Origin of the sequence: Streptomyces sp. CB02261, from assembly GCF_001905665.1 — a bacterium.
GTDB lineage: Bacteria > Actinomycetota > Actinomycetes > Streptomycetales > Streptomycetaceae > Streptomyces.
The window spans coordinates 54650-169045 of record NZ_LIVX01000014.1 but is presented as its reverse complement, the minus strand read 5'-3'; the positions used below and the strand labels follow the sequence as shown (position 1 = coordinate 169045).

The window sequence follows — 114396 nt, the reverse complement described above, 5'->3', positions numbered from 1 at the left end:
GGCAAGGCGGCCGTCGAGATCGGCCGCCGGCTCGCCAAGCTCGCCAGGACGGCTCAGGTCGTGGTCGTCACCCACCTCCCGCAGGTCGCGGCCTTCGCCGACCGGCAGCTGCTCGTCGAGAAGACCAACGACGGCTCCGTGACCCGGTCGGGCGTCACCGTCCTGGAGGGCGAGGAGCGGGTCCGGGAGCTGTCCCGGATGCTCGCCGGCCAGGAGGACTCCGAGACGGCCAGGGCGCACGCCGAGGAGCTGCTGGCGACGGCGCGGGCGGACGCGTGAGGGCGCCCGCCGCCGGGAACGGTCGCTCGGACGCCCCGCGTCCGCGCTGATCGCCGCCGCGACCGCCGGGGGGCGCGCGGCCTGACGCGCGCGCTCACCCGAGTGGGTGAACCCGTGGGACGGGTCGCGGAGTCGCACGCCTCCCGTGGCGGGGAACGACGCCATTTCGGTGCCGGAACGTGCGTACGGTCAGGCGTACGGGCTGGCATCCTTGGGCGCGTGACACAGCTCCGTACGGTCCAGGTGTTGGGCGGCGGCAGCGCGGGCAGCAGCGCTCACGTCCGATCACTCGCCTCGGGGCTGGTGGCGAGGGGCGTGCGGGTGACCGTGTGCGCCCCGGCCGAACTCGACCGCGTCTACGACTACCTGGGCGCAGGCGCGCACTTCGTGCCGCTGCCGCGCCTCGGCGACCCCACGACGGTCACCGCGCTCCGCAACGCCTGCATCGGCGCCGACGTCGTCCACGCGCACGGGCTGCCGGCGTCCGTACGGGCCGCGCTCGCGCTGTCCGGCCCCGGCGGCGGCGGACGTGCGCCGCTCGTGACGACCTGGGACAGTCGGGTCCACGTGGACGGGGCGCGCGGCGGAATGGTGCGCCTTCTGGAACGAAGGACCGTACGGGCCGCGACCGTCGTCCTCGGCACCTCCTCCGAGCTCGTCGACCGGGCCCGCAGGCGCGGGGCCCGCGACGCCCGGCTCGCCCCCGTCACCGTGCCGGCCGCCCGGGGGCCGGTCTGCCTCCACGACGGCAAGGCCCGCGCCGAACTCGGGGCCGTCGACCGGCCGTTGCTCATGGCTGTCGGGGCGCTCGAACGGGGCCGCGGGTACCGCACGCTGCTCGACGCGGCCCGGAAGTGGCGGGAGCTCGACCCGCAGCCGCTCCTCGTCATCGCGGGCGAGGGGCGCGAACGGGCCTACCTCCAGCGGCGGATCGTCGAGGAGGACCTGCCGGTGCGGCTGATCGGGCGGCGCGAGGACGTCGCGGAGCTGCTCGCGGCGGCGGACGTGGCCGTCCTTCCCTCCCGGTGGGAGGCGCGGTCCCTGCTGGCGCAGGAGGCCCTGCGGCTCGGGGTGCCGCTCGTCGCCACGGCGGTCGGCGGCGTGCCGGAACTCGTCGGGGACGCGGCGGAGCTGGTGCCCTACGGGGACGCGGCGGCGCTCGCGGAGGCGGTGCGGGGACTGCTCGAGGACGTGGAGCGGCGGATGGACCTGGCGGCGGCGGGGCGGGTGCAGGCGCGCTCCTGGCCCACGGAGGACGAGACGGTGGCGCATGTGCTGAGCGTCTACGACGAGTTGGTGGGGCGCTGACGCTCGGGTGCGTCCGCCGTTCCCGCCGAGGTGGGATGCGTGGGCTCGGGTACGCCCGCCGTTCCCGCCGAGGCGGGACGCGTGGGCGCACCCGGAGGCCGTTCAGGTCGTGTGGCGGCGGGCTCTCAGGGCGAGGGAGAGGGCCAGGACCGTCTGGGGGTCGTCCAGGTCCGTCCCCAGGAGTTCGGAGATGCGGGCCAGGCGGTTGTAGAGGGTCTGCCGGTTGAGGTGGAGCTCCCGGGCGGTCTCCGCCTTGCGGCCCGCGTGCGCCAGATACGTCTCCAGGGTCGGCAGCAGCGGGGGACGGGACGTCCGGTCGTGGTCCCGCAGGGGCCCGATCGCGCGGTCCACGAACGCCGCCAGGACCGTGTCCCCGTGGAAGTGCAGCCGCCACAGCAGCAGGTCGATGTCGAGGCGCCGGGCGTCGTACCAGGGCAGTTCCGACAGTCCCTGTGCCGCCGTCGCCGTCTCCGCCGCGTGCCGCAGGCCCGCCGACGCGGCCGCCCAGCTGCCCGCGACGCCGACCACGACCACCGGCGGGTGCACCCCGGCGCGCTCCAGTCCGGCCCGCTCCACGCCCGCGCGCAGCGCCGCCGCGACCCGGTCCGCCACCGCCGTGCGCTCCGACTCCGACCGCAGGCCGAGGAGCAGGGGCACTCGGCCCTCCACCGGGCGGACGCCCAGGAGGACCGGGACGCCGACAGAGGCCAGTTCCTCCAGGACCGCGCGGGCCAGGAGCGCCCAGTTCCCCGAGGGGGACAGCTCCGAGGCCAGCCGCATCACCACCGGCAGCAGCGGGCCGTCACCCGGCTTGAAGCCGAGGACCCGGGCCTGCGCCGGGGCGTCCTCGGCCGTGATCCGGCCCTCGGCCAGGTCGGTGAGGAAGTCGCCCCGGCCGCGGGCGGCCAGCTCCTCCTCCTGCCGCGCCTGCATGAGGACGACCGCGAGGAGTCCGGCCGCGCGCTCGGCCGCCATCCGGTGCACGGGGGAGAGCGGGCCGGAGACCGACAGGAGGACGAGGCGGGCCCGTACCGAGCCCGTGCCGGGGCCGCCGCCGGGCACGTCGACCAGGACCGTGCCGGTGGGCGGGCCGGACTCGCGGGCCGCCCGCTGACCGCGCAGACCGTCCCACACCTGGAGCGGGTCGGCCGGCGCCGACTCGGTGCCCGCCGCGTACAGCAGCTGTCCGTCGGCGGTCTCCAGGAAGACCGGGTTGGCGGCGAAGTCGGAGAGGATGCGCAGGACCTGCGGCACCCCGCCGCCGCCGAGCAGGGCCTCCGTGCACTGCCGGTGGACCTCCTCGGCCTGCCGCTGGAGCGCGTAGTGGCCGTTGACGATCTCGGTGTGGATCTCCTCCGTGACGGCCACGAACGGCACCTCGCGGTGCAGCTGCACCAGCGGCAGCCCGGCCGCCCGCGCGGTCTCCACTATCGTCGCCGGGAGCCGCGCGAAGCGCGGGCCCAGCTCCACGACGAGCGCCGCGATGCCCCGGTCCGCGAGCCGGCGGACGAAGGCGCGCTGTTCGGCCGGGCGGGTGCCCAGGCCGAGGCCCGTCGTGAGCAGCAGCTCGCCGCCCTTGAGCAGCGACGCCATGTTCGGCACCTCGCCCGCGTGCACCCAGCGCACCGTGCGGTGCAGCCGGTCGGCGCCGGCGACGACCTCCGGGAGTCCGCCGCGCAGCCCGGGGAGCTCCAGCGCCCGCTGCACGGTGATCCCGCCCTGATTGTCCATGGGCCCGGACGCTACCCGCGTCCGCGTTTCCGCGACATCACCCCACGGTCACGGGACCGGACACGTCGTACAGCGGGGCGACAACTCGTCGTCCTCCGGCCCGAATTGCGCGACCGCATGTCGATTGTGGCCTGCGTCACTCGCGAGGATGCTCTCGCGCCATGGCAGAGAACTCCACCCCAGAGGTCCAGCGGCTGAAGGCCGGCTCGGTCGGGCTCGTCGGCGTCGTGTTCATGGCGGTGGCCACCGCGGCCCCGATCACGGCGATGACCGGCAACCTCCCCATCGCCGTCGGCTTCGGCAACGGCACCGGCGCACCCGCCGGCTATCTCTTCGCGACGCTCGTCCTGACCGTCTTCTCGGTCGGCTACGTCGCCATGGCCAAGCGGATCACGGCCGCCGGCGCCTTCTACGGCTACATCTCGCACGGTCTCGGCCGCATCGCCGGTATGGCGTCCGGCATGCTCGCCGTCCTCGCGTACATCGTCTTCGAGGCCTCCATCGTCGGAGTCTTCGCCTACTTCGCCAAGACGACGGTCGCCGACCAGCTCGGCGTGGACGTCCCGTGGATCCTCTACGCGGCCGTCATGCTCGCCGTCACGGCCGTCCTGTCGTACTTCGACATCAACCTGACCGCGAAGGCGCTCGGCGTGATGCTCGTGGCCGAGATCGCGGTCCTCTTCGCGGTCGCCACCGCCGTCCTGATCGCGGGCGGCGGCCCCGAGGGCATACCGGTCGAGCCGATCAACCCCGTGAACGCCTTCACCGGCACCTCCGCGGGCCTCGGGCTCTTCTTCGCCTTCTGGTCCTGGGTCGGCTTCGAGTCGACCGCCATGTACGGGGAGGAGTCGCGCGACCCCAAGCGGGTCATCCCGCGCGCCACCCTGATCTCCGTCATCGGCGTCGGCCTCTTCTACATCTACGTCTCGTGGATGACCATCGCCGGCAACGGCCTCGCCGCGTCGGTGAAGCTGTCCGCCTCCGCCTCGCCCCTCGACCTGTTCTTCGCCCCCACCCAGAGCTTCATCGGCGCCTGGGCCGTCGACGCCTTCCAGTGGCTGCTGCTCACCGGCTCCTTCGCCTGCGGGATGGCCTTCCACCAGTGCGCCTCGCGCTACCTGTACGCCATCGGCCGCGAGGGCTTCCTCCACCCGGCGCTCGGCCGGACGCACGCCCGGCACGGCTCGCCGTACATCGCCTCGTACGTGCAGAGCGCGATCGCCGTGGGCCTCGTCGCCGCCTTCTGGCTCACCGGCCAGGACCCGTACATCCACCTCTACACCCTGCTCGCCATCCTCGGCACGATGGCGATCCTCATCGTCCAGACCCTCTGCTCCTTCGCCGTCATCGGCTACTTCCGCAGGAACCACCCCGAGGACCGCCACTGGTTCAGGACCCTCACCGCCCCGCTCCTCGGCGGCGTCGGCATGATCGCCGTCGTCGTCCTGCTGATCATGAACATGGAGACCGCGGCCGGTCTCGCCGCCGACTCCCTCTTCTTCGAGGCGATCCCCTGGATCGTCGGTCTGGTCTTCTTCGGCGGCCTCGGCCTCGGCCTCTACCTCAAGGCCAAGCGGCCCGAGCGGTACGCGATCATCGGCCGGATCGTCCTGGAGGACGCCACCGAACGCGACGACGAGACCCGCACGGAGCCCGCCCCCGTACCCCAGGTCTGATCCCTCTCTCCTCCAGGAGCGCCCCATGGCACGCACCAACCCGATGCACCTCCTGAAGCACCTCGCCTCCGAGCACGCCGACGCCCGGCGGCTGAACCTCCCCGTCGACGAACTCAGAGGCATGAGAGCCGACGCCCTCGGGCGCCGGACCCTGATGAAGTACGCCGCCGCGGCCGGAATCGCCGTCGGCGTCGGCGCGGGAGCGACCGTCCCCGCCCGGGCCGCCGTCCCCGACCCGCCCCTCCACAGCACCGCGCGGGTCGCCGTCGTCGGCGCCGGGATCTCCGGACTCACCGCGGCCCTCACCCTCCAGGACGCCGGCCTTCGCCCCGTGCTGTACGAGGCCGACCCGTCCAGGGTCGGCGGCCGCATGTGGACCCAGCGCGCCCACTGGGCGTACGGACAGACCTCCGAGATCGGCGGCGAGCTGATCGACACCAGCCACAAGAAGATGCTGGAACTCTGCCGCCGCTTCGGCCTCGACGTCGAGGACTTCCTCGGCGGCGGGCCCCAGGGCGCCGAGGAGGTCCTGTGGTTCGACGGCGCCTACTACCCGCGCCACCAGGCCGACGAGGACTTCAAGGCGGTCTACCAGGCGCTGCGCCGCGACCTCTCCGAAGCGGGCGAGGTCCGCTGGAACCAGACCACACCCACCGGCACCGCACTCGACACCATGTCGATCCACGCGTGGATCGAGAGCCGCGTCCCCGGCGGCCACGCCTCCCCGCTCGGCAAGTTCATCGACGTCGCCTACAACGTCGAGTACGGCGCCGACACCACCGAACAGTCCTCGCTCGCCCTCGTCCTGCTCATGGGCTACCAGACCAATCCCGGCAACTTCAACATCTGGGGCCTCTCCAACGAGCGCTACCACATCGTCGGCGGCAACGACCGGCTCCCCAACGCCATCGCCGGGGCGCTCGCCCCCGGCACCCTGCGCCCCGGCTGGTCCCTGACCGCCGTACGGGCGAACGCGGACGGCACCCAGACGCTGACCTTCTCCGAGGCCGGCGCCACCAGGACCGTCACCGCCGACCACACCGTCCTCTGCCTCCCGCTGCCGATCCTCAAGCAGCTCGACCTCTCCCTGGCCGGCTTCGACCCGCTCATGAGGAACCTGCTCAGGGACGCGCGGATGGGCCACTGCACCAAGCTGAACATGCAGTTCGGCACCCGCCCCTGGCGGGGCACAGGCCCCTGGCCCGGGGTCTCCGCGGGCGACTGCTTCACCGACACCGAGGTCCAGCAGACCTGGGACACCACCAAGATCCAGGGCGGCACCGGCGGCATCCTCATCCAGTACGGCGGCGGCAGCCGGGCCCGCGCCCTGAACCCGGCCGGACCGTTCTCCACCGAGTCCGACCCGTACGTACGGAGCCTCGTCACCCGCTACCTGGCGGGCATCGACGCCTTCTTCCCCGGCACCTCCAGGGCGTACACGGGCCGCGCGCAACTCTCCGCCTGGCACAGGAACCCGTACGCCCTCGGCGCGTACTCCTGCTGGCCCGTCGGCTACCTCCACCGGTACGCCGGCTACGAGGGCACCGCCCAGGGCAACGTCCACATCGGCGGTGAGCACTGTTCGTACGACTTCCAGGGCTTCATGGAGGGCGGGGCGACGGAGGGCGAGCGGGCCGCGCGGGAGGTGATCGACGCGCTGAGGTGACCTCAGGCGGCCGGTGCGATGTTGTGGTTGAAGCGGAAGACGTTGTCGGGGTCGTAGGCGGCCTTGACGGCGGCGAGCCTGCGGTGGTTCTCGGCGCCGAAGCCGGCGACGACCCGCTCCTCGCCCTCGGAGCCGATGAAGTTGAGATAGACGGCTCCGGTCGACCACGGCCTCGCATCGGCCCGCACGTCCCGCACCCACTGCACGGTCCGCTCGTCGTCGGCCGGGTCCACCCAGGTCGCGAAGGGATGGACGACCCAGGGCGCGGAGCGCCACGGGACCGGGAAGCCGGCCGGGCCCGACGCCACCGCGCCGCCCATCATGAACAGCACCTGCTGGGTGGCGGTCGGCATCGGGATCCGCTCGGCCCGGGCGCAGAAGACGTCCACGGCCTCGTCCGGGAAGTCGGTCAGGTACTCCGCCGACCAGTAGTTCCGCAGCCCCGGCGGGTCGTCGATCATGCACTGCAGATCCGCGTACGCGATGTCCGTGACCATCTCGATCACGGGCTCCAGCGCGAACAGCGGCTCCGCGAGCTCACGGACCTCGGCGACCGGGCCGGCGCAGGTGAACAGGGTGCCGCAGACCAGCTCGCCCACGAGGTGCTCCGGGACGAACGGCTCGGGCGGGGCGGGGAGGTAGATGACTCCGCCGCCCACCTCGTCGGGGGCGGACGCGGCCAGGTCTCGGAAGACGCGGACCGCCTCGGGCGCCCGCTCGGGCGGGAAGAACAGCATCGCCATGCTCATCGCCGGCAGCTCGTGCAGGCGCAGCGTGAGCGAGGTGGCCACCCCGAAGTTCCCGCCGCCGCCGTGCAGCGCCCAGAACAGCTCCGGGTGGGTGTCCGCGTCGGTGTGGACGTGCTTGCCCTCGGCGGTGATCAGCTCCGCCGCCACGAGGTTGTCGCAGGCGAGCCCGAACTTCCGCTCCAGCCAGCCCGAGCCGCCGCCCAGCGTGAAGCCCCCGACGCCCGTGGTGGACACACGGCCGCCCGTCGTCGCCAGGTGGAACGGCTGGCAGGCGCGGTCGAGGTGGCTCATGGTCGCGCCGCCCTCGACCCGTACCGTCATGTGCTCGGGGTCGGCCACGACCGCGTGCATCCGGCGCAGGTCGACGACGAGGCCGCCGTCGACGACCGACGTGCCGGCGACACTGTGTCCGCCGCCGCGCACCGCGACCGGCAGCCCGGTCTCCCGGCCGAAGACGATCGCGTTGGAGACGTCCTCCTGGGTCGCGCACTGCGCGATGACCGCGGGCCGGCGGTCGATCATGCCGTTGTGGACGATCCGGGCCTCGTCGTAACCCGGATCGCCGGGGACGAGGACCGCGCCGGCCAGATCCTCGCGGAGTCCGGCGAGAGCCGCCTGCGGGACGCTGATCTGGGGAGCCATGGGGACGCCCCCCTTTCCGAGGGGGGACAGGACCCTCCCAGCGTATTCCCGTGGGCGGCTCCCGTCGCCTCAGCCGCCGTATGCCCCGCTCGCCGTCAGCCGCAGCGCCGTGTCGATCAGCGGGACATGGCTGAAGGCCTGCGGGAAGTTGCCCACCTGCCGCTGGAGCCTCGGGTCCCACTCCTCGGCGAGCAGCCCCAGGTCGTTGCGGAGCGCGAGCAGCTTCTCGAAGAGGGTGCGGGCCTCGTCGACCCTGCCGATCATCGCCAGGTCGTCCGCCAGCCAGAAGGAACACGCGAGGAACGCGCCCTCGTCGCCCTCCAGGCCGTCGACCCCGGCCTCCTCACCGGCCGTCGGGTAGCGCAGCACGAACCCGTCCTCCGTGGACAGCTCCCGCTGGATCGCCTCGATCGTGCCGATGACCCGCTTGTCGTCCGGCGGCAGGAAGCCCATCTGCGGGATCAACAGCAGCGAGGCGTCCAGCTCCTTGGAGCCGTACGACTGCGTGAACGTGTTCCGCTCCTGGTCGTAGCCCTTCTCGCAGACGTCCCGGTGGATCTCGTCGCGCAGCGCGTGCCAGCGCTCCAGGGGGCCGTCGGCGTCGCCGGACTCGATCAGCTTGATCGTGCGGTCGACGGCCACCCACGCCATCACCTTGGAGTGGACGAAGTGGCGGCGCGGGCCGCGCACCTCCCAGATGCCCTCGTCGGGCTGGTTCCAGTGCTTCTCCAGGTAGTTGATCAGCTTGATCTGGAGGAGCGAGGCGTAGTCGTTGCGGGAGAGCCCCGTCATGTGCGCGAGGTGGAGGGCCTCGGTGACCTCGCCGTAGACGTCCAGCTGGAGCTGGTTGGCGGCGCCGTTGCCGACGCGTACCGGACCGGAGTTCTCGTACCCCGGCAGCCAGTCGAGCTCCGCCTCGCCGAGCTCGCGCTCGCCCGCGATGCCGTACATGATCTGGAGGTTCTCCGGGTCGCCCGCGACCGCCCTGAGCAGCCAGTCCCGCCAGGCGCGGGCCTCCTCGCGGTAGCCGGTGCGGAGCATCGAGGAGAGGGTGATCGCCGCGTCCCGCAGCCAGGTGTAGCGGTAGTCCCAGTTGCGGACGCCGCCGATCTCCTCGGGCAGCGAGGTGGTCGGCGCGGCCACGATGCCGCCGGTCGGCGCGTACGTCAGCGCCTTCAGGGTGATCAGGGAGCGGATCACCGCCTCCCGGTAGGGGCCGTGGTACGTGCAGTGCTCGACCCACTCGCGCCAGAAGTCGGCGGTCGCCTCCAGGGAGCCCTCGGGGTCCGGCAGCGCCGGCGGCTCGCGGTGGGAGGGCTGCCAGGACAGCGTGAAGGTGATCCGGTCACCGGGGTTCACGGTGAACTCGGAGTACGTGGTCAGGTCCTTGCCGTGGGTCTCGGCGTCCGCGTCCAGCCACACCGAGTCGGGTCCGGCGACGGCGACCGTGCGGTCGCCGACCTTGTGCACCCAGGGCACGATCCGGCCGTAGCTGAACCGCATCCGCAGCGCCGACCGCATCCGCACCCGGCCGGAGACGCCCTCCACGATCCGGATGAGCTGCGGCGCGCCGTCCCGCGGGGGCATGAAGTCCGTCACCCGGACCGTGCCGCGCGGGGTGTCCCACTCGGACTCCAGGATCAGCGAGTCGCCGCGGTAGCGGCGCCGGTCGGCCGCGGGCGGTTCGGCGTCGGCGGGACCGGCGGGGCCCACCCGCCAGAATCCGTGTTCCTCGGTGCCGAGCAGCCCGGCGAAGATCGCGTGCGAGTCGAAGCGGGGGAGACACAGCCAGTCGACGCTGCCGTCGCGGCAGACCAGTGCGGCGGTCTGCATGTCTCCGATGAGTGCGTAATCCTCGATGCGCCCGGCCACGTGCTTCACTCCAGTCGAACGGCCACGTCCGCCCCGCGGGGCGCTTGCTCAGATGATCCGGCCGTGTGTGTCAGCCGGGTCTGCTTGTGTCAGCGGTCAAGGGGTCTTCGACGAGCTCTTGGTCCGGATGACGGGCGGGGTGGTGCCGCTGGCCGGCCGGCTCGGCGGGCAATGTCCGAGCAGGATACGTCGCACCCTAGTGACCCGGTGATCACCCCGGGGACGACGCTACTCCGAACGGGTGAATGAGCCCTACTCCCTGTGTCCCGTTGCCAAGTGTGGTCCGTCCTGTCGCTGATCAGAGGGTGCCCCCTTTCCGTCGGGAGGGTTCGCCCCGCCCGCGCGTCGCCGTCCGTGTACACCCGACTGCCGCGTGTGGCCGGAAGCGGTCTCCCGATGTCGCTGATACCCTGGTACCCCGTGGACCGGTGGGAAACGGCGACAGCCGAGGACCCCGAAACCGCAGCGACGGCACCCCCCGATTCTTCCGGAGGGCACGCCGGTACGCACCTCCAGAACGCGACCACGGGAGCCCCCTCTTGGCGATGCCGCCCAAAACCACGACGACCAAGCACATCTTCGTCACCGGGGGTGTCGCCTCCTCCCTCGGCAAGGGCCTGACCGCCTCCAGCCTGGGTGCGCTCCTCAAGGCCCGGGGCCTTCGGGTCACGATGCAGAAGCTCGACCCGTACCTGAACGTCGACCCGGGCACGATGAACCCCTTCCAGCACGGCGAGGTGTTCGTCACCAACGACGGCGCCGAGACCGACCTGGACATCGGCCACTACGAGCGCTTCCTCGACGTCGACCTCGACGGCTCGGCCAACGTCACCACCGGCCAGGTCTACTCGCAGGTCATCGCCAAGGAGCGGCGCGGCGAGTACCTCGGTGACACCGTGCAGGTCATCCCGCACATCACCAACGAGATCAAGTCCCGGATCCGCCGCATGGCGACCGACGACGTGGACGTCGTCATCACCGAGGTCGGCGGCACGGTCGGCGACATCGAGTCGCTGCCGTTCCTGGAGACCGTCCGTCAGGTCCGCCACGAGGTCGGCCGCGACAACGTCTTCGTCGTGCACATCTCGCTGCTGCCCTACATCGGCCCCTCCGGCGAGCTGAAGACCAAGCCGACCCAGCACTCCGTCGCCGCCCTGCGGAACATCGGCATCCAGCCCGACGCCATCGTGCTGCGCGCCGACCGGGACGTCCCGACCGCCATCAAGCGCAAGATCTCGCTGATGTGCGACGTCGACGAGGCCGCGGTGGTCGCCGCCATCGACGCCAAGTCGATCTACGACATCCCGAAGGTGCTGCACACCGAGGGCCTGGACGCCTACGTCGTCCGCAAGCTCGACCTGCCCTTCCGCGACGTGGACTGGACCGTCTGGGAGGACCTCCTGGACCGCGTCCACAACCCGGAGCACGAGGTCACCGTCGCGCTCGTCGGCAAGTACATCGACCTGCCCGACGCCTACCTCTCGGTCACCGAGGCCATGCGGGCCGGCGGCTTCGCCAACAAGGCGCGGGTCAAGGTCAAGTGGGTCACCTCCGACGACTGCAAGACCCCGGCCGGCGCGGAGAAGCAGCTCGGCGACGTCGACGCGGTCCTCATCCCCGGCGGCTTCGGCGACCGCGGTGTGAGCGGCAAGGTCGGCGCGATCCAGTACGCCCGCGAGAACAAGGTGCCGCTGCTCGGCATCTGCCTCGGCCTGCAGTGCATCGTCATCGAGGCGGCCCGGAACCTGGCCGGCATCCCCGAGGCCAACTCCACCGAGTTCGACCCGGCCACCGCGCACCCCGTCGTCTCGACGATGGAGGAGCAGCTCGCGTACGTCGAGGGCGCCGGCGACCTGGGCGGAACGATGCGCCTGGGCCTGTACCCGGCGAAGCTCGCCGAGGGTTCGATCGTCCGCGAGGTCTACGAAGACCAGCCGTACGTGGACGAGCGTCACCGTCACCGCTACGAGGTGAACAACGCCTACCGCGCGGAGCTGGAGAAGAAGGCCGGTCTGGTCTTCTCCGGCACCTCCCCGGACAACAAGCTCGTCGAGTACGTCGAGTACCCGCGCGAGATCCACCCCTACCTGGTCGCCACCCAGGCGCACCCGGAGCTCCGCTCGCGCCCGACCCGCCCGCACCCGCTCTTCGCGGGCCTGGTCAAGGCGGCCGTGGAGCGCAAGACGGCGAAGTAGGACGGCGCGTTAACGTTGCCGGGGTACGGGTCCCTCTCAGGGGCGCGTGCCCCGGCTTTCGTATGTGGGAGGACGCAGATGGAGTTGCAGGACACCCCGGAGGAGTGGCGGGTCGTCGACACGGCGATCCCGTTCCAGGGGAACAAGACGAGCGTCCGCACGGACGACGTGGTCATGCCGGACGGCACGGTCGCGCGCCGCGACTACCAGGTCCACCCCGGCTCGGTGGCCGTCCTGGCCCTCGACGAGGAGGACCGGGTCCTGCTCCTCAAGCAGTACCGGCACCCGGTGCGGCAGAAGCTCTGGGAGATCCCGGCGGGGCTCCTCGACGTACCCGGCGAGAACCCGCTGCACGCCGCCCAGCGCGAGCTGTACGAGGAGGCGCACGTCAAGGCCGGGGACTGGCGGGTCCTGACCGACGTCTACACGACGCCGGGCGGCTGCGACGAGGCGGTACGGATCTTCCTGGCGCGCGATCTGGCGGAGGCGGAGGGGGAGCGCTTCGCGGTCGCGGAGGAGGAGGCCGACATGGAGCTGGCGCGCGTTCCGGTCGCCGACCTCGTGCGCGGGGTCCTCGCGGGTGAACTCCACAACAACTGCCTCGTGGTCGGGGTCCTGTCGCTGGCCGCCGCGCGGGCGGGGGAGGGGCTCGACGCGCTGCGGCCGGCGGAGGCGCCCTGGCCGGCCCGGCCCTTCGAGGCGTAGCCCGGGCGGGCTCGATGCGCCCGGTGGGGTGGGGCGGTATGACCATCTGCTGATCCGATCGGGGGACGTGCCCGCCCTGCTCCGCCGGGTCCGTGTCGTGCCCTGAACTACGCTCGGAATCGCCCGTGCGGAGACCCCCGCGGGATCGGCTCGTGCGCAGGTGGACGGGAGCGTGGCCCGTGACGGATCAGGCGGTGGCGGCGGCCGGCAGTCGACAGTTCTTCGGCCGGCAGCGGGAGTTGAAAGCCCTGCGCGCCGACATCGAGCGGACCGGCCTCGACACCCTCACCGGCCGCAAGGCGCCCCGCGCCCGGGTCCTGCTCATCGCGGGCAAGCCCGGCTCCGGACGGACCGCGCTCGCCGAGGAACTGGCCGCGGGGCTCGCCGACCGCTACCCCGACGGGATCTTCCGGGCCCGGCTCACCGAGCCCTGCGGCGCCCCCGTGCCCACCGCCCGCGTCGCGCAGGAACTCCTCGCCGTCCTCGGTGTCGCCGAACCCCCCGGCGCCGCCGAGGACGAGCTGACCGAACTGGTCCGGGGCGCTCTCGCCGAACGCCGGGCCGTCCTGATCCTCGACGACGCCGTGGACGCCGCACAGGCGGACCCGCTGATCCCCGACAACCCCGACGTCCTGGTGGTGGGCGTCGCCCGGGGCCCGCTCACCGGCATCGCCGACGTACGCCCCTGCACGCTCGGCGGGCTCGACCCCAAGTCCGCCATCGAGCTGCTCACCGCCTTCACCGGCTCCGTCCGCATCACCGTCGACCCCCAGGCGGCCGAGACCCTCGTCGAGGAGTGCGGCGGCCTGCCCGGCGCGGTCGTCCTCGCCGGCGGCTGGCTCTCCCGCAACCCCAAGGCCTCCGTCGCCGACCTCGCCAAGCGGCTGCACGGGCTCGGCGGCGACCCGCTCACCCGGAGCTTCCTGCTCGCCCACGAGGCGCTGCCCGCCACCGCCGCCCGGATACTGCGCTACCTGTCCCTCGCCCCGCTGGGCCGGGCCGACGCCCACACCGCGTCCGCCCTGGCCGGCTGCTCGGTCTCGGCCGCCGAGACCACCCTCGCCGACTTCGCCGCCCTGGGGCTCGTCTCGGGCGGGGAGGACGGACAGTACGAGGTGCCCGGCCATCTCGTCCCCCTCCTGCGCACCCGCCTGGAGGAGAGCGACCGGCCCGCGGAGGTGCAGCTCGCGCGGGCCCGGATGCTGGAGCGGACCGTACGGCTCCTCCAGTCCTGCCGTGCGGTCACCGAGCCCGAGGGCTCGCCCGCGCGCCGGAAGCTGGCCGGCCTGCCGCGCGCCCTGCGCTTCCCGAACGCGGCCGCCGCGGGCCTCTGGCTGCGGTCCCGGCAGCCCGTCCTCCTCGCCTCGGCCCGGCTCGCCGTCGCCGACGGAGAGCTGGACACCCTCGCACGCCGCCTGGTGGCGTCCCTGGTCCGGGCGCTCGCCGCGCACCGGGGCGCCGAGGCGGCCGCGCCCGAGCTGTACGGACTGCACCAGCTGGTCCTGGACGTGGCCGAGCGGCGGGGGCTGCACCGGGAGCGGGCCGCCGCCCTGCTGAACCTGGCCGATCTCGATGCCAGGACCGGCAGGACGAAGGACGCACTTCTGCGATATCGGTCGGCTTTGGATGCCGGACGCGCAGCAAATGATCCGTATGCGACCGGTCGCGCGATGGAATCCGTAGGTGGCTCCTATCAGGAGCTCGGCGACTGGCAGCGGGCCGGTGACTGGTACGGGCGGGCGCTCGCCCAGCGCCTGGCCCGGGACGAGCGGGCGGACCAGGCCCGGCTCTACGCCCGTCTCGGCGCCGTACAGACCTATGCGGGCCGGTACGGCGAGGCCCTGCGGAACTGGCGCGCGGCGGCGGCCGGCTACCGACGGCTCGCCGATCTCCCGGGCTACGCGCGGGCGTTGAGCGAGGCCGCCCGGGTCCAGGAGTACGCGGGACGGCCCGAGGAGTCCCTGCGGACCTGTGAGGAGGCGGTGGAGTGGGCCCGGCGGGCCAAGGACACCCGGCTCCAGGCCGCGCTGCAGCTCCGGCTGGCCGACACCCTCGACCGGCTGGGGGACCCGGCGGCGGCCGGTCTGCACCGGGCCGCAGCCGAGAGACTGCTGGAAACAGCAAGATCCGCCTACGAAATCCGCAGTGGGTTCGTCGAAGATTAGTACTTTGAAAGGCTAGACAGGGGGAACTCCTTCATTAGACTGGGTGCGCCGCGTTCGAACGTGGTCTGCCCTGGTGTGCCGCAGTGTGGCCGGGTATGTATCGCAGTGCCCCAGATATCCCTCCCTGATTCAAGGACCGTGATCGACGATGAAGGTCGGCATCCCCCGCGAGGTCAAGAACAACGAGTTCCGCGTGGCCATCACCCCTGCCGGTGTCCACGAGCTCGTCCGCCACGGCCACCAGGTCTTCATCGAGCAGAACGCCGGTGTCGGCTCCTCGATCACGGACGGGGAGTACGTCGCCGCCGGCGCCGAGATCCTCCCCACCGCCGACGAGGTCTGGGCCATCGCCGACCTGCTGCTCAAGGTCAAGGAGCCGATCGCGGAGGAGTACCACCGCCTCCGCAAGGACCAGACGCTCTTCACCTACCTGCACCTCGCCGCGTCCAAGGAGTGCACGGACGCGCTGCTCGCGTCGGGCACGACCGCCATCGCGTACGAGACCGTCGAGACCGCGGGCCGCGCCCTTCCGCTGCTCGCCCCGATGTCCGAGGTCGCGGGCCGCCTGGCCCCGCAGGTCGGCGCGTACCACCTGATGCGTTCGGTCGGCGGCCGCGGCGTCCTCCCCGGCGGCGTCCCCGGCACCCACGCCGGCGAGTGCGTCGTCATCGGCGGTGGCGTCTCCGGCTGGAACGCCACCCAGATCGCCGTCGGCATGGGCTTCCACGTGACCCTGCTCGACCGTGACATCAACAAGCTCCGCGAGGCCGACAAGATCTTCGGCACCAAGGTGAAGACGATCGTCTCCAACGCCTTCGAGCTGGAGAAGGCCGTCGTCGAGGCCGACCTCGTCATCGGCGCCGTCCTCATCCCGGGCGCCAAGGCCCCGAAGCTGGTCACCAACGAGCTCGTCGCCAAGATGAAGCCCGGAAGTGTCCTTGTCGACATCGCGATCGACCAGGGCGGCTGCTTCGAGGACTCCCACCCGACCACCCACGCCGAGCCGACCTTCCAGGTCCACAACTCGGTCTTCTACTGCGTCGCCAACATGCCGGGCGCGGTCCCGAACACCTCCACCTACGCCCTCACCAACGCCACGCTGCCCTACATCGTGTCGCTGGCGAACAACGGCTGGGTCGAGGCGCTGCGCCGTGACGCCGCGCTCGGTCTGGGCCTCAACACCCATGACGGCAAGGTGGTTTACAAGGAGGTCGCCGAGGCGCACGGCCTCGAGCACGTGGAGCTGAGCAGCCTCCTGGGCTGACCCCCCGAGGCGTCGCCGTCAACGCGTGCCGTCAATCCGCGCACCGGCCGGACCTTGTTCGACAAGGTCCGGCCGGACGTGTGTCCGGACCCGGCGAAACGTTCGGCCAACTCGCCTCGAACGTAACTGTTTAACCGTTTCGCACACCCCTGAAACGTGTGGATGCATGCCTGCGCACCCTTGACAGAGAGGTGTTCGGTTGCCGACACATCGGGCCGGGTCCGGCGGATTGTGTTGCTGCGGACCGGTGACACGCCATAGAGTCGCCAACCGTCGGCATGGTGCCACGCTGACCTATCGATAAATGTTCCTGGTGACATCCAAGGAGGTAAGACGACTTGTGAATGAGTCGACAATTACTCCCGGGAGCGGTGCGCCAGGTGCTCCGATCGGCTCCGTCGCGGTGCGGACCTTCGCGACGCACCAGCCCATGACGACAGCCCACACGATGAAGACGATGGACGGCCTACACGTGAACGCCACGGCCGGCAACGAGATGGGCCGAGAGTCCACCCACTTCGCCGCCTACGACGAGGTGCCCGAGGGGCACTTCTACGACCCCGACGCCGAGTACGAGCCCGACCCGGAGTACGCGGCCACCCTCGCACCCGACGCTGCCCGCCAGCGCCGCGAGCGGATCGGCCCCACCGGACGGCCGCTGCCGTACTTCCCGATCCCGGGTCCACTGACCGACCACGGCCCCGCGAAGATCATCGCGATGTGCAACCAGAAGGGCGGCGTCGGCAAGACCACGTCGACCATCAACCTGGGTGCCGCGCTCGCGGAGTACGGACGACGGGTGCTGCTCGTCGACTTCGACCCGCAGGGAGCCCTGTCGGTCGGCCTCGGCGTGAACCCGATGGAGCTCGACCTCACCGTCTACAACCTGCTCATGGAGCGGGGCATGTCGGCGGACGAGGTGCTCCTCAAGACCGCCGTGCCCAACATGGACCTGCTGCCGAGCAACATCGACCTCTCGGCCGCCGAAGTCCAGCTCGTCAGCGAGGTCGCGCGGGAGTCGACGCTCCAGCGCGCCCTGAAGCCGCTGATGAACGACTACGACTACATCGTGATCGACTGTCAGCCCTCGCTCGGCCTGCTGACCGTGAACGCCCTGACGGCGGCTCACAAGGTGATCGTGCCGCTGGAGTGCGAGTTCTTCGCCCTGCGCGGCGTGGCCCTGCTGACCGAGACCATCGAGAAGGTCCAGGAGCGGCTCAACCCCGAGCTGGAGCTCGACGGCATCCTCGCCACGATGTACGACTCGCGGACCGTGCACAGCCGTGAGGTCCTCGCGCGCGTCGTCGAGGCCTTCGACGACCACGTGTACCACACGGTCATCGGACGGACCGTGCGCTTCCCGGAGACCACCGTCGCCGGCGAGCCCATCACCACGTACGCCTCCAACTCCGTGGGCGCCGCCGCCTACCGCCAGCTCGCCAGGGAGGTGCTCGCCCGGTGTCACGCCGAGTGAGTCTGCCCGGCGCCGACGAACTCTTCCGTACGACCGGGGGGACGGCGCTGCAGGCGTCCGCACCCCGCCGGGCCGTCCCGGCACCGGCGGGCGAGAGCGCCGCGCAGGCGGCCGAGGGCTCCGGCTCCGCGGAGCACGCGGCGGCGGACTCCGAGGCCGCGGAACCGCGCGCCCGGACGGCGGAGGCCGAGAGCGCCGCCTCCAAGGCCGCGCCCTCCGCCGCCGTACCCGCCCCGGCGGCGCGGCGGCGCGGTGGCCGCACCCCGAACCGGCGGCCCAGCGGTCGCGAGCGCCACGACGAGAAGATCACGGTCTACGTCTCCGCCGAGGAGCTGATGGACCTGGAGCACGCCCGGCTCGTGCTGCGCGGTGAGCACGGGCTCGCCGTCGACCGCGGCCGGATCGTCCGGGAGGCCGTCGCGGTCGTCCTGGCGGACCTGGAGTCCCGCGGCGACGCGAGCATCCTCGTCCGCCGCCTGCGCGGCCGCTGACGGTAGCCTGCGGGCTGCCACGCTCCTCGTTCCCCCTGGACCTCCATGCACCACGCCTCCGACGAAACGTCCCGCCCGCCGCGCCGCCGCGTCCTGGGGCGGGGGCCGGGCGAGGAGGCGGGGGACGGCCCCGAGGCGGGTGCCACCGGCCCCGACCCCGGGCCCCCGGTCGATCGCGGCCCCGGCCCGGAGGCCGACGGCCGGCACGAACAGGCAGACGGGCGCGAGGACGGCGCCGGGGACGCCGACGGCCGTGTGGACGTCGGGCCCGGTGAGGACGGCGGCGGCGCGTCACCGGCCGACGACGGCACGGCCGAGACGCTCGGCACGTCCAGGACGGTGGGCACGGTCGGCCCGGGCGAGGCTCCCGGCACGGCCGAGACGGTCGGCACGGCTGAGACGGCGGGCTCGGTCGACACGGCCGAGGGTCCGCGCGCGGCCGGCACCGCCGAGGGCGCCCCGCCTGACGCCGGCGGTGGGCGGTTCACCGTGCGGCTCTCGAACTTCGAGGGGCCCTTCGATCTGCTGCTCCAGCTGATCACCAAGCACAAGCTCGACGTCACCGAGGTCGCCCTCTCCCAGGTCACCGACGAGTTCATGGCGCATCTGCGCGCCCTCGGGCCCGACGGGGACCTCGACCAGACCACGGAGTTCCTGGTCGTCGCCGCCACCCTGCTCGACCTCAAGGCCGCCCGGCTGCTGCCCGCCGCCGAGGTGGAGGACGAGGCGGACCTCGCCCTCCTGGAGGCCCGCGACCTGCTCTTCGCCCGGCTCCTCCAGTACCGGGCGTACAAGCGCATCGCAGCCATCTTCGAGGAGCGCTGGGAGACCGAGGGGCGCCGGCACCCCCGTACCGTCGGACTCGAACCGCACCACGCCGAGCTGCTCCCCGAGGTGGTCATCTCCATCGGCGCAGAGGGCTTCGCCAGGCTGGCCGTCAAGGCCATGCAGCCGAAGCCCGAGCCCCAGGTGTACGTCGACCACATCCACGCCCCGCTCGTCAGCGTGCGCGAGCAGGCCGACGTGGTCGTCGCGCTGCTGAGAGAGCGCGGGACCGCGCTCTTCCGGGAGCTGATCGAGGACGTGGGCGACGACACCCTCACCGTCGTCGCCCGCTTCCTGGCCCTCCTGGAGCTCTACCGGGAGAAGGCGGTCGCCCTCGACCAGGAGACCGCCCTGGGGGACCTCACGGTCTCCTGGACCGGCGGGGACGGTGAGACCCGCGTCACCGACGAGTTCGACCAGGTACCCGAGCGAGAAACGGAGGCTCCGCGGTGAGCGACCTCAGGCCCGCCCTCGAAGCCGTCCTCATGGTCGTCGACGAACCCGCTACCGAGGCCCATCTGGCCAAGGTCCTGGAGCGCACCCCCCGCGAGGTGGCCGACGCCCTGCGCGAGCTCGCCGACGAGTACACCGCCCAGGGCCGCGGCTTCGAGCTGCGACGGGTGGCCGGGGGCTGGCGCTACTACACCCGCGCCGCGTACGCACCGGCCGTCGAGGCCTTCGTCCTGGAGGGGCAGCAGGCCCGGCTCACCCAGGCGGCCCTCGAGACCCTCGCGGTCGTCGCGTACCGCCAGCCGGTCAGCCGTTCCAGGGTCTCCGCGGTCCGCGGGGTGAACTGCGACGGCGTGATGCGGACCCTCCTCCAGCGGGGTCTGGTGGAGGAGACGGGCGCGGAACCCGAAACAGGTGCGATCCTGTACAGGACGACGAACTACTTCCTGGAGCGGATGGGCCTGCGCGGCCTGGACGAGCTCCCCGAGCTCGCGCCCTTCCTCCCCGAGGCGGAGGCGGTCGAGCCGGACTCACTGGAGGGCGTTCCGTCGTTCGATCCGGATGCACCGGATCGTGAGGACGACGACAAGACGGAAGTTTGATGCGAAGCAGCAGCGGCAGGAACAGCAGCGGAAACAACGGCGGGAGCCGTGGTGGCAACAGCGGCGGCCGCGGCGGCAGCAGCGGTGGCGGTCGCGGTGGCAGCGGCGGTGGCGGCGGTGGCGGTGGCTACCGCGGCTCCGGTGGCAGCGGCGGCAGCGGCGGCGGTGGCGGTTACCGGGGCTCCGGTGGCGGCAGCGGCTCCGGTGGCGGTGGCTACCGGGGTGGCAGCGGCTCCGGTGGCGGCAGCGGCTCCGGCGGTGGCGGCGGGTACCGCGGCGGCGGCTCCGGCTCCGGTGGCGGTGGCTACCGGGGTGCCGGTGGCGGCGGCCGCGACGACCAGCGCCCGAGCAACCCGCGCCGGCCTCGCCCCGAGGAGCGCTCCTACGACGTGAGCGGCCCCTCCGAGGCCCCGAAGAAGGGTCGCGGCGCCTCGGCGCGCGGCGGCGCCAAGGGCGGCCCCAAGGCCCCCCAGGGCGGTACGCCGCCCCGTCGCGGCCCGCACGGGCAGCGGCAGGCCCCGGCCCGCTCGCGCGAGCTCGACGCCAAGATCGAGCAGCGCAACCGGGAGCGGTACGAGAACCGGCCCGAGATCAAGACCCCGAAGACCTTCCCCGGCGCCGAGCAGGAGGGCGAGCGGCTGCAGAAGGTCCTCGCCCGTGCCGGCATGGGTTCGCGCCGCGCCTGCGAGGAGCTCGTCGAGCAGGCCCGCGTCGAGGTCAACGGCGAGATCGTCCTGGAGCAGGGCAAGCGCGTCGACCCGGAGAAGGACGAGATCAAGGTGGACGGCCTGACCGTCGCCACCCAGTCGTACCTGTTCTTCGCGCTGAACAAGCCGGCGGGTGTCGTCTCCACCATGGAGGACCCGGACGGCCGCCAGTGCCTCGGCGACTACGTCAACAACCGTGAGACCCGGCTGTTCCACGTCGGCCGGCTCGACACGGAGACCGAGGGCATCATCCTGCTCACCAACCACGGTGAGCTGGCCCACCGCCTCACGCACCCGAAGTACGGCGTGAAGAAGACGTACCTGGCCGCCATCACCGGCCCGCTGCCCCGCGAGGTCGGCAAGCGGCTCAAGGACGGCATCCAGCTGGAGGACGGCTACGCGCGCGCCGACCACTTCCGCGTGGTCGAGCAGACCGGCAAGAACTACCTGGTCGAGGTCACGCTGCACGAGGGCCGCAAGCACATCGTGCGCCGCATGCTGGCCGAGGCGGGCTTCCCCGTCGAGAAGCTGGTCCGGACCGCGTTCGGCCCGATCGCCCTGGGCGACCAGAAGTCGGGCTGGCTGCGCCGCCTGACCAACACGGAGGTCGGCATGCTGATGAAGGAAGTCGGCATGTAGGGCTCTGCCCCACCGACCGAGAGACAGACGGAGAAGCCCGTGACCGCCCGGCGGTCACGGGCTTCTCCGTCTCCCCGGCCCCGCTTTTCGGGCTTGTGGCCGGGGCCCGACCCCCTTTATAGTCAACATGACTCTTAAGGAGGCGGGCGTGAGCCTCGCGAGCATCCTCGAACCCCTGCAGCAGCCGCTCTTCACCGTCCTGGACACCCCGGTCAGCTGGGCCGAGGTCCTGGGCTTCGGCAGCGGAGCGCTCTGCGTCTGGCTGGTCGCCCGCCAGCACCTCGCGAACTGGCCGATCGGCATCGCCAACAACCTGTTCTTCGTCCTGCTCTTCACGCAGGCGGGGCTCTACGCCGACGCCGGCCTCCAGATCGTCTTCATCACCCTCGCCGTGTACGGCTGGTGGACCTGGACCCACGGGGGTGGACCAGGCTCCGACGCCCTCCCGGTGCGCCGCACCACGCGCACCGAGTGGACGTGGCTGATCACGGCGGGGGTGGTGGGGACCCTCGCCCTCACCCTGCTGCTCGACCGCGCCACCGACTCGACCGTCCCCTTCTGGGACGCCCTGACGACCGCGCTCTCCCTCATGGCGACGTACGGCCAGTGCCGCAAGCGTCTGGAGTCCTGGTGGCTGTGGATCGCCGCCGACGTGATCTACGTACCGCTGTACGCCCACAAGGAGCTGTACCTGACCTCCCTGCTGTACGTCGGCTTCATGACGCTCTGCGTCCTCGGCCTGCGCGGCTGGACCAAGGACCTCGACGCCCGGCGGGCCGTCCCGGTGGGGGCGGCGGCATGAAGCGCCACGGACACGGCCTGGTCCTCGGCAAGTTCTATCCGCCGCACGCCGGCCATCACCATCTCGTCGAGACCGCGCTCGCCCGCTGCGAGCGCCTCACCGTCCTCGTCTGCGCCTCCTCCGTCGAGTCCGTCCCGCTCGAGGAGCGCGTCGCCTGGATGCGCGAGATCCACCCCGACGCCCTCGTCGTGGGCGCCGTCGACGACATCCCCGTCGACCTCCACGACCCCGACGTGTGGGACGCCCACATGGCCGTCTTCCGGTCCGCCGTACGCGAACCCGTCGACGCCGTCTTCACCTCGGAGCCGTACGGGGAGGAACTCGCCCGCCGCTTCGGCGCCGAATCCGTCTGCGTCGACCCCGGGCGCACCCGCTTCCCCGTCTCCGGCACCGCCGTCCGCGCCGACCCCGCCGGCTGCTGGGACTTCCTGAAGGCGCCGGTACGGGCGGCCCTGACCCGGCGGGTCGTCGTCCTCGGCGCCGAGTCCACCGGCACCACCACGATGGCCCTCGCCCTGACCGACCACTACCGGCGGCGCGGTGGCGTCTGGGCCCGTACCCGGTACGTACCGGAGTACGGCCGCGAGTACAGCGAACTCAAGCTCGCCGAACTCCGCGCCGAACACCCCGGCGCCACCTGGGCCGACGTCGCCTTCCACTCCTCCGACTTCCCCGTCATCGCCCAGCGCCAGGCCGAACTGGAGGAGGAGGCCGCCCGCGACGGCTCGCCCGTCCTCTTCTGCGACACCGACGCCTTCGCCACCACCATCTGGCACGAGCGGTACATGGGCACCGCGAGCCCCGCCACCGGCGAGGTCGCCGCCCTCGGCCGGCAGCACCTCTGGCTGCTCACCGACCACCGGGGCGTCGACTTCGAGGACGACGGACTGCGCGACGGGGAACACCTGAGGCCCTGGATGACCGCCCGCTTCCTCACCCAGCTCGCCCACACCGGCCGCCGCACCGCCGTCCTCAGCGGACCCCACGAGGAGCGGCTCGCGGCCGCCGTCGCCGCCGTGGACGCGCTGCTCGCCGAGGGCTGGCACCTCACCGACCCCCTGCCGGAGCGCCGATGACCGGCCACCGGCTGCCCGAGGGCTACGACCCGCGCGCCTTCGAACCCTTCGCCGTCACCGCCGACCTCGCCGTCCTCACCGTCCGCGAGGAGCGCCTCCACGTCCTGCTCGTCGAGCGCGGCCAGGAGCCGTACGCCGGATCCTGGGCGCTCCCCGGCGGATTCGTGCTGCCCCGCGAGTCCGCCGAGCGGGCCGCCCGGCGCGAACTCGTCGAGGAGACCGGCCTGTCCGAGGCCACCGTCGCCGGGCTCCACCTCGAACAGCTCCGCACCTACAGCGAGCCGGACCGCGACCCGAGGATGCGCGTCGTCTCCGTCGCCTTCACCGCGCTCGTCCCCGACCCACCCGAGCCGCGCGGTGGCGGCGACGCGGCCCAGGCGCGGTGGCTGCCGTACGACACCGTCCGGGACCTCGCCTTCGACCACGACCGGATCCTCGCCGACGCCCACGAACGGGTCGGCGCCAAACTGGAGTACACCTGCCTCGCGACCGCCTTCTGCCCGCCCGAGTTCACCCTCGGCGAGCTGCGGCAGGTCTACGAGACGGTCTGGGGCGTCGAACTCGACCGCCCCAACTTCCGGCGCAAGGTCCTCACCACGCCCGGCTTCGTCCAGGCCGTGGAAGGACCTCCGCGCCTCACCGGCGGACGGGGGAAACCGGCCGCTCTCTACCGGGCGGGCGAGGCCACGGCCCTCCACCCGCCCCTCCTGCGACCGGAAGGACGATCCTCGTGAACCACACACGCACCGCGACCAAGCAGGCCGCGACCGGCTCCCTGATGGGGCTCGCGCTCGGCGACGCGCTGGGCTTCCCGACCGAGTTCAACGATGTGCCGTCGATCCTCGCGAAGGCCGGGCCCTGGCGGGAGATGGCGCTGCCCGTCACGGGAGGCACGGCGTACGTCACCGACGACACCCAGATGACCCTCGCCTTCGCCCGGGGCATCCGCACCGCCATGGACCGCGGCCTGCTCGACCCCGAGCGCCTCGCCGGCCCCGTACGGGAGGGGTTCATCGACTGGTACCGCTCCCCGGAGAACAACCGCGCCCCCGGCAACACCTGCCTCACCGCCTGCCGGCTCCTGATGCTCGACACGCCCTGGCAGGACGCCTCCCAGATCGGCTCCAAGGGCTGCGGTGCCAACATGCGGGTCGCGCCCATCGGGCTCGTCCCCGGACTGAGCGACGAGCAGCGGGCGGGCGCCGCTCAGCTCCAGTCCGCCCTGACCCACGGTCACCCGACCGCGCTCGCCGCGTCCGACCTCACCGCCCGCGCCGTGTACCTGCTCGCCCAGGGCGTGGACCCGGCCGGACTCGTCGGACAGCTGCGCTCGTACGCGTACGAGAACCGCTCCCGCTACCACGAGCACTGGCTCGGCGACCTCTGGACCCGCTCCCAGGACGCCTCCGCCGTCTCCTTCGTCCAGCGGGGCTGGGACGAGTGCCTGGCGATCCTGGAGCGCCTCGACGCCGTCCAGCGCACCGCCGACCCGGAGCTCGACCCCTGCACGTACACGGGGGACGGCTGGATCGCGGAGGAGGCCCTCGCGACCGGGCTCCTCAGCTTCCTCCTCTTCCCCGGGGAGCCCCTCACCGCCCTCCGCAGGGCCGCCTGCACCCGCGGCGACTCCGACTCGATCGCCGCCCTCGCGGGCGCCTTCGCCGGGGCCCACCTCGGTGCCGACGCCTGGCCCAAGGAATGGGAGGAGCGCATCGAGTACCGGAGCGACCTGCTGACCCTCGGAGCGCTCTGGGACTCTTGAGCCATGACCCTCTCCCTGGAGTCCGCGCTCGACGCCGACCTCGGCGCCGTCGTGGCCGAGCAGCCCGACCCCCTGCTCTTCGCGACCGTCTCCGGCGCGCACCTGTACGGCTTCCCGTCCCGCGACTCGGACGTGGACCTGCGCGGCGCGCACCTGCTGCCGGCGGACGCCCTGGTCGGGCTGCGGGAACCCGAGGAGACCCGCAGCCGGATGTGGGACCGCGACGGGGTCGAGATGGACCTCGTCACCCATGACCTGCGGAAGTTCGCCCGGCTGATGCTGCGCCGCAACGGCTACGTCCTGGAGCAGCTCACCTCTCCGCTCGTCGCCCACACCACGGAGACCCACGCCGAGCTGGTCTCCCTCGTGCCCGAGGTGCTCACCCGGCACCACGCCCACCACTACCGGGGCTTCGCCGGGACGCAGTGGCGGCTCTTCGAGAGCAGCGGAGAGCTGAAGCCGCTCCTGTACACCTACCGGGCACTGCTCACCGGCATCCATCTGATGCGTGCGGGAGAGGTGCAGGCCCATCTGCCGACCCTGGTCGGGGAGGTGGCCGAGGCACCCGCGCGGCTGCCCGACCTCGTGGCGGCGAAGGCGGCGGCCGAGCACGGGCCCGCGGAGGTGCCGGTCGAGGACGTACGGGCCGAGACGGAGGCCCTGCACGCGGTCCTCGACGAGGCCCAGGCCGCGTCCGGGCTCGCGGAGTCGGCGGAGCGCGCCCACGACCTGCTGCACGACCTCGTCGTACGGGTCCGCCTCGACGCCCGCTAGCGGACGCCCGGCCGGACCGTGTCGAAGGCCGGGGCGAGCGCGGAGGCTCGGTCAGACCGTGTCGAAGGCAGAGGCCCGGCGGGCGCGGATCAGGAAGTCCTGTACGCGCGCGTGGTCCGGCGCGGCCGGGAGCGGGGTCGTGTCGTGGGCGCGGTCGGCCTCCTCCTGGAGGCGGTCCATCCAGGACTCGACCTCGGACCAGGACAGCTCACCGCGCTTGACCGCGAGCAGCCGGTCGCGCTCCTCGCCGACGTCGATGCGCAGCTCGCCCGAGCGCAGCAGGTCGCGGCAGCTCGTCAGGAGCCGCAGCAGGTGCATGGCGTGCTTCCAGCGCGGGTGGCCGTACTGGCGGACGTCCGCGTCGAGCTTGCGGCGCTGGCCGCCCGCGTACCGCACGAAGGTCTGGTGCGCCTGGCGGGACAGGAACGCCCCGCGCAGCGAGAGCAGTTCGCGGCCGAGGTCGTCGACGTGCTCGACCAGCGGGGAGTGGAGGCACTCCAGGACGTTCGGGTTGTTGCGCAGGGCCAGCTCGCAGAATCGTTCCAGCTCCCAGCTGAACTGCTCCTCCGAGGGCCCCTCCACATGCGCGGGAGGCTTCTCGAAGTGCCAGAACAGCGGCGTCGGGGCGAGATACACGCCCCGGACGTCCGTGTCGCTGCCCTCGGTCGCGAGGCCGAAGGCGCGCGACCCCATGACGCAGGAGTAGATCGTGTGGTCGCGCACCAGCTCGTCCGGAGTCATGCGCGTCAGGCTACGCGAGGGTGATCGAGTCCCCCGAGACGGTGATCCGCTTCGGCGGGAGCGGGCGGGTGGCGGGCCCCTTCGCCACCGAACCGTCCGCGATACGGAACTTCGAGCCGTGGCAGGGACAGTCGATCGTGCCGTCCGCGACCTTGTTCACCGTGCAGCCCTGATGCGTGCAGATCGCGGAGAACGCCTTGAACTCCCCGGCCACGGGCTGGGTGACGACCACCTTCTCCTTCGCGAAGACCGTGCCGCCGCCGACCGGGATCGCGGAGGACTCGGCCAGCGGGGCGCCGGTCGCCGTGGCCTCGGCGGAGGGGGAGGCGGGGGAGGGCGAGGCCGCGGAAGGGGAGGCGTCCGCCGGGGGAGACGCGGTGTCCGGGGCGCCCGGCGTGGCCGGCGCGCCGGTGCTCGTACCGTCGCCCCCGTCGTCCGAGCCGCAGCCCGTCGTCAGGGCCGCCGCGGCGAGCAGGACGGTACGGCGAGGGGTGGCGCGTGAAGTCATGCCGCCAGCTTGGCCGTGCGCCGCCCCCCGGTCCCGCAACACGCCTGGACACGGCGTCGGGCTCCCCCGCACGGCGGTCCGCCCCCGCCCTTACCCCGAGTGGCGGAGCACCCCGGCCCGGGTGACGTCGAGGGCTCCCTCGCGCGCATCACCCGCCGGCAGCGGCATCCGACCGCCCCCGGGCCCCCGCCGGGGCGGCCCGTCCCCCGTCTCGGAGGGCGGGCCGCCGAGACGCGCCGCCCCCGCCGCTGACTAGGCTGAACGGAGCACTGACGCAGGCGAAGGAGCACGACGTGGCGGTACGAGCGGTCCGAGGAGCCGTCCAGCTGGAGCGGGACGAGGCCGGGCACATGCGCGAGCAGGTCGAGGAACTGCTCACCGCCGTCCTCGCGCGCAACGACCTCACCGCCGACGACCTGATCAGCATCTGGTTCACGGCCACGCCCGACCTCCACAGCGACTTCCCGGCCGCCGCGGCCCGGGGCATCGGGATCGGCATGGCCGACGTACCCCTGCTCTGCGCACAGGAGCTCGCCATCGAGGGCGCGATGCCGAGAGTCGTCCGGCTCCTCGCCCACGTCGAGACCGATCTGCCCAAGTCCCGGATCGCGCACGTCTACCTCGGCGCCGCGGCCGCCCTGCGCAAGGACATCGCCCAGTGAGAACAGCGCTCGTCATCGGAACCGGACTGATCGGCACCTCCGCCGCGCTCGCCCTCGCGGGCCGGGGCGTCACCGTCCACCTGCGCGACCACGACCCGGCGCGGGCCCGGACGGCCGCCGCGCTCGGCGCGGGCACCGACGAGAAGCCCGAGGGCCCCGTCGACCTCGCGATCGTCGCCGTACCCCCGGCGCACGTGGCCGGCACCCTCGCCGAGGCCATGGCGGCCGGTGCCGCCCGCGGCTACCTGGACGTGGCCAGCGTCAAGGGCGGCCCCAAGCGGGAGCTGGAGGCGCTGGGCCTCGACCTCACCGCGTACATCGGTACGCACCCCATGTCCGGCAAGGAACGCTCGGGCCCGCTCGCGGCGACCGCCGACCTCTTCGAGGGCCGGCCCTGGGTCCTCACCCCGACCCGGGACACCGACACCGAGGTCCTGAACCTCGCCCTGGAGCTCGTCGCCCTCTGCCGGGCCGTGCCCGTCGTCATGGACGCCGACGCCCACGACCGGGCCGTCGCCCTGGTCTCCCACACCCCGCAGCTCGTGTCCTCCATGGTCGCCGCGCGCCTGGAGGAGGCCGACGAGTCGGCCGTACGCCTCTGCGGGCAGGGCATCCGGGACGTCACCCGGATCGCGGCCTCAGATCCCCGCATGTGGATCGAGATCCTCTCCGCCAACCCCGGCCCCGTCGCCGACGTCCTCTCCGGCGTCGCCGCCGACCTCGACGAGACCGTGCGCGCCCTGCGCTCCCTGCAGTCCGCCGACGAGGACGAGCGCCGTGACGGCGCCTCGGGCGTCGAGGACGTCCTGCGCCGCGGCAACGCCGGGCGCTCCCGGGTCCCCGGCAAGCACGGTGCCGCGCCCACCGCGTACGAGACCGTCGCCGTCCTCATCAGCGACCAGCCGGGCGAGCTCGCCCGCATCTTCGCGGACGCGGGGCGTGCGGGGGTCAACATCGAGGACGTCCGCATCGAGCACGCGACGGGGCAGCAGGCGGGGCTCGTGCAGCTGATGGTGGAACCGTCGGCCGCGCCGGCGCTGGGCGCGGCCCTCCAGGAGCGCGGCTGGTCCCTCCGCCCGAACTGACGCCCGCGCCCCGCCGGGCCAGGGTCCCCGGGGCGCTGGGCCGAACGGGTGCCGGGGACTCGGTAACCTTGTGGTGGCCCCCCGCATCTCCGCCGGGTCCCGCCACTCACCCAGGAAGGTGTTCCCACCGTGGAATCCGTGATCGTCGCCATTGACGGGCCCTCCGGCACGGGCAAGTCCAGCACCTCCAAGGCGGTCGCCGCCAAGCTGGGGCTGAGCTACCTGGACACCGGCGCCCAGTACCGGGCGATCACCTGGTGGATGATCAGCAACGGGGTCGACGTGCACGACGCCGAGGCCGTGGCCAACGCCGCCGCCAAGCCGGTCATCGTCTCCGGCACCGACCCGGCCCGGCCCACCATCACGGTCGACGGAGCCGACGCCGCCGGCCCCATCCGTACCGAGGAGGTCACCTCCAAGGTCAGCGCCGTCAGCGCCGTCCCCGAGGTGCGGGAGCTCATCACCGAGCTCCAGCGGACCATCGCCAAGGACGCCGAGCTCGGCATCGTCGTCGAGGGCCGGGACATCGGCACCACGGTCCTGCCCGACGCCGACCTGAAGATCTTCCTCACCGCCTCGCCCGAGGCCCGTGCCGCCCGCCGCTCCGGCGAGCTCAAGGGCGTCGACGTGCACGCCACCAGGGAAGCCCTGATCAAGCGGGACGCGGCCGACTCCAGCCGGAAGACCTCCCCGCTCGCCAAGGCCGACGACGCCGTCGAGGTCGACACCACCGACCTCACCCTGGACCAGGTCATCGAGTGCGTCGTCACCCTCGTGGACGAGAAGCGGACGGCCGTCAAGTGACCCTGCCCTCCGAGAGGGGCGCCGCCGTCGGCCGACGCATCGGCATCGGTCTGATGTACGGTTTCTGGAAGCCGCGCGTCCTCGGCGCCTGGCGGGTGCCGGCCTCCGGCCCCGTCATCCTCGCCGTCAACCACGCGCACAACATCGACGGCCCCATGCTCATGGGCACCGCACCGCGGCCCGTGCACTTCCTCATCAAGAAGGAAGCCTTCGTCGGGCCCCTCGGGCCCTTCCTGGAGGGCATCGGCCAGGTCAAGGTCGACCGCGACAGCACCGACCGCCACGCGATAGGCAACGCCCTGGGCGTCCTGGAGCAGGGCGGCGTCCTCGGGATCTTCCCCGAGGGCACCCGCGGCGACGGCGACTTCGCCTCGCTCCGCGCGGGCCTGGCCTACTTCGCCGTCCGCAGCGGCGCGCCGATCGTCCCGGTCGCGGTCCTGGGGACCACCGGGCGGGACGGGCGGGAGGAATCGGCGCGCCGGGGACGGTTGGTCAAGGCACTGCCTCCGCTGCGCAGCCGTGTCGACGTCGTCTTCGGCGACGCCTTCGAGGCGGGTGACGGCTCCGGCCGGCGCACACGCAAGGCGCTCGACGAGGCCACCGTACGGATCCAGGGGAAGCTCACCGACCACCTGGAAAACGCCAGGCGCCTCACCGGGCGCTGAGCGAGACTCTCAGTAGTGGGCCCCGCGGCCCGGGGACCCACCGACCACGAATGATCAAGGAACGGACTTCATGAACGACCAGCACGACCACGGGGCACTTGGCGACGCCGAGTACGCGGAGTTCATGGAGCTCGCCTCGGAAGAGGGCTTCGACGTCGAAGAGGTCGAGGGCGCGATCGAGGAGGCCGGCCACGGCCCGCTTCCCGTTCTCGCCGTCGTCGGCCGCCCGAACGTCGGCAAGTCGACCCTGGTGAACCGCATCATCGGCCGCCGCGAGGCCGTCGTCGAGGACAAGCCGGGCGTCACCCGCGACCGCGTCACCTACGAGGCCGAATGGGCCGGGCGCCGCTTCAAGGTCGTCGACACCGGCGGCTGGGAGCAGGACGTCCTCGGCATCGACGCCTCCGTCGCCGCCCAGGCCGAGTACGCCATCGAGGCCGCCGACGCCTGTCTCTTCGTCGTGGACGCCACCGTCGGCGCCACCGACACCGACGAGGCCGTCGTCAAGCTGCTCCGCCGCGCGGGCAAGCCGGTCGTCCTCGCCGCCAACAAGGTCGACGGCCAGTCCGGCGAGGCGGACGCCGCCATGCTGTGGTCGCTCGGCCTCGGCGAGCCGTTCCCCGTCTCCTCGCTGCACGGCCGCGGCACCGGCGACCTCCTCGACGAGGTCCTGAGGAAGCTGCCCGAGGCCCCCGAGCAGCGCTTCGGCAACGCGGTGGGCGGCCCGCGCCGCATCGCCCTCATCGGCCGTCCGAACGTCGGCAAGTCCTCCCTGCTCAACAAGGTGGCGAACGAGGACCGGGTCGTCGTCAACGAACTGGCCGGCACCACCCGCGACCCGGTCGACGAGCTGATCGAGCTCGGCGGCGTGACGTGGAAGTTCGTCGACACCGCCGGCATCCGCAAGAAGGTCCACCTCCAGGAGGGTGCGGACTACTACGCCTCCCTGCGTACGGCCGCCGCCGTCGAGAAGGCCGAGGTGGCCGTCATCCTCATCGACACCACCGACAACATCTCGGTCCAGGACCAGCGCATCATCACGATGGCGGTCGAGTCGGGCCGCGCCATCGTCATCGCCTACAACAAGTGGGACGAGCTCGACGAGGAGCGCCGCTACTACCTCGAGCGCGAGATCGAGACGGAGATGCAGCAGGTCGCCTGGGCGCCCCGGGTCAACGTGTCCGCCAAGACCGGCCGCCACATGGAGAAGCTGGTCCCGGCCATCGAGACCGCCCTCGCCGGCTGGGAGACCCGCGTCCCCACCGGCCGGCTCAACGCCTTCCTCGGCGAGATCGTCGCCGCCCACCCGCACCCGATCCGCGGCGGCAAGCAGCCCCGCATCCTCTTCGGTACGCAGGCGGGCACCAAGCCGCCCCGGTTCGTGCTCTTCGCCTCGGGCTTCCTGGAGGCCGGCTACCGACGCTTCATCGAGCGCCGCCTCCGCGAGGAGTTCGGCTTCGAGGGCACCCCGATCCACATCTCGGTCCGGGTGCGCGAGAAGCGCGGCCGCAAGAAGTAGCACCCACGAGGTGACACACGGCTGAGGGCCGGGGCGAATCGCCCCGGCCCTCAGCCGTGTCCCACCGGTGTCGCCCCGGCTAGAAGCCCCTGCGGGGCCCCGGCGGCAGCGCCACCTGTGTCGGGGGGTGCTGCTGCGCCGACCATGCCGTCGGATACGCCGACGCGTAGCGGAGCCCGTGTCCGTGGACGCCCGTGCTCACCGTCGTACCGAAGGCCCGGAAGGGCACGTCCTCCTCGCCGCTGCGGTCACCCGGCAGCGTGCGGAACGTCCTGCGGTACTCCGAGTACAGGGCGTCGTAGATCGGCGTGGGCGAGGTGCCCGCCGTGACGTCCTGCGCGGGGCGCATCGAAGGGATCTGACTCGGATACGGCTGGGGGAAGGGGTCGTATGCGTGCACGTAGGTGCCAACGACCCCGCCGCCCGTCGGATGCGGGCGGCTCTCCGAATGGGGCGCCCGCCGGGGACGCGGCACGGTCGGGACCCCCGACGCCGAGGAGCCCGTCGGCACGCCGGGGACCCGCGCCCACCCTATGCCCGGCCGGCGGTCGTCCATCAGGTACCGGCCAGCGGCATCGCGGCGGCGACCAGGCGGCCGTTCGCCGCGGCCTTCTCCAGCGCGTCCCGGAGCAGGTCCTCGCGCGGCTGCTGGCCGATCGAGCCCACGGGGGCGGCGAAGACCAGCACCGTGTGCGACTTGTTGGCCGCCGCGCGCCAGCCCTCGGTGACCTGGAGCGGCTGGTGCGCCTGCCACCAGGCGGCCTGACCGGCGCCGCCGGGGCCCGGCTGGAGGACGGAGTGCAGCTGGCCCATGGCGACCAGGACCGACCAGCCCGGCAGCACCGCGGGCCGCTCGTTCAGGTCCATGATCTGCTGGAAGCCCTGTTCGGCGAGGAGCGGCAGGAACTCGTCGGTGAGACCGTCCGAACCCGGTCGGGCCACCGGGGCGGTCGGCTCCACGACGAGCGCCGGGTGCAGCTCGCCCTGGATGAGGACGAGACCGCTGGTGACGCCGAGCACGGCCTGCTCGGGGTGGGCGGCGGACAGCGCGTCGGCGGTGTCGGCGGCCGTGATGGAGGCGACGGCGCCCTGCAGCTGCTCCTCCGCGACCCGGACGACCTGCGAGGGGATGCAGGTGGCGTGGGCGAACGCGAGCACCGCGGTCTCCTCGCCGACGAACAGCACCGTGCTGGTGCGCTCCTGCTCGGAGTCCCCCGGCGTGCGGCAGGAGGTGCAGTCGTAGCTGCCCGGGGCGTTGTCGCCGGCGAGCAGCCGGTCCGCTTCTTCGTCGCCGATCTCGGCGCGTACGTCCTCGCTGACGTCGAGCATGCGCGGCACGGGGGGCTCCCTGGACTCGGTACGGGGGGACGCCGGGCCGTTCCCGTCGTCTCATGCCGAGTTCAACGGGTCAGGCTCGGCCGGGGTCACGCGCGGAAGCGAGGCAACTTGCCGGGGGCTCGTGCGGCGGGGCGGGTGACTCCGACCGGGTGGGGTGTGAACGGTGTTCCGCGCGGCACGGACCGGGGCGCCGGGCCGCTGCCTAGCCTGCCTCGATGTCGAAGATCCGATTTTGGACGACCGGTTCCCTCGTGGTGGCGTCCGCGGCCGCACTGCTGTCCCTGGCCCCGGCACCCGTCCAGGCCCGGGAGGCACCGCGCGCGCCCCGGGACGTGTCCGCCGCGCCGTCGACCGTGTCCGGCGGGCTCCGCGCGGGCGCGGCCGTGCCGGCGTACCCCTGCGCGAAGGACCAGTGGCCGTGGGGCTGTGTCGCCTTGTGCGAGAGCAGCGGCGACTGGCACATCAACACCGGCAACGGCTTCTACGGCGGGCTCCAGTTCTGGCACCCGACCTGGGTCGAGCACGGCGGGCTCACGTACGCCGCGCGGGCCGACCTGGCCACCCGCGCCGAGCAGATCACCGTCGCGGAGGAGGTCCTCCGCACCCAGGGGTGGGGGGCCTGGCCCGTCTGTTCCAAGCGGTACGGCCTCAGTGGACGCGTCCACACCGTGCAGCGCGGTGACACGCTCAGCTCCGTCGCCCGGCGCTTCGGGATCAAGGGCGGCTGGCAGGCGCTGTACGCGGCGAACCGGAGCCTGATCGGGGCCGACCCGAACCGGGTCCTCGTCGGGACCATGCTGCGGATCGCTCCGCTCTGATCCCGCCCGAACAGGGCTGTCCCGGGTCGCCCCCGTCCCGGGTCAGGAGAGCTCGGCCGGCTCCCCGCTGAAGGCGAGGGAGCCGCGCCGCAGCTCGTGCACGAGCGAGCCGGGCGGCAGCCCCTCCGGTACGCGCTGCTCCGCCAGGACCACGGCCGCCCCGCCCTCCACCGCGAGCGCCGCGAGGCCCCGGTACGTGCGGGCCGCGACCGGCGGGGCCAGACCGAGCGACGGCTCGTCGACCAGCACCACGCGCGCGCGTACCGCGAGCAGGGCCCGCGAGAGGGCCAGCATGCGCCGCTCCCCGCCGGAGAGGGTCCCGGCGGTCCGGGACAGCAGGGGGAGGAGCTCCGGGTACGGGGGCGCCACGGCACCTCGCGCGGTGCCGGACACGGCCCCGGGCGCGGTCAGCGCCAGGTTCTCGGCGACGGTCAGGCCCGCGTAGACCGCTTCCAGGTCGGGGACGAGGCACAGCCCCCGGCGCGCCCGTTCGTGCGCCGACAGGCGGGTCACGTCGGCGCCGCGCCAGACGACCGTGCCCGCCGAGAGCCGTACCGTGCCCGCGAGGGCGCGCAGGGCCGTCGTACGCCCCGAGCCGTTGCGGCCGAGGAGGACGGTGACCGTACCGGCCGGCACGGGCAGGTCCAGGCCGTGCAGTGCCTCCAGGGGGCCGTAGCGGACCCGTGCGGCGCGCAGGGCGATCTCGATGCTCATGACACGATCCGGCCGCCCTCCATGGTGTGCACGGTGTGGGCGATCCCGGCGACGAGGTCCAGGTCGTGCTCGACGACCAGGACGGTCAGGCCGTCCGCGGCGAGCGCGGCGAGGATCCGGGCGAGCGCGGCCGTCTCATCGGCGTCGAGACCGGCGGCGGGCTCGTCGAGCAGCAGGGTGTGCGGCTGCCCGGCGAGCGCCCGGGCCAGCTCGACCCGGCGGAGGGTGCCGGTGGGCAGTCCCGCCGCCGTCTCGTGCCGTACGGGCCCGGCGAGCCCGAGGAGCCGCAGGCTGCGTTCGACGGCGGCGGGGTCCTTCCGGACGTGGCCCCGCTCCTCGCCGAGGCGGACGTTCTCCTCGACGGTGAGGGAGGGGAAGACGGCGAGCCGCTGGAAGGTCCGGGCGATGCCGAGACGCGTCCGGGCGTGGGCGGAGCGGGAGGTGATGTCGGCTCCGTCGAGCGTGATCCGCCCCCGGCGGGGGCGGAGGGTCCCCGCGAGACAGTCGAAGAGGGTGGACTTGCCGGCACCGTTGGGGCCGACGAGGGCGGTGATGCGGGAGGGGGTGAGAGCGAGGCTGACGTGGTCGAGAGCGGTGACCCCTCCGGGGTGGGTGAGGGTGAGTCCGTGGGCGTGGAGGGCGGGTGCGGGTGCGGGCGGGGCGGCGGGTGTGCGGGGCTGCGTCCGGCCCGCGCCCCGGCCGTGGTGGCCGCCCGTCCCTCCTGCGGGAGGAGGCGCGGGTCGTCCCGTGGTGGGCCGGGTGCCGGGTGGGGTCCGGGCGGCCGAGGGGCGGGCTCCCCGGTCGCCGCCGTCACCTCTTGTCGGCGGAGGCGCGGGTCGTCCCGGCAGGGGGTCGGTGGCCCGTGAGGGGTGGGCGGCCGGCCGGCGGGCTCCCCGGGCGGCGTCCTCGCCGCCCGTACCCCTCGTCGGCGGAGGCGCGGGTCGTCCCTCACGGGGACCCGTGGGCCGCGAGGGGTGCGTGGCCGGTCTGCGCGCGCCCCGGTCGCCGGGCCCGCCACCCGTGGCCGACGCGCGGGCTCCCCGCTCTTCCGCGCGTGGCCGTCTTCCCTGGGGCAGCAGGTTCGTCAGGGGTGGGAGGCGGCCCGTGAGGGCCGCCAGGAGGCCCAGGAGGGCTGCCGCCGTGCCCGCCTGCGGGCCCGCGTCGAGGGTGACCAGGAGGGCCGCGGCGGCCAGGGGGGTGAGGAGACTGTCGGCGCCCAGGACCAGGACCGCGGCGAACCAGAGCAGGCCGCGCACCGGGTCGTACGCCTCCGGGTCGAAGGCGCGCAGGCCCATGCCGAGGAGGCCGCCGCCCAGGGCCGCGAGGGCCGCGCCCAGGACGAACGCGAGGAGCTTGAGGCGGGGCACGGCGACGCCCGCCGCCTCCGCACCCGGCTCGTGGTCCCGCAGCGCCGCGAGCGCCCGGCCCGTGCGGCCCCGGCGGAGCGCCGCCACCAGTGCCAGGCAACCCGCCAGGACGGCCAGTTCGAGGGCGTAGAAGGCGCGGTCGTCGGTGAGGCCCGCGGGGCGGCCGAGGGAGAGGCCCGCCGTCGCGTACGGCTGGGTGAGGACGAAGCGGCTCACCGCCACCCCGGTCGCCAGCGTCACGAGGGCCAGGGCCAGACCGTGCCTGCGGATGGCCGGGCGGCCGGTCAGGAGGCCCACCGCGGCCACCAGCGGCACCGCGAGCCCGAGCGCCACGAGGCCCGGCACCCCGCGGGCCGTGAGCAGCGCCGTGAACAGGGCGCCCAGGCCCGCGTACGCCGCCTGCCCCAGCGCGATCTGACCGCCCCGCCCCGCCACCACGACCAGGGACAGCAGGATCACCGCCAGCGCCGGCACCTGGACCGCCGTGTGCAGGTCCGTACCCGCGAAGCCGAGCGGCAGGAGGAACAGGACGCCCACGACGACCCACACTCCCCCCGGCACCCGCCCGGAGCGCGCCGGCGGCGGCAGCGCGTCCCGGCCCCTGCCGCCGATCCCCGGCAGGACGAGGGCCGCGACCAGGAGCGCCACCACGAACAGGTTCGCCCCGACGGCCTGGAGCAGCGGGCCCGCCCAGCCCTCCGGGTGCAGCCGGGTCAGCTGGGCCTGGGCCACGCCGATCGCCAGCGCCGCCGCCACCGCGACCGGCAGTGACCGCATCCGGGCGATGACGGCGACCGCGATCACCTCGACCACGAGCAGCGGCATCCCGTACGGGTCGAGCCGTACGTACGGGGCGAGCAGCACCCCGGTGAGGCCGGCGGTGAACGAGCCGAACGCCCAGCCGGCCGCCGCGACCCGGTCCGCGTCGATCCCGGACAGCACGGCCAGCGGCCGGTTGTCGACGACGGCCCGCAGCTCCCGCCCGAACCGCGTCCACCGGGTCACCGCCGTCACCAGGCAGGCGAGCGCCACCACCGCCCCGAGCTGCGCCCAGGGGTCGTCGCCGAGCAGCACCGGAGCGTCTTCCCGCGCGCCCGGGCCCCACAGGAGCACCGCCGCGCCCACGAGCAGGACGAAGACGCCGACGGAGGCGACCAGCGTCCGCGCCGGGTTGGCCTCGCGCCGTGCCAGGGGCCGGAAGACCACGCGGTCCAGGACGAGCCCGATGCCGGGGGCGACCACGAGCAGGGTGAGGAGCGCGGCCGCCGGCAGCGGCCAGCCCCCGACGACCACCAGCTGCCGCAGCACGTACGCGCAGATCATGGCGACGGCTCCGTGCGCCAGGTTCAGCACCCCGGTCGCCCGGTAGGTGACGATCAGGCCGATGCCGGTGAGCGCGGCCGCGCTGCCGACCGCGAGGCCGGCGAGCGTCAGCTCGTACGTCAGGGAGGCCACGGCTCACACACCGGACAGGGGCGCAGGGACGGGTCGTCCCCCGCCTCCACCGCCGTCGCCCGGCCCGCGACCAGCGGGCAGTCGGGCCGGTGCGCCAGGGTCCCGCCCGGGACGCGGAGCGGCGGCCCCTCGGAGGAGGGCGGCCCCGGGGAGGTCCCCTCCGCGGCGGGTGCGGGCGGCTCCGCGGGCCGGACGGGCAGCGCGTACGCCGCCGTGACGAGCACCGTTCCGGCCACGATCAGCGCCGCCCCCGGCACCGTGCACGAGGCCAGGTAGGGCAGCTGCCGCTCCGCGAACCGCTCGCCGGAGATCCCGTACCAGCCGAGCACGCACAGCGCCGCGCCTCCCGCGGCCGCCGCGAGACCGCCCCACAGCAGGATCCGGGATGTCGGCACGGCGGCCTCCCTCGTCTCTTTCTTGCACTATGCCCCGATCCGCCCCACCCTGGAAGCATCCGGCCGTACGGCCCCGAGGACACCCGGTGGTGAGCCAGATGGTTTCCGATCGACCCGGCCGACGCCCCCGGCTCGCCGCGTTCGCGGCCGCCGCCCTTCTCGTGCTCACCCCCGCCGTAGCGAGCTGCTCCGACGACGGCGAGGGCCGCTCCAGCGACCTGGAGACCTCGGCCCCGCCCGGGACGACGGCCGAGACCCCCGACACCGCCGAGCCCGACGACCCCGCCGCGGCCCGGGCGGAGATCACCGCGAACTGGACGGCGTTCTTCGACCCGAAGACGCCCGTCGCCGAGAAGGTGGGGCTCCTGGAGAACGGGGAGCGGATGCGGGAGGTCCTCGGAGCCTTCGCCGGCGACAAGAACGCGTCCATGACCTCGGCGAAGGTCACGGGCGTCGCCTTCACCTCCGCCACCGGGGCGAACGTGACCTACGACCTGCTGGTCGGCGGATCCCCCGCCCTGCCCGGCGCGCAGGGCACCTCCGTCCTCCAGGACGACACCTGGAAGGTCTCCGTGAAGACCCTGTGCGGCCTGGTCGAGCTGAGCGGTGTCACCGTCCCGGGCTGCTGAGGCGGCGGCGGCGCTCCTCCTGGCCGTCGCGCTGCTCCTCCTCACGGCCTGCGGCAGCCGCCTCCCCGAGCGCGCCTTCGAGCCCCGGCCCACCGCCCGCCCCTCCGGCGGCGAGCCGCTCCGCGTCGGGATCATCACCAGCGCCACCAGCCCCGTCGGCGGGCAGGCGCTCACCGGACCGCGCGACGGGGCCCGCGCCTACTTCGACGCCCTCAACGCCCGCGGCGGCCTGGACGGCCGCCGGATCCAGGTGGAGACCTGCGACGACGGCGGCAGCGGCGTCGGCAACAACACCTGCGTCCACCGGCTCGTCGACGAGCGCCGGGTCTTCGCCCTCGTCGCCACCACCGCCCTCGACTACGCGGGCGCCCCTCTCGTCGCCCGCGCCGGCGTCCCCGACATCGGCGGGCAGCCCCTCACCCCCGCGTACGACACGTATCCGCATCTTTACGGGATCTACGGCAGCTCCGCGCCCCGCACCGGGACGGAGCCCGGCTGGGGCGGGGTCCTGTACGGCGGGACCGAGGTCTACCGCTGGTTCGCGCGGGAACAGGGCGCCAGGACCGCCGCCGTCGTCTCGTACAACCAGGCCGCCTCCGCCGCGTACGCCCGCCTGGTGACCCGGGGGCTGCGCGCCGAGGGCTACCGCGTCGTGGAGGAGACGGTGGACTTCGCGCTGCCCAACTTCCGGGCGGTCGCCGCCGATCTGCGGGCCCAGCACGTCGACGTCCTCTTCGACGCCATGGACACCCACGGGAACGTGCGCCTGTGCGAGGCGATGGAGACGCTCGGGGTGCGGGTCGCCGCCAAGGTCACCCATGTGCAGAACTGGTCCTCGTCCGTCACCCGCGACTACGCCCGCGCCCCCGGCTGCCGGAACGCCCTGTGGGCGACCGGCGCCAGCCGCAACCACCAGGACACGGGGCATCCGGCGGTCCGCGAGTTCCGCGCGGCGATGGGCGGGCGGCCGCTGTCCCAGTGGCAGTTGGAGGGCTGGGCGGCGGCGATGTGGTTCACCGACGCCGCCCGTTCCTGCCTCGCCGGGGGCGGACTCACCCGCGCGTGCGTGGAACGGTTCGTGAACCGGCCGGAGCCGTACACCGCCCGCGGACTTCTGCTTCCCGTCCGGTACGAGCGCCTGGAGCGCCCGCCGGCGACCCGGAACACCTGTCTGTCGGTGGCCCGTTGGCAGGACGGCCGGGGCTGGGTGAGCCGGGGTGAGATGACGCGGAACTGTGCGAACGTGCCCCAGCTCGGCTACCGGCCGTGACCCTCGTCGGTTGCAGCAGTGAACGGGAGCCCGTCACCGGCAGTACAGTCGAGCGACCGATCAACTGACCGGGGGGAACCGGCAGCGCGATGCGTATCTCCTTTCTGCTTCACAACGGCTACCACTACGGCGGCACGATCCGGACGACCTTCACCCTCGCCGAGGAACTGGCGGAACGTCACGAGGTCCAGATCGTGTCGGTGTTCCGACACCGCGACCGACCACTCCTCGGCCTGCCCTCGGGGGTGACCCTGCGTCATCTCGTCGACCTGCGCAGGGACAGCCCCGGCTTCGACGGCGACCACCCCGACTTCCACCGCCCCGCCGAGGTCTTCCCGCGCGGCGACGGCCGTTGGAAGCAGTACAGCGCCCTCACCGACGCCCGGATCGGGGAGCACCTGCGGGGCGTGGAGGCCGACGTCCTCGTCGGCACCCGCCCCGGGCTCAACGTGCACCTCACCCGGCAGGCCCGGCGGGGGCCGGTCCTCGTCGGCCAGGAGCACCTGATCCTGGACGGTCACAGCTACCGGCTGCGCCGGGACATCGGCCACGAGTACGCGCTCCTCGACGCCGTCACGACGGTCACCGAGGCGGACGCCCGCGCCTACCGGAAGCTGCGGCTGCCCGGCGTACGGATCGAGGCCGTGCCCAACAGCGTGCCCGCGCCCTCCGTGCCGCCCGCCGACCCCGCGGCCAGGACCGTCGTCGCCGCGGGCCGGCTGACCCGCGTCAAGCGGTACGACCTGCTGATCGACGCCTTCGCGGAGGTGGCCGCCGACCATCCCGACTGGAAGCTGCGGATCTACGGCACCGGCGACGCGGTCCAGGACCTCAAGGGGCCGCTGACCCGGCAGATCAAGGAGCGGGGGCTCGGCGAGCAGGTCTTCCTCATGGGGTCGGTGACCCCGCTGGAACCGGAGCTGGCCAAGGGTTCGATCGCCGCCGTGACCTCGGAGCGGGAGTCCTTCGGCATGACCATCGTCGAGGCGATGCGCTGCGGACTCCCGGTCGTCTCCACCGACTGCCCGCACGGGCCGCGCGAGATCATCGAGGACGGCGTCGACGGGATCCTGGTGCCGGTCGGCGACGTGGCCGCGTTCGCGCGGGCGCTGCGCCGGCTCGTCGAGGACGACGAGGCGCGCGCCAAGGCGGCACGGGCTGCGCTCGCCGCCGCCGAGCGCTTCGACCCGGCCCGGATCGCCGCCCGTCACGAGACGCTCTGGGCGGAGCTCGTCGAGCGGGGGTCGGGCCGGCGCACCCACCCCGAGGGCACGGTGTCGCTGCACCGGCGGGTCGGCCGGGCCGTGGACGCGGTCTACGACCTGAAGGCCCGGGCCGGGCGGCTGGTCCGCCGCTTCCGCTGACCAGGCCCGACGCCCCTTGCGGACAGAAGTCGTCCGCGAGGGCTGGCAGACTCGGCGCCATGTTGGAGACCTCAGCACGGCTCTTGCGTCTGCTCTCGTTGCTCCAGGCCCACCGCGAGTGGTCAGGGGCCGACCTCGCCGACCGGCTCGGGGTCACGCCCCGAACCGTCCGGCGGGACGTCGACCGGCTGCGGGAGCTGGGATACCCCGTCAACGCGAGCCCCGGGACCGGCGGCGGATACCAGCTGGGCGCCGGGGCCGAACTGCCGCCGCTGCTCCTCGACGACGAGGAGGCGGTGGCGGTCGCGGTCGGCCTGCGCGCCGCCGCCGGGCAGGGCGTCGAGGGCATCGGCGAGAGCTCCGTACGCGCCCTGGCCAAGCTGGAGCAGGTGCTGCCCGGGCGGCTGCGGCGCCGGGTGAGCGCCCTGAACGCCTTCACGGTGCCGATGCTGCGCACCCCGCGCGAGCGGATCGACCCGGCCGTGCTCACCGAGCTCGCCAACGCCTGCCGGGACACCGAGCGGCTGCGCTTCGAGTACCGCGACCACGGCGGGTCGGCCACCCGCAGGACCGTCGAGCCGCACCGACTGGTGTGCAGCGAGCGCCGCTGGTACCTGGTCGGCTGGGACGTGGACCGGGGTGACTGGCGCACCTTCCGGGCCGACCGGATCACTCCGACACCGCCGCACGGCCCCCGCTTCCCGCCCCGCGAGCCGCCCGCCGAGGACCTGGCCGCCTATGTGGCGAAGGGCGTGTCCACCGCCGCGTACGCGACCGAGGCGACGGTCCGGCTGCACGTGCCGCTCGCCGAGGCCGCCGCGGCCGTGGGCGCGGCCGACGGCGTCCTGACGGCGGACGGGGAGCACGCCTGTCTGCTGCGGACCGGCGCCCACAGCCTCGACGTGATGGTGATCCACGTGGCGATGATCGGCTTCGAGTTCGAGGTGCTCGACCCGCCGGAGCTCGTCGACCGGGTGCGGGCGCTCAGGGACCTGTTGTCCCGCGCTCTCGACCGCCCCTCCGGCGCTCCGGCGGCGGGCTCGTGACCAGCATCCGCTCGTAGGCCGCGAACTCCGGGTGGTGCAGGTCGAAGGCGGGTGCCTCGGAACGGATCTGCGGCACCGCCACGAAGTTGTGCCGGGGCGGCGGGCAGGACGTCGCCCACTCCAGCGAGCGCCCGAACCCCCACGGGTCGTCCACCTCGATCTTCTTCCCGTACCGCCAGGTCTTCCACACGTTGTAGAGGAACGGCAGCGTGGAGGCGCCGAGCAGGAAGGCGCCGATCGTCGACACGGTGTTGAGGACGGTGAAGCCGTCCGCGGCCAGGTAGTCGGCGTACCGGCGGGGCATGCCCTCCGCCCCGAGCCAGTGCTGCACCAGGAAGGTCAGGTGGAAGCCGGTGAAGAGGGTCCAGAAGTGGATCTTCCCGAGCCGCTCGTCGAGCATCCGGCCGGTGAACTTCGGCCACCAGAAGGTGAAGCCGGCGAAGGTCGCGAAGACGACCGTGCCGAACACCGTGTAGTGGAAGTGGGCGACCACGAAGTACGAGTCGGTGACCTGGAAGTCCATCGGCGGCGAGGCGAGGATCACCCCCGTGAGGCCGCCGAAGAGGAAGGACACCAGGAAGCCGACGGACCAGAGCATCGGGGTCTCGAAGGAGAGGGAGCCCCGCAGCATCGTGCCGGTCCAGTTGAAGAACTTCACCCCGGTCGGCACCGCGATGAGGAACGACAGCATCGAGAAGAACGGCAGCAGCACCGCGCCCGTCACGAACATGTGGTGCGCCCAGACCACCACCGAGAGACCGGTGATCGCCATGGTCGCGCTGATCAGCGTCGTGTACCCGAAGATCGGCTTGCGGGCGAAGACGGGGATGATCTCGCTGACGATCCCGAAGAACGGCAGCGCGATGATGTAGACCTCGGGGTGGCCGAAGAACCAGAAGAGGTGCTGCCAGAGCAGCGCGCCCCCGTACTCCGGCTGGAAGACCACCGAGCCGAGGCGCCGGTCCGACTCCAGGACGAGCAGGGCCGCGGCGAGGACCGGGAAGGCCAGCAGGACCAGGACCGCGGTGAAGAGCACGTTCCAGGTGAAGATCGGCACGCGGAACATGGTCATCCCGGGCGCCCGCATCCCGACGATCGTCGCCAGGAAGTTCACCGAGGTGAGGATCGTGCCGAAGCCGGAGAGGGCGAGCCCCATGATCCACAGGTCGGCACCGATGCCGGGGGAGTGTTCGAGGCTGTTCAGGGGCGCGTACGCGGTCCAGCCGAAGGCGGGCGGTCCGCTGGGCACGAGCAGCGAGCTCACCACCATCAGGCCGCCGAGGAGGAACAGCCAGTACGAGAACATGTTCAGCCGCGGGAAGGCGACGTCGGGCGCGCCGATCTGGAGCGGCACCAGCTCGTTGGCGAAGCCGGCGAAGGTGGGCGTCGCGAAGAGCAGCAGCATGATCGTGCCGTGCAGGGTGAAGGCCTGGTTGAACTCCTGGTTCGTGACGAGCTGGAGCCCCGGCCGTGCCAGCTCGGCCCGCATCAGCATCGCCATGAGTCCGGCGAGCAGGAAGAAGAGGAACGAGGTCACCAGATAGAGGTGGCCGATCTTCTTGTGGTCGGTCGTGGTGAGCCAGTCGATCAGTACCCGGCCGTGCCGCTGCCGGCCCGATTCGACGGTCGCGGTCGCTGTCCCGATGCCCATCGCTGCCTCCGCCTCGCCGTCGTCCCGGCTCCGCGTCTCCGGGCGTCCGGACAGCGTAAGCATTGTGTAAGGGAAGAGTGAGCGCCCTGCGTGCGCGTCGTCGGCGCAATTCCGGACGGGCGTGGGGGAAGAGGGAATTGCACCCGCGCTATCCGTGCTTCCGTTCACGCTTCCGGGCTCTTCGTGCGAACTGCCGGGAGCCCTTCGCTATTGCCGGAGAAACGGCCGGAAAGTGTCCTTCCGCGAGGCCGGGGGGAGGGCAGACATATGTCGAGAACCTGTGACACAAGCGTGACCGCCAAGGGACTAACGTGAGGGCCATGGCACCCACATCGCGCACTCCCGAACCGCCCCGCGACGCCCCCGAGTCCTATGTGGGCCTGGACGCGGAAGGCGCCGCGCAGCTCGCCAGGACGCGGGGCTGGAGCACCGTCAGGTCCCTGCCGCCCGGCTCGATCATCACGATGGAGTACCTGGTCGGACGCCTCAACTTCGAGGTCGAGGACGGCACGGTCACCCGCTGCTGGATCGGCTGAGCCGTACGCGAAGGGCCCCGGCCGCTGACGGCCGGGGCCCTTCCACGTTCTGCCTCCCTGGGGGCGGGGATCAGCCGCCGGTCGCCGGAGTGCGCCGGCCGGCCACACCCACCGTCTCCCTGACCGGCTCCTCGGTCCCGGGGAAGAACCCCGGGCGGGGGCCGCCGGAGGCCACGGGCAGCGAGGGCACCAGACGGCGACGGTCGCGCAGCCGCTCCCGTACCCGGTCGCGCACGGCGAGGATCCAGGACTCCGCCACGGCGAGGACCGGCTCGCACCAGGGCAGCGCGAGCAGGACGAGGAGCCCGGCCGCCCAGCCGAGGAGCACGTCGCTCAGCCAGTGCGTGCCCAGGTAGACGGTGGTGAGCCCGACGCCGAGCGCGACCACGGCGGAGAGCGCCGACAGATAGCGCCTGGCCCGTGGGGTGGTCGCCAGATAGGCGAGGATGCCCCAGGTCACGACCGCGTTGGCGGTGTGACCCGAGGGGAATATGTCGCCGCCGGCGAAGAGCTCGGCGGAGCCGACCTGCGTCGCGTAGTGGGGGCCGAGGCGGCCGAGTCCGAGCTTGACCGAGCCGACCGAGACGTTGAGCAGCAACAGGGCGGCGCCGAGACAGAGCAGGGGCCGCAGGGTGTGCTGGCGCCACGAGCGCCAGCCCAGCCAGGCGGCCACCATCACGGCCGTGGGGCCGCGCTGACCGAGGACGACGTAGTAGTCGAGGAAGGCGTGCAGCTCGGGCCATTGCTGGTAGGGCCGGAAGAGCATGATCTTCCAGTCGAGGGTCACCAGCCACGTCGACAGCAGCACGGCCACGACGATGGCCAGATAGAACGCCGACGTCCCGCCGAAGAGGGCGAGACGCGTGCGGGTCATCCGCGGGACCTCTATCTTCGGCGGTTCCGGCTCCCGGTCCAGCCGGGCAAAGATGTCGGTACGCACCCAATCGACGTTACAGGGAGTGAGAAGCCGACCCGGTCGATCCGCTCCCTTCGTGATGTTGATGTGATGTGGAGTAGGTCTCAGTGGCTGACCTATTCCGGGCGTCCGTCAGGAAATCCGATGACCTCCCGCCCTATTGCCGTAAGGGTGATTCCGGAAGCGTGTTTGAACGCTCGGGAATTGCTTCAAACAGGCGTCCGTACGGAATTCCATGCGACGCGCGGGCCGTCCCGAGTGGCGTACGCCACACCGGCGGGCCCCTCGGGGTGAGAGCTGCACCACGCGCTCGGGCCTCGGACTCGCGTACGCTGACGGCTCACTCGCCCGTCGATGCCGGGCCGCCCCAGGGGCCAAAAGCCCTGGTCGGGGGCCGCCGAGCGCGAGAGCTTCACTGGGAGGTACGGACATGTCGCGGACGATCACGGCCCAAGGACCACCGCGTGCCGCCGTCGGCGGCGGAGCCAACCGCTGGGTCGTCCTCCTCGTCCTCTGCGTCAGTCTTCTCCTGGTCGCCCTCGACGCGACCATCCTCCACGTCGCCGTCCCCTCGCTCACCGAGGACCTGCGCCCCAGCTCCACCGCGCTGCTCTGGATCGTCGACGCCTACCCCCTGATCTGCGCCTCGCTCCTCATCCTCTTCGGCACCCTCGGAGACCGCGTCGGACGGCGCAGGGTCCTCCTCCTCGGCTACGCGCTGTTCGGCATCGCCTCGGCGGTCGCCGCCCTCGCCACCGAACCCTCGGTGCTCATCGCGGCCCGCGCGCTGCTCGGCGTCGGCGGCGCCATGATCATGCCCGCCACGCTCTCCATCCTCCGGGCGGTCTTCCCCGACCGGCGCGAGCGCGCCACCGCCATCGGCGTCTGGACCGCGGTCGCCGCGGTCGGCGCCGCCACCGGCCCGGTGCTCGGCGGCTTCCTCGTCGAGCACTACTGGTGGGGCTCCGTCTTCCTCATCAACATCCCGCTGATGGCGCTGATCCTGCCGCTCGGCCGACGCCTCCTGCCCGAGTCCCGGGGAGCCGCCGACGGACCCTGGGACGTCCTCGGCGCGCTCATGGCCGCCGCCGGTGTCCTCGGCTGTGTCCTCGGGGTCAAGCGGGCCGGGGCCGGTGACCCGTTCCTCGCGCTCCCGACCGCCGGGCCCCTGCTGCTCGGCGCCGCGCTCCTCGTCCTCTTCGTGCGGCGGCAGAGGCGGCGCCCGCACCCGCTGATCGACACACGGCTCTTCTCCCGGCCGGCCTTCACCACCTCCGTCGGCTGCATCGTGCTCGCCATGCTGGCCCTGGTCGGCCTGGAGCTCATCGCCGTCCAGTACCTCCAGCTGGTCCTCGGCCTCACCCCCCTGGAGACCGGGCTCCGGCTGCTTCCGCTCACCTTCGCCGCCATGGCCGCCGGCGCCACCGGCTCGTACACCCTGCGCCGGGTCGGGCCGCGCCGGATGGTCGGCTGGGGCTTCGTGCTCACCGCCGCCGCCGTGCTGCTGCTGACCTTCATGGGGCAGCACGACCGGCCGCTGCTGCTCACGGTGGGCTTCGTCCTGCTCGGCTTCGGCCTGCAGACCACGCTCTTCTCGGCCTACGAGTCGATGCTCAGCGAGGCGCCGCAGCGGAGCGCGGGCGGCGCGGCCGCGATCGGCGAGACCTCGTACCAGCTCGGCGCGGGCATGGGCATCGCCCTGCTCGGCAGTGTGATGAACGCGGCGTACGCCCCCGGGCTCGCCGCCGTCCCCGGGGTGCCGGCGGAGGCGAGCGCGGCCGCCGCGAACTCGCTCGGAGAGGCCTACCAGGTCGCGGACCAGCTCGGCGGCGCGGCCGGCGGTGCCCTGCACCAGGCCGCCCGGCACGCCTTCGTGGACGGGCTGCACGTCACGCTCTTCGTGAGCGCGGGGCTGCTGCTCCTCGGCGCGGTGATGGCGCGGCGGCTGCCCCGGGTGATGGAGTGCCCGGTCGATCCGGAGGGGCCGGAGGAGACGGCGGTGCCGGGTCTTTCGAAGCAGGGGGTGGCGGGTCCTCCGGAGCAGGCGGTGACCGGCCTTCAGGGGCAGGCCGCCCAGGGGCTCGCGGAGCCGGTCGTCCAGGGTCTTCCGGGGCGGGCCGGGTGTCCGGGCCCCGTGGAGTCCTCGGGGCCCCCGGAAGCGGTCGCGTGTGCGGAGCCCTCCGGGCTCTCCCGCTCGTCCGTGGCGCGGGTGCCGGCGACCAGGGAAGCGATCGAGCCCGCCGGCTCGGGGCGTCCGGCGCACTGACCCGGGTCGTCCGGGTGGTGCCCGGCCGGTCCGGCGGACCCGCTCAGCTCTGGTTGAAGAAGCCGTCCTGGCGGCGCCTGGCCGAGTCGCCGGTGACGATCTGGGTGTCGGCCGGGGTCAGCAGGAAGACCCGCGTCGCCACGCGCTCGATGGAACCGCGCAGACCGAAGGCGAGGCCCGCGGCGAAGTCGACCACGCGCTTGGCGTCGTTCGGCTCCATCGCGGTCAGGTTCACGATGACCGGAACCCCGTCCCGGAAGAGCTCGCCGATGCCCCGGGCGTCCCGGAAGCCGTCCGGGGAGACGGTGGCGATCCGGCGGCCCCGCTCCTCGGCGGTGTCCGTGGCCACCCGGACCCGGGGGTCCGTCACCCAGCCGTCGCCGCCCTCGGCACCGTCGGCGTACTCGTCGTCGTAGTAACGCTCGTCGTTGTCCTCGACGAGTCCCAGCCAGGCACTCGCCTTGCGCACCGATCCCATGGACGCCTCCTTTCAGCGCGGTCACTTGTGGTTCCGCATATCCCTATCGTCGTCCATGATGCGGATCGCGCGCCAAGCGGTTGGGCGCCGCGCTGAGGATTCGTGACGGTACTGGTGCAGAACGTGAGCGCCGTTTTCTGGCGATTCATCAGGAAACTTGCGGTATGCGGGGGGTGGGCGAGGGCCATGTAGCTGAAAATATGAAAGTCTGGCCGGAAGGGTGACGATGGGCGCGTACGGGTGAACGCACCCGCTCGCTACCATGCCGCGAAGCCGCACGGCGGCGCCGCGCACAGTCCACGGGGGAGTCTCTTGTTCGGAATCGTCAGGCCCTGCGCCCACCGGCTCACCGACGGCCTGAAGACCGAGTGGATGGCCCATCTCTGCGGCCTCTGCCTGGCACTTCGCGCCGACCACGGCCAGTTCGCCCGGGTCGTCACCAACTACGACGGGCTCATCGTCTCGGTCCTGACGGAGGCTCAGACCGGTGCCGTGGCCGACGGACGGCGCACCGCGGGGCCCTGCCCGCTGCGCGGGATGCGGACCGCCCCCGTCGCCCGGGGCGAGGGCGCGCGCCTCGCCGCCGCCGTCTCCCTCGTCCTCGCCTCCGCGAAGGTACGGGACCACGTCGCCGACCGGGACGGCCTGTTGGCGCGGCGGCCCGTCGCCGCGGCGGCCCGCCGGGTCGCCCGCTCCTGGGACAAGGCCGGCGCCAGGACCGGCCGCGCCCTCGGCTTCGACACCGCCGTCCTCGTCGACGCCGTCGACCGCCAGACCGGGATCGAGGCCCTCGCCGGCCCCGGCACCCCCCTGCTCGCCGTCACCGAACCGACCGAGACCGCCACCGCGGCCGCCTTCGCGCACACCGCCGTCCTCGCCGGACGGCCCGGGAACGCCCAGCCGCTCGCCGAGGCCGGCCGCCTCTTCGGTCGCCTCGCGCACCTCCTGGACGCCGTCGAGGACCAGGCCGCCGACGCGGCGAGCGGCGCCTGGAACCCGCTCACCGCGACCGGCACCTCCCGAGAGGAGGCCCGCCGGCTCGCCGACGACGCCCTCCACGGGATCCGGCTCGCGCTGCGGGACGCCGAGTTCGCCGACGGCAAGCTGGTCCACGTCCTCCTCGCCCACGAGCTCCGCACCTCCGTGAACCGCGCCTTCGGCACGACGAGCTGCTCGCACATGAGCCCCGGCGCGGGAGCGGGTCAGGGACACGGAGCCGTCCACGGCCACGGACCGGCGCCGGGGAACCCGTACGGCCCCGGCCCCGGCAACCCCTACGCCCCGGGCCCGGGCGGTCCCGGCGGCCCCGGAGGTCCGTACGCCCCCGGCCCCGGCGGCCCGGGCGGCCCCGGCGGTCCGCTCCCGCCCGGACCGCCGAACCGGCGCGGGCTGATAGCCGGCTGCGCCCTCTGGGTCGGCCTGGCCTGCACCTGCCAGATGTGCTGCGGGACCTTCGAGGACCCCTGGAGCCGTCAGCGGCGCGACGGACTCTGCCAGCAGTGCGACCCCGGTAGCTGCTGCGACTGCTGTGACTGCTGCAGCAACTGCTCCTCCTGCTGCGAGGGGGAGGGCTGCTGCGGCGACTGCGGCTGCGGCTGCGACTGCTGACGCACCGTCGACGGCCCGCCCTCCGGCGGGCCTGCCGTCACTTGGTGGGTGCGGGGATCTCCGGCGGGGAGATCTGGGAGCGCTCGATCCCCGACGCCGTCACCCCCCACTTCTTCAGGATCCTGTCGTACGTCCCGTCCGCCTTCAGGCCGTTCACCGCCGCCTGGAAGGCGGGCGCGAGCGGGGTGCCCTTCTTGAAGGCGAAGCCCACGTCGAGCCGCCGGTACTCGTTGAGGAACTTCACGTTCTTCTGCTGCGTCACCGCGTACCGCAGGCCGTTGATCGTGTTCATCACGACATCGCTGCGGCCCTGCTGGAGCGACATCCAGATCGCGCCCGTCTCGCTGTAGACGTTCACCGTGTACGGCTGCTTGCCGGCCTGCGCGCACCGGCCCTTGTTCTGCTCCAGGGTCCGTTCGAAGGTGGTGCCCGCGTTCACGGCCACCTTCAGACCGCACAGCTGCGTGAGGTCGGTGACCGCCTTCAGCGGGCTGTCGGACCGGGCGGCGAAGCCCTGCCCGTCGTTGACGTAGGTGACGAAGTCGATGGTCTTGCGCCGCTCCTCGGTCACACCGAAGTTCCCGGTGCCGACGTCGTACTTGCCGCTGCCGAGCGCCGGCAGGATCGCCTCGAAGCCGACCACCTCGCGCTTCAGCTCCAGTCCCAGGGCCTTCGCCACGGCGCCCGCGAAGTCGGCGTCCACGCCCACCACCGTCCTGCCGTCGGCCAGATAGGCCGACCCGGGCGGGGTCGCGACCGCGGAGGCGATCGTGAAGGTGCCCCGCTGCCGTACGTCGGCGGGGAGCAGCTTCGCCGCGGCCTCGTTCCGGCCGACCGCCGCCACCACGTCCTCGGTCGGGAGCGCCCCCTTGGGGGCGCCCGCCGCCCCGGCCGGCGCCGTCGCGGGCTCGCCCCCGCCGCAGGCGGTGAGCGTGAGCGCGGCCGCGGTGATCAGCGCGAAGGCGAGGGTGGTGCGGGCGGTACCGGCGGTACCCGTTCTCGTACGCGTGCTCATGATGTCGGGTTCTCCAGGAGTTTCTCGAACGGCAGCGGGCCGATCGACTCGGGATCGGCGGTGAGGTCGAACAGCGGGCGGTAGCCGCTCGCCAGATAGAGGCCCCTGGCCTCGGGCTGGCGCGGGCCGGTCGTCAGGTAGACGCGGGAGTAGCCGCGGTCGGCGGCCTCCCGTTCGAGCACGGTCAGGACCCGGCGGGCGAGCCCGCGCCTGCGGTGTGCCGAATGGGTCCAGATCCTCTTGAGTTCGGCGGTGCGTTCGTCGTAACGGCGGTAGGCGCCGCCCGCCACGGGCCGGCCCTGCTCCAGGAGGAGCAGGAAGGCGCCGTGGGGAGGGGCGAACTCCTCCGCCGGGTAGCGGCTCAGATCGTGCGCGGAGCCGTACCGGGTCGTGTACTCGTGTGCCAGCTCGTCGAGGAGCGGGCGGGCCAGGGAGTCGGTGGTCGTGGTCCGGTGCACGGACAACGCGAAGGTCATGACGGTCCTTCAGGGCGAAGGAAGGCGGCGTCGTCCCTCAGCGGGAGGAAGGACGACGGGGCAGGGCGAGGGGAGGGGAGAGCTCAGGCAGCCGTGAGGGGCCTGGGTGTGAAGGCGCCGCGGAGAAGAGCACGCGGGCGGGGCAGAGCAGCGGGTCGGCTCAACAGGAAGAGGACCACACGCGACCGAAGTCGATGTGGGAGCGCTTGACCAGCTGCTGCGGATGCATGGCCCCAGTGGAACAGGCATCCGCCGCCCCGTCAACTGCGATGAGACGTACAGCTCACAGTGCGGACACCCTTGACAGCAGGCCGTGTTGACCGCATAGCCTCGAAGAGCGGATCGGGCTGAGGGGCCCGGATCCGTGTTCAGCGCGTGTGAAGGCGCACCCCCGTGTTCGATCCGCCCCCTGGCATCCACGGAGCCTTCGCATGTCCGCGACCCTCGTCAAGTCCCCCTCCCCGGCCCTGCCGGCCGACCCACCCCTCCGCATCGTCCCCGCCCGCCGCGTCGGCCAGGGGACCGCCGCCGCCCTGGTGCTCGTCCTCCTCGGGCTCGGTCTCGTCTCGGTCGTCCGGAACAAGGCCTTCCAGTGGGACGTGGTCGCCGAGTACTTCACCTCCGCGTCGGTCCTGCGCGGTCTCGGCCTCACCCTGTGGCTGACGGCCCTCGTCATGGTCCTGGGCTTCGTCCTCGGGACCCTGCTCGCGGTCTTCCGGCTTTCCGCCAACCCCGTTCTGCGCGCGGTCAGTTGGGGGTACGTCTGGTTCTTCCGGTCCACTCCGATCCTGGTCCAGCTGCTCTTCTGGTTCAACATCGGAGCGCTCTACCCGCAGATCCTCGGCGTGAACACGGTCAACCTCCTCGGCCCCGTCTCCGTCGCCGTCATCGGCCTCACCCTGCACGAGGCCGCCTACGCCGCCGAGGTCGTCCGCGGCGGCATCCTCTCCGTCGACCGGGGCCAGATCGAGGCCGCCGAGAGCCTCGGGCTCGGCCGGTGGCGCCGGCTCTCCCGGATCGTGCTGCCGCAGGCCATGCGCGCGATCGTCCCGCCGGCCGGGAACATGCTGATCGGCACCCTCAAGGGCACGTCGATCGTGTCCGTCATCGCCGTCCAGGACCTGCTCTACTCGACGCAGCTCGTCTACCACCGCACGTACGAGATCATCCCGCTGCTGCTCGTCGCCACCCTCTGGTACGTGGCCGTCACCTCGGTCCTCGGCGTCGGCCAGTACTACGTCGAGCGGCACTACGCCCGCGGCACGGCCGGTGCCCGATGAGCCCCCGTCCGTCGATCGTCATCGTGGGGGCCGGGCCGCGGGGGACCGGTGTCCTCGAACGCCTCGCCGCCAACCTGCCCGAGCTGTACGGCGACGGCCCGCTCGACCTCCACCTCGTCGACCCGCACCCGCCGGGCCCCGGCCGCATCTGGCGCACCGGGCAGTCCCCGCTGCTCTGGATGAACTCCCGGGCCGAGGACGTCACCATGTTCACCGACGAGACCGTGGACCTCGAAGGGCCCGTCCTGCCGGGGCCCACCCTCGCCGAATGGGCCGGCGTCGACGGCGGCACCTTCCCCACCCGACCGCAGCAGGGCGCCTATCTGCGCTGGGTGTACGAGCGGGCCCTGGCGTCCCTGCCCGCCTCGGTCACCGTCCATGAACACCGCACCACCGCCCTGCGGGTCGGCGGCCCCCGCGAGGGACGCCAGCGGGTCTGGCTGGAGGGCGGCGCCACCCCCCTCCTCGCCGACCTCGTCGTCCTCACCGTGGGCCACCTCGACGCCGAACCCGACCCGGAACAGAGGGCCCTGGCCGGCTTCGCCGCCCGCCACCGGCTCGTCCACCTGCCGCCCGACTTCACCGCCGACACCGACCTCGGCGCCCTGCCCGCGGGGGAAGCCGTCCTCGTCCGCGGCTTCGGGCTCGCCTTCGTCGACCTGATGGTGCTGCTCACCGAGGGCCGCGGCGGACGGTACGAGGGCGAGGGCGACGCGCTCGTCTACGTACCGTCCGGCGCGGAGCCGGTGCTCCACGTCGGATCGCGGCGGGGCGTCCCGTACCACTCGAAGCTCGGCTACGACCTCGACGGCGAACAGCCCCCGCTGCCCCGGTTCTTCGGGACCGAGCAGACCGACGCCCTGCTGAAGCGGACCGGGCCGATCGACTTCCGGCGCGACGTGTGGCCCCTCGTCGACAAGGAACTCGGCTGGGCCCACTACCACCGGCTCTTCTCCACCCACCCCGAGCGGACCGCACTCGCCTGGAGCGACTTCGAGCGAGCGTACGAGGAAGCACCGCCGCGCGGCGCCGAACTCGCCGCCGTCATCGCCGCGGCCGTCCCCGACCCCGCCGACCGGCTCGACCTCGACGCCCTCGACCATCCCCTGGACGGCGTCCGCTTCGCCTCCGCCGAAGCCCTCCAGCACGGCCTGCGCGACTACATCACCGACGACCTCACCCGCCGCCACGACCCCGCGCACAGCCCCGACGCCGCCGTCTTCGCCGCGCTCCTGTCCGTCTACGGCCAGCTCCTGCGGTTCGGCAAGCGCCTCGACCTCGACGGCTGGTGGCACGGCTTCTTCAGCTACCTCGCCTCCGGGCCGCCCGGGCCCCGGCTGCACCAGCTCCTCGCCCTCTCACGCGCCGGAGTCGTGCGCTTCCTCGGCCCGGGGATCACCGTGGAGACCGACGAGGAGCGCGGACTCTTCCGGGCCGCGTCCGTCGCCGTACCGGGGGAGTGGACCGAGGCCCGCGCCCTCGTCGAGGCCCGGCTCCCCGACCCCACCCTCGAACGCACCGGCAGCCCGCTGCTCCGCGCCCTGTACGAGGAGGGGGCGAGGGCCACCGCAGGCGGTCTGCTCGTCGTCGACCCCGACGACGGCCGGGTCCTGGAGCGCGACGGACGGCCGCACCCGCGCCGCTTCGCCCTCGGCCCGCACACCACCGCCCGGGCCGGCGGGGCCTTCACCCGGCCCCGTACCGGCGGGGTCGCCTTCCGGCAGAACGACGTCACCGCCCGGGCCGCGCTGAGCTTCCTGCGCGACCTGGCGTGTCGGCTCCCGGTCCCCCTGAGCGCCTGAACCGCGCCGCTCCTCCCGCCGCCCGCCCCTCTCCGAGGAACCACCATGTCTCTCACCAGCGCCGACGTCGGCGTGAAAGACCCAGCCGCCGCTCCCACCCCGCCGGCGGCCGCTCCCCTCGTGGTCGTCCCCGTGCGCCACCCCTGGCGCTGGGTGGCCGTCGCCGCCACCGCCGTCCTGCTCATCCAGTTCGCCCACGGTCTGATCACCAACCCCGGCTGGGAATGGGACGTCTTCGCCGCGTTCTTCACCACGGAGACGATCGTCCAGGCCGTCTGGGTCACCCTCCAGCTCACCTTCTACGGCACCGCGCTCGGCTTCGCGATCGGCATCGTGCTCGCCTTCATGCGCCTGTCCGGCAGCCCGTTCCTGCGCTCCGTCGCCTTCGGCTACATCTGGGCCTTCCGCTCCATCCCGCTCATCGTCCAGCTGCTGTTCTGGTTCAACCTCGCCTACCTCTACGAGGAGCTGAGCATCGGCATCCCCTTCGGGCCTGGCTTCTTCTCCTTCGACACGGCGGGCCTGGTCGGCGAGATGAGCGCCGCCGTCCTCGGCCTCGCCCTGCACCAGGCGGCCTACGCGGCGGAGATCGTCCGCGGTGGCGTCCTCGCCGTGGACGAGGGCCAGTCGGAGGCCGCGGCCTCCCTCGGCATCCCGAGACTCCGGCAGGTGCGGCGGATCGTCCTGCCGCAGGCGATGCGCTCGATCCTGCCCAACGCCGCCAACGAGATCATCTCGCTCTTCAAGGGCACCTCGATCGTCTCGGTCATGGCGATCGGCGAACTCTTCTACCAGGTGCAGGTCGTCTACGGCCGCAACGGGCGGGTCGTCCCGCTCCTGATGGTCGCCACCGCCTGGTACGTCCTGCTCACCACCGCGCTCTCCGTCGTCCAGCACTACGTCGAACGCCACTACGCGAAGGGGAGCGCCCGATGAGCTCCGTGTCCACCGCCACCGCCACCACCGGCCTCGACGCCGAGCCCGCCGACACCACCGCCAAGGTCGAGATCAGGGCCGTCCACAAGAACTTCGGCCCGCTCCACGTCCTGCGCGGCATCGACCTCGACGTCCGCGCCGGGGAGGTCACCGTCATCCTCGGCCCCTCCGGCTCCGGCAAGTCCACCCTCCTGCGGACCATCAACCACCTGGAGAAGGTCGACAGCGGCACCGTCAGCGTCGACGGCACCCTCGTCGGCTACCGCCGCTCCGGCAACAAGCTCTACGAGCTGCGCGAACGGGACATCCTCAAGCAGCGCACCCGGATCGGCTTCGTCTTCCAGAACTTCCACCTCTTCCCGCACCTGACGGTCCTGGAGAACATCGTCGAGGCCCCCGTCTCGGCCCTGAAGCGCCCCCGCAAGGACGCCGAGGCCGCGGCCCGGCAGCTGCTCGGCCGCGTCGGACTCGCCGACAAGGCGGAGGCGTACCCCAAGCAGCTCTCCGGCGGGCAGCAGCAGCGGGTCGCCATCGCCCGCGCGCTCGCCCTGGAACCCGGCCTGCTCCTCTTCGACGAGCCGACCTCCGCGCTCGACCCCGAACTGGTCGGTGAGGTCCTCGACGTCATCAAGGACCTGGCCGCATCCGGCACCACCATGATCGTCGTCACCCACGAGATCGGCTTCGCCCGCGAGGTCGCCGACACCGTGGTCTTCATGGACGAGGGCCGGATCGTCGAGCAGGGGCCGCCGGCCGAGGTGCTCGACGCCCCGCGCCACGAACGCACCCGCGCCTTCCTCTCCAAGGTCCTCTGACCCCTCCGCCTCTCTTCCCCTTCCTCCCTTCCCCCTTTTTCCTCCACGACAGGAGCACCGCCATGAAGACCCGTCGCACCGTCCTCACCGCCCTCGCCTCGATCACCGCCCTCGGGGTCCTCACCGCCTGCGGCTCGGGCGACGCCGCCACCAACGAGATCAAGCCGGAGGGCAAGAAGGGCAACGGCATCAACGTGGGCCCGGAGCAGAACCGCGTCCACACCGCCAAGGTCGACGCCATCGCCGCCAAGCTCCCCGCGGCCGTACGCGAGAGAGGCACCCTCGTCATCGGCGTCTCCGCGACCAGCAATCCGCCGCTCGGCTTCCGTGCCACCGACGACAAGACGCTGATCGGCGTCGAGATCGACATCGCCACCCTGGTCGCCGACGCCCTCGGTCTGAAGCCCGAGTTCGACGCGGTCGCGTGGGAGAACCTCTTCGTCGGCCTCGACAGCGCCAAGTACGACGCCGTCTTCTCCAACGTCACCGTCACCGAGGAGCGGAAGGACAAGTACGACTTCGCCACCTACCGCCTCGACGACCTCGCCTTCGAGGCGAAGAAGGGCTCCGACTGGAAGGTGAAGGGCCCCGAGGACGTGGCCGGGAAGTCGATCGCCGTCCAGTCGGGCACCAACCAGGAGAAGATCCTCGTCGACTGGTCCGCGCAGAACGAGAAGGCCGGCCGGGCGCCCACCGACATCAAGTACTACCAGAACACCTCGGACTACTACCTGGCGCTCCAGTCCGGCCGGATCGACGGCTACCTCGGCCCCAACCCCGTCGCCGCCTACCACGTGCTCTCCGCCGGACAGACCGAGATCGTCGGGAAGTTCTCCGGGGCGGGCGCCGGACTCCAGGGCAAGATCGCGGCCACCACGAAGAAGAACAGCGGTCTCGTCGCCGCCTACGCGGCCGCGATCGACCACATCATCCAGAACGGCACCTACGCCCAGGTCCTCAAGCGGTGGGGCCTCGACACCGAGTCCGTGGCGAAGTCGGAGATCAACCCGCCCGGCCTGCCCCGCACCAAGAACTGACCGGCTTCCGCCCCGCACCGCGCTCCGCACCGAGAGAGACCGCATGACCAGCACCCGAACGCTCCACCTCGCCGCCGAAATAGCCCCCGGCAGCGCCCGTGCGCCGTCCGCCGCCGACGACGCCCGGACCGCCGCCGCCCGCACCGTCGCGCACGCCCGGATCGCCGAGGCCGCCGGGCTCGACTTCCTCACCCATGACGACTCCTTCGCCCGGCCGGGCCTCGACGCGCTCGCCGTCCTCGCCCGGGTCGCGCCCGAGACCCGTTCCGTCGGTCTCGTCCCGACCGTGACCACCACCCACACCGAGCCCTTCCACGTCCAGGCCGCCGTCGCCACCCTCGACTGGGTGAGCCGGGGCCGGGCGGGCTGGCGGATCGCGGTCTCCCCGACCGGGGCCGAGGCCCGGCTCTTCGGCCGCCGTGAACTCCCGCCGACGGCCGCGCTCTGGCAGGAGGCGGGCGAGGTGGCCGAGGTCTCCCGCAAGCTGTGGGACAGCTGGGAGGACGACGCCGAGATACGCGACGTGGCGACCGGACGGTTCGTCGACCGCCGCAAGCTGCACTACGTGGACTTCCAGGGGGCGACCTTCTCGGTCAAGGGCCCCTCGATCGTGCCCCGGCCGCCGCAGGGCAACCCGGTGACCGTCGTCGACGCCACCCGCCCCGCCGCCCGTGACACCGCCGCCCACCACGCCGACGTGGCGCTGATCAGGGCCTCCTCCGCCGAGGAGGCCGTGGCCCTCCGCGCCGAACTGCACCGGGGCGCCCGCGCCCACGGCCGGGACCCCGGCCAGCTGCGGGTCCTGCTCTCGGCGACCGTCGACCTCGACACGTACGAGGGCGGGCCCGGGGCGCTCGCCGAGCTGATCGCCGGCTGGCACGGCGGCGGGGCGGTCGACGGCTTCCACCTCGTGCCGGCCGTGCCGGAGCGGGACCTGACGCGGTTCACGGCCGAGACCGTGACCCGGCTCAGGGACCGGGGCCTCTTCCGTACGGCCTACGAGGGCGCCACCCTCCGCGACCACCTGGGGCTCACCCGCCCCGTCAGCCAGTACGCCACGACGGGAGCGGGAGCGTGAGCGCCCCCGCCGGCCGGAAGCGGATCCATCTCGCCGCGCACTTCCCCGGCGTCAACTCCACCACCGTCTGGGCCGATCCGCACTCCGGGTCGCAGATCGACTTCTCCTCCTTCGAGCACCTGGCGAGGACCGCTGAGCGCGGCCTGTTCGACTTCTTCTTCCTGGCCGAGGGGCTGCGGCTGCGCGAGCACAAGGGGCGCATCCACGATCTGGACGTCGTCGGCAGGCCCGAGTCGATCACCGTCCTCACCGCGCTGGCCGCCGTCACCGAGCGGCTCGGCCTGGCCGGCACGGTCAACGCCACCTTCAACGAGCCGTACGAACTGGCCCGGCGGCTCGCCTCGCTCGACCACCTCAGCGCGGGCCGGGCCGCCTGGAACGTCGTCACCTCGTCGGACGCCTTCACCGGCGAGAACTTCCGGCGCGGCGGCTTCCTCGACCGGGCCGACCGCTACACCCGGGCCGCCGAGTTCGTCGCCACGGCCCGGGAGCTGTGGGACTCGTGGCGACCGGACGGCACCCCGCGGCCCTTCGCCCACCACGGCCCGCAGTTCGGGATCGAGGGCGAGTTCACCGTCCCGCGCTCGCCGCAGGGGCATCCGGTCGTCATCCAGGCCGGGGACTCCGCCGAGGGCCGGGAGTTCGCCGCCTCCACCGCCGACGTGATCTTCACCCGCCACTCCACCCTGGAGGCCGGCCGGGAGTTCTACGCCGACGTCAAGGGGCGGCTCGCCCGGTACGGGAGGGAGCCCGGCGACCTGAAGATCATGCCCGGGGTGACGTACGTCCTCGCGGACACCGACGCCGAGGCGCGGGAGCGGGCCGCCGAGATCCGCCACCAGCAGGTCTCCCCGCAGAACGCGATCCTCGCCCTGGAGCAGATCTGGGGCCGCGACCTGTCCGACCACGACCCCGACGGGCCGCTCCCGGACTTCGACCCCGATCCCGAAGCCACGGTCGTGCAGGGCAGGGTGCGGGTCGCCGACCCGGTGGCCGTGGCCCGGAAGTGGCGGGCGCTCTCCGAGGCGAAGGGCCTCTCGATCCGCGAGACCGTCGTCGAGTCCTCCGGCCGGCAGTCCTTCGTCGGCAGTCCGGCGACGGTGGCGGCGGCCCTGGAGGAGTTCGTCGCCGAGGACGCGGCCGACGGCTTCATCCTCGTCCCGCACCTCACCCCCGGCGGGCTCGACGACTTCGTCGACCGGGTCGTCCCGCTGCTCCAGGAACGCGGAGTGTTCCGTACGGAGTACTCCGGCACGACGCTCCGGGAGCACCTCGGGCTTCCCGCACCCGTATGGAAAGGTGGAACACCATGAGCACGGATCCCCAGCAGGACTGGCGGCACTGGCACGAACAGCGCGAAGCCGCGGTCTCCTCCTCGTACGGCCCGCTCTCCCTCACGGGCACCCACTGGCTCTCGGACTTCCCGGAGGGCCGGCTTCCGGCGGTTCCCGGCGTATGGCGGGAGGACGGCGACGACGTGGTCCTCTCGGCGGACGCCGAGGACGGGCTCACGGTCGACGGCAAGCCCTTCACCGGCACGGTCCGGCTCACCGCCGACCACGGGCCGATCCACGAGTCCCGGGTCGAGTCGGCCGGACGGCGGCTCGTGGTGCTGCGGCGCGAGGGGCTCTGGGCCGTACGGGACTTCGACCCCGGCTCGGAGGCGCGCCGCGCCTTCCGGGGCATCGAGGCCACCGCGTACGACGAGCGCTGGGTGGTGCCCGGCGTCTTCCGTCCGTACGGGGAGACCCGCAGCGTGCGGGTGGAGAACGCCGACGGCCGGGAGCGCGGTCTCGGGCTCTCCGGTGAGCTGGTCTTCGATCTGCACGGCGGTGAGCACACGCTGCAGGTGGCCGTCGAGGACGACGGCTCCCTGTGGGCGGTCTTCGCGGACGCGACCAGCGGCCGGGACAGCTACCGCTTCCGTTTCCTGCGTCCGGCGGCTCCGGGGGCGGACGGTTCGGTGACGGTGGACTTCAACCGGGCGCTGCTTCCGCCGTGCGCGTTCGCCGACCACTTCATCTGCCCGTTCCCGCCGCCGGGGAACACGCTCGACACCGCCGTCGCGGCGGGGGAGCGGCGGCTGAACCCCTCCTGACCTGGGCTTCGACGCGGGACGGTACGGACGACGGGTGCCCCCGGCCAGGACGGCCGGGGGCACCCGTCCGGCATGCGGTCTTGTGCGTCCGTTCCGAGGGGGTCACTATCGCTCACGGTGCATGTCAGGAACACGTCACCTGATGGCGCCTCACGGGCCCGTCACCCACGGGCCCCTCCGCTTTTCCCAGAAGGAGAAATGTGAGGAGCACAGTGAGGAACACCCGCACCCGTCTGCTCGCCCTCGCCGCCGGCATCGCGGCCGTGACGGCCGTCGGACTCCCCGGCGCCGAGGCCGCCCCCGTCCCCGGCCCGGCCGCGGCCGCCCAACTCGCCCGCGCCGACGCCGCCGTCGACGCCGCGGGGGTCGGCGGCACCGCCTGGTACGTGGACCGGGCCGCCGGCCGGGTCGTCGTCACCGCCGACGCCACCGTCACCGACGCGGAGATCGCGAGGATCCGCGCCGCGGCCGGCGCCGACGCCGGAGCCCTCCGCGTCCAGCGCACCCCCGGCGTCTTCACGCCCCTGCTCGGCGCGGGCGACGCCATCCACGGCAGCGGCTACCGCTGCTCGCTCGGCTTCAACGTCCGCAGCGGCAGCACGTACTACTTCCTCACCGCCGGCCACTGCGGCAACGTGGCGAACACCTGGTACGCCAACTCGGCGCAGTCCACCCTGATCGGCGCCACCGTCGGCTCCAGCTTCCCCGGGAACGACTACGCGCTCGTCCGCTACGACAACGCCTCGCTGAGCCACCCGGGCGGCTTCACCGCGGCCGACGCCTACGTGGGGGAGCCCGTCAAGCGCTCCGGCTCCACCACCGGCACCCGCGGCGGCACCGTCACCGGCCTCGACGCCACCGTCCACTACTCCGGCGGCGGCACCGTCCGCGGCATGATCCAGACCAACGTCTGCGCCGAGCCCGGCGACTCCGGCGGTGCGCTCTACGACGGCACCAAGGCGCTCGGCATCACCTCGGGCGGCAGCGGCAACTGCTCCACCGGCGGCACCACGTTCTACCAGCCGGTGCCGGAGGCCCTCGCCAAGTACAAGGTCAGCCTCTACTGATCCGCCCCGCTCCCCCCACCCCCCCCACTCAGGAGGAACGAGACGTGAGGAACCAGCGCACCAGCACCCGTACGATCCGGACGCTCGCCGTCACCGCCGGGCTCGCCGCCGTCGCGGCGCTGGCCGTCCCCGCGGCGAACGCCGGCACGGAGCGGACCTTCGGCGCCGCCCAGCTCGCTGCGGCGAGCGACGCCGTGCTCGCCGCCGACGTGGCCGGCACCGCCTGGCACGTCGACGCCGCCGCCGGGAAGGTCGTCGTCACCGCCGACTCCACCGTCTCCCCGGGCGAGATAGCGGAGATCAAGCAGCGGGCGGGCGCCGACGCCGGCGCGATCCGGGTGGAGCGGACCCCCGGGAAGTTCACCAAGCTGATCTCCGGCGGCGACGCGATCTACGCCGACGGCGGCTGGCGCTGTTCGCTCGGCTTCAACGTCCGCGACAGCGCGGGGACGTCCTACTTCCTCACCGCCGGTCACTGCACCGACGGAGCCGGGACCTGGTACTCCAACTCCTCCCGGACGACGGTCCTCGGCACCACGGCCGGGTCGAGCTTCCCCACCAACGACTACGGCATCGTCAGATACACCAACAGCTCGGTCAGCAAGCCCGGCAGCGTCGGCAGCGTGGACATCACCGGCGCCGCCAACGCGACGGTCGGCATGTCCGTCACCCGCCGCGGCTCCACCACCGGCACCCACAGCGGCTCGGTGACGGGGCTCAACGCCACCGTGAACTACGGCGGCGGCGACATCGTCTACGGCATGATCCGCACCAACGTCTGCGCCGAACCGGGCGACTCCGGGGGCCCGCTCTACTCCGGCAGCCGCGCCATCGGCCTCACCTCCGGCGGCAGCGGCAACTGCTCCTCGGGCGGGACGACCTTCTTCCAGCCCGTGACCGAGGCGCTGAGCGCGTACGGGGTCAGCGTCTACTAGGCGGCACGCGGTACGGAGACATCGACCCCGTCCGGCACGGACGGCAGGCCCCCGGCGGATCGCTCCGCCGGGGGCCCTCGCGTCCGTAGGGTCCGTACCCCGTCAGGGACGGACCCCGCCCACCTCCCCGGCGATCGGCTCCGCCTGACCGTGCCCGCGCCTCAGCGAGGACATCACCAGGGTGACCACCGTGCCGACGACGGCCCAGGCCGAGAGGACCAGCATCGAGCCGGTCATGTCGTTGCCCTTGAAGTACGCGATCGAGCGCGCCGCCCAGGTGCCCGCGCCCGGGGGCAGGGCGGGGCCGATCGCGTTCCAGAACGGGGGCAGCATCGGCAGCGGGAAGGCGCCGCCCGCGCTGGGGTTGCCCGCGACGACGATCAGCAGGATCGCCAGGCCGATGCCGACGATCCCGAAGACCGACTGCAGGGCGAGGGTGGCTGCGCCGACGGCGAAGACGACCAGGGTGCCGAGCCCCCAGAGGGCGACGACGCTGCCGGGCAGGGCGTCCAGGATCGGGCCGACGATCACCGCGCCGCCGATGCCGCCGAGGACCGAGTAGAGCGCGAGGACGCCGAGGCGGATGATCGCGCGCTCACGGTTCGCGGGCCGGGAGCCCGCGCTGATCGCCAGGATCGCGGCACAGATGTAGCCGCCGACGCACCAGCCGACGACGAGGTAGAAGGCGGAGAGTCCGTCGAAGTCGCCCGGCGAGGCGGGAGCCACGTCGACCGTCCGGACGGTCCGCTGCTGGGCCCCCTCCAGCCGGGTGAAGAGCGACTCCAGGGCCGAGGAGAGCACGGTGCCGCCGCCGGAGGCGACGAGCAGGGTGTCGGTGCGGCCGCCGGGGTCGACGATCAGGGCGCCGTCGAGCTCCCGGTTCAGGATCTGCTGCCGCGCCTCGGCCGCGTCGGTGACCGTTCGGGGGGCGAGCGGGTCGCCGGGCAGCTTCTCCAGCCGCCCGACGAGCTGGGCGGAGACCTGGGGCGGCGCGACGACGCCGAAGGGCACGTCCCTCGGCTTGGGGTGGTGCAGCGCCCCGACGTAGGAGGCGATGAACAGGAGCTGGAGGGCGAGGACACCGACGACCAGGAGGGCGGCTCGGGGCGTGACGGCGCTTTTCAGTTCGTCGACGAGGCTCATCCCCTCACGCTCCGGGGCGGAGGGCGTTTCCGCAGGTGGGACGCGCCCGGACGGGTGAGGAAGGGGAGACCGCCCGGCTTATCGTACGGACGTTCGAAATGGGCTATGGTGAAGACGAGGGGGGTGGGAACATACGTACGAATCGATGCGGGAGTGCGGGAGGTGCGCCATGCCGGGATTCACGCATCTGCACACCGCGTCGGGCTTCTCCCTGCGGTACGGCGCCTCACACCCCGGACAGCTCGCCGCCCGCGCCGCCGAGCGCGGCATGGACGCGCTCGCCCTGACCGACCGCGACACCCTCGCGGGCACGATCCGCTTCGCCAAGGCCTGCGCGAAGGAGGGCGTCCGCCCCCTGTTCGGCGTGGACCTGGCGTACGAGGCGGTGGCACCCGGCGACGCGCGGGACGGGACCGGCCGCCCGGCCGGGCGCGGCGGTCCGTCCGGCGGGTCCGGGGGGCCGTACGGCGGATCCGGGGGCCCGGGGCCCGGACCGGCAGGGACCGGCGGCGCCCGCCGGGTGCCCGTACGAGGCGGGGCCTTCGTCGACGAGTCCGCGCCCCGCGCCGTCTTCCTCGCCCGATCCCGCACCGGCTGGGCCTCCCTCTGCGCGATGGTCACCGCCGCCCACGCCGGAGACGGGGAGCGCCCCCTGCTGCCCTGGTCCGCCCTGCGCGACGACGACGTGTTCGTCCTGCTCGGCCCCGCGTCCGACGTCGGCCGCGCCCTCGCCGCCGGCCGTCCCGACCGGGCCGCCCGGCTGCTCGCCCCCTGGCGCGAGCGGTACGGCGACGCGCTGCGGCTCACCGCCGTCGACCACGGCCGCACCGGCGCCGGGCCCGGTTCCCTGCGGCTCGCCGCCCGTACCGTCGGCTTCGCGGCCGAGCAGGGCGTCCGGCCCGTCATCGGCAACGCCGTCCGCTACGCCGACCCCGGCCAGGGCCCGGTGGCCGACGTCCTCGACTCCGCCCGCCGCCTGGTCCCCGTCGACCCCCGCAAGGAGCTCGACAGCGGCCAGGCCTGGCTCAAGGGCCTCGAAGGACCCGACGGGATGCTGGCCGCCGCCGAGCGGATCGTCGAGGCCGCGGGCTTCCGCCGGGACACCGCCCACCGGCTCCTCGACCGGACCGCGGCGGTCGCCGCCGACTGCCTGGTCGACCCCGAGGACGACCTCGGCATGGGCTCCGCCCACTTCCCCGAACCGCACCTCGTCGGGGCCGAGCACCGCACCGCCCAGCGCGTCCTCGCCTCCCGGGCCGCCGCCGGCATGGTCCTGAAGGGGTACGAGAAGCGGCGCGACTACTGGGACCGGATGCACCGCGAGCTGGACGTCATCGCCCACCACGGCTTCGCCACCTACTTCCTGACGGTCGCCCAGGTCGTCGACGACGTCCGGGGCATGGGCATCCGGGTCGCCGCCCGCGGCTCCGGCGCGGGCTCCCTCGTCAACCACCTCCTCGGCATCGCCCACGCCGACCCGGTCGAGCACGGCCTGCTGATGGAACGCTTCCTCTCCAAGCGCCGCACCGCCCTGCCCGACATCGACGTCGACGTGGAGTCCGCCCGCCGCCTGGAGGTCTACCGGGCGATCATCGACCGCTTCGGCACCGAACGCGTCGCCACCGTCGCCATGCCCGAGACCTACCGGGTCCGCCACGCGATACGGGACGTGGGCGCGGCCCTCTCCATGGACCCGGCCGAGATCGACCGGATCGCCAAGGCCTTCCCGCACATCCGCGCCAGGGACGCGCTCGCCGCCCTCGACGAACTGCCCGAGCTGCGCGAGCTCGCGGGCGAGAGGCAGAGGTACGGCAAGCTCTGGGAGCTGGTCGAGGCGCTCGACGCGCTGCCGCGGGGAACCGCCATGCACCCCTGCGGGGTGCTGCTCTCGGACGCCTCGCTGCTCACCCGTACCCCCGTGGTGCCCACCAGCGGCGAGGGGTTCCCCATGTCCCAGTTCGACAAGGAGGACGTGGAGGACCTCGGGCTGCTCAAGCTGGACGTCCTCGGCGTGCGGATGCAGTCCGCGATGGCCCATGCCGTCGCCGAGGTCGAACGGGCCACGGGCACCCGGCCTGACATCGACGCCATCCCGGAGGGCGACCCCGAGACGTACCGGCTCATCCGCTCCACCGAGACCCTCGGCTGCTTCCAGATCGAGTCGCCGGGCCAGCGCGACCTGGTCGGCCGGCTCCAGCCCGCCACCTTCCACGACCTCGTCGTCGACATCTCCCTCTTCCGGCCGGGCCCGGTCGCCGCCGACATGGTCCGCCCCTTCATCGAGGCCCGGCACGGCCGCGCCCCCGCCCGCTATCCGCACCCCGACCTGGAGCAGACCCTGAAGGAGACGTACGGGGTGGTCGTCTTCCACGAGCAGATCATCGAGATCGTGCGGATCATGACCGGCTGCCGCCGTGACGAGGCCGACCAGGTGCGGCGCGGGCTCTCGGATCCCGAGTCGCAGGGCCGGATCAAGCTCTGGTTCGCCCGCCAGGCCTCGGCGCGCGGATACGCGGACGAGGTCGTCGCCCGGACCTGGGAGATCGTGGAGGCCTTCGGCTCGTACGGCTTCTGCAAGGCCCACGCGGTGGCCTTCGCCGTGCCGACGTACCAGTCGGCCTGGCTCAAGGCCCACCACCCGGCCGCCTTCTACGCCGGACTGCTCACCCACGACCCCGGCATGTACCCCAAGCGGCTGCTGCTCGCCGACGCGCGGCGGCGCGGGGTCCCGGTGCTGCCGCTCGACGTGAACCGCTCGGCGGTCGCTCACCGTATCGAACTGGTGTCTGATTCACCGGTGCGGTGGGGCCTCCGGCTCGGCCTGACCGACGTCCACGGCATCAGCGAGAACGAGAGCGCCCGCATCGAGGCCGGACAGCCCTACGCCTCCCTCCTCGACTTCTGGGAACGGGCCCGCCCCCGCACCCCCGTCGCCGAACGGCTCGCCCAGGTCGGCGCCCTGGACGCCTTCGGCGCCAACCGCCGCGACCTCCTCCTCCACCTCACCGAACTCCGGCGCGTCCAGCGCGGAGCCGCCTCCCACGGCGGACAGCTCCCGCTCGCCCAGGGCGGCAGGACCGCCCCCGTCGGCCTGCCCGACCTCGACGAGACGGAACGCCTCAGCGCCGAACTCGGCATCCTCGGCATGGACGCCTCCCGCCACCTCATGGGCGACCACCGCGCCTTCCTCGAAGAGCTCGGCGTCGTCTCCGCCCAGCGCCTCCGCGACACCCCGCACGGCCGGACCGTCCTCGTCGCGGGCGCCAAGGCCGCCACCCAGACCCCGCCCATCCGCTCCGGCAAGCGGGTCATCTTCACCACCCTCGACGACGGCACCGGCCTGGTCGACCTCGCCTTCTTCGACGACGCCCACGAGCGCTGCGCCCACACCGTCTTCCACTCCTGGCTGCTCCTCGTCCGGGGCGTGGTGCAGCGGCGTGGCCCCCGCAGCCTCAGCGTGGTCGGTGCCGCCGCCTGGAACCTCGCCGAACTCGTCGAACTGCGGGCGTCCGGCGGCCTGGACGCGGTGGGGGAGCGCCTCGCGGAGCGGGAGGAAGACCCGGCCGGACGGACCGGCGACGACCGCCGCATCACCCTGCCCAACGGCTACCGGATGAACCCCTGGGCCGACCTCAAGCCGGCCGGCGAAGGGGTCCCGAGCGGAAGGAAGCTGTGGCACAGCAGTCCGGGGAGCGCGGGATGATCCTCTGTGTACGGTTCCGGCTCGAACCGGAGGGGGAAGTCCTCTTTCCCCGACTGTGCGACCTCCTCGGCGAGTTCACACCCACCGTCGAGGCCGCCCCGCCCGGCGAGGCGCTCGCCGACGTGCGCGGCGCACTGCGCTACTTCGGCCGCACCCCGGCCGAGCTCGCCTCCGTGATCCGGGTCAGGGCGCTCGCCCTGTACGGCGTCGACTGCGTCATCGGCGCCGGGCCCAACCCGATGCTGGCCCGGATGGCCGCCCGCGAGGCACGGCCCGGCGTCACCCTCGTCGTCGAGGACCCCGCCGCCTTCCTGCGCGACCGGCCGGTCACCCTGCTCGACGGCGTCGGCCGGACCACCGCACGCACCCTCTGTGGCTACGGACTCGACTCCGCCGGACGCGTCGCGGACGCCCCGCTCGCCGTGCTCCAGCGCCTCATCGGCGCGAAGGCCGGCCGTGAGGTGTGGGAACGGGCCCGGGGCATCGACCGCACCCCCGTCGTCCCGCACGCGGCCTCGCGGTCGGTCGCGGCCGAACGCGCCTTCCCGCACGACGAGACCGACCGGACGGAACAGCGCAGGGCCCTCCTCTCGCTCGCCGAGGAGCTGGGCGCCCGGCTGCGGAGGGAGGGCCAGGTGTGCCGCGCGCTCGCCGTCACCGTGCGGTACGCCGACCGGACCACCACCACCCGGAGCCGCACCCTGCCCGAACCCACCGCCCACACGGCGGCGCTCACCACCCTCGCGTACGCCGTCCACGACTCCTTCGGCCTCCAGCGGGCCCGGGTGCGGGGCATCGCCCTGCGCGCCGAGGGCCTGACGGGCGCCGAGGGGGCCGCGCACCAGCTGTCCCTGGACCCGACGGACGAGAAGGCCCGGCGGATCGAGGCGGTGGCCGACCGGGCACGGGCGAAATTCGGCCCGCGAGCGATCCTCCCCGGCTCCCTGGCGGCCTAACACCCTTATGGCTGCTACGTCTTGACGACACATCACTTTTTACCGACGCGTAACTTCCCAGCCGAGGCTACCCGTGCGTAGCTTGACTGAAGCGCATCCCCACTTGTGGTCCGGACCGCAGGGCGTCACACCCCGCCTTTCCCCTTGAGCCGCAAGGAGATCGCCCGATGCTGCCCCGGAACCCCTGGAAGCACGCCGTCAGAGCGCTGTCCGTCCTGCTCCTCGCCGTCGCCGCCACCCTCGCCCCGACCACGGCCGCCTCGGCCCAGACCGAGACCGCCACCGCCAGTCGCGGCTGGAACGACTTCTCCTGCAAGCCCTCCACCGCCCACCCGCGCCCCGTCGTCCTCGTCCACGGAACCTTCGGGAACTCCGTCGACAACTGGCTCGTCCTCGCGCCGTACCTGGTCAACCGCGGCTACTGCGTCTTCTCCCTCGACTACGGCCGGCTGCCGAACGTGCCGTTCTTCCACGGCCTCGGCCCCATCGCCGCGTCCGCGGGACAGCTCGACAGCTACGTCGACCGGGTCCTCGCCGCCACCGGCGCCCCCGAGGTGGACCTCGTCGGACACTCGCAGGGCGGCATGATGCCCCGCTGGTACCTCAAGTTCCTCGGCGGGGCCGAGAAGGTGAACGCGCTCGTCGGCATCGCCCCCGACAACCACGGCACCACCCTCCTCGGCCTCACCAGGCTGCTCCCGCACTTCCCCGGCGCCGAGGACCTGATCAGCGCCACCACCCCGGGGCTCGCCGACCAGATCGCCGGCTCCCCCTTCCTCACCAAGCTCAACGAGGGCGGCGACACCGTGCCCGGGGTCCGCTACCACGTCATCGCGACCCAGTACGACGAGGTCGTCACCCCGTACCGCTCGCAGTACCTGTCCGGCCCGAACGTCACCAACGTCCTCATCCAGGACAAGTGCGCGCTCGACCTGTCCGAGCACGTGGCGATCGGCACGGTGGACCGGGTCACCTTCCACGAGGTGGCCAACGCCCTCGACCCGGCCCGCGCCACCCCGACCACCTGCCTCTCGGTGATCGGCTGACCAGGACGAGGAGCGTGGCCGGGTCCCCTTCCCGGGGGCCCGGCCACCCCGTCCGCCGGTCGTGCTCACTCCATCGGCTCCATAACACCGCCCCCTGATGGCGCAGCGTCAGGGGATGAGGACTAATCGGTGATGTGTGCGTTTCCGGCGCATCACGAGACAGCCACGGTGGACGCCCACGGAATGTCCACGAACGGAGCATCTGACATGACCACCGACCTTCCCTCCACCCACCCGGCGGACGACGAGATAGCACCGGCCGCGGGGCCCGCTCGGGGCCCGACGTTCCACTCGGCTGTCTCCCCGACCCCGACCGCGACCCCGACCGCGACCCCGACCGCGACCGCGACCCCGACCCCGGCCCCCGACGCACCGCCCCTCCCCGCCCGGCCCGCCCTGCCTCCCGCCATCCCGGCGGTGACGGTGACCCCGGTCCTGGGGCCCGAGGGCAAGACCGAGACGGTGGTCCCGGTCCTGGAGCCCGAGGGCAAGAGCCAGACTGCGGTCCCGGTCATGGAGCCTGAGGACAAGGCCCGCACGCAGGTCCCGGTCCTTGAGCCCGAGGACGAGGCCGACACGGCGACCCCGGACGAGGAGTTCCCGGACAAGGACGAGTCCGGTGACGAGGCCGTCCACACCCTCCTGCGGACGGCGGCGACCGAGCGCCCGGTGGCCGAGGTCGCCGCACTGGTCGCCCGGCTCCAGGAGACCGGCCAACTGTCCAGCCCCGCCGACGTCGCGCTCCGCGCGGCCGCCGTCACCCGCCCCCTGGACGAGGTACGACAGCTGCTCGCGCTGCTGAACGCCTCGGGGTACGACCTCCACCAGGCCGAGACCACGCTGCGCGCCGCGGCGGTGGGCCGCCCGATCGAGGACGTGGTGCGGCTCGTCGGCATCCTCGGGACCGACAGCAGCGACTGGCAGCCCGCCGCCGCCGAACGGAAGGCCGCGCCCGGCCAGGACGGCGGGGCGCACACCGGCGGAAACGCCGGCCCGAAGCGCGGCAGGCGCGCCGCCGAACGGCCGAAGGCGCCGCTGGACGGCGGGCTCGCCACAGGGCCGGGCAGCCACACCAGCTCCCCGGCACTGCGGTCGGCGCTGCGCTGGCCGGCGGCGGTCGCGCTGTTCGCCTGCGGCCTCCTCCATCTGCCGACGGACCTCACGGGCCTGCGCTCGGGCGGCGACGCGGAGACCGTGTCCGTCGTCGTCACCGTGCTCTGCCTGGTCGGCGCGGTGTGGCTGGCCGCACGGGACACCCTGCTCGTCTGGGCCGCCGTCGCGGGCTTCGCCATCGTCGTCATCGCACTCCACGGAGTCGCGAGCGCCCGCACCGTCGACCTGCTGAGCAGCAGCCTCGGCACCACCTTCGCCTGGGCCAAGGCCCTGGCCCTGCTGAGCGCCGTGGCCGTCGTGCTCCTGACCGGCGCGGCGGTCGTACGTCACACGAGGATGGCAGGCGCGGCGGACAGCACCTGAGGCCCCCCGCAGGCCACCTCCGCCCGGGCAGCTTCGGCCGCCCGGGCGGACGGGACCGGTACCGCTGTATCCGCCGCACACGCCGTCGGTTAGGGTGTCCTTACCTAGACAGGTGGGAGACGGTGACCGGGCTTGCGCGTCGTGCGCCCGTGGGCGGGACGCCCATGCGGGTGACGGGGGGCGCTGGTCCCGGCTGAGAGCCCGGGACGAGGCGTCGTGGACAGGATCGCGCTCACGGCTGGAGCGTTGTACGTCATCGTCCTGCTCCGCGCCGGGGGGACCTTCGCCGTCGGATGGCTCGCCGGCGCCGGTGCCCGGCGCAGCCGGTTCGCCGGGCGGATGACGTCGGCGAAGTTCCGGCGCGCCGAGCGGGCGATCCAGCGGTGGGGCGCGCCGGTGGTGGCCGTCTCCTTCCTGACCGTCGGCTTCCAGACCGCCGTCAACTTCCTCGCGGGCAGCATGCGCATGCCGCTGCCGCGATACCTCCCCGCCCTGTTCGTGGGAGGAGCGGCCTGGGCGCTGATCTACGCGACGGCGGGGCTCGGCGTGCTCGAAGTGCTGGGAAGGCTCTTCGCCGAGCGGACCGCCCTCGGGGTGTCCGCCGTGGCCGTCCTCCTCCTGGCGGTGGGCGGGGTCGTCGTGTACCGCAGAAGAAGGGCGACGCGGTAGCGCGAGGGCCCAGCCGCCGGACGCGGGGTGGCGGCCGTCAGTCGGAGGCGCCGGTCCCGCCCGGCAGAACCCGGGGCTCCAGGGGGCGGACGGCGGGGCCTTGGATCACGGTGCCGTCGGTGTCGAACCGTGAGCCGTGGCAAGGGCACTCCCAGGCCCGTTCGGCGTCGTTGAAGTGGACCAGGCAGCCCAGGTGGGTGCAGCGCGCGGACACGGCGTGGGCCGCGCCGCTCTCGTCGCGGTAGACCGCGCAGCGCCGCCCGCCGATCCGGACGACGGCCCCCGAACCCGGCGCGATCTCCTCCACGCTGTCCACGTGGGAGGCGCGCAGGCGATCACCGACGAAGTGCTTGAGGACCGACCCCTGCGCCTTGAGGAGGGAGGGCGCCTCACGAGGGTGCAGGCGCCGAGGGTCGTACAGGGAGGCCCAGGGCAGCTCCTCGCCCGTGATGTGCGCGGTCAGGAGCCGGCCCGACATGACGCCGTTGCTCATGCCCCAGCCACCGAAGCCGGTCGCCACGTACACATGCCGGGCACCCGGGTGAAAGCGCCCGACGTACGGCACCTGGTCGGTGGTCGAGTTGTCCTGCGCCGCCCACCGATGGGTGATCCGCGACGCGAACGGGAAGCGCTCCTCGGTCCAGGCGGCGAGCCGCTCGTGCCGCTCGCTCACCTCGCCGGTGCCGGGCTTGAACTTCTCCCCGGTGACGATGAGCAGCCGCTGGTCCTCACCGTACGGAGCGGTGCGCACCGACCGGGTGTTCTGCTCCGGCGTGACGTACATGCCCCCCGGGTCCCGGTCGACGGGAATGGTCGCCGCGACGACGAGCTCACGGTGGGGTTCGAGCCGGGAGAACATCAGGGCCCGGTCGAAGACCGGGTAGTGGGTGGCCACCACGACGTCACGGGCGACGACCTCGGCTCCGCCCTCGGTGGTGAGCCGACAGGGCTCTCCCTCGTGGAGCGAGACGATCCGCGTGCGTTCGTACACCTTCCCGCCCTGGCCGACGAGGTCGGCGACGAGTGCCAGGAGGTACTTGCGCGGGTGGAACTGCGCCTGCTCCTCGAACCGGACGGCGCCCGCGACGGGGTACGGCAGCCCGGTGTCCGTCACGAAGGACGCCGGCAGTCCGGCCTCGCGCGCCGCGTCCGCCTCGGCCCGCAGCCGGTCGACCGCCTCCGCCGACTCGACGTACGCGTATCCCGGGAGGCGCTCGAGGTCGCAGTCGATCCCCAGCTCGGCCGCGACGCGCTCGACGTACTCGACGGCCTCCTGCTGCGACCGCGCGTACCGCCTCGCGCCCTCCGCGCCGAACGACTCGCGCAACTGCGCGTAGACGAGCCCGTGCTGGGAGGAGAGCTTCGCCGTGGTGTACCCGGTGACGCCGGCGGCGATGCGGTCGGCTTCCAGCAGGGCGACGCTCCGCCCGGCGCGGGCCAGTTCCCACGCCGTGCAGATCCCTGCGACGCCCCCGCCGACCACCGCGACGTCGACCTCCAGATCGCCGGTGAGACCGGGGTGCCGGGGACCCTCCGCGGTCTCCATCCAGTACGACTCGTAGGAGCCGGGCCATCGCGTCATGTCAGCGTTCTCCCTTCACAGGTGCCCCAGAATGCCCGCCGGTGGCAGACGTCTTCCCGCCCGTCCGGGTGAGCGGGAAGTGGGAAGCACACCTTCATGGTGAGCCGCTGCCCCGCCGATCGCCCGGCATGCGGCGTGGCACGGCGCGCCTTCGAACCCGAGGCGTTGGCCGGGCGCGGCTGCGCCTAGGCCCGACGGCGCCGGGTCGTCCCGAAGAGGACGGCCGCTCCGATCGCGAGTACCGCGGCGCCGCCGACCGCGAGGTACGGGGTGGTGCTGTCGCCACCGGTCTCGGCCAGCTGCTCACCGGAGCCGGAACCGGCGGCGGGAGCGGGCGCGTTGGGCGACGACTCCTCGGTGGGCTCCTGTGCCGACGCCTCCGTGGACACGGCCGTGGGCTCCTGCGCGGGGGCCGGTGTGGCCGAGCCGCCCGCCGTCGGCGCCGCCGCCGACTCCTCGGCGCCCGTGGCCGGGTCGTCGTCCCCGTGCCCGCCGTGCTCGACCGAGGACTCGTCCTGGCCCTCCTCGATCTGCTCGTCGCTCGGCGCGGAAGCGGTCGGCGCCGGGCCCGTACCCCCGGTGTCCTGGCCGAAGACGACGTCCGAGCAGGTGTAGAACGCCTCGGGGGAGTCGGAGCGCTGCCAGATCGAGTAGATCAGGTGCCGGCCGGACTTCTTCGGCACCGTGCCCTCGAAGACGTAGTCCCCGCTCTCCATCCGCGGGTCGGTCACCGTGGCGAACGGCCGCTCCTCCAGGTCCGCCCACGTGAGCGGCTTCGACGGGTCGTACCCGTCCTTCGTCACGTACAGCTCGAACGAGCCCCGGTGCGGCGCGGTCCCCTTGTAACGGAAGGTGTGCGCACCGGGCTTCATGGCGCTCGCCGGCCAGTCGGCCCGCGCCAGGTCGAGCCCCCGGTACTTGTCGTTGCCCGCGCTGCACAGCTTGCCGTCCGGGATCAGCTCGCGGTGCTTACCGGCGGCGTTGGCGATGTTCACCGCGTTCCAGTCGTAGAACGCCTGCGTCCCGCTCGCCGCCACCGCGGCCTTGCAGGCCTCCGACCTCGGGGACTCGGGGCCCTCCGCGTAACAGGCCGAGACCCGGCTCACCGGATCGGTCATCGACCCGTGCGCGGACGCGGGACCGACGGCGAGCCCGGACAGGGCGAGCATGGTGCCGGCGGTGACGGCCGCGGCGGTACGACGAGAAGTCATGGGGGGACAGCTCCTTCACGAGGGTGGGGCGTGGGGGGTTACCGGCAAGCTAGCCGCCGCCGTCCGCGAAAAGGCCGCCGAAGAGGGGGAGATGACGATTCTTAGGACCGCTTTAAGGTGCAGGTAAGAGGCGTCTAGGGAACGGCCGGAGCGACGTCTCGACGAAGGTCCGACGAGCGTCCCGCCGCGCGTCCCCCCGGGACGTCAGCCCAGCCGTCGGTAGCGCCGCTCCGGGCGGCCCGTTCCGCCGTAGCGGAGGGTGACCTCCGCCCGGCCCGTCTCCGCGAAGTACTCCAGGTACCGGCGGGCGCTCACCCGGGACAGTGAGCCCGCCTCCGCGCACTCCGTGGCCGAGAGGCCCTCCGGGTGGGCACGGAGGACCGAGTCGACCAGGTCGGCCGTATGGGCGGCGAGGCCCTTCGGGAGTTCCCGGGAGCCCCGGGGGCGGGCGCCGAAGATCTGGTCGACGTCCTCCTGGCGGGCCTCGTCGAGGTCGTCGAGGCGGCTGCGCAGCGAGGCCACGTGACGGAGCTGCTCGTGCAGCGCCGCCTGACTGAACGGCTTGATCAGATAGTGCAGAGCCCCCGCCCGCAGCGCCGCCCGGATCGTGTCCACGTCCCGCGCCGCCGTGATGAAGAGCGCGTCCATGCCCAGGCCCGCCGCGCGCAGCTCCCGCAGCACCTGGACACCGTCCATGTCGGGCAGGAAGACGTCGAGCAGCACCAGATCGGGCCGCAGCCGCTCGGCGGCGCGCAGCGCCTCCGCGCCGCTGTGCGCGACTCCGGACACCGAGAAGCCCGCCACCGCCGACACATAGCGGCAGTGCAGCTTGGCGACCATGAAGTCGTCGTCCACCACCAGCACTCTCGTCACGCCGACCCACGCTAGGTCCCGACCACAACGACCACAACGTCCGTTGGTTGCGGAAGAGAGACAGCTTGTTCACGCGCGGGCAACATGTGGGCCACCTCACACCCCCCCTTCCCCTTCGACACGAGAGGCGGCACACGTGCGGTTGCGCACCCCCTTCGCCCTCCTCGGGGCCGCGCTGCTCGTCCTGGTCGGTCCGCCGCTGCTCAGCCCCGGCAGCGGCTCCGACACCGGCACGCGGATACCCGGACTGCGCTTCATGGTCCCCAACACCCCCGGCGGTGGCTACGACATCACCGCCCGCACCGCCGCCAAGGACGCCGAGGAGGCGGACCTCACCGGCGACATCGAGGTCTTCAACCTTCCCGGTGCCGGCGGCACCGTCGGCCTCACCCGGCTCGTGGGCGAACGCGGCAACGGCCGGCTCGCCATGTCCATGGGCCTCGGCGTCGTCGGCGCGGTCCACACCAACCGGACCCCGAGGACCCTCGCCGACACCACCCCGATCGCCCGGCTCACCGAGGAGCAGGACATCGTCGTGGTCGGCAAGGACTCCCCGTACACCACCATCCGGGAACTCCTCGCCGCCTGGAAGGCGAACCCCGGCAAGCTGCCCGTCGGCGGCGGCTCCTCGCCCGGCGGCCCCGACCACCTCGCTCCGATGCTGATGGCCCAGGCCGCCGGGATCGCGCCGAAGGACGTCAACTACGTGCCCTTCGACGGCGGCGGTGAACTCCTCGCCTCGATCCTCGGCGACAAGGTCGCCTTCGGCGTCTCGGGCGTCGGCGAGTACCTCGACCAGATCAAGGCGGGGGAGCTGCGCCTGCTCGCGGTCACCGGCCCGAAGCGGGTCCCCGGACTCGACGCCCCCACGCTCCGCGAGGCCGGCCTCGACACCGAGTTCACCAACTGGCGCGGCATCGTCGCCCCGCCCGGCCTCTCCGACGCCGAGCGCGACAAGCTCGTCACCCTCGTGACCGCCCTGCACGCCTCCCCGCAGTGGCGCGCGTCGCTGAAGACCCACGGCTGGGACGACGCCTTCCTGCCCGGCGAGGAGTTCGGCGCCTTCCTCACCGAGCAGGACCGGCGCGTCGCCTCCGTCCTCAAGGAGCTCGGCCTGTGAACACGCCCCTGAAGTCCTGGCTGCGCGAGCGCTCCGAGCTCGGCGTCGGCGCCCTGCTGTTCCTCCTCGGCGTCCTCGTCCTCACCGACGCCCTCACCCTCGACACCGACCTCGCGGGCCGCGGCCCCGTCGGCCCCGCCACCGTCCCCCTCGTCGTCGGCTGCGGCCTGCTCGTCGTCGCCGTGCTCCTCTCCGTCGACGTCCTGCGCGGCGGCCGCGGCGAGGCCGAGACCGGCGAGGACGTCGACCTGAGCGAACCCGCCGACTGGCGGACGGTCCTGCTGCTCGCCGGTGTCTTCCTCGCCTTCGCCGTCCTCATCGGCCCCCTCGGCTTCCCCGTCGCCGGAGCGCTCCTCTTCTGGGGCGCGGCCCATGCCCTCGGCAGCCGCCACCACCACCGCGACCCGCTCGTCGCGGCCGCGCTCTCGCTCCTCACCTACGTCGTCTTCGACACGCTGCTCGGCGTCCCGCTGCCCGGCGGCCCGCTGATGGGAGTGATCTGACCCATGGATTCCCTGAACTCCCTCATCGACGGCTTCGGGACCGCCCTCACCCCGGTGAACCTGCTGTGGGCCGCGATCGGCGTGCTCCTCGGCACCGCCATCGGCGTCCTGCCCGGCATCGGCCCCGCCATGGCCGTGGCCCTGCTGCTCCCCGTCACGTACGGGCTCGAACCGACCGGCGCGTTCATCATGTTCGCCGGCATCTACTACGGCGCCATGTTCGGCGGCTCCACCACCTCGATCCTCCTCAACACCCCCGGGGAGAGCGCGGCCGTCGTCGCCGCCATCGAGGGCAACCCGATGGCCAAGGCCGGCCGCGGCGCGCAGGCGCTCGCCGCCGCCGCCATCGGCCACTTCGCCGGCGGCATGATCGGCACGATCCTGCTCGTCGTCCTCGCCCCGACGGTCGCCGCGCTCGCCGTCGACATCGGCGCCCCCGACTACCTCGCCCTGATGGTCCTCGCCTTCATCGCGGTGACCTCGGTCCTCGGCTCGTCCCGCATCCGGGGCCTCGCCTCGCTGCTCATCGGGCTCACGATCGGCCTGGTCGGCCTCGACCAGATGACGGGGCAGCAGCGCCTCACCTTCGGCTCGCTCCAGCTCGCCGACGGCGTCGACGTCGTCATCGTCGCGGTCGGGCTCTTCGCCATCGGCGAGGCCCTCTGGGTCGCCGCCCACCTGCGCCGGACGGCGGGGGAGGCCATCCCCGTCGGGCGTCCCTGGCTGGGCCGGGACGACGTGCGGCGCACCTGGAGGCCCTGGCTGCGCGGCCCCTTCATCGGCTTCCCGTTCGGGGCGATCCCGGCCGGCGGCGCCGAGATCCCGACCTTCCTCTCGTACGTCACGGAGAAGCGGCTCTCGAAGCACGGGGAGCAGTTCGGCAAGGGGGCCATCGAGGGCGTGGCGGGACCCGAGGCGGCGGCCTCCGCGTCGGCGGCGGGGACCCTCGTCTCCATGCTGACCCTCGGACTGCCCACGACGGCCGTCGCCGCCGTGATGCTGGCCGCGTTCCAGCAGTACGGCATCCAGCCGGGACCGCTCCTGTTCGAGCGGGAACCCGAGCTGGTGTGGGGCCTGATCGCGTCCCTGTTCGTGGGCATGGTGCTGCTGCTCGCCCTCAACCTGCCGCTCGCCCCCCTCTGGGCCAGGCTGCTGCGCATCCCGCGCCCGTACCTCTACGCCGGCATCCTCTTCTTCGCCGCCGTCGGCGCTTACGCGGTGGGCGGGGAGGCCCTCGACCTGGTCGTCCTGCTCGTCATCGGCCTGATCGGCCTGGGCATGCGGCGGTACGGGCTGCCCGTGCTGCCCGCCGTCATCGGCGTCATCCTCGGCCCGGCCGCCGAGCAGCAGCTGCGCCGCGCCCTGCAGATCAGCGACGGCTCCCTGACCGGCCTGGTGAACACCCCGTTCGCGGTCACCGTCTACGCGATCGTGGTCCTGCTCCTCGCCTGGCCCCTCGTGAGGAAGGTGATCGTCCGCCGCCGTACCGTGTCGGCATGACAGACGCCCTGGTCCGCCCCGCGGTCGCCGCCGACGTGCCCGCCGTGAAGGCCGTGACCGACGCGGCCTTCCGCCCCTACGTCGAACGGATCGGTCTCGTACCGGCCCCGATGGAGTACGACCACGCGGCGAAGGTGGCCGCGGGGCGGGTGTTCGTCACGGGCGACCCGGTGAACGGCCTCGTGGTGGTGATCGGCGAGGCCGATCACCTCTGTCTGGACGAGATCGCCGTACACCCCGGCGCCCAGGGCACGGGCCTGGGGCGCCTGCTGCTCGGCTGGGTCGAGCGGCACGCCAGGGAGCTCGGCGTACCCGAGGTACGCCTGCTGACCCACGCGATGATGTGGGAGAACCAGAGGCTGTACGAGCGGTACGGCTACGAGGCCGTCGAGCGCCGCGCGGACGGACCGTACGATCGTATCCACTACCGCAAACGCCTCAACTCGCCCCCGATGGGGTGACTTTCGGGCCAGTGGCGGCCGGATCGGGTATCCCTGGCGGGCAGCACCATCCCCCCACACCGAAAGGACCCCGCCCATGCGTGTCCGACTCGCCCTCGCCGCAGGCATCCTGCTGGCCTCCGCCGTCACCCCCTTCGCCCACGCGGAAGGGACCGACGACCTCTCCGTCGACGGATACGGGATCCTCGGCGCCGACGGCACGGTGACCCTCTCCGGAAGCTACCGCTGCCTCGACGACAGCGACGGCCCCGTCTTCGTGGGCTCCACCCTCGTCCAGGGCGCCCGCTCCGCCGGCATCGGCGGCACCCGGGCCGTCTGCGACGGGCACCTCCACGAGTGGATCAACACCTCCGTCGTGAAGGAACCCGCCTACCGCCCGGGAGCGGCCAGGGTGCAGGCCACCCTCGTGCAGCTCACGGCCGGCAGGACGGGTCTGCCGACTCCCGACTTCCTCGCCGTCGCGGAATCCGCCGTCGAACTGCGCTGACCTCCGGGGCCTGCCTAACCCAGCAGGTCGATCAGGCCCTCACGGCCGAGCTCCTCCAGCTCGTCGAGGGTGACGACGGCATGCTCCGCCGCCTCCGGGTCGGAGGCGGCGAGCCCGCTCGCCGCGAACTCGTCCTCGTCGAGCCGCAGCACCTCGCTGCCGTCCGCCGACACCCACAGGTCCAGGTCCAGGTCCTCCACCGTCACCCCGGAGCCGTCGAACACGGCCGGCCGGGTGATGTCGCAGTACCAGCCCTTGAGGACGCCCTCGGCGGACCGCACCTCCTTGACGGTGAACCAGCGGTCGCGCCAGTAGTGCTCCACGAAGACGTCGCCGGGCTCGAACCGCACGAAGCCGAAGTCCCGTACGCCCTCGGCGGCCCATGGAGCACGCACCGAGAGCCGGCCCTCGCCCTCCGACAGCACCTCGGCCGGATAGCGGATCTTCGTCCGGCCCGCCTTCGTCAGGGTGACCTCAACCGATCGTCCGGACATGCCGCACCTCCGTCGCCGCGATCTCGTACCCGAACCACCTGTTGATCGCCAGCATCGGTCCGTTGCCGGCGTCGTTCCCGGTGAACGCCTCCGTACAGCCCGCGGCGCGGGCCCGGTGCAGCGACGCGTTCTTCGCGAGCTTGGCGAGCCCGCGCCCGCGGAACGCCGGGGCCGTACCGGTCATCCCCGAGGCGTACCGGCCCAGACCGTCCGTCCGCGCCGCGGTGAACGCGGCCGGAACGCCGTCCACCACCACGACCGTCGTCAGCGCGCGGTCGAGCAGCGGATGCTCCCAGGTCGTCGCCAGCCAGTGCGCGTAGTCGTCCAGCTCGGCCCCCACGTCACCCGGCTCGTCGGCGGTCGTCACCGCGTCCAGCTCGAAGAGCGGCCGGGGATCGGCCGCGAAGTCCTCGGCCGTGAGCAGCTCGACCCCGGCGGGCGGAGCGGAGAGCGGGGGCAGCTCGGCGGCGGTCAGGTCGAGGCGCAGGAAATGGGCGGAACGGCTCGGCGCGTAACCGCGCCGCTCGGCCCACGCACGGTTCGCCGGCTCGTCGAGGGCCCAGCTGTACAGGGTGCGCGCGCCCCGCTCGGCCAGGTACTCCTCGGCCGCCCGCAGCAGCAGCGTCCCGGCGCCGCGGCCCGGGTGCGCGGGGTCCACGTACACGTTCACATAGCCGATGTCCGGCTTCGGGGCGTCGTGGGCGATCCCCACCTGGGCGGTCCCGATGATCCCGCCGTCCTCGGTCTCGGCGACCAGCGGACGGTAGTGGCTCCGGGGATGGGCGTGCGCCCAGTCGAAGGTGAGCTGCTCGGCGGTCACGAGCATGAAGGGGAGCGCGGCTCGCCGGACGCGGGCGAAACCCTCGGCGTCCCCGGCCCGCACATCACGGACGATCACAGTCATGGGGCCGCACGCTACGGGCCGACGGCCCGTAGCCGCCTCCCATTTTCCTGCGGGGTGGGGGCAGAATCGGCGGCGTGACACTCACCATCGTCGTGGACCACGAATCCACCACCGCTCCCTACGAACAGCTGCGTGCCCAGATCTCGGAGCGGGCCCGGTCGGGCGGACTGCCGGTCGGATACAAGCTGCCGACGGTACGAGGGCTCGCGGAACAGCTGGGCCTCGCCGCCAACACGGTAGCCAAGGCGTACAAGGCGCTGGAGGCGGACGGCGTCATCGAGACGCGCGGTCGCCACGGGACCTTCGTCGCCGCGGCGGGCGACGCCGCGACCCGCCGGGCCGCCACCGCCGCCGCACAGTACGCCGAGGAGGCCCGCCGCCTCGGCCTCAGCCGCGAGGCGGCGGAGGCGGCCCTGAGCGAGGCCCTGCGGGCCGCGTACGACAGCTGACCGGGACCGCCCGGACACCTGACCGGGACCGCCGAGCACGGCTGACCGGGACCGCCCGGACACCTGACCGGGATCGCCGAGCTCGGCTGACCGTCACCGCCGAGCACGGCTGACGCCGTCCGCGCGGCGGCTACAGGTAGAGGCCGGACCCGGCCGTGCGCGGTTCGGGCAGTTCCGCCGGGGGCGTGCCGCGGCGCAGGGCGAACAGCTCCGCGAGCGTCGCGCCCTCGCGCGGCACGTCCTCCTCGCGCCCGAGCCAGGCCACCGACTCCGCGCGGGTCAGGGGTCCCACCTCGATGCGGGCCAGGCAGCGGCCCGGCCGGACCACGGCCGGGTGGAGCCGCTCCAGGTCCTCGTTGGTGGTGACGCCCACCAGGACGTTGCGCCCCTGCCCGAGCAGACCGTCCGTCAGGTTGCGCAGCCGCGACAGCGCCTGACCGGCCGTGTGCTTCGCCTCGCCCCTGATCAGCTCGTCGCAGTCCTCCAGGAGCAGCAGCCGCCAGCGCCCCTTCGCCGTGCCCTCGTCCTCCCCGATAGCGATGTCCATCAGATAGCCGACGTCGTTGAAGAGCCGCTCCGGGTCCAGCACGCAGTCCACCTGGCACCAGTCGCGCCAGGACCGGGCCAGGGTCCGCAGCGCCGACGTCTTGCCCGTGCCCGGCGGGCCGTGCAGCAGCAGGAGCCGGCCGGCGATCGAGTCGGGGGTCACCTTCATCAGCCGGTCCATGGACTCCGCCACCGGCGCGGAGTAGTGGGGCCGGACCTCCTCCCACGTCCCGGCGCTGATCTGCCGGGTCGTCCGGTGCGGGCCGCGCCGGGGCGACACGTACCAGAACCCCATCGTCACGTTCTCCGGCTGGGGCTCCGGCTCGTCCTTCGCCCCGTCGGTCGCCTCCTTCAGGACGCGCTCGGCGAGCTCCGCGTCGGTGGCCGTGACGGTGACGTCCGCACCCCGGTTCCAGCGGGACACGAGCAGCGTCCAGCCCTCGCCCTCGGCGAGCAGGGCGCTGCGGTCGTCGTCCTTCGCGGCCCGCAGCACCGTGGCCCCCGCCGGGAGCAGGGTCGCCTCGGGCCTGACCCGGTCCAGGGTGGTGCTGTGGGAGTGGGGCTGCTCCCCGGTCGCGAAGCGGCCGAGGAACAGCGCGTCGACGACGTCCGATGGCGAGTCGCTGTCGTCGAGGTTGAGCCGGATCGGCAGCGACCGCTGCGGCGCGGACGGTACCGGTGGGGTGTCAGCCATGGCGCCCATGATCCGACAACCGGGCATGGCGCGCACCGGGTTTTGAAGGGGCCGTTCCCACGACGCCGCTGGTCCGGGGGTACGTCAGATCCAGTGGCCCCGCACGGCTCCCCGGGCGCGCCGCGCGAGCGCGTACCCCTTCGTCAGGACCCGGTCGGCGGCGAAATTCCGGGCGACGGACCGGCCCTCGACGAGCCGCGTGAACTCCTCGACGTCCGTCGACCGGCGCACGGTGACCCGCTCCAGCGCGTACGGCCCCTGACGGCGCCTGGCCAGGGCGTTGCCGACGGCGAGCGCCTGGGTGAAGCCGGCCTCCCGGACCGCACGGCGGACCCGGCGGCTGGAGTACCCGTACGGGTAGGCGAAGGAGACCGGGGCGGAGCCGAGCTCCTCTCCGACGATCTCCCGGCAGCGCAGCGTCTCGAACCGGAGCCGCCGCGCGTCGAGCTGGTCGAGCTGCGGATGCGTGTGGCTGTGCCCGCCGATCTCCGTCCCCGCGGCGGCCAGTTCGCGCACCTGCGCCCAGGCGAGCATGGTGTCGAGCGCGCCGCCCGTCGCGTGCCTGCCGGGCAGCCAGCCGGTGGAGACGAAGACGGTGCTCGCGAAGGAGTGCTTGGCGAGCACCGGCAGCGCGTACCGGTGCACGCCCTCGTAACCGTCGTCGAAGGTGACGAGCAGCGGCCGGGCGGGCAGCGGACCGCCGGTGCGCCAGGCGGTGGCGAGGGCGGCGGTGGTCAGCGGGGTGAACCCCCGGTCGGCGACCACCTCCATCTGCGCCGCGAAGGCTTCGGGGGTGACGGACAGCCCCAGGGTCGCCGGAGCGGGATCCGGATCGACGGCGTGGTACATGAGGACGGGCACGGCGGCGGTATCGCTCACGGGGCCGGGCACGGCGGCGGTGTCGCTCACGAGGCCGCCCCTTCCGGCGCTCCGGCCTCGGCCCGTGCGGCTCCGGAGGCCGCGTCCTCGTCCCCTCCGGCACCGGCCCGTTCGATCGGCCCCCACGCGAAGGTCGTCCCGCCCCGTCGGGCGCGGAGCGAGCCGAGCGCGTAGCCGCCGGCCGCGAGGGTCACGCCGGTCAGGATCGCACCGGCCCGGCCCGCGCCGCCGGAGCGGCCGTGCAGCGCGTCACGCAGTCCGCGCAGCACGCCCGTGGGCAACACCCGTGTCGTGTAACGGCGTTCGGACTCCAGGCCCTTCTGTGCGCCGACGCTCCGCGCGACGAGCGCCTTGGAGAGCCCTTCGGCGTACACCCGGGTACGGAAGTAGCCGAAGCGCTCGCGGACGGGCGGCACCTTGTGGTGGATGACGGCCCGGTCGTCGATGAGGAGGACCGCCCCGGGCAGCGCCTTGGCGAGCCGGATGCACAGCTCGGTCTCCTCGCCACCGAGGGGCCGCCGGTCGCCGTCGCGGCCGATGCCGGTGGCGAAGCCGCCCGACGCGTCGAAGGCCGTACGGCGGAACGAGGCGTTGCCGCCGAGCACGTTGCGCACGGGGACCCGGCCGGGGGGCAGGCCCCGGTACGTACAGCCGACGACCCAGTCGAACTCCTCCGGGAACCAGGCCGGGCGGCGTCCGGACGCCCAGGCGGGCAGGGTCCGGCCGCCGACGGCCATGACGCGCGGGTCGTCGTAGGCGGCGGCGAAGTGGTGGAGCCAGTCCGGCTCGGCGACCGCGTCGTCGTCCAGGAAGGCCACGAACTCGCCCCTGGCGGCGCCGATCCCGGTGTTGCGGCCGGCGGAGAGGCCGCGGGGGCCCGCGTTGGCGAGCACCCGCACCTCCTCGTGGAGCCGCTGGTCCGCGTACTCCTCGGTGAGCCGGGAGAGGAGCCGCTCGTTGTGGTCGACCACGAGCAGCGTCTCCAGCGGCGGCAGCGACTGCTTCCGTACGGAGTCGACGGCGGCGAGGATGTCCTCCCACCGCTCCTCCGTGTAGACGCAGATCACCACCGAGAAGCCGTGCGGGGACGTGCGGTCGCTCAAGACACCTCTCCCCGGGGGATGTTGACCGAGAAGGGGGCGGGCCGGCGGCGGGCCGCCTTGGCGAGGGACTTCTCCCTGAGGATGACCTTCAGGACGCGGATGCCGTCGCGCACGGCGTTGAGGTTGCTGACGCCGTGGATGCGGTTGTACTCGTGGCTCGGCACCTCCTGCACCTTGAGACCGGCCTTGACGACCCGGATGTTGATCAGGGTCTCGATCTCGAACCCGGTGCAGTCGAGGGTGATCTTGTCGAGGCAGTGGCGCCAGAAGGCGTTGTAGCCGTAGCAGAGGTCGGTGTACCGGGCGCCGAACTTGCGGTTGACCAGGCTGCAGAGGGCCCAGTTGCCGAGTCTGCGGATGGTGGTCATGTCGTCCGTGCCGCCGCCGTTGGCGAAACGGGAGCCCTTGGCGAAGTCGGCGCCGCCGACCAGGGCGGAGACGTAGGAGACGATCTCCTGGCCGTCGGCCGAGCCGTCCGCGTCGACCATGACGATGATGTCGCCGGTGCAGGCGGCGAAACCGCTGATCAGCGCGTCGCCCTTGCCCTTGCCGGCCTGCTTGACGACTTTGACGTCCGGCCAGAGTTCACGGGCGACGTCCACCGTGTTGTCGGTGGAATTTCCGTCGACGAGGACGACCTCGTGTATCCATTCCGGCAGCGTCTTGAAGACGTACGGAAGATTTTCGGCTTCGTTCATCGCGGGAATGACGACGCTCACCGGCGGAGTGATCGCCAGATGTGAGGTGATGGCCCGGTACTGGGCGGCTATTCGACTCGGCTCGGTCAATTCGGGGCCCGTGGCGGATGGGCGCAGGAACGAGCTCATGGGTCTGGTTTCCCTCTCGTCCGGTGGGCCGCCCACCCCTTGGGCGGTCCGATGGTGTGTCCGGTTCGAAAGGGGGGTTCTCACCTCGCCCGCACAGGAACGATCTCTGTGCGAGATCGGTGAGTTGGCATGTCTGGCCGCGCGGTACCCGCGACTCGGCGCACATTCGAACACCGAGCACGGCACCCCCCTACCGCGCCCCACTCCGGATCCATCGCGGCGCTGGAGCCCTCCCCTGAGCCGCTGTGCCCGATGAACCGGTGTGGGTGAGATGTACGACGGTATTGATGAATGGGACTGTATGGCAAGTCCCGGATCTGTGGCCCACTTTTCCGCATTTTGGCGAAGCCCTGCCGGTCAGAAGCGCAACCGTCCCGATCGGATTCGGTCAATCCGTTTGTAAGTGGGGAACGGTGGGACAGGATCGCGCTTCTGTGCATTGTTGTGTGAATGTGTCGCGATCCCGTTCGGTCATTCGACGGGACCGGAGCCTCCGCTTCCTCTCCTGGCCGGAAAGCGACGGTCGCTGACGGAGGATCGGAGGAAGTTCACCCCCAGTTTTGACATGAACACTTCCGGCGCGGCGGATCCGATGCTACTACCTGGTAGCGCAGAGATCCTGCTACAGGGAGGTTCCATGAGACTGTCCCGATTCACCGCCCTTTCGTCCTCTCTCCTGCTCGGTGCCGTCCTCGCCTTCACCGGGGCGGGGGCGGCCCAGGCGGCCGAGACCGCCGCTCTCGACTACGTGGCGCTGGGTGACTCGTACTCCTCCGGTGTGGGCGCCGGGAGTTACGACAGCGCCAGCGGCGACTGCAAGCGCTCCACGAAGGCCTACCCGGTGCTGTGGAAGAACGCGAACGCCCCCTCCTCCTTCGCGTTCACCGCCTGCTCGGGCGCCCGAACGGGTGATGTGACCGCCAATCAGCTCGGTCCGCTCTCCGCCGCCACGGACCTGGTCTCCGTCACGATCGGGGGAAATGACGCCGGTTTCGCGGACGTCATGACGACCTGTGTGCTGCAGTCCGAGGCCACCTGTATCAACCGCGTGAATCAGGCCAAGAGCTACGTGGACACCACGCTCCCCGGCAGGCTCGACTCCGTCTACACGGCCATCAGGGGCAAGGCGCCCGCCGCCCGCGTCGTCGTCCTCGGCTACCCGCGCTTCTACCAGATCGGCGGCTCCTGCATCGCCGGCCTGAGCGAGAACGAGCGCCGGGCCATCAACGGAGCCTCCGACCACCTCAACGCCGCCCTGGCCAAGCGGGCCGCCGACCACGGCTACACGTTCTCCAGCGTCGTCTCCGCCTTCACCGGGCACGAGATCTGCTCCGGCTCCGCCTGGCTCCACAGCGTCAACTGGCTCAACATCGGGGAGTCCTACCACCCGACCGCGGCCGGTCAGTCCGGCGGCTACCTGCCCAGCTTCAGGAACGCGGTGTAACCGGACCGCCCTCCGCGCCGTCCGTGGCGCCGGGGCCGGCCGGAGCGGTGCTCGTGACACCGCCGGGGCCGGGCCCGGCGCCTCGCTCGTCGTCCCGGAGCGCGTGATACGTCAGCGCCCCGGCGATCAACAGGACGCCGACCACCCCGGCGAGGAGGACATGGCCCCGGCGCGGCGACCCCGTGAGGTGGGGCCGGTGAGTGCCGGGGGACGGTTCGGGCGGGCGGGGCGGGTGCGCGCCGGCGACCGGAGGGACCGGCGTGCGGGAACCGTCGGCCGCACTCCCGCGCCCACGCCCGCCGTTGTCGCCGACGCCTCCCTTCCGGCGCCCCGACGCGCCGTCCGTCGGGGCGGTGGTCTCACTCCGGGTCGCACGCGCGCCGCCCGTGGCGATCCGACGCAGCTCCTCCTCGGCCCCGGCTGCCGCCAGGGGGTGGGCCGGGTGGGACAGGCCCTCGATGACGGCGCGGAGCGCCCCGGTGCGGTCGTCCGCCGACGGAAGCGCCGAAGCCGCCGCGCCGAGCAGGGCGCCCAGCGTCCGCAGCTCCGCCTCCTGCCCCGGGTCGTCGCCGGGCGCCGCGCCGAAGCCGGTCACGACGACCCGTCCGTCGTTCGCGAGCAGGACGTGTCTCGGCTCCAGGCCCCGGTGGGCGACGCCCGCCTCCCGCGCCGCCCGCAGCGCCGAGAGCACCTCCGCGCCGACGCGTGCGGCCTCGCGCGGGGGCAGCGGACCGGCGGCCTCCAGGGTCTCGGCGAGGGTGAGGCCGCGGACGAGTTCCGTCACGACCCAGGGCCGGCCGTCCTCGGTGGCCACCCCGAGGACCCGTACGACAGCGGGGTGGGAGACCCGGGCGGCGGCCCGCGCCTCGCGCTCGCGCCGCGCGTGCAGGAGGGGCACCTCGTCCGCCGGCAGCCCGGCCGGGGCCCGGAACTCCTTGAGGGCCACCTCGCGCCGGTCCGTCTCGTCCAGGGCACGCCAGACGGTGCCCGTCGCCCCCTCGGCGAGGACGTCCAGAAGCCGGTAACGTCCCGCGATCACCGTCATGGATCCACGGTAGCCGAGGGGTGCCGTCCTGGCCCCCGGGCCGTCGGGCGGAAGGCCACGGGGACGAATGGACGATCTTGGTGGTGGAGATCACACAGGCCCGGCCGACCGGAGGGCAGGGTCCGGAGTGCAGGATGGTTCGTGACGGTTCGGCAGGTGTTCGAGCCCTGTCCAACTCGCCCTGGAATCAGATGGATTCGGACAGTGACCGTCAACCCCCGTACGAGTGCCGTCGATGCCTTCGGCGGGATACACGGGTGTGAGCAAGGGGCGATAGGGTTAACCTGCCCTGGGACGGGTGCCCTTGTACGGGTGGGGAGTGACATGGAACAGATAGCAATGCGCAGCAGGCCTCGAGTGCCTGCCATCACCTGCGGGAGCAGCGCGACGAGTTCGCGGCTCGACCGTCATCTCGCGGTGCTCGGCGGACCCGCCGTGCCCCAGCGAGAGGTGGCCGAGGCGACGCTGCTGATGCGGGAGTTGACGACGCGTACGCACGAGGCGCCGGTGCACGGTCACCGCAGCCGCAGCGCACGGGTCTCACTCTTCGCCCCGCTCCGCCGCCTGCGCCGCTCCCTCTTCGGAACGCGTCGCTAGGAGACGCCCCGCCGATCGTGATCGATCCGGGGCCACGCCCTAGGAGTCGGGTGCCGGGCCGCGCACCCCGAGGTTCCCGCCCGCCGCAGCCCGGTCGCCCGTACGACTCCGCCCGCGACATCGCCGGACGTGTCCCCGCCCGTCCGGCGATCGGTCGTACCCGGCGCAGTACCGGGCCCCGATGACGGACCCGGCGCACGGAGGCGCGTCAGGCGATCACTCCCGCGCTCCTCAGCTCCTTCAGCTCCGCCTCCGGCACCCCGAGGCCCGCGAGCACCTCGTCCGTGTCCTGGCCCAGAGCCGGGATCCGGCCCGGCCGCGGCTCCGGTGCGTCCGGGAACACGATCGGCGGCAGCAGCGAACGCAGCGGCCCGACCGGCGACTCCGTCTCGCGCCAGCGGTCACGGGCCGTCAACTGAGGATGCTCCGCCAGCTCCGCGACCGAGTTGAGCCGGGCGCAGGCGACACCGGCCGCGTCGAGGCGGGCCAGTGCCTCCGTGGCCGTCAGGGGAGCCAGCGCCTCCGCGACCACCGCGTCCGTCGCCGCCCGCCCGGCCACCCGCGCCGTGTTCGTCGCGAACGCCGGCGCGTCGGCGAGCTCCGGGCGGCCGATGACCTGTTCGGCGAGCCGCCGCCACTCCCGGTCGTTCTGCACGGAGAGCAGGACCAGGCCCCCGTCCGCCGTCGGATAGGCGTCGTACGGCGCGATCACCGCGTGCGCGAGCCCCGTTCGCGCCGGTGCCGCGCCCCCGTGCATCCCGTGGTGCAGCGGATGCCCCATCCACTCGGCCAGCGAGTCGAGCAGGGAGACCTCCACGGGACCGCCCCGGCCCGTCGTCCCGCGCCGTACGAGCGCGGCGAGGACCCCCGAGAAGGCGTACATGCCGGCCGCGATGTCGGCCGCCGGGATCCCCGACTTGACCGGCTGCTCCGGAGTGCCGGTCACCGAGACGAGGCCCGCCTCGCACTGGACGAGCATGTCGTACGCCCGCTTGTGCGCGTACGGGCCCGTCGCCCCGTACCCCGAGACGTCCACCGCGATCAGCCGCGGGTGGGCGGCACACAGGGTGGCGGCGTCGAGGCCGAGCCTGGCCGCCGCCCCCTGGGCCAGGTTCTGCACGAAGACGTCCGCGTCGGCCACCATCCGCCGGGCGAGGGCGAGCCCCCGGGGGTCCTTGAGGTCGACCGCCACGGACTCCTTTCCGCGGTTGCACCACACGAAGTGGGAGGCGAGGCCGCGGGCGGCCGTGTCGTACCCCCGGGCGAAGTCCCCGCCGTCGGGGCGCTCGATCTTGACGACCCGGGCGCCGAGGTCGGCGAGCTGCCGGGTGGCGAAGGGGGCGGCGACGGCCTGCTCGACGGCGACGACCGTGATCCCGTCGAGGGGGAGTGGCTGAGTGCTCATGGAAGCCCTGCCTACCCTGCGGGGCGGGTCCTTGTCACCGGGACGTGGGTCACGGACCCCGGACGGTCCCGGCGTCGCCCCTTGCCGGTCGGCCCGGTCAGCCCCTGGCGTAACGGCGTACCGCGAGCGGGGCGAAGAGGGCGATCAGGCCGAGTGACCGGAGGAGCGCCCCGGCGACCGGGTGGGCCACCGGCCAGGCCGCGTCCGCCGGTACGGGCGCGTTGCCGAAGAGGGCCCGTACCGCCGTGGTGACCGCCGAGATCGGGTTCCACTCGGCGACCGTGCGCAGCCACCCCGGCATGCCGTCGGTCGGGATGTACGCGTTGGACAGCAGCGGCAGCATGAACGTGGCGCTGCCGAGCTGGCCCGCCGCCTCCTCGCTCTTCGAGGCGAGCCCGAGCAGGATGCCCACCCAGGTCGTCGCGAAGCGGAAGAGGAGCAGCAGGCCGAGGGCGCCCAGGGCCTCCGGAGCCGTCCCCTCGATCCGCCAGCCCATGGCGAGGCCGACGATCTACGAGCTGATGGTCGACGCGGTCAGCGACGAGTACGAGTTCCCCGAGAAGCCCAGCGGCGACTGGCGGGCCGACATGACCGGCATCGCCCACCAGGGCCCCGCGATCATGTACCGGCATCCCTGGCCGGCCCGGGTGATGACCAGCGCCTACGGGTTCAGCCCCGACGCCCTGCGTTTCCTGGAGTGGTGCCTGAGCTGCCTCGAGCCCCTGGACATCCCGTCCGGGCCGAAGATGCAGCTGATCGCCAGGGTCAACGGCACGGTCATGGCGACCGTCGCCGACGAGCAGGCCGTCGCCGAGCGGGCCCGCGGACTGCCCTGGTCCGAGGAGCAGGAACAGGCGGTGCGCCGTGCCTACCTCGCGGGCCAGGTGGCGAGCGGCCGGTACCCGCACCTCGCGCGGCTGCTCGCCGGGTCCCCCGCACCCGTCGACCCCGACGAGATCTTCGCCCTGGGCATCGCCCGTCTTCTCGACTCCTTCGCGCCGCCGGGGGCGGGGGCGCCTCCGGTTACAGGCAGCCCCCGGTCGCAGAAGCGCCACCGGTAACAGGGTCCCCTCCGGTCACAGGAGCATGAACTGCCCCTCCGGGCCCTCCTCCTGATGGTCCAGTACGGACGCGGGGCGGCGGGCCCGGGGTGGTGGCGGGAGGATCCCCGCCGCCCGCAGCTCCTCCCGGCCCGCCGCCTCCCCGGTGAAGGCGGCCCGCTCCGCCTCCCGGGCCCCGAGCAGCGCGAGCATCGTGATCAGGTCGAGCAGCTCCGAGGTCCACTCCTGCGGCCAGGCCACCGGTCCGATCGACTCCAGGGAGCCCGGCTCCTGCGGTGCGGTCCGGTGCGCGAACCACTGCTCCAGGACCCGCGCCCCGCCGACACGGAACTCCCAGGCCTCCTCCGGTACGGGCGAGATCCGGCCCTCGTCCAGGCACAGGGCCTCGTCCTCGTCGTCGTACGTCAGCGTCGCCAGCCGCGCGGGCACCGCCGCCCGTACGTAAGGGCGGCGCCCGCCCGGCAGCCGCGGCTTCGCCCCGCTCAGGGCGCCCCGCGCCTGGACGTCCAGGAGTTCCCGGCCGAGCGCCACCCCCGCCGCCCACACCTCCGGGTCCGCCGGGACCGGGACACGGCACCCGGCGGGGGAGGGCCGGGCCGCCGCCACCGTCCACGCGAGCCACTCCAGGGCGTCGACCTCGTGCCCGTACCGCTTCCCGAGGAAGGCGAGGAGGCCGGGCGCCACATTGGGTTCCCGGCCCCCGGGGCGCCGGAACAGCGGGCGGATGCGGCCCGGCCGGCCGGCGGCGGAGCGGCCTTCGGGCAGGGCGGCGGTCACCAGGAGGGCGGGCCCCGCCGCGCCCGGCACGTACCCCTGCTCGACGGCGAAGAGCTGCGGCTCCCCGGCGACCCGCCACAGTTCGGGCCGGGCGGTGTCGATCAGCCGGTGGTCGGGCAGCAGCCACTGCTCGTCGAACGGCCCGCGCGCGACCCGTACGGGCTCCGGGCACGGTCCCGCCTCGCGGGCCAGGCGCACGGTCGAGGTCCGCTGGCCCGGCAGCGCGGCCACCGCGCTGGCGGGCGTCCGCGCCCGGCTGGACCGGAACAGGGCCTCCCGCTCGGCCCCCTCGGCGGCCACCAGGCGATCCCAGCGGGACCGCAGCGTGCGCGCGTCCGGTGCCACGATCCAGGAGCGGCCGAACCGCAGCGGTGCGACGGACCACGGCATGAGGTCGTCGAGGAGGGGCAGGTCGTCGTGCGCTCCGGGGGCTTCCGTCACGCCCCGCATGCTAACGAGCGCCGTCAGCGCTCCTCCACCACCGCTGCCGCCCGGCCGGCTCAGGCGGTGCTTCTCACCTGGCCTCCATCGTCACCGTGAACGAGAAGCGGTCGCCGCGGTAGCGGATGCGCGCCACGTCGACGACCCGCCCGTCCTCGTCGTAGGTCACTCCGGTGTAGTGGAGGATCGGCGACAGCAGCGGGACCTGGAGCAGCGCCGCCGTCTCCGGATCGGCGAGACGGGCCTCGACCGTGTCCGTGATGCGGCTGATCCGCACCCCGACGACGTCCCGCAGCACCTTCGTCATCGGCCAGCGCTCCAGGTCGGCCGGGTCGATCGCGGCGGCGAGCTCGGGGCGTACCGCGTTCTCCGCCCAGTTCGACGGCTCCCCGCTCTCACCGTCGCGGCGCAGCCTCCGGTACGCCACGACCTCCGTCACGTCCGGGAAGTACTCCGCGAGCTCACCCGGCACCGGTTCGGTGCCGTGTCCGAGGACCGTCGTCCGCTCGCCCGACTGCTGGGCCACGACCGCGTCGATCGAGCCGAGCAGCCGGCGCGGGGTGGAGCGCCGGGCGCCGGGCTCGATGAAGGTGCCGCGCCGCCGGTGCCTGCTGATCAGGCCCTCCTCCTCCAGTTCCTTGAGGGCCTGGCGCATCGTGAGCACGCTCACGCCGTAGTGCGCCGCGAGCTGCTCCTCGGTGGGCAGCCGCAGCGAGGCGTCGGGCGTGCGGCCCAGTATCGAGGCGCGGAGCGACTGCGAGACCTGATACCAGAGCGGCAGCTTGCGGTTCAGGACCAGCGAGTCGGGGGCGAAGGCGGTCACGGGTTCTCCGTACGAAGGCTACGGGCTTACGGCCGAGACACTACGGCCGGAAGTGGCGCTCAAGACCCTGCCATACGTCGTCGTACCCGTTCTGCAGATGGTCGGCCCCGGCGGCCTGAGGAGTCGCCGTCACCGGCCAGCGGGTCTCGAACATGAACGCGAGGCCGTCGTCGATCTTCTGCGGCCGCAGCTCGGCGGCGCTGGCCTTGTCGAAGGTGTCCCGGTCGGGGCCGTGCGCGGACATCATGTTGTGCAGCGAGCCGCCGCCCGGTACGAAGCCCCCCTTGCCGGCCGTCTTGGCGTCGTACGCGCCCTCGATGAGGCCCATGTACTCGCTCATCACGTTGCGGTGGAAGTACGGCGGCCGGAAGGTGTCCTCGCCGACCAGCCAGCGCGGGGCGAAGACCACGAAGTCCACGCTCGCCAGCCCCGGGGTGTCGGAGGGCGAGGTGAGGACCGTGAAGATCGACGGGTCGGGGTGGTCGTAGGAGATCGTCCCGATGACGTTGAAACGGTGCAGGTCGTAGACGTACGGCGTGTGGTTGCCGTGCCAGGCGACGACGTCGAGCGGGGAGTGGCCGTACGTCGCCGACCAGAGGTTGCCGCAGTACTTGTTCACCACCTCGACGGGGCCCTCGACGTCCTCGTAGGCGGCGACCGGGGCCCGGAAGTCCCGGGCGTTGGCGAGGCCGTTGGCGCCGATCGGGCCGAGGTCGGGGAGCTGGAACGGCGCCCCGTAGTTCTCGCAGACGTACCCGCGGGCCGTCTCGTCGAGCAGCTCGACGCGGAAGCGGACCCCACGCGGGACCAGCGCGACCTCACCGGGGTGGACGGCGAGCAGACCCAGCTCGGTGCGGAGGAGGAGGCCGCCGCGCTCCGGGACGATCAGCAGCTCCCCGTCCGCGTCGCCGAAGACCCGCTCCATGGAGGCGTTGGCGTGGTAGAGGTGCACGGCCATCCCGGCGCGCTGGGTCGCGTCGCCGTTTCCGCCGAGGGTCCACAGACCGGCCAGCCAGTCGGTGCCGGGCGCGGGCTCGGGCAGGGGGTCCCAGCGCAGCCGGTTGGGGTCGGGCACCGTCTCGGTGAAGGGGGCGCCGCGCAGCGCGCCGTTGTCGATCCGGGTGAACGGCGGGTGCGCGGCCGAGGGGCGGATCCGGTAGAGCCAGGAGCGGCGGTTGTGGGCCCGCGGCTCGGTGAAGGCGCTGCCGCTCAGCTGCTCGGCGTAGAGGCCGAGGGGCGCGCGCTGCGGCGAGTTGCGGCCGTGCGGCAGCGCGCCGGGAAGGGCCTCCGAGCTGTGCTCGTTGCCGAAACCGGTGCTGTAGCTGAGCGCCTCGGCCGTCTTCCTGGCCTGCTCCGTGGTCATCGCCCGCTCCTGTCCTGAGCCCACAAGGGAATCCTATGGATGACCGTAGGATTCCGCGCGGCTTCCGTCAACGGGGCACAGGGGGGCGATCCGGGCCCGTCGTCGACGATCTCGACGCGAGGGGGTCAAAAAAGATGAACATTGCTCTACTCTCACGCGCATGTCCTGGACCCGAAGGTTCGTCCTCGCGCTCTCGGTCGTGCTCGCGGCGCTCGCCGCGGCCCTGCTCACCGCCCCCGGGGCCCAGGCCCACGAGGAGCGGCCCGTCACCTTCCCCGACGGCTCCGGCAGCGTGCCGAAGCTCCGCACCGGGGAACCCGACCTCCTCGTCTGCAAGACCGACCGGGCCGACTTCCAGCGCCGGGTCTCCGGCTTCCCGGCCCCGCTCAAAGCCCGCAACCTCGCCCTGTACGAGCGCTGCGTCCAGAACGGTTACCGCCACCTCCAGCAGGCCGTCGACGCCGTCGACCGGCCCGGCCTCACCATCGCGATCCTCCCCGGCCTCTACGAGGAGGAGCCCTCACTGCCCCCGCCCACCGGTGCCTGTGCCACCCTCAAGGCCCCGAAGTCCGCGCTCGGCTACCAGATCCTCAGCTACGAGCAGCAGCGGCAGTGCCCGCACAACCAGAACCTCGTCGCCATCCTCGGCAAGAAGAACCTCCAGATCGAAGGCACCGGAGCGTCCCGCCTCGACGTCGTCATCGACGCCAAGTACCAGAAGCTCAACGCCCTCCGCGCCGACGGCTCCGACGGCGTCTACTTCCGCAACTTCACCGCCCAGCGCACCACGTTCAACTCGCTGTACGTGCTCGCCGCCGACGGCTTCGTCATCGACGACGTCCTCACCCGCTGGAACGACGAGTACGGCTTCCTGACCTTCGCCTCCGACCACGGGCTCTACAAGAACTGCGAGTCCTACGGCAACGGCGATTCCGGCATCTACCCCGGCTCGGCCTCCGACATCAACGACGGACGCGGCTACGACGTCCCCCGCTACTCCATCGAGATCACCGGCTGCCGAAGCCACCACAACATGGTCGGCTACTCCGGAACCGCCGGCGACTCCGTCTGGGTCCACGACAACGAGTTCGACCACAACATGGGCGGCGCCTCCATGGACTCCGCCTTCCCCGGCCACCCCGGACTGCCGCAGAACCACGCGAAGTTCGAGCGGAACCTCATCCACGACAACAACCAGAACTACTACCGGTACGTCGCGGACGGCACCTGCGCCCGCCCGCCCGTCGAACGCGGCTACGAGCAGGGCGTCGTCTGCCCCCAGATCTCCATGCCGCCCGGCACCGGCATCATCACCGCCGGCGGCAACTGGAACCTCTACGAGGACAACTGGGTCTACGGCCACCAGCGCGCCGCCTTCTACCTCAGCGCCGTCCCCGCCTTCATCCGAGGCGAGTCGGCCTGGGACAAGCAGACCGACACCTCCCACCGCAACCGCTACGCCGGCAACCACCTCGGCGTCGACCGCGCAGGTGCCTCCCGCCCCAACCGCAGCGACGTGTGGTGGGACGGCCAGGGCAGCGGCAACTGCTGGCAGACCGACACCGGAGCCGCCTCCCCCGGCGCCCTGCCCGGCTGCGGGGCACGCCGCGGCGAGGTCTCGGGGAACACCGACCGGCTCGTCGGCGAACCCGTCAAACTCGCCCAGCTCCTCGTCTGCGCCGACTACGACGTCCAGGCCCGCCGCCTCCCGGCCGGCTGCGACTGGTACGGCGCCCGCGGCCTCCAGCGCGTCGAGACCCAGCTCGCCCTCGGCAGCGCCCTCGTCCTCGCCCTGGCCGGCCTCGCCCTCTGGTGGCGCCGGCTCCGCCACCACCGACTCGCGGGCGCGGCCACCCTCGTCGGCCTCGCCGGCCTGGCCCTCGACGTGGCCGGCTCGACCCTCGCCCTCACCCCGACCGCCGTCCCGGCCCTCGCGCTCCTCCTCATCGGCGTGTGGTGGACCCTCCTCGGCCTCGCCCTGCGCCCCGGCCGCCCCGTCTTCGCCTGGACCACCGTCACACTCGGCGCCCTCACCCTCCTCGACGCCTTCGACAAGGCGATCCTCATGGTCCCGGGCATCCCCCTGAGCCCCGCCTGGCTCCGCCTCCTGCTGGGCACCGTCTGGCTCCTGTGGGCGGTGGTGGCAGCGGGATCCCGCCGCGCCCCCGAGGGACCTGGGGCCCAGGCCGGACCCGGGGCCCAGGCCGGACCCGGGGCCCCGGACCCGGACCCTTCCTCGGGCCAGTCAACGGATTCGGACCGGGCCGGGGCTTCGATCCCGGCCGCGGCCTCGGGCCGGCCCGAGGCATCGATCCCCGCCCCAGCCCCGGCCTCGGGACGGCCCACGGCCTCCGGCCCGGCACCGGGCGGTGGTGCCGAGGTCACGTCCGGCGGCTCCGGGCCCGGTGCCGATTCCGGGCACGCCGAGGGGCGGACGCGCGGGGAGGGAACGGCGTGACCCGGCCCCGCGCGACCGCACCGAGTCCCTCCCGGACGCCCGGGACCGGCATCGCCCGGACGCCCGCCGCGCTCCTGGTCCTGCCGGCCCTCGCCGCCGTACTGGTCCTCGCGGGGTGCGGAGGGCGGCCCACCACCCACCACAAGCCCGGCACCAGTCACCAGGAGGCCACCGGCAGCAGCGGCACCCTGCTGCCCGCGCGGGACGAGGGCGGGCACCGGCTGCGGGAGCTCCCGGCGGCGGCCGCGCCCACCGTCCGGGCCGAGGCACGCCCCGACAGCGAGGGCGGCTGGAACGTCCACCTCACGGTGGAGAGGTTCCGCTTCACCCCAGAGAGCACCGGCGGCGCGGCCCTCCCGGGCCGGGGCCACGCCCGCCTCCTGGTCGACGGCAAGGAGACCACCCGCCTGTACGGCCCCTGGGCCTACGTACCGGCCGGTGCCCGCGCCCTGACCGTCCGGCTCCACGCGGACGACCACACCGTCTGGGCCGTCGCCGGCACCCCCGTCCAGACCGTCCTTCGCCTGGACGGCACCCCGAACCCGTCGGCCCCCGCTCCGTCGGCGCCCGCCCCGGCGACGCCCGCCACTCCCGCGTCGCCCACCCCTGCCCGCCCGACCGACGCCCGCCCGCCCGACCCCGGCCGGACCGTCACCCTCACCGTCACCGGAACGACCGTCTCACCGCCCCCTTCCCGCATCGAGTTGAAGAAGGGCGAACGCCTCACCCTCCGTGTCACCAGCGACCGCGCCGACACCCTCCACGTGCACGGCTACGACCGCGAACTGCCGCTCGCCCCCGGGACGCCCGCCACGCTCACCCTCACCGTGGACCGCACCGGCCTGTTCGAGGTGGAGACCCACGAGTCCGGGCTCCTGCTGACCCAACTCGTCGTCCGATGACCGGCATCCACGCCGTCACCGCCCCCGCGCTCGGCTCTCCGCTCGCCCACGGCGTGGGCTCCCGGCACGACCTCCCCCTCTCTCCCTTCTACGCCTACGCGGGCGCCTTCGCCGCCCTCCTCGTCTCCTTCCTGGCCCTGGGACTGCTCTGGTCCTCCTCCCGTTTCCGCGGCGACCTGGCCGGACGCCCGCTGCCCGCCGCCCTCCAGCGGGTGGCCGACGCCCCCGTCACCCGGACCGCGCTCCGAGTCCTCGGAGCCACCGCCGCCCTGGTCGTTCTCCTCCACCTCCTCCTCGGCCCCGACGACCCCGACCGCAACCCCGCGCCCGGCGCCCTCTACGTCCTGCTCTGGGTCGGACTCGTCCCCGCCTCCCTCCTCCTCGGCCCCGTCTGGCGCCTCCTCAACCCCCTGCGCGCCCTGCACGCCCTGCGTCCGCCGCGGAGCCCCCGCCCCCTGCCCGCCGCGCTCGGCATACGCCCGGCCGCCGTCGGACTCCTCCTCTTCACCTGGCTCGAACTCGTCGCCCCCGGCAACACCTCCTCCTCCACCCTCCTCATCGCCCTGACCGTCCACACCGGCGTCCAACTCCTCGGCGCCGCCCGCTACGGCGACCGGTGGTTCGCCCACGCCGACCCCTTCGAGGTGTACTCCTCCCTTCTCGCCCGGCTCTCACCGCTCGGCCGCCGCGCCGACGGCCGACTGGTCCTGCGCTCCCCCTTCCACGGGCTGGACTCGACCCCGCAGACCCCCGGTCTCGTCGCCACCGTCTGTGTCCTCCTCGGCTCCACCGCCTACGACGGCCTCTCCGACAACCCCCGCTGGATCACCACCCTCCAGACCTCCTCCCTCGGCCCCACATCCACCGCCACGCTCGGTCTCCTCGCCGCCGTCGCCCTCGCCGCCGCCTGCTACGGCCTCTGCGCCGGCGCCCTGCGCCTGATGAACCCCGCCGTCACCACTCCGCTCACCTCCTTCGCCCACTCGCTGCTGCCCATCGCCCTCGGCTACCTCGTGGCCCACTACTTCTCGCTCCTCGTCACCGAAGGACCACGCACAGTCATCATGGCAGCGGGCACTGACAACGCCCTCGCACCCGCCCCGTTCCTGGGCCCCGCGGGCCTCGCGACGCTCCAGGTCGTCGCGATCGTCACCGGCCACGTCCTCGGTGTCGTCGCCGCCCACGACCGGTCCGTGCGTCTCTTCCCGCCCCATCGCGCCGTCGCCGGCCAACTCCCGCTGTTCGCGCTGATGATCGCGTACACCCTCGGCGGCATCGGCCTGCTGATCGCCTGAACGACGAGACGTCCGGCCCGCCGTGCGCCCGTACCCGCCGGACCCCCGACCGGAGCGGCATCATGGTCCCCGTGTCCCAGACCCGCGCCCAGACCCCTCCGGCCCTCCGCCGCGCCCCCGTCCAGCGGCGCAGTGCCGAGCGGCTCGCCCGGATCCTCGACGCCTGTGCGGCGCTTCTCGACGAGACCGGCTACGAGCAGCTGAGCACCCGTGCCGTCGCCGGCCGCGCCGGAGTCCCGATCGGCTCCGTCTACCGCTTCTTCGGCAACAAGCGGGCGATGGTCGCCGCCCTCGCGCACCGCAACCTCGACGAGTACGCCCGGCGGGTCTCCGACCGCCTCGCCGCGGCGCCGCGCCTCGACGCCTACGGGGCCATCGACGGCGTCCTGGACGAGTTCATCGCGATGAAGCGGACCGTCCCGGGGTTCGCCCTGGTCGACTTCGGGGTGCCCGCGGCCGCGCCCGGTGAGAGCGAGGGTGCCGAGGAGGTCGACCCCGGGGAGGGCGAGAGTGTCGAGGAGGTCGACCCGGGGGAGGGTGACGGTTCGGCCGGGGGTGCCGTCGAGGATCCCAACCGGCTGGTCGCCGAGCGGCTCTGCGCCCTCCTCGCCACCCACCTGGACCGCCCCGCGGACGACGACCTGCGGCGAAAGGTCCTGGTCGGCGTCGAGACCGCCGACGCCCTCGTCCGGCTCGCGTTCCGCGCCGACCCCGCGGGCGACCCCGCGCTCATCGACGAGACCCGCCATCTGCTCCACGCGTACCTGGCGCCCTCGCTCTCGTAACCTCCGGCCGACCCCTCCCGCACGTGCCAACCGGTCGGTATGCTCAGCCGTCCGACGCCGTCCCAGGGAGACGCCATGCCCACCGCCCCGCGCATCTGCCCCCTCTGCGAAGCGACCTGCGGACTGACCCTCACGATCGAGGGGACCCGTGTCACCGCGGCGCGCGGCGACCGCGACGACGTCTTCAGCCAGGGGTTCATCTGTCCCAAGGGCGCCGCGTTCCCCGAGGTGGACGCCGACCCCGACCGGCTCCGCACCCCCCTCGTCCGCAAGGACGGGCGCCTCCAGGAGGCCACCTGGCAGGAGGCGTTCGACAGGATCGCCGCCGGAATCCGACCGATCATCGAGGAGTACGGGCCGGATGCCGTGGGTATCGTCCTGGGCAACCCCAACGTGCACACGATGGCAGGCGCCCTCTACCCGCCCCTGCTGATCGGCGCGGTCCGCACCCGCAACCTCTTCACGGCGTCCACGCTCGACCAGATGCCCAAGCACGTCTCCAGCGGGCTGCTGTTCGGAGACCCCTTCGCCGTCCCCGTGCCGGACCTGGACCGCACCGACCACCTGCTGATCCTCGGAGCCAACCCGCTGGACTCCAACGGAAGCCTGTGCACCGCCCCCGACTTCCCCGGCAGGCTCAAGGCGCTGCGCCGGCGCGGCGGCACCCTCACCGTCGTCGACCCCCGGCGGACCCGCACCGCGCGGCTCGCCGACCGGCACGTCGCGATCCGCCCCGGCGCCGACGCCCTCCTCCTCGCCGCGCTCGTCCACACCCTCTTCGAGGAGGGACTCACCGACCTCGGTCCGCTCACCGCCCATGTGGAGGGGGTCGAGGAGGTACGGGCCGCCGTAAGGGAGTTCAGCCCGGAGGCGGTCGCCGCCGCCTGCGACGTGGACGCGGACACCATCCGCGCCCTCGCCCGGGAGCTCGCCGCCGCGCCCACCGCCGCCGTCTACGGGCGGATGGGCAGCTCCACCGTGGAGTACGGCACCCTCGGCAACTGGCTCGTCGACGTCCTCAACATCCTCACCGGCAACCTGGACCGTCCCGGCGGCGCCCTCTTCCCGCAATCCGCCACCGCGCCCGCCCCGCGTCCCGCCGGACCGGGCCGGGGCTTCGCCCTCGGGCGCCGGCACAGCAGGGTCTCCCACCACCCCGAGGCCAAGGGCGAGTTGCCCATGGTCGCGCTCGCCGAGGAGATCGAGACGCCGGGCGAGGGGCGCATCCGCGCGGTGATCACCATCGCCGCCAACCCCGTCCTCTCCGCGCCTGACGGGGACCGCCTCGACGCGGCCCTCGGCTCCCTCGACCTCATGGTCGCCATCGACCCGTACCTCAACGAGACCTCCCGCCACGCCGATGTCCTGCTGCCCCCGCCGCCGCCCTCCCGCAGTGCCCACTTCGACTTCGCCTTCAACGGCTTCGCCGTCCGCGACCAAGCCCGCTTCACCCCGGCGGCCGTACCCCTCGAAGCCGAGCTGATGGACGAGTGCGAGATCCACGCGCGGCTGATCCTCGCGGTCTCCGGGATGCACGGCGCTCCGCCCTCCGCCGTCGACCAGCTCGCCATCGACACCACCCTCGCCAAGGCCGTGACGCAGGAGCACTCACCGGCGTTCGGAGCCGACCCCGAGGAGTTCGCGGCCCGGCTCACCGGGGACACCGGGCCCGAGCGCCGGCTCGACCTGATGCTGCGCCTCGGCCCGTACGGGCTGACCCTCGACGAGCTGAAGGCCCAACCGCACGGCATCGACCTCGGCTCGCTGAAGCCGCGCCTCCCGCAGGTCCTCAAGACCCGCAGCGGACGGATCGAGCTGCTCCCGCCGCCCGTCGCCGCCGACCTGCCCCGGCTGCGCGCCGCGCTCGACGCCGTACCCGACCCGGGCACGCTCCAGCTCGTCGGGCGCCGCCACCTGCGCTCGAACAACAGCTGGCTGCACAACACCCCTGCCCTCGGGGGAGGTTCGAACCGCTGCACCCTCCAGGTGCACCCCGAGGACGCGGCCCGGCTGCGGCTGGCCGACGGCGGGCTCGCCCGCGTCAAGGGCGAGGGCGGCGAGCTGGAGGTCCCGGTCGAGGTCACCGACGGGGTGCGCCCCGGGGTGGTGAGCCTCCCGCACGGCTGGGGTCACGACCGGCCGGGCACCCGGCTGACCGTGGCGTCCGCCCGCCCCGGCGTCAACGTCAACCAGCTGCTCGACGGCTCCCGGCTCGACCCGCTGTCGGGTACGGCCGTACTGAACGGCTTCCCCGTCGAGGTGTCGCCCCTCGCGTGACACCGGCTCGCGCCCGGCCAGGCCACGACCCCCGTCGTGACCTGGGGTTTTGCTCGTATTGCTCACGCGTCAACGTCTTGTTAACGGCAGAAGGGGGCACCTACCGTCATCCGGACCGCCGCTCGGCGGCAGTTCAACGGTGAACGTGAGGTGCCCTCCATGCTGACCGTCCTCGGCTTCGCCATGATCGCGACCTTCCTGGTCCTGATCATGATGAGAAAGATGTCGCCGATCGCGGCGCTCGTGCTGATCCCCGCGCTCTTCTGCGTCGCGGTCGGGCAGGGGGCCCAGCTCGGCGACTACGTCATCGAAGGCGTCGGCAAGCTGGCGCCGACGGCGGCGATGCTGATGTTCGCCATCGTCTACTTCGGCGTCATGATCGACGTCGGGCTCTTCGACCCGATCGTCCGGGGCATCCTGCGCTTCTGCAAGGCCGACCCCGTCCGGATCGTCGTCGGCACGGCGGTGCTCGCCGCGATCGTCTCGCTGGACGGCGACGGCTCCACCACCTTCATGATCACCGTCTCGGCGATGTATCCGCTCTACAAGCGGCTCGGTATGAGCCTCGTGGTCATGACGGGTGTCGCGGCCACCGCCAACGGCGTCATGAACACCCTGCCCTGGGGCGGTCCCACGGCCCGCGCCGCGACCGCGCTGAAGCTGGACGCCGCCGACGTCTTCGTGCCGATGATCCCGGCGCTCGCCATGGGCCTGCTCTTCGTCTTCGTCCTCGCGTACGTCCTCGGGCGCCGCGAGCGCAAGCGCATCGGCTACCTCACGCTCGACGAGGCCCTGGTGCCCGAGACCGAGACCGTGCTGGTCGGGGCCGGTGGCCTCGGCGGTGGCAACGGCAGTGACGCGACAGACACCGGCACCGGCAGCCCCACCGGCACCTCCGGGACCACCCCCACCGGCATCTCCGGGACCATCCCCACCGGCACCCCCGGGACCACTCCCACCGGCACCCCCGGGGCCGCCCCCACCGGCCCCGCCACCCCCGGCGCGTCGGCAGCTGAGGACGGCGGGTTCCAGGGCCTGGACCCGAACCGTCCGACGCTCCGCCCCCACCTGTACTGGTTCAACGCGGGCCTGACGCTCGTGCTGCTCGCCGCGATGATTTTCGAACTGCTGCCGATCCCCGTGCTGTTCCTCCTCGGCGCCGCGCTCGCGCTCACCGTCAACTACCCGAAGACGGCCGAGCAGAAGGCGCGTATCGCCGCCCACGCCGACAACGTCCTCAACGTCTCCGGCATGGTCTTCGCCGCGGCCGTCTTCACCGGGGTCCTGACCGGCACGGGCATGGTCAAGCACATGGCCGACTGGCTCGTCGGCGCGATCCCGGAGGGCATGGGCCCGCACATGGCCCTGGTCACCGGCGTGCTCAGCCTGCCGCTCACCTACTTCATGTCGAACGACGGCTTCTACTTCGGCGTGCTGCCGGTCCTCGCCGAGGCGGGCGCGGCCCACGGCGTGTCGCCGCTGGAGATCGCGCGGGCCTCGCTGGTCGGTCAGGCCCTGCACATGTCGAGCCCGCTGGTGCCGGCGGTGTACGTCCTGGTGGGCATGGCCAAGGTGGAGTTCGGCGACCACACCAGGTTCACGGTGAAGTGGGCCGCGCTGACCTCGCTGGTCGTGCTCGCGGCGGGAATCGTCTTCGGGATCGTCTGAGGGCGCCGGGCCGGGCCGACACGAGCCGGGCCGTACGACCTCTGGGCCGGACGGGGGAAACGGAGGGTGGCGACGCGCATGTCGCCACCCTCCGTGTCCAGGTGATGACTAATAGTCAGACTATCGGTTGAAATGCCCGCCGACATCATCCCGGAGGAATCCGCATGTCTGTTCGCCTCGCCCGGCCCCTGGCCGCTACCGCAGCCGCCCTCACCCTCAGTGGTGTCGCCCTCGCGGGCGCGCCCGCCGCCTTCGCCGCCCCCGGCGACAACGGCGACGTCAAGATCCACCACGCCGGGCGCCCCGACGAGCCGCCCCGTACGCCGGAGGCCGATCAGCGCAACGAGCCCAGGGTCTGCACGTTCTACATCTCCGCGCTCGGCTTCGACGGCCTCCAGCTGCTCAACTGGACGATCTCGCCGCAGCCCCCGAAGGGCGGTGCGGTCAGAGTCGGCTCGATCACCGTCGACCCCGCGGGCAACGGGTACACGCCCGACATCGAACTCCCCGACGGCATGTACAAGGTCGAGTGGACCTGGACGGGGCAGCAGGGCGCCAAGAAGAGCAAGGTCTTCCGCGTCGACTGCGACCACTTCGACGGCCCGCCGAACGGCAACGGCGGCAACGGCAACGGCGGCAACGGCGGTAACGGACACCACGGCAACAACGGCAACAACGGGAACAACAACGGCTGGAACGGCGGCAACGGCCAGCACAAGCCCCCGCACGGCCCGGTCGGCGCCGGCGGCGGCGGCAGCGCGGAGATCGCCGCCGAGGACTCCTCCACCTTCGGCGTCGGGGCGGCCGTCGCCGCCGGCCTCGCCGGTACGGCCGGACTGGTCCTGATCCGCCGCTCGCGCCGCCGCAACGATGGCGCCGCGTAGGTCGTCCCGCCTCACGCGCAGGCGCCGGCGCCTGTTCCGGCTCGCCAGGACCGTGACCGTCACCGTGGTCCTGGTGACCGGCGGCGTCTGGTGGGCCGGTGACGAGGAGCCGGCCGGGCCGGCGCTCGCCGCCGGCCCCGCCACTCCCGGCGGGGCCGGGGCGGCCGCGGCGGCCGGAGCGCCGGCCGCCCAGGACCACAAGGCGAGTACCGCGGCACAGCCCCCGTCCACGCCCCGGCCCCGGGCGAAGGCCGCGCCCAAGTCCCGGCCGCCGACCTCCCCGCCCGCGCCGCTGGCCCGTTCACGTCCCACCGTCCTCGCCGTGCCGGCGATCACCATCGAGGCGCCCGTCATCGACCTCGGCCTCGATGCCGCGGGGCGGCTCGCCACGCCGCCGGTCGAGAACCCCCGGGTCGTCGGCTGGTACGCGAAGGGCGCCACACCGGGGGAGCGGGGGACCGCCGTCGTCGTCGGCCACCGCGACACCCGCACCGGGCCCGCCGTCTTCCTGAACCTCAACGCGCTCAGCCCGGGCAACACCGTCCGGGTCGCCCGCGCCGACGGCAAGGTCGCCGTCTTCACGGTCGACCGCATCCGTACGTACACCAAGGCCGAGTTCCCCGACAAAGAGGTGTACGGCTCCACCGGGCGGCCCGAACTGCGGCTGCTGACCTGTGGCGGAGCCTTCCACCGCACCAAGGGTTACGAGGCGAACATCGTCGTCTTCGCCCACCTCACCGACATCGCGCAGAAGATCTGACCCGCGGTCTCGACGGACCCAGCCGCTCCGTCGGTCCCGCACCCCCGCCGCGTCCGGCGGGCCGCCACCCGGCGTGCCCACCGGACGCGGCCGCGTGTCCAGGAGCCCCGCGCCGGTACCGGGCCCACGCGGCCGTCCGGTCCCGCCGTGGACAGGGTCGGGGCCGGGGCGGCACGATCGGTCGCGTACTGAGACCCGGGGCACGTCCCGTAGCCCTGGCGCCGAAAAACTAACAGCGCTAGTTTGGGTCGACGCCGCCGAACCGGTCGGCCGGGTGAGGAGAGGGAAGCGCATGAAGGCCCACGACGCGCACGACGCTATGTACATCGGCGGGGAGTGGCGCCCCGCGTCCGGCCCCGACACCATCGCCGTCATCAACCCGGCGGACGAGCAGGTCATCGGCCATGTCCCGGCCGGCACGGCCGACGACGTCGACGCCGCCGTACGCGCCGCCCGGGCCGCGCTGCCCGGCTGGGCCGCGACCCCGCCCGCCGAACGGGGCGCGCGCATCGCCGCCCTCCGCGACGCGCTGGCCGCCCGCGCGGAGGAGATCGCCGCCACCGTCACCGCCGAACTCGGCGCGCCGCCGCAGCTCGCCGCCGCCGTCCACGCCGGGCTGCCGATCGCCGTGGCCGGCTCGTACGCGGAACTGGCCGCCACCCACCCCTTCGAGGAGAAGGTCGGCAACTCGACCGTCTACTCGGAGCCGGTCGGCGTCGTCGCCGCGATCACCCCCTGGAACTACCCGCTCCACCAGATCGTCGCCAAGGTCGCCCCGGCCCTCGCCGCAGGCTGCACCACCGTCCTCAAGCCCGCCGAGGACACCCCGCTCACCGCCCAGCTCTTCGCCGAGGCCGTCCACGAGGCGGGCCTGCCCGCCGGTGTGTTCAACCTGGTCACGGGGCTCGGCCCGGTCGCGGGACAGGCCCTCGCCGAGCACCCGGAGGTGGACCTCGTCTCCTTCACCGGCTCCACCGCCGTCGGCCGCGGCATCGGCGCCCTCGCCGGCGGCGCCGTCAAGCGCGTCGCCCTCGAACTCGGCGGCAAGTCCGCCAACGTGATCCTGCCGAGCGCCGACCTGTCCAAGGCGGTCGCCGTCGGCGTCGCCAACGTCATGTCCAACTCCGGCCAGACGTGCAGCGCCTGGACCCGGATGCTGATCCCCGCGGACCGGTACGAGGAGGCGGTGGCGCTCGCGGCCGAGGCCGTCGCCAAGTACGTCCCCGGCGAGCGGGTCGGCCCCCTCGTCAACGCCAAGCAGCAGCAGCGCGTCCGCGGTTACATCGAGAAGGGGATCGAGGAGGGCGCCCGGCTCGTCGCCGGCGGCCCCGACGCCCCGCGCGAGACCGGCTACTACGTCTCCCCGACCGTCTTCGCCGACGTCACCCCCGAGATGACCATCGCCCAGGAGGAGATCTTCGGACCGGTCGTCTCACTCCTGAGGTACGAGGACGAGGCCGAGGCCCTGGCCATCGCCAACGGCACGGTCTACGGCCTCGCGGGAGCCGTCTGGGGCGAGCCCGAGGAGGCCGTCGCCTTCGCGCGCCGCATGGAGACAGGACAGGTCGACATCAACGGCGGCCGGTTCAACCCGCTGGCCCCCTTCGGCGGGTACAAGCAGTCGGGCGTCGGCCGGGAACTCGGCGCGCACGGCCTCTCCGAGTACCTCCAGACCAAGTCCCTCCAGTTCTGACCGTTCCGCCGTTCTGACCGTTCCGCGCAGAAGGAGCAAACGAGCGTGATCCGCGCCGCAGTCCTGCCCGCCGTCGGCTCTCCGCTGGAGATCACCGGCATCGAGCTCCCCGAGCCCGGCCCCGGCCAGGTCCGCATCCGGCTCGCCGCCGCCGGCGTCTGCCACTCCGACCTGTCCCTCTCCGACGGCACCATGCGCCTGCCGGTCCCCGCCGTCCTCGGCCACGAGGGCGCCGGCACCGTCGTCTCCGTCGGCGAGGGCGTCACCGGCATCGCCCCCGGCGACGACGTCGTCCTCAACTGGGCCCCCTCCTGCGGGACCTGCCACCCCTGTTCGCTCGGCGAGGTCTGGCTCTGCGCCAGTGCCCTGGCCGGCGCCGCGAACGTCCACGCCCGCATGCAGGACGGCACGGAGCTGCACCCCGGCCTCAACGTCGCCGCGTTCGCCGAGGAGACGGTCGTCGCCGCGAACTGCGTCCTGCCCGCCCCCGAAGGGATCCCGCTCACCGATGCGGCGCTGCTCGGCTGCGCCGTCCTCACCGGCTGGGGCGCGGTCCACCACTCGGCGCGGGTCCGCGCGGGCGAGTCCGTCGCGGTGTTCGGCGTCGGCGGGGTGGGGCTCTCCACCCTCCAGGCCGCCCGGATCGCGGGCGCGTCCACGATCGTCGCCGTCGACGTCTCCCCGGAGAAGGAGGCGCTCGCGAGGGCGGCGGGGGCCACCGAGTACGTCGTGGCCTCGGAGAACACCCCCCGGGAGATCCGGAAGCTGACCGGCGGGCAGGGCGTCGACGTGGCCGTCGAGTGCGTGGGCCGCGCCGTCACCATCCGCACCGCCTGGGAGTCCACCCGGCGCGGGGGCCGCACGACGGTCGTCGGCATCGGCGGCAAGGACCAGCAGGTCACCTTCAACGCCCTGGAGATCTTCCACTGGGGCCGCACCCTCGCGGGCTGCGTCTACGGCAACTCGAACCCGGCCGAGGACCTGCCGGTCCTCGCCGAGCACATCAGGGCGGGCCGGTTCGACCTCGGCTCCCTCGTCACCGAGCGGATCACCCTGGACGGCATCCCCGGCGCCTTCGACAACATGATCGCGGGCAAGGGCGGCCGGGCCCTGGTGGTCTTCCCCTGACACCGGCCGGCTTCCGCCCCCGGCGGACGCGGAAGCCCGTACCGGCCGATCTCCCGGTACGGGCCTCCGCGCCTCACAGGTCCAGGACGAGACGGTCCGTGCGCGAGCGGCCCACGCAGATCATCATCGTCGTCCCCGAGGCCTTCTCCTCCTCACCGAGGACGGAGTCGTGGTGCTCGGGCGTCCCGGCCAGCACCTTCGTCTCGCAGGTGCCGCACCAGCCCTCCTCGCAGGAGTACGCCACACCCGGCACGACCTCGCGCACGGCGTCGAGCAGGGTCCGGCCGGGCTCCACGCGCAGGGTCCGCCCGCTGCGCTTCAGCTCCACCTCGAAACCGTCCGACGCGACGTTCCCGCCGGAGGGAGCCGCCCCGAACCGCTCGGTGTGCAGCGGCCCCCGCCACCGCTCCTCCACCGCCCGCAGCAGACCCTCGGGGCCGCAGCAGTAGACGGCCGTCGACGGGGGCAGCCCCCCGAGGGCGGCGTCCAGATCGGGGAGCCCCGCCGTGTCCTGCGGGACGAGCGTGACCCCGGGGAGCCCGGCGAGCTCCTCGCGGTACGCCATCGACGCCAGGCTCCGGCCGCCGTACAGCAGGGACCACGTGCCGGGCCGCAGGGAACGGAGCATCGGCAGCAGCGGGGTGATGCCGATGCCGCCCGCGACGAACAGATAGCGCTCGGCGGGCACCAGCGGGAAGCGGTTGAACGGACCCCGCACCCCGAGGAGCGTGCCCTCGCCGACGGCGCGGTGGACCTCCTCCGATCCGCCCCGGCCCGCGGTCTCGCGCAGCACCCCGAGCCGGTAGACGCGCCGGTCGGCCGGATCGCCGCACAGCGAGTAGTGCCGGACCGTCCCGGACGGCAGGGTCACCTCCAGGTGCGCCCCCGGCTCCCACGGAGCCAGTTCGGCGCCCGCCGGGTCGGCCAGCAGCAGCCCCCGGACGCCTTCCGCCTCCTCGACGACCGTCCGCACCACGAGTCGGAACATGGACATGAGTGAGTCACCTCGGTCAGTGAACGGATCGGCGGCGGTCGGACGCGGGGTCAGCGGCCGCCGGAGGGCGGGAGAAGCGGCTCCGGCCAGACGCGGCACAGCGCCCCGTAGAGCACGGCGGCGACCACGAACGAGGCCGGCAGGCTCAGGTCGACCCCGTCCGTGAGCCCGGTCAACGGGCCGGTGTACAAGGGGTTGTTGACCCACAGCACACCGACGACGGAGCCGGCCGTGAAGGCCGCGGCGGCCCGCGCGTTGACCCCGCCGGTGTACCAGTACCGGCCGCCCCCGCCCGTGGTGAAGGCGCGCAGCGCCTCCGCGTCGTACCGGCCCCGGTGCAGCACGTACCCGACGGAGAGCACGGCGGCCCACGGGGCGACGACGGTGAGCAGCAGCGTCACGAACGCGGACATCGCGTCCATGGCGTCGTACACCACCGCCCCGAGGTACAGCACGGCCGCCGCGAGCAGGGCGACCACCGTGGTCACGGCGGCCCGTGAGGAGCGCCAGAACACCGAGTTGGCGGACAGCCCCGCGGCGTACAGGCACAGGCCCGCCTGCGGCAGGGTGCCCGCGAAGCCGAAGACCACGACCGCCACCGCGAACCAGCCGGGCACCGCGTCCGTCAGGCCCTGGAGCCACGGCTCGTCGGGCACGGGGAAGAGGGTCGTGACGTACGCGCCGGTGAGGAGAGCGGCGATGCTGCTGAGGAACATGGAGATCCCGCTGGCCCGCACCACCCGGCCGGTGGGGGTGGAGGAGGGCATGAAGCGGGTGTAGTCGCCCTGGAACGTGGCGTACGACAGGGGCACGGTGGCGGAGGCGGTCGCCGCGAGCAGCCAGGTGTGGAACGGGCTGTCGAGGGCGAGCGCCCCGCCGGCGTAGCCCGCGTCGAAGTCCGGGGCGAGGACGAGGACGGTGCCGAGGAGGACCACGCCTCCGGTGACCGCCGTCACCTTGTAGGTGCGGACGAGCGTCTGGTGGCCGCGTACGGCGACCAGCGCGACCGCGGCCGCCGTCACGAACATGGCGGCGGTCAGCGCGCCGGGGCCCGTGGGGGTGCCGAGGAGCCGGTGGCCGGCGACCATGACGGCGGTGCCGCCCGTCCACACGGCGATCGCGAAGAACCCGAGCGCGGTCACCACCGTGAGGGTGTTGCCGACGACCCGGCCCCGGACGCCGAAGTGCGCGCCGCTCGCCACCGGGTCGTTGGTGCCGGTACGGACGCCGAACCGGGCCAGCGGCGCGAGCAGCAGCGTGCCGACGGCGACGCCGACGGCGATGGCGCTCGCCGAGGCCCACCAGCCCAGGCCGAAGACGACGGGCAGCGCGCCGAGGACGACCGTGCCGAAGGAGAACTGCGCGGAGGGCCAGATCCAGCCGAAGTCGCCCGGTGTCGAGGTGCGTTCGGCCTCGGGCACCGGCGCGATGCCGTCGTGTCCGGCCCCCGCACGGGGCGGCGCCACGGTGGACGCCGCCCCGGTCGGTGTGGTGGTCATGCGGCGCCCCCGACCGGTCCCTGCCCGGTGGGCACACCGCCCCGGGCCGGTCCCTGCCCGGTGGGCACACCGCCCCCGGCCGGTCCCTGCCCGGGGATCCGCCCGCTGCCGTTCTGGCCCTGCCCGGACGGCTCCGGCAGCACGTCGACGACCCGCAGGGCCGCGCACGCCGCGCCGGACGTGCGCTCCCCGCTCGTCAGGTCGAACGTCGTGTGGTGCAGGGGACAGGTGATCCGCAGCCTGTCCCCGTCGACCCTGCCGTACTTGAGCCTGCCCCCGCGGTGCGGGCAGACGGCGGCCGCGAGGACCTTGCGGCCGGCGACCTCGACCAGGACCAGGTCCTCGGTCACCTGGCGGACGGTGGGCTCGTCGGAGCCCCGCCGGCCGGCGGGCACGGCCGTCATGCGACGGTCTCCCGCGCCCGTGCGACGGCCGCCTCCGTGGCCGTGCCGACGATGTCGGAGGCCAGGCGGACCCCCGCCCAGATCTTCGCCAGGTCCGGCTCCTCCAGCGAGCGGATCGCCGTACGCATGTGGTTGCTGTGGTACGAGTCGATGTAGAGGTGCTCGGTGTAGTAGGCGTCGTGGACGATCCCGAGCCTCCGGGCCGCCCGCGCGAAGCTCTGGAAGGCGTACAGCACGCTGGTCTCGAAGTAGGCGTACGCCCCCAGGAAGTACTGGGGCGAGGGCGCCCGGCTCGCGAGCCAGTGGAACATGTTGACGTACGCGAAGCACTCCGGGGTGGTCTCGTCGAGGTAGTCGTCGAGCCGGAGGCTCATGCCGAGCTCCGTGAGCAGGTCGCGGTAGAGCTGGGAGTGCGCCTTCTCCTCGTTGCCGCAGCCGAGTTCGTCGATGAGGACCCGGAAGACCGCCATCGCCGAGCGGTACGGCAGCCGCGGCACCACCGGCAGCAGCGACTCGGACTCCGTGAGACCGTCGAGGGCGAACTGCCGCACCACGACCTTGAACTGGTCGAGGGTCGCGTGCTCGGCGAGGAAGGTCGCGCTCTCCGGCAGCGCGGCCTCCTCCTCGGCGAGGAACTGCTTGAGCGCCTGGAGCAGCTCGCCGGCCGAGCCGAAGGCGGGCGCCGAGGCCTCGTACGCCCGTGCCTTGGGCAGGATCCACCGCTCCTCGATCGCGGTCATCGACCCGTAGTCGCCGAGGTTGGGCACCCGCCGGTAGAGGCTGTGCAGTTCGCGCTGGGCGGTCGCGACCGGGGCCGCGACCGAGTGCGCGGCCACCGGGACGGACAGGGGGGACGAGGGCGTGCTCATGCCGCCGTCGCCTCCTCGTGCGTGGTGGGGGAGCTGATGACGCCGCGGCTGTGCAGCTCCTTCTTGACCCAGCGGTACCAGTCGTCGCGGAAGACCCCGTACCGCTCGCAGACGCTGTTGATCTCCGCCTGGCGGTCGGGGGTCGGGTCGACCAGCATCGCGTTGCACAGGGCGGGTTCGAGGTTGGCCAGCGGGCCGATGAAGCCCTGGATGCCCCGGGCGTCGACGAGCAGGTTCTCCCAGCCCTCGAAGACCGGGATGCCGGTGCCGGCCTCGGCCATCTTCCGGGTGAAGGCCGCGTCGCCGCTGGACTCCTTGATGCCGACGATCCCGGGGATCTCGCAGATCCGCAGCAGGGTGTCGAACTCGATCCGGTTGCCCGACAGGGCCTCCTCGTTGTAGAGGAAGATCGGGATGTCGAGGGCCGCGCGGATCGCCTGGTAGTGGGCGACGATCTGGTCCTGCGTCACGTCGGCGCCGAACGGCGTGGTGACGACGACCGCGTCCGCGCCGATCTCGGCGGCCGTCCGGGCCCGGTCGATCACCGAGGCGGTGTCGGGGAGCTGGATGCCGGCGAGCACGGGGAGGCCGTCGGCGTGCTTCACGGTGTACGTGACGACGTCCTGCCACTGCCGGGCGTCGAGCTTCCAGCCCTCACCGGAGGTCAGGGCCGGCATGAGGCCGGTGACCTCGGCCCGGATGTGGTCCAGGAGGCGGGCGACGCTCTGCTCGTCGACGGTTCCGTGCTCGTCGAGGGGGGTGATCAGCGGGACGACGGTCCCGGAGTAGGTGTCAGGCATGAGAGGGGTGCCCTTCGGATTGTCTTCAGAGGTTTTCGGAGACGACCGTCAGGACCAGCGACCGCTGGTAGAGGTCTTCCAGGTACGGGGGGAACGCCGTTTCCGGGACCGTGCCGGCTGAGCCGTCCGGCACGATCGGTACGACGGGCAGGCCGGTCCTCGACGTCAGCCGCGGGCTCGCCGTGTGCAGGACGCCCCCGCGGCCGACGACCTGGGCGAGCAGCAGCCGCTCGTGCGTGGGGAGGCCGTCGAACTCGGGCGTGGTGCAGGCCCGGCGGATGTCGTCCTCGGTGTAGGCGGCGCGCTCGACGGCCAGGTCGGTGTGGAGGACGTCCATGAAGGGGTAGTACTCGTCCTGCACCCCTCGTTCGTAGCCCCACACCAGGTCGTCGCAGCGGCCGACCTGCTCCCAGCTCATGACGACCCCGCCCTCGTCCCCCGCGGCCAGCCGGCCCGCGAAGAAGGCCTTGGCGGCCAGGCGGACGGTGTCGTCCTTGCTGTGCATGCCCATGAAGAGGGTGGCGTCGACGAACACCGCCCGGTGCGCGTCAGGCCGCATAGCGCTCGAGCACCTTCCGCATCCGCTCCATGGCGCCGGCGAACACCTCGGGCTCGCGGGCCAGGGCCAGGCGGATGAAGCGCTCGCCCTTCTCCTTGGTGTTCCAGTAGAAGAAGGTCCCCGGCAGGACGTACACCTCCTCGTCGAAGAGGACGGCCTGGAGGCGGGTGGCGGTCAGGTGCTCCGGCTTGATGCGGAACCAGGCGACGCTGGTGCCGACGACCGGCTCCTGGAACTCCAGGATGGTGCCGCTGAGGGCGGCGCGGGCGGCCTCGCCGTTGGTGCGGATGATGTCGCGGACGGAGGCGAAGCCGTCCGAGATGGAGTCCTCGACGTACTGGGTGACCATGTTGAGGACGAACGGCGAGACGTTCAGGAGGACGCTGGTGTGGAGGTTGTAGACCTCCTCCTGGATGTCCCGGCTGGCGGTGATCATGGCGCACTTGGCGTCCTGGATCGGCCAGGTCTTGCCGGTGTCCTCCATGACCATGTACGTGACGCCCGACTCCTCCAGGAGCCGGTAGATGTCGACCCGGCCGATGCCCTCGTCGCAGAGAGCGAAGGAGGCGAAGCAGAAGTCCATCACCAGGACCTTGTCGTGGTCGACGCAGTAGCGGACCACCTCGCGGAAGCCCTCCAGCTTCTCCGCGAGCAGGGTGAACCCGGTGGGGTTGTTGGGGTCGACGAGGTAGAGGGCGTCCGCGTCGACCTGCTCGACGAGCCGGTCGTAGATGGCGTCCTTGTCGTGCAGCGCCGACTCGGCGAGCGGGGAGATCGGCACCTGCATGTTGCGCAGCAGGTCGACCAGGTTGTCGAAGCAGGGCTCGACCAGCTGCACCGACTTCCCGCGCTGCTTGAGGAACATGCCGGCGACCATGGTCGACACGCTGGCGGAGTAGGAGAGGAGCGTCCGGTCCATCGCCCGGGCGGTGGGCTGCTGGTGCAGCCGGAAGAAGGCGTCCAGGAACTGGCGCTCGAAGTGCGCCTGCTGCTTCGACTCGGACTCGTGCCAGAGCTCGGGGAGCCGCGAGACGATTCGCTCCTGGGACGCGGACTGACGCTGGTGGGTGTGCGCGTCCGCCAGGTTGAACCGGGTCTTCAGGGCTTCTATCTCGTGCTGGGTGAGGTCGACGAACGTGCTGACGTCTGCCTTGTCGGTCAACGACATGAGAACTCCCGCTGTCGATACGAATCTCCGTCCGGAATCCCGGCGGCGTGAACGACTGTAGGAGCTTCGACCGGCCTTGCGAATAACAGCCGGGTCACGCAATTAATAATCACCGCGATGTTCTCCCGGAGAAAAAAAGGAACGACGGTCGGGCATTCCTCGAAAGGAATGCCTGACCGTCGTTCCCCTTGTTCTCCGGCTTGTCCGGCCGTTTTGGGCGGCCTTTCAACTATTCAGTGGCGGCCCGCAGCAGGATGTCCTCGTATACCTTCGGGTCGTCCGCGTTGATCACCGGCCAGCCGATGCCGTAGGCGCCGTCCCAGTCCACGTCGATGCCGGGATTGGCCAGGTCGGAGCCGTCCGGCAGGAACAGGTGGGGACTGCAGTCGATCCGGTCGGTCGCGGCCTGCGCGGCCTGGTCCGCGAGCGCCCGGCGCGCGCGC

Annotated in this window: 103 protein-coding genes and 1 pseudogene (2 of these 104 only partly in view); 65 read left to right on the top strand and 39 right to left on the bottom strand. The window is 73.0% G+C overall.

Features of this window, described 5'->3' with window-relative positions:
- Together recN and AMK29_RS33850 are read left to right on the top strand one after the other, a co-directional pair.
- Nucleotides 1-279, top strand: the end of a protein-coding gene (recN, locus tag AMK29_RS33855; RefSeq protein WP_073819900.1) for a DNA repair protein RecN. It extends 1464 nt beyond the left edge of the window; the window shows 279 of its 1743 coding nt (coding positions 1465-1743); the start codon falls outside the window, past its left edge; the stop codon is at nt 277-279.
- Between the two features lie 219 nt (nt 280-498).
- A complete protein-coding gene (locus tag AMK29_RS33850) occupies nt 499-1587 on the top strand; it encodes a glycosyltransferase family 4 protein (RefSeq protein WP_073819899.1) in 1089 nt (362 codons plus the stop codon).
- Between the two features lie 102 nt (nt 1588-1689).
- On the opposite strand, the gene AMK29_RS33845 is transcribed toward AMK29_RS33850, so the two are convergent.
- On the bottom strand, nt 1690-3318 hold the full coding sequence (locus AMK29_RS33845) for a PucR family transcriptional regulator (protein ID WP_073819898.1): 1629 nt from the start codon (nt 3316-3318) through the stop codon (nt 1690-1692).
- A gap of 161 nt (nt 3319-3479) precedes the next feature.
- Between AMK29_RS33845 and AMK29_RS33840 the strand changes: the two genes are divergently transcribed.
- Nucleotides 3480-4994, top strand: coding sequence for an APC family permease (locus AMK29_RS33840; RefSeq protein ID WP_073819897.1), 1515 nt, complete (start codon nt 3480-3482; stop codon nt 4992-4994).
- Between the two features lie 25 nt (nt 4995-5019).
- Nucleotides 5020-6660 (top strand): flavin monoamine oxidase family protein, encoded by a 1641-nt coding sequence (locus AMK29_RS33835; RefSeq protein WP_073819896.1) that lies wholly within the window; start codon nt 5020-5022, stop codon nt 6658-6660.
- 2 nt (nt 6661-6662) lie between these two features.
- Here AMK29_RS33835 and AMK29_RS33830 read toward each other — a convergent pair whose 3' ends face one another.
- A complete protein-coding gene (locus AMK29_RS33830; RefSeq protein WP_073819895.1) occupies nt 6663-8051 on the bottom strand; it encodes an FAD-binding oxidoreductase in 1389 nt (462 codons plus the stop codon).
- A 69-nt stretch (nt 8052-8120) separates the two neighbouring features.
- A complete protein-coding gene (locus AMK29_RS33825) occupies nt 8121-9923 on the bottom strand; it encodes a glycoside hydrolase family 15 protein (RefSeq protein WP_073819894.1) in 1803 nt (600 codons plus the stop codon).
- 545 nt (nt 9924-10468) lie between these two features.
- Here AMK29_RS33825 and AMK29_RS33820 point away from each other — a divergent pair.
- From AMK29_RS33820 to AMK29_RS33755, 14 genes are all read left to right on the top strand, one after another.
- Nucleotides 10469-12118, top strand: coding sequence for a CTP synthase (locus AMK29_RS33820; RefSeq protein ID WP_073819893.1), 1650 nt, complete (start codon nt 10469-10471; stop codon nt 12116-12118).
- Nucleotides 12119-12196: 78 nt separating this feature from the next.
- A complete protein-coding gene (locus AMK29_RS33815) occupies nt 12197-12823 on the top strand; it encodes an NUDIX domain-containing protein (RefSeq protein WP_073819892.1) in 627 nt (208 codons plus the stop codon).
- A 179-nt stretch (nt 12824-13002) separates the two neighbouring features.
- On the top strand, nt 13003-14988 hold the full coding sequence (locus AMK29_RS33810; RefSeq protein ID WP_241845809.1) for a tetratricopeptide repeat protein: 1986 nt from the start codon (nt 13003-13005) through the stop codon (nt 14986-14988).
- A gap of 148 nt (nt 14989-15136) precedes the next feature.
- Nucleotides 15137-16252, top strand: a complete 1116-nt coding sequence (gene ald, locus AMK29_RS33805) for an alanine dehydrogenase (RefSeq protein WP_073819890.1) — start codon at nt 15137-15139, stop codon at nt 16250-16252.
- 448 nt (nt 16253-16700) lie between these two features.
- Nucleotides 16701-17726 (top strand): ParA family protein, encoded by a 1026-nt coding sequence (locus AMK29_RS33800; protein ID WP_030212665.1) that lies wholly within the window; start codon nt 16701-16703, stop codon nt 17724-17726.
- Nucleotides 17711-18217: a hypothetical protein gene (locus AMK29_RS33795; protein WP_241845808.1), complete on the top strand. Its 507-nt coding sequence runs from the start codon at nt 17711-17713 to the stop codon at nt 18215-18217. The genes AMK29_RS33800 and AMK29_RS33795 overlap by 16 nt, the downstream gene beginning before the upstream one ends.
- Nucleotides 18218-18262: 45 nt before the next feature.
- Nucleotides 18263-19495, top strand: coding sequence for a segregation/condensation protein A (locus AMK29_RS33790; RefSeq protein WP_073819888.1), 1233 nt, complete (start codon nt 18263-18265; stop codon nt 19493-19495).
- Complete coding sequence (scpB, locus tag AMK29_RS33785; RefSeq protein WP_073819887.1) at nt 19492-20094, top strand: SMC-Scp complex subunit ScpB; 603 nt, start codon at nt 19492-19494, stop codon at nt 20092-20094. Before AMK29_RS33790 ends, scpB begins: the two co-directional genes overlap by 4 nt.
- Complete coding sequence (locus tag AMK29_RS33780; RefSeq protein WP_073819886.1) at nt 20094-21440, top strand: pseudouridine synthase; 1347 nt, start codon at nt 20094-20096, stop codon at nt 21438-21440. The genes scpB and AMK29_RS33780 overlap by 1 nt, the downstream gene beginning before the upstream one ends.
- A 148-nt stretch (nt 21441-21588) precedes the next feature.
- Nucleotides 21589-22242: a nicotinamide riboside transporter PnuC gene (gene pnuC, locus AMK29_RS33775; protein WP_073819885.1), complete on the top strand. Its 654-nt coding sequence runs from the start codon at nt 21589-21591 to the stop codon at nt 22240-22242.
- A complete protein-coding gene (locus AMK29_RS33770; protein ID WP_073819884.1) occupies nt 22239-23318 on the top strand; it encodes an AAA family ATPase in 1080 nt (359 codons plus the stop codon). Before pnuC ends, AMK29_RS33770 begins: the two co-directional genes overlap by 4 nt.
- Nucleotides 23315-24052: an NUDIX hydrolase gene (locus AMK29_RS33765; RefSeq protein WP_073819883.1), complete on the top strand. Its 738-nt coding sequence runs from the start codon at nt 23315-23317 to the stop codon at nt 24050-24052. Before AMK29_RS33770 ends, AMK29_RS33765 begins: the two co-directional genes overlap by 4 nt.
- Nucleotides 24053-24096: 44 nt before the next feature.
- On the top strand, nt 24097-25080 hold the full coding sequence (locus AMK29_RS33760) for an ADP-ribosylglycohydrolase family protein (protein WP_073819922.1): 984 nt from the start codon (nt 24097-24099) through the stop codon (nt 25078-25080).
- Between the two features lie 3 nt (nt 25081-25083).
- Nucleotides 25084-25854, top strand: a complete 771-nt coding sequence (locus tag AMK29_RS33755; RefSeq protein WP_073819882.1) for a nucleotidyltransferase domain-containing protein — start codon at nt 25084-25086, stop codon at nt 25852-25854.
- Between the two features lie 51 nt (nt 25855-25905).
- On the opposite strand, the gene AMK29_RS33750 is transcribed toward AMK29_RS33755, so the two are convergent.
- Nucleotides 25906-26595 (bottom strand): nucleotidyltransferase domain-containing protein, encoded by a 690-nt coding sequence (locus AMK29_RS33750; RefSeq protein WP_073819881.1) that lies wholly within the window; start codon nt 26593-26595, stop codon nt 25906-25908.
- 10 nt (nt 26596-26605) lie between these two features.
- Nucleotides 26606-27103 (bottom strand): Rieske (2Fe-2S) protein, encoded by a 498-nt coding sequence (locus tag AMK29_RS33745; RefSeq protein ID WP_073819880.1) that lies wholly within the window; start codon nt 27101-27103, stop codon nt 26606-26608.
- Between the two features lie 293 nt (nt 27104-27396).
- On the opposite strand from AMK29_RS33745, the gene aroH reads away from it, so the two are divergent.
- The 5 genes from aroH (at nt 27397) to der (ending at nt 31838) form a co-directional block, all read left to right on the top strand.
- Complete coding sequence (gene aroH, locus AMK29_RS33740; protein WP_073819879.1) at nt 27397-27765, top strand: chorismate mutase; 369 nt, start codon at nt 27397-27399, stop codon at nt 27763-27765.
- The gene (locus tag AMK29_RS33735) at nt 27762-28850 is read left to right on the top strand and encodes a prephenate dehydrogenase (RefSeq protein WP_073819878.1); all 1089 of its coding nucleotides are present in this window, start codon (nt 27762-27764) and stop codon (nt 28848-28850) included. Before aroH ends, AMK29_RS33735 begins: the two co-directional genes overlap by 4 nt.
- Nucleotides 28851-28988: 138 nt before the next feature.
- Nucleotides 28989-29654: a (d)CMP kinase gene (cmk, locus tag AMK29_RS33730; protein ID WP_382618792.1), complete on the top strand. Its 666-nt coding sequence runs from the start codon at nt 28989-28991 to the stop codon at nt 29652-29654.
- Nucleotides 29609-30319 carry a lysophospholipid acyltransferase family protein gene (locus AMK29_RS33725; RefSeq protein WP_382618790.1) on the top strand — a complete coding sequence of 237 codons (711 nt, stop codon included), beginning with the start codon at nt 29609-29611 and terminating at the stop codon, nt 30317-30319. The genes cmk and AMK29_RS33725 overlap by 46 nt, the downstream gene beginning before the upstream one ends.
- Before the next feature lie 70 nt (nt 30320-30389).
- Nucleotides 30390-31838 (top strand): ribosome biogenesis GTPase Der, encoded by a 1449-nt coding sequence (der, locus tag AMK29_RS33720; RefSeq protein ID WP_030551426.1) that lies wholly within the window; start codon nt 30390-30392, stop codon nt 31836-31838.
- 79 nt (nt 31839-31917) lie between these two features.
- On the opposite strand, the gene AMK29_RS38055 is transcribed toward der, so the two are convergent.
- Nucleotides 31918-32238: a hypothetical protein gene (locus tag AMK29_RS38055; RefSeq protein WP_073819921.1), complete on the bottom strand. Its 321-nt coding sequence runs from the start codon at nt 32236-32238 to the stop codon at nt 31918-31920.
- A gap of 155 nt (nt 32239-32393) precedes the next feature.
- Nucleotides 32394-33176, bottom strand: coding sequence for a hypothetical protein (locus AMK29_RS33710; protein ID WP_073819875.1), 783 nt, complete (start codon nt 33174-33176; stop codon nt 32394-32396).
- Nucleotides 33177-33391: 215 nt separating this feature from the next.
- Between AMK29_RS33710 and AMK29_RS33705 the strand changes: the two genes are divergently transcribed.
- On the top strand, nt 33392-33994 hold the full coding sequence (locus AMK29_RS33705; RefSeq protein ID WP_073819874.1) for a LysM peptidoglycan-binding domain-containing protein: 603 nt from the start codon (nt 33392-33394) through the stop codon (nt 33992-33994).
- A 42-nt stretch (nt 33995-34036) separates the two neighbouring features.
- Here AMK29_RS33705 and AMK29_RS33700 read toward each other — a convergent pair whose 3' ends face one another.
- Genes AMK29_RS33700 through AMK29_RS33690 form a run of 3 tightly spaced genes read right to left on the bottom strand, consistent with a single transcriptional unit; the run spans nt 34037 to nt 37925 of the window.
- Nucleotides 34037-34708: an ATP-binding cassette domain-containing protein gene (locus AMK29_RS33700; protein WP_073819873.1), complete on the bottom strand. Its 672-nt coding sequence runs from the start codon at nt 34706-34708 to the stop codon at nt 34037-34039.
- On the bottom strand, nt 34705-37530 hold the full coding sequence (locus AMK29_RS33695; protein WP_073819872.1) for an ABC transporter permease subunit: 2826 nt from the start codon (nt 37528-37530) through the stop codon (nt 34705-34707). Before AMK29_RS33695 ends, AMK29_RS33700 begins: the two co-directional genes overlap by 4 nt.
- On the bottom strand, nt 37518-37925 hold the full coding sequence (locus tag AMK29_RS33690) for a hypothetical protein (protein WP_073819871.1): 408 nt from the start codon (nt 37923-37925) through the stop codon (nt 37518-37520). The genes AMK29_RS33695 and AMK29_RS33690 overlap by 13 nt, the downstream gene beginning before the upstream one ends.
- Nucleotides 37926-38023: 98 nt before the next feature.
- Here AMK29_RS33690 and AMK29_RS33685 point away from each other — a divergent pair, with 98 nt between their 5' ends.
- The 4 genes from AMK29_RS33685 to AMK29_RS33670 all read left to right on the top strand — a co-directional run bounded on the left by AMK29_RS33685 (nt 38024) and on the right by AMK29_RS33670 (nt 42234).
- The gene (locus tag AMK29_RS33685) at nt 38024-38554 is read left to right on the top strand and encodes a hypothetical protein (RefSeq protein WP_073819920.1); all 531 of its coding nucleotides are present in this window, start codon (nt 38024-38026) and stop codon (nt 38552-38554) included.
- Nucleotides 38532-39824, top strand: a complete 1293-nt coding sequence (locus AMK29_RS33680; protein ID WP_073819870.1) for an ABC transporter substrate-binding protein — start codon at nt 38532-38534, stop codon at nt 39822-39824. Before AMK29_RS33685 ends, AMK29_RS33680 begins: the two co-directional genes overlap by 23 nt.
- Nucleotides 39825-39913: 89 nt before the next feature.
- Nucleotides 39914-41188 carry a glycosyltransferase family 4 protein gene (locus AMK29_RS33675; RefSeq protein ID WP_073819869.1) on the top strand — a complete coding sequence of 425 codons (1275 nt, stop codon included), beginning with the start codon at nt 39914-39916 and terminating at the stop codon, nt 41186-41188.
- Between the two features lie 59 nt (nt 41189-41247).
- Nucleotides 41248-42234, top strand: a complete 987-nt coding sequence (locus AMK29_RS33670) for a helix-turn-helix transcriptional regulator (protein WP_073819868.1) — start codon at nt 41248-41250, stop codon at nt 42232-42234.
- On the opposite strand, the gene ctaD is transcribed toward AMK29_RS33670, so the two are convergent.
- Nucleotides 42173-43885: an aa3-type cytochrome oxidase subunit I gene (gene ctaD, locus AMK29_RS33665; protein WP_073819867.1), complete on the bottom strand. Its 1713-nt coding sequence runs from the start codon at nt 43883-43885 to the stop codon at nt 42173-42175. The genes AMK29_RS33670 and ctaD overlap by 62 nt on opposite strands.
- Nucleotides 43886-44205: 320 nt before the next feature.
- Here ctaD and AMK29_RS33660 point away from each other — a divergent pair, with 320 nt between their 5' ends.
- A complete protein-coding gene (locus AMK29_RS33660; protein ID WP_073819866.1) occupies nt 44206-44421 on the top strand; it encodes an I78 family peptidase inhibitor in 216 nt (71 codons plus the stop codon).
- A gap of 70 nt (nt 44422-44491) precedes the next feature.
- Here AMK29_RS33660 and AMK29_RS33655 read toward each other — a convergent pair whose 3' ends face one another.
- The gene (locus tag AMK29_RS33655; RefSeq protein ID WP_107422753.1) at nt 44492-45361 is read right to left on the bottom strand and encodes a phosphatase PAP2 family protein; all 870 of its coding nucleotides are present in this window, start codon (nt 45359-45361) and stop codon (nt 44492-44494) included.
- A 406-nt stretch (nt 45362-45767) separates the two neighbouring features.
- On the opposite strand from AMK29_RS33655, the gene AMK29_RS33650 reads away from it, so the two are divergent.
- Entirely contained in the window at nt 45768-47603 is a 1836-nt protein-coding gene (locus AMK29_RS33650; protein WP_073819865.1) for an MFS transporter, read from the top strand.
- A gap of 43 nt (nt 47604-47646) precedes the next feature.
- Here AMK29_RS33650 and AMK29_RS33645 read toward each other — a convergent pair whose 3' ends face one another.
- The gene (locus AMK29_RS33645) at nt 47647-48081 is read right to left on the bottom strand and encodes a cell division protein SepF (protein ID WP_073819864.1); all 435 of its coding nucleotides are present in this window, start codon (nt 48079-48081) and stop codon (nt 47647-47649) included.
- 312 nt (nt 48082-48393) lie between these two features.
- On the opposite strand from AMK29_RS33645, the gene AMK29_RS33640 reads away from it, so the two are divergent.
- Entirely contained in the window at nt 48394-49689 is a 1296-nt protein-coding gene (locus AMK29_RS33640; protein ID WP_079197237.1) for a DUF5685 family protein, read from the top strand.
- Between the two features lie 37 nt (nt 49690-49726).
- Here AMK29_RS33640 and AMK29_RS33635 read toward each other — a convergent pair whose 3' ends face one another.
- Nucleotides 49727-50704: an ABC transporter substrate-binding protein gene (locus AMK29_RS33635; protein WP_073819863.1), complete on the bottom strand. Its 978-nt coding sequence runs from the start codon at nt 50702-50704 to the stop codon at nt 49727-49729.
- Nucleotides 50701-51180, bottom strand: coding sequence for a GNAT family N-acetyltransferase (locus AMK29_RS33630; RefSeq protein ID WP_073819862.1), 480 nt, complete (start codon nt 51178-51180; stop codon nt 50701-50703). Before AMK29_RS33630 ends, AMK29_RS33635 begins: the two co-directional genes overlap by 4 nt.
- A 431-nt stretch (nt 51181-51611) precedes the next feature.
- Here AMK29_RS33630 and AMK29_RS33625 point away from each other — a divergent pair, with 431 nt between their 5' ends.
- The 10 genes from AMK29_RS33625 to AMK29_RS33580 all read left to right on the top strand — a co-directional run bounded on the left by AMK29_RS33625 (nt 51612) and on the right by AMK29_RS33580 (nt 62228).
- The gene (locus AMK29_RS33625; protein ID WP_073819861.1) at nt 51612-52460 is read left to right on the top strand and encodes an amino acid ABC transporter permease; all 849 of its coding nucleotides are present in this window, start codon (nt 51612-51614) and stop codon (nt 52458-52460) included.
- Nucleotides 52457-54262: an FAD/NAD(P)-binding protein gene (locus AMK29_RS33620; protein WP_073819860.1), complete on the top strand. Its 1806-nt coding sequence runs from the start codon at nt 52457-52459 to the stop codon at nt 54260-54262. Before AMK29_RS33625 ends, AMK29_RS33620 begins: the two co-directional genes overlap by 4 nt.
- A 45-nt stretch (nt 54263-54307) precedes the next feature.
- Nucleotides 54308-55198: an amino acid ABC transporter permease gene (locus tag AMK29_RS33615; protein ID WP_073819859.1), complete on the top strand. Its 891-nt coding sequence runs from the start codon at nt 54308-54310 to the stop codon at nt 55196-55198.
- Entirely contained in the window at nt 55195-56013 is an 819-nt protein-coding gene (locus AMK29_RS33610) for an amino acid ABC transporter ATP-binding protein (protein WP_241845806.1), read from the top strand. Before AMK29_RS33615 ends, AMK29_RS33610 begins: the two co-directional genes overlap by 4 nt.
- 62 nt (nt 56014-56075) lie before the next feature.
- A complete protein-coding gene (locus AMK29_RS33605) occupies nt 56076-57050 on the top strand; it encodes an ABC transporter substrate-binding protein (protein WP_073819858.1) in 975 nt (324 codons plus the stop codon).
- A 43-nt stretch (nt 57051-57093) separates the two neighbouring features.
- Nucleotides 57094-58128, top strand: a complete 1035-nt coding sequence (locus AMK29_RS33600; RefSeq protein WP_073819857.1) for an LLM class flavin-dependent oxidoreductase — start codon at nt 57094-57096, stop codon at nt 58126-58128.
- Between the two features lie 23 nt (nt 58129-58151).
- The gene (locus AMK29_RS33595; RefSeq protein ID WP_073819917.1) at nt 58152-59441 is read left to right on the top strand and encodes an NtaA/DmoA family FMN-dependent monooxygenase; all 1290 of its coding nucleotides are present in this window, start codon (nt 58152-58154) and stop codon (nt 59439-59441) included.
- A complete protein-coding gene (locus AMK29_RS33590; RefSeq protein ID WP_073819856.1) occupies nt 59438-60226 on the top strand; it encodes a DUF1684 domain-containing protein in 789 nt (262 codons plus the stop codon). The genes AMK29_RS33595 and AMK29_RS33590 overlap by 4 nt, the downstream gene beginning before the upstream one ends.
- A gap of 200 nt (nt 60227-60426) precedes the next feature.
- Nucleotides 60427-61293: a S1 family peptidase gene (locus AMK29_RS33585; protein ID WP_073819855.1), complete on the top strand. Its 867-nt coding sequence runs from the start codon at nt 60427-60429 to the stop codon at nt 61291-61293.
- A 44-nt stretch (nt 61294-61337) separates the two neighbouring features.
- Nucleotides 61338-62228: a S1 family peptidase gene (locus tag AMK29_RS33580; RefSeq protein WP_073819854.1), complete on the top strand. Its 891-nt coding sequence runs from the start codon at nt 61338-61340 to the stop codon at nt 62226-62228.
- Nucleotides 62229-62330: 102 nt separating this feature from the next.
- Here the strand turns inward: AMK29_RS33580 and AMK29_RS33575 are convergent, their stop codons facing one another.
- Nucleotides 62331-63371 carry a DUF3533 domain-containing protein gene (locus AMK29_RS33575; protein ID WP_073819853.1) on the bottom strand — a complete coding sequence of 347 codons (1041 nt, stop codon included), beginning with the start codon at nt 63369-63371 and terminating at the stop codon, nt 62331-62333.
- A gap of 169 nt (nt 63372-63540) precedes the next feature.
- Between AMK29_RS33575 and AMK29_RS33570 the strand changes: the two genes are divergently transcribed.
- From AMK29_RS33570 to AMK29_RS33550, 5 genes are all read left to right on the top strand, one after another.
- The gene (locus tag AMK29_RS33570) at nt 63541-67074 is read left to right on the top strand and encodes a DNA polymerase III subunit alpha (protein ID WP_073819852.1); all 3534 of its coding nucleotides are present in this window, start codon (nt 63541-63543) and stop codon (nt 67072-67074) included.
- On the top strand, nt 67071-68030 hold the full coding sequence (locus AMK29_RS33565) for a DNA polymerase Y family protein (protein ID WP_079197242.1): 960 nt from the start codon (nt 67071-67073) through the stop codon (nt 68028-68030). Before AMK29_RS33570 ends, AMK29_RS33565 begins: the two co-directional genes overlap by 4 nt.
- 167 nt (nt 68031-68197) lie before the next feature.
- The gene (locus AMK29_RS33560; RefSeq protein ID WP_073819851.1) at nt 68198-69076 is read left to right on the top strand and encodes an esterase/lipase family protein; all 879 of its coding nucleotides are present in this window, start codon (nt 68198-68200) and stop codon (nt 69074-69076) included.
- A 207-nt stretch (nt 69077-69283) separates the two neighbouring features.
- Nucleotides 69284-70552 (top strand): hypothetical protein, encoded by a 1269-nt coding sequence (locus AMK29_RS37540; RefSeq protein WP_241845805.1) that lies wholly within the window; start codon nt 69284-69286, stop codon nt 70550-70552.
- A gap of 216 nt (nt 70553-70768) precedes the next feature.
- Nucleotides 70769-71221 carry a DedA family protein gene (locus AMK29_RS33550; RefSeq protein ID WP_073819850.1) on the top strand — a complete coding sequence of 151 codons (453 nt, stop codon included), beginning with the start codon at nt 70769-70771 and terminating at the stop codon, nt 71219-71221.
- Nucleotides 71222-71258: 37 nt separating this feature from the next.
- On the opposite strand, the gene AMK29_RS33545 is transcribed toward AMK29_RS33550, so the two are convergent.
- The 3 genes from AMK29_RS33545 to AMK29_RS33535 all read right to left on the bottom strand — a co-directional run bounded on the left by AMK29_RS33545 (nt 71259) and on the right by AMK29_RS33535 (nt 74887).
- Nucleotides 71259-72803, bottom strand: a complete 1545-nt coding sequence (locus AMK29_RS33545; protein ID WP_073819849.1) for an FAD-dependent oxidoreductase — start codon at nt 72801-72803, stop codon at nt 71259-71261.
- Between the two features lie 185 nt (nt 72804-72988).
- Nucleotides 72989-74014: a lytic polysaccharide monooxygenase gene (locus tag AMK29_RS33540; protein WP_073819848.1), complete on the bottom strand. Its 1026-nt coding sequence runs from the start codon at nt 74012-74014 to the stop codon at nt 72989-72991.
- A gap of 204 nt (nt 74015-74218) precedes the next feature.
- The gene (locus AMK29_RS33535) at nt 74219-74887 is read right to left on the bottom strand and encodes a response regulator (protein ID WP_073819847.1); all 669 of its coding nucleotides are present in this window, start codon (nt 74885-74887) and stop codon (nt 74219-74221) included.
- A gap of 136 nt (nt 74888-75023) precedes the next feature.
- On the opposite strand from AMK29_RS33535, the gene AMK29_RS33530 reads away from it, so the two are divergent.
- The 5 genes from AMK29_RS33530 to AMK29_RS33510 all read left to right on the top strand — a co-directional run bounded on the left by AMK29_RS33530 (nt 75024) and on the right by AMK29_RS33510 (nt 78958).
- Nucleotides 75024-76007: a Bug family tripartite tricarboxylate transporter substrate binding protein gene (locus AMK29_RS33530; protein WP_073819846.1), complete on the top strand. Its 984-nt coding sequence runs from the start codon at nt 75024-75026 to the stop codon at nt 76005-76007.
- A complete protein-coding gene (locus AMK29_RS33525; RefSeq protein ID WP_073819845.1) occupies nt 76004-76510 on the top strand; it encodes a tripartite tricarboxylate transporter TctB family protein in 507 nt (168 codons plus the stop codon). Before AMK29_RS33530 ends, AMK29_RS33525 begins: the two co-directional genes overlap by 4 nt.
- A gap of 3 nt (nt 76511-76513) precedes the next feature.
- Nucleotides 76514-78010, top strand: coding sequence for a tripartite tricarboxylate transporter permease (locus tag AMK29_RS33520; protein ID WP_073819844.1), 1497 nt, complete (start codon nt 76514-76516; stop codon nt 78008-78010).
- Nucleotides 78007-78471: a GNAT family N-acetyltransferase gene (locus tag AMK29_RS33515; RefSeq protein WP_073819843.1), complete on the top strand. Its 465-nt coding sequence runs from the start codon at nt 78007-78009 to the stop codon at nt 78469-78471. Before AMK29_RS33520 ends, AMK29_RS33515 begins: the two co-directional genes overlap by 4 nt.
- A 76-nt stretch (nt 78472-78547) precedes the next feature.
- Nucleotides 78548-78958 (top strand): DUF6299 family protein, encoded by a 411-nt coding sequence (locus tag AMK29_RS33510; protein WP_073819842.1) that lies wholly within the window; start codon nt 78548-78550, stop codon nt 78956-78958.
- A gap of 14 nt (nt 78959-78972) precedes the next feature.
- Here the strand turns inward: AMK29_RS33510 and AMK29_RS33505 are convergent, their stop codons facing one another.
- Together AMK29_RS33505 and AMK29_RS33500 are read right to left on the bottom strand one after the other, a co-directional pair.
- Nucleotides 78973-79452, bottom strand: a complete 480-nt coding sequence (locus tag AMK29_RS33505) for a DUF402 domain-containing protein (protein ID WP_073819841.1) — start codon at nt 79450-79452, stop codon at nt 78973-78975.
- Nucleotides 79433-80356, bottom strand: coding sequence for a GNAT family N-acetyltransferase (locus AMK29_RS33500; RefSeq protein WP_073819840.1), 924 nt, complete (start codon nt 80354-80356; stop codon nt 79433-79435). Before AMK29_RS33500 ends, AMK29_RS33505 begins: the two co-directional genes overlap by 20 nt.
- A gap of 74 nt (nt 80357-80430) precedes the next feature.
- Here AMK29_RS33500 and AMK29_RS33495 point away from each other — a divergent pair, with 74 nt between their 5' ends.
- Nucleotides 80431-80805, top strand: coding sequence for a GntR family transcriptional regulator (locus AMK29_RS33495; protein ID WP_073819839.1), 375 nt, complete (start codon nt 80431-80433; stop codon nt 80803-80805).
- Between the two features lie 130 nt (nt 80806-80935).
- Here AMK29_RS33495 and AMK29_RS33490 read toward each other — a convergent pair whose 3' ends face one another.
- The 4 genes from AMK29_RS33490 to AMK29_RS33475 form a co-directional block, all read right to left on the bottom strand.
- A complete protein-coding gene (locus AMK29_RS33490) occupies nt 80936-82054 on the bottom strand; it encodes a DUF5925 domain-containing protein (RefSeq protein ID WP_073819838.1) in 1119 nt (372 codons plus the stop codon).
- Between the two features lie 75 nt (nt 82055-82129).
- A complete protein-coding gene (locus tag AMK29_RS33485) occupies nt 82130-82894 on the bottom strand; it encodes a polysaccharide deacetylase family protein (RefSeq protein WP_073819914.1) in 765 nt (254 codons plus the stop codon).
- A gap of 56 nt (nt 82895-82950) precedes the next feature.
- Entirely contained in the window at nt 82951-84027 is a 1077-nt protein-coding gene (locus AMK29_RS33480) for a glycosyltransferase family 2 protein (RefSeq protein ID WP_073819837.1), read from the bottom strand.
- Nucleotides 84024-84854: a glycosyltransferase family 2 protein gene (locus AMK29_RS33475; protein ID WP_073819836.1), complete on the bottom strand. Its 831-nt coding sequence runs from the start codon at nt 84852-84854 to the stop codon at nt 84024-84026. Before AMK29_RS33475 ends, AMK29_RS33480 begins: the two co-directional genes overlap by 4 nt.
- 637 nt (nt 84855-85491) lie before the next feature.
- Between AMK29_RS33475 and AMK29_RS33470 the strand changes: the two genes are divergently transcribed.
- Complete coding sequence (locus AMK29_RS33470) at nt 85492-86298, top strand: SGNH/GDSL hydrolase family protein (RefSeq protein WP_073819835.1); 807 nt, start codon at nt 85492-85494, stop codon at nt 86296-86298.
- Here the strand turns inward: AMK29_RS33470 and AMK29_RS33465 are convergent.
- The gene (locus AMK29_RS33465; protein WP_073819834.1) at nt 86282-87343 is read right to left on the bottom strand and encodes a protein kinase domain-containing protein; all 1062 of its coding nucleotides are present in this window, start codon (nt 87341-87343) and stop codon (nt 86282-86284) included. The genes AMK29_RS33470 and AMK29_RS33465 overlap by 17 nt on opposite strands.
- A gap of 324 nt (nt 87344-87667) precedes the next feature.
- Here AMK29_RS33465 and AMK29_RS33460 point away from each other — a divergent pair, with 324 nt between their 5' ends.
- Nucleotides 87668-87940, top strand: a complete 273-nt coding sequence (locus AMK29_RS33460) for a hypothetical protein (protein WP_030551510.1) — start codon at nt 87668-87670, stop codon at nt 87938-87940.
- Between the two features lie 208 nt (nt 87941-88148).
- On the opposite strand, the gene AMK29_RS33455 is transcribed toward AMK29_RS33460, so the two are convergent.
- Together AMK29_RS33455 and AMK29_RS33450 are read right to left on the bottom strand one after the other, a co-directional pair.
- On the bottom strand, nt 88149-89345 hold the full coding sequence (locus AMK29_RS33455) for a CaiB/BaiF CoA transferase family protein (protein WP_073819833.1): 1197 nt from the start codon (nt 89343-89345) through the stop codon (nt 88149-88151).
- Nucleotides 89346-89442: 97 nt separating this feature from the next.
- Nucleotides 89443-89856: pseudogene (locus tag AMK29_RS33450) on the bottom strand (ABC transporter permease); the annotation flags it as partial.
- Here AMK29_RS33450 and AMK29_RS33445 point away from each other — a divergent pair.
- Complete coding sequence (locus AMK29_RS33445) at nt 89750-90406, top strand: TetR/AcrR family transcriptional regulator C-terminal domain-containing protein (RefSeq protein ID WP_338012748.1); 657 nt, start codon at nt 89750-89752, stop codon at nt 90404-90406. The pseudogene AMK29_RS33450 and the gene AMK29_RS33445 overlap by 107 nt on opposite strands.
- 15 nt (nt 90407-90421) lie before the next feature.
- Here the strand turns inward: AMK29_RS33445 and AMK29_RS33440 are convergent, their stop codons facing one another.
- The 3 genes from AMK29_RS33440 to hmgA all read right to left on the bottom strand — a co-directional run bounded on the left by AMK29_RS33440 (nt 90422) and on the right by hmgA (nt 93810).
- Nucleotides 90422-91633, bottom strand: a complete 1212-nt coding sequence (locus tag AMK29_RS33440; RefSeq protein WP_073819831.1) for a type ISP restriction/modification enzyme — start codon at nt 91631-91633, stop codon at nt 90422-90424.
- A gap of 64 nt (nt 91634-91697) precedes the next feature.
- Nucleotides 91698-92447 carry a GntR family transcriptional regulator gene (locus tag AMK29_RS33435; RefSeq protein WP_073819830.1) on the bottom strand — a complete coding sequence of 250 codons (750 nt, stop codon included), beginning with the start codon at nt 92445-92447 and terminating at the stop codon, nt 91698-91700.
- 40 nt (nt 92448-92487) lie between these two features.
- On the bottom strand, nt 92488-93810 hold the full coding sequence (gene hmgA / locus AMK29_RS33430; RefSeq protein ID WP_073819829.1) for a homogentisate 1,2-dioxygenase: 1323 nt from the start codon (nt 93808-93810) through the stop codon (nt 92488-92490).
- A 160-nt stretch (nt 93811-93970) separates the two neighbouring features.
- Here hmgA and AMK29_RS33425 point away from each other — a divergent pair, with 160 nt between their 5' ends.
- The 10 genes from AMK29_RS33425 (at nt 93971) to AMK29_RS33380 (ending at nt 107660) form a co-directional block, all read left to right on the top strand.
- Nucleotides 93971-96268 carry a right-handed parallel beta-helix repeat-containing protein gene (locus AMK29_RS33425; RefSeq protein WP_073819828.1) on the top strand — a complete coding sequence of 766 codons (2298 nt, stop codon included), beginning with the start codon at nt 93971-93973 and terminating at the stop codon, nt 96266-96268.
- Between the two features lie 50 nt (nt 96269-96318).
- Complete coding sequence (locus AMK29_RS33420; protein WP_073819913.1) at nt 96319-97170, top strand: hypothetical protein; 852 nt, start codon at nt 96319-96321, stop codon at nt 97168-97170.
- Nucleotides 97167-98465, top strand: a complete 1299-nt coding sequence (locus AMK29_RS33415) for a hypothetical protein (RefSeq protein ID WP_073819827.1) — start codon at nt 97167-97169, stop codon at nt 98463-98465. The genes AMK29_RS33420 and AMK29_RS33415 overlap by 4 nt, the downstream gene beginning before the upstream one ends.
- Before the next feature lie 62 nt (nt 98466-98527).
- A complete protein-coding gene (locus tag AMK29_RS33410) occupies nt 98528-99250 on the top strand; it encodes a TetR/AcrR family transcriptional regulator (RefSeq protein ID WP_073819826.1) in 723 nt (240 codons plus the stop codon).
- Between the two features lie 75 nt (nt 99251-99325).
- Nucleotides 99326-101527 carry a molybdopterin oxidoreductase family protein gene (locus AMK29_RS33405; protein WP_073819825.1) on the top strand — a complete coding sequence of 734 codons (2202 nt, stop codon included), beginning with the start codon at nt 99326-99328 and terminating at the stop codon, nt 101525-101527.
- A gap of 159 nt (nt 101528-101686) precedes the next feature.
- Nucleotides 101687-103195, top strand: a complete 1509-nt coding sequence (locus AMK29_RS33400) for a CitMHS family transporter (protein ID WP_073819824.1) — start codon at nt 101687-101689, stop codon at nt 103193-103195.
- A 164-nt stretch (nt 103196-103359) separates the two neighbouring features.
- Complete coding sequence (locus AMK29_RS33395; protein WP_073819823.1) at nt 103360-104079, top strand: hypothetical protein; 720 nt, start codon at nt 103360-103362, stop codon at nt 104077-104079.
- Nucleotides 104066-104839 (top strand): class F sortase, encoded by a 774-nt coding sequence (locus AMK29_RS33390; RefSeq protein WP_073819822.1) that lies wholly within the window; start codon nt 104066-104068, stop codon nt 104837-104839. Before AMK29_RS33395 ends, AMK29_RS33390 begins: the two co-directional genes overlap by 14 nt.
- A gap of 292 nt (nt 104840-105131) precedes the next feature.
- A complete protein-coding gene (locus AMK29_RS33385) occupies nt 105132-106532 on the top strand; it encodes an aldehyde dehydrogenase family protein (RefSeq protein ID WP_073819821.1) in 1401 nt (466 codons plus the stop codon).
- A gap of 45 nt (nt 106533-106577) precedes the next feature.
- The gene (locus AMK29_RS33380; RefSeq protein WP_073819820.1) at nt 106578-107660 is read left to right on the top strand and encodes a Zn-dependent alcohol dehydrogenase; all 1083 of its coding nucleotides are present in this window, start codon (nt 106578-106580) and stop codon (nt 107658-107660) included.
- A 73-nt stretch (nt 107661-107733) separates the two neighbouring features.
- On the opposite strand, the gene AMK29_RS33375 is transcribed toward AMK29_RS33380, so the two are convergent.
- From AMK29_RS33375 to AMK29_RS33340, 8 genes are all read right to left on the bottom strand, one after another.
- Nucleotides 107734-108648 (bottom strand): PDR/VanB family oxidoreductase, encoded by a 915-nt coding sequence (locus tag AMK29_RS33375; RefSeq protein WP_443334095.1) that lies wholly within the window; start codon nt 108646-108648, stop codon nt 107734-107736.
- Between the two features lie 56 nt (nt 108649-108704).
- Nucleotides 108705-110153, bottom strand: coding sequence for a purine-cytosine permease family protein (locus AMK29_RS33370; protein WP_073819818.1), 1449 nt, complete (start codon nt 110151-110153; stop codon nt 108705-108707).
- Entirely contained in the window at nt 110150-110557 is a 408-nt protein-coding gene (locus tag AMK29_RS33365) for a Rieske (2Fe-2S) protein (protein ID WP_073819817.1), read from the bottom strand. Before AMK29_RS33365 ends, AMK29_RS33370 begins: the two co-directional genes overlap by 4 nt.
- Nucleotides 110554-111426: an iron-containing redox enzyme family protein gene (locus AMK29_RS33360; protein ID WP_073819816.1), complete on the bottom strand. Its 873-nt coding sequence runs from the start codon at nt 111424-111426 to the stop codon at nt 110554-110556. The genes AMK29_RS33365 and AMK29_RS33360 overlap by 4 nt, the downstream gene beginning before the upstream one ends.
- Nucleotides 111423-112226 (bottom strand): dihydrodipicolinate synthase family protein, encoded by an 804-nt coding sequence (locus AMK29_RS33355; protein WP_073819815.1) that lies wholly within the window; start codon nt 112224-112226, stop codon nt 111423-111425. The genes AMK29_RS33360 and AMK29_RS33355 overlap by 4 nt, the downstream gene beginning before the upstream one ends.
- A 25-nt stretch (nt 112227-112251) precedes the next feature.
- Nucleotides 112252-112785 carry a DUF6190 family protein gene (locus AMK29_RS33350; protein WP_073819814.1) on the bottom strand — a complete coding sequence of 178 codons (534 nt, stop codon included), beginning with the start codon at nt 112783-112785 and terminating at the stop codon, nt 112252-112254.
- Nucleotides 112775-113953, bottom strand: a complete 1179-nt coding sequence (locus AMK29_RS33345) for an aminotransferase class I/II-fold pyridoxal phosphate-dependent enzyme (protein WP_073819813.1) — start codon at nt 113951-113953, stop codon at nt 112775-112777. Before AMK29_RS33345 ends, AMK29_RS33350 begins: the two co-directional genes overlap by 11 nt.
- Before the next feature lie 229 nt (nt 113954-114182).
- Nucleotides 114183-114396, bottom strand: partial view of a DsbA family oxidoreductase gene (locus AMK29_RS33340; protein WP_073819812.1) — the end only. It continues 488 nt past the right edge of the window; 214 of the gene's 702 nt are visible here — the last part of the coding sequence; its start codon lies off the right edge, out of view; the stop codon is at nt 114183-114185.

Coding starts and splice junctions, on each gene's coding strand:
- AMK29_RS33845 (WP_073819898.1), bottom strand. CDS start 3,318: ATGGACAATCAGGGCGGGATCACCGTGCAGCGGGCGCTGGAGCTCCCC.
- AMK29_RS33840 (WP_073819897.1), top strand. CDS start 3,480: ATGGCAGAGAACTCCACCCCAGAGGTCCAGCGGCTGAAGGCCGGCTCG.
- AMK29_RS33835 (WP_073819896.1), top strand. CDS start 5,020: ATGGCACGCACCAACCCGATGCACCTCCTGAAGCACCTCGCCTCCGAG.
- AMK29_RS33830 (WP_073819895.1), bottom strand. CDS start 8,051: ATGGCTCCCCAGATCAGCGTCCCGCAGGCGGCTCTCGCCGGACTCCGC.
- AMK29_RS33820 (WP_073819893.1), top strand. CDS start 10,469: ATGCCGCCCAAAACCACGACGACCAAGCACATCTTCGTCACCGGGGGT.
- AMK29_RS33815 (WP_073819892.1), top strand. CDS start 12,197: ATGGAGTTGCAGGACACCCCGGAGGAGTGGCGGGTCGTCGACACGGCG.
- ald (WP_073819890.1), top strand. CDS start 15,137: ATGAAGGTCGGCATCCCCCGCGAGGTCAAGAACAACGAGTTCCGCGTG.
- AMK29_RS33800 (WP_030212665.1), top strand. CDS start 16,701: ATGAAGACGATGGACGGCCTACACGTGAACGCCACGGCCGGCAACGAG.
- AMK29_RS33790 (WP_073819888.1), top strand. CDS start 18,263: ATGCACCACGCCTCCGACGAAACGTCCCGCCCGCCGCGCCGCCGCGTC.
- AMK29_RS33780 (WP_073819886.1), top strand. CDS start 20,094: ATGCGAAGCAGCAGCGGCAGGAACAGCAGCGGAAACAACGGCGGGAGC.
- AMK29_RS33770 (WP_073819884.1), top strand. CDS start 22,239: ATGAAGCGCCACGGACACGGCCTGGTCCTCGGCAAGTTCTATCCGCCG.
- AMK29_RS33765 (WP_073819883.1), top strand. CDS start 23,315: ATGACCGGCCACCGGCTGCCCGAGGGCTACGACCCGCGCGCCTTCGAA.
- AMK29_RS33760 (WP_073819922.1), top strand. CDS start 24,097: ATGGGGCTCGCGCTCGGCGACGCGCTGGGCTTCCCGACCGAGTTCAAC.
- AMK29_RS33755 (WP_073819882.1), top strand. CDS start 25,084: ATGACCCTCTCCCTGGAGTCCGCGCTCGACGCCGACCTCGGCGCCGTC.
- AMK29_RS33750 (WP_073819881.1), bottom strand. CDS start 26,595: ATGACTCCGGACGAGCTGGTGCGCGACCACACGATCTACTCCTGCGTC.
- AMK29_RS33745 (WP_073819880.1), bottom strand. CDS start 27,103: ATGACTTCACGCGCCACCCCTCGCCGTACCGTCCTGCTCGCCGCGGCG.
- der (WP_030551426.1), top strand. CDS start 30,390: ATGAACGACCAGCACGACCACGGGGCACTTGGCGACGCCGAGTACGCG.
- AMK29_RS33705 (WP_073819874.1), top strand. CDS start 33,392: ATGTCGAAGATCCGATTTTGGACGACCGGTTCCCTCGTGGTGGCGTCC.
- AMK29_RS33700 (WP_073819873.1), bottom strand. CDS start 34,708: ATGAGCATCGAGATCGCCCTGCGCGCCGCACGGGTCCGCTACGGCCCC.
- AMK29_RS33685 (WP_073819920.1), top strand. CDS start 38,024: ATGGTTTCCGATCGACCCGGCCGACGCCCCCGGCTCGCCGCGTTCGCG.
- AMK29_RS33675 (WP_073819869.1), top strand. CDS start 39,914: ATGCGTATCTCCTTTCTGCTTCACAACGGCTACCACTACGGCGGCACG.
- AMK29_RS33670 (WP_073819868.1), top strand. CDS start 41,248: ATGTTGGAGACCTCAGCACGGCTCTTGCGTCTGCTCTCGTTGCTCCAG.
- ctaD (WP_073819867.1), bottom strand. CDS start 43,885: ATGGGCATCGGGACAGCGACCGCGACCGTCGAATCGGGCCGGCAGCGG.
- AMK29_RS33660 (WP_073819866.1), top strand. CDS start 44,206: ATGGCACCCACATCGCGCACTCCCGAACCGCCCCGCGACGCCCCCGAG.
- AMK29_RS33650 (WP_073819865.1), top strand. CDS start 45,768: ATGTCGCGGACGATCACGGCCCAAGGACCACCGCGTGCCGCCGTCGGC.
- AMK29_RS33645 (WP_073819864.1), bottom strand. CDS start 48,081: ATGGGATCGGTGCGCAAGGCGAGTGCCTGGCTGGGACTCGTCGAGGAC.
- AMK29_RS33635 (WP_073819863.1), bottom strand. CDS start 50,704: ATGAGCACGCGTACGAGAACGGGTACCGCCGGTACCGCCCGCACCACC.
- AMK29_RS33630 (WP_073819862.1), bottom strand. CDS start 51,180: ATGACCTTCGCGTTGTCCGTGCACCGGACCACGACCACCGACTCCCTG.
- AMK29_RS33625 (WP_073819861.1), top strand. CDS start 51,612: ATGTCCGCGACCCTCGTCAAGTCCCCCTCCCCGGCCCTGCCGGCCGAC.
- AMK29_RS33620 (WP_073819860.1), top strand. CDS start 52,457: ATGAGCCCCCGTCCGTCGATCGTCATCGTGGGGGCCGGGCCGCGGGGG.
- AMK29_RS33615 (WP_073819859.1), top strand. CDS start 54,308: ATGTCTCTCACCAGCGCCGACGTCGGCGTGAAAGACCCAGCCGCCGCT.
- AMK29_RS33610 (WP_241845806.1), top strand. CDS start 55,195: ATGAGCTCCGTGTCCACCGCCACCGCCACCACCGGCCTCGACGCCGAG.
- AMK29_RS33605 (WP_073819858.1), top strand. CDS start 56,076: ATGAAGACCCGTCGCACCGTCCTCACCGCCCTCGCCTCGATCACCGCC.
- AMK29_RS33600 (WP_073819857.1), top strand. CDS start 57,094: ATGACCAGCACCCGAACGCTCCACCTCGCCGCCGAAATAGCCCCCGGC.
- AMK29_RS33590 (WP_073819856.1), top strand. CDS start 59,438: ATGAGCACGGATCCCCAGCAGGACTGGCGGCACTGGCACGAACAGCGC.
- AMK29_RS33575 (WP_073819853.1), bottom strand. CDS start 63,371: ATGAGCCTCGTCGACGAACTGAAAAGCGCCGTCACGCCCCGAGCCGCC.
- AMK29_RS33570 (WP_073819852.1), top strand. CDS start 63,541: ATGCCGGGATTCACGCATCTGCACACCGCGTCGGGCTTCTCCCTGCGG.
- AMK29_RS33565 (WP_079197242.1), top strand. CDS start 67,071: ATGATCCTCTGTGTACGGTTCCGGCTCGAACCGGAGGGGGAAGTCCTC.
- AMK29_RS33560 (WP_073819851.1), top strand. CDS start 68,198: ATGCTGCCCCGGAACCCCTGGAAGCACGCCGTCAGAGCGCTGTCCGTC.
- AMK29_RS37540 (WP_241845805.1), top strand. CDS start 69,284: ATGACCACCGACCTTCCCTCCACCCACCCGGCGGACGACGAGATAGCA.
- AMK29_RS33545 (WP_073819849.1), bottom strand. CDS start 72,803: ATGACGCGATGGCCCGGCTCCTACGAGTCGTACTGGATGGAGACCGCG.
- AMK29_RS33540 (WP_073819848.1), bottom strand. CDS start 74,014: ATGACTTCTCGTCGTACCGCCGCGGCCGTCACCGCCGGCACCATGCTC.
- AMK29_RS33520 (WP_073819844.1), top strand. CDS start 76,514: ATGGATTCCCTGAACTCCCTCATCGACGGCTTCGGGACCGCCCTCACC.
- AMK29_RS33515 (WP_073819843.1), top strand. CDS start 78,007: ATGACAGACGCCCTGGTCCGCCCCGCGGTCGCCGCCGACGTGCCCGCC.
- AMK29_RS33510 (WP_073819842.1), top strand. CDS start 78,548: ATGCGTGTCCGACTCGCCCTCGCCGCAGGCATCCTGCTGGCCTCCGCC.
- AMK29_RS33505 (WP_073819841.1), bottom strand. CDS start 79,452: ATGTCCGGACGATCGGTTGAGGTCACCCTGACGAAGGCGGGCCGGACG.
- AMK29_RS33500 (WP_073819840.1), bottom strand. CDS start 80,356: ATGACTGTGATCGTCCGTGATGTGCGGGCCGGGGACGCCGAGGGTTTC.
- AMK29_RS33490 (WP_073819838.1), bottom strand. CDS start 82,054: ATGGGCGCCATGGCTGACACCCCACCGGTACCGTCCGCGCCGCAGCGG.
- AMK29_RS33485 (WP_073819914.1), bottom strand. CDS start 82,894: ATGTACCACGCCGTCGATCCGGATCCCGCTCCGGCGACCCTGGGGCTG.
- AMK29_RS33475 (WP_073819836.1), bottom strand. CDS start 84,854: ATGAGCTCGTTCCTGCGCCCATCCGCCACGGGCCCCGAATTGACCGAG.
- AMK29_RS33470 (WP_073819835.1), top strand. CDS start 85,492: ATGAGACTGTCCCGATTCACCGCCCTTTCGTCCTCTCTCCTGCTCGGT.
- AMK29_RS33465 (WP_073819834.1), bottom strand. CDS start 87,343: ATGACGGTGATCGCGGGACGTTACCGGCTTCTGGACGTCCTCGCCGAG.
- AMK29_RS33460 (WP_030551510.1), top strand. CDS start 87,668: ATGGAACAGATAGCAATGCGCAGCAGGCCTCGAGTGCCTGCCATCACC.
- AMK29_RS33455 (WP_073819833.1), bottom strand. CDS start 89,345: ATGAGCACTCAGCCACTCCCCCTCGACGGGATCACGGTCGTCGCCGTC.
- AMK29_RS33445 (WP_338012748.1), top strand. CDS start 89,750: ATGCCCACCCAGGTCGTCGCGAAGCGGAAGAGGAGCAGCAGGCCGAGG.
- AMK29_RS33440 (WP_073819831.1), bottom strand. CDS start 91,633: ATGCGGGGCGTGACGGAAGCCCCCGGAGCGCACGACGACCTGCCCCTC.
- hmgA (WP_073819829.1), bottom strand. CDS start 93,810: ATGACCACGGAGCAGGCCAGGAAGACGGCCGAGGCGCTCAGCTACAGC.
- AMK29_RS33425 (WP_073819828.1), top strand. CDS start 93,971: ATGTCCTGGACCCGAAGGTTCGTCCTCGCGCTCTCGGTCGTGCTCGCG.
- AMK29_RS33415 (WP_073819827.1), top strand. CDS start 97,167: ATGACCGGCATCCACGCCGTCACCGCCCCCGCGCTCGGCTCTCCGCTC.
- AMK29_RS33410 (WP_073819826.1), top strand. CDS start 98,528: ATGGTCCCCGTGTCCCAGACCCGCGCCCAGACCCCTCCGGCCCTCCGC.
- AMK29_RS33405 (WP_073819825.1), top strand. CDS start 99,326: ATGCCCACCGCCCCGCGCATCTGCCCCCTCTGCGAAGCGACCTGCGGA.
- AMK29_RS33400 (WP_073819824.1), top strand. CDS start 101,687: ATGCTGACCGTCCTCGGCTTCGCCATGATCGCGACCTTCCTGGTCCTG.
- AMK29_RS33395 (WP_073819823.1), top strand. CDS start 103,360: ATGTCTGTTCGCCTCGCCCGGCCCCTGGCCGCTACCGCAGCCGCCCTC.
- AMK29_RS33390 (WP_073819822.1), top strand. CDS start 104,066: ATGGCGCCGCGTAGGTCGTCCCGCCTCACGCGCAGGCGCCGGCGCCTG.
- AMK29_RS33385 (WP_073819821.1), top strand. CDS start 105,132: ATGAAGGCCCACGACGCGCACGACGCTATGTACATCGGCGGGGAGTGG.
- AMK29_RS33375 (WP_443334095.1), bottom strand. CDS start 108,648: ATGTTCCGACTCGTGGTGCGGACGGTCGTCGAGGAGGCGGAAGGCGTC.
- AMK29_RS33370 (WP_073819818.1), bottom strand. CDS start 110,153: ATGACCACCACACCGACCGGGGCGGCGTCCACCGTGGCGCCGCCCCGT.
- AMK29_RS33365 (WP_073819817.1), bottom strand. CDS start 110,557: ATGACGGCCGTGCCCGCCGGCCGGCGGGGCTCCGACGAGCCCACCGTC.
- AMK29_RS33360 (WP_073819816.1), bottom strand. CDS start 111,426: ATGAGCACGCCCTCGTCCCCCCTGTCCGTCCCGGTGGCCGCGCACTCG.
- AMK29_RS33355 (WP_073819815.1), bottom strand. CDS start 112,226: ATGCCTGACACCTACTCCGGGACCGTCGTCCCGCTGATCACCCCCCTC.
- AMK29_RS33350 (WP_073819814.1), bottom strand. CDS start 112,785: ATGCGGCCTGACGCGCACCGGGCGGTGTTCGTCGACGCCACCCTCTTC.
- AMK29_RS33345 (WP_073819813.1), bottom strand. CDS start 113,953: ATGTCGTTGACCGACAAGGCAGACGTCAGCACGTTCGTCGACCTCACC.